The sequence below is a fragment of the Phyllobacterium sp. NPDC097923 genome (assembly GCF_044760925.1).
Classification (GTDB): Bacteria; Pseudomonadota; Alphaproteobacteria; order Rhizobiales; family Rhizobiaceae; genus Phyllobacterium; species Phyllobacterium calauticae.
In genome coordinates, this window is sequence record NZ_JBIWBL010000002.1 from 504,420 (window position 1) to 617,056 (window position 112,637).

Sequence of the window (112,637 nt, forward strand, 5' to 3'; positions counted from 1 at the left end):
TCCGGGAAACAACCCGATGCCGGACGCCGAGCATCAAAGACGCGTGAATGATTTCTATCGCCCCTATCACGCGGCTGTTTCGGATATGATCCAGGCGGTTGCCGGGGCGAGCGGCAAGGCACCGCTGGTCATTTCCATCCATTCCTTCACCGCCTTCTGGAAAACGACGCCGCGGCCGTGGCATGCGGGCATTCTCTGGGACAGCGATCCGCGCGCGGTCGTGCCGCTCATAAAAGCCCTGGAAGCCGATCCGCAACTGGTGGTCGGTGACAATGAGCCTTATGACGGTGCCCTGCGCAATGACACGATGTTCAAGCATTGCATCGTGCCGGGGCTCGCCCATGCGCTGATCGAGGTGCGGCAGGATCTGATCGCCGACGAGAAGGGTGTCGACGAATGGGCAGACCGGCTTGCCCCGATCCTTGACGCGATCAACGCCGATCCCGATATACATGTTATCAGGCAATACGGCTCGCGCACCGGCCCACTGGAAGAGGTTTGATCATGAGCAATGTCAGCGAAGAACAGCGTATCGCCCTTGAAGCCGCTGCGTTCCGGCGGCTGCTGGAGCATCTGCGCGCGCGCAGCGACGTGCAGAACATCGACCTGATGAATCTGGCCGGTTTCTGCCGCAACTGCCTGTCCAACTGGTATCGCGAAGCGGCAGATGCGGCGGGCGTGCCCCTGTCAAAGGATGAATCGCGTGAGATCATCTATGGCGAACCCTACGCGCAATGGCAGGCCAAGCACCAGCGCGAGGCCAGCGATGCGCAGAAGGCCGCCTTTGAGGTCAACAAGCCTTCGCATTGACGAACCACGCCGCAGCGGCGGCCGAAACCGCCCTGATCCCGACTCTATTGTCTTGACTCATTGCGCTGTGGTCGGGCATCGGAACCGCAGAGGCGGCGTTCGCGAGTCGCACAATCAATTTTTACGGAGCAAGATATGAGCATGGATGATGTAGCGCCACAGGGCGGTGTCGAAGGTGTTGCGGCTGCGGAATTGCGGCAGTTCATCGAGCGCATCGAGCGCCTTGAGGAAGAAAAGACCACGCTTCAGGACGACATCAAGGAAGTGATGGCGGAAGCCAAGGGCCGCGGCTACGACACCAAGATCATCCGCACGATCGTCCGCCTGCGCAAGAAGGACGCCAATGAGCGCAAGGAAGAGGAAGCGATCCTCGAGCTGTACATGAACGCCCTCGGCATGGTCTGAGCCTTCAGGACAAACGACGGCTGAAACGGGATTGGATGTGCAGATAGTGCTGCACCCTATCCAATCCCGTTTGGTCAGCTGCACGGCGCGCCCTGCGGGCAGCTTGCTCAAGACGACCCCTACAAAACCCCGGCGCCGGGATATTCCCCCAGAAGATTTGCAAGCAGTTCAAGCATGCTCGCCCGGACATCGGCGAGGCTCTGCGATGCCAGAATTTCCAGGCCGATCAGCGCCCCGTAGAGAATCCGGGCATTTGTTCCGCTCCGGTCTGCGGACTGGCCGCACGTCCGGAAAAGCTGCACGAGATAGGCCAGGCGCCGTTCATCCACCGATTTGAGGATTGCCGCGGTCTTGGCGTCATGCCGGGCCCATTCGCGGATGGCGCTTTCGGTCCGGTCGCCGCCATAGGCCGAACTTGGCACGCCGGTTGCCTCGATCACCAGTGCCTGTAGCTGCTCCCGGGGCGTTGTCCCGATGGCCTCGACATCGCTGATGATGGCATCGGTCGCCAGATACTGCCAGTGCGCCAGCATCTGCGCCTTCAGCGCCGGCACATCCCTGAAATGCCAGTAAAACGAGCCCTTGCTGACCTTGAGATCGCGGGCAATCGCCTCGGCCCGGATCGCCTGCGCGCCGCCCTGGCTCAGGGCGCGGAAGGCGGCGCTGATCCAGTCTTCGGCTGAGAGGGTCTTTCGGGTCGGCATTCCCATTCCATACGCTGGCGTATTGACGAGGGCAAGCGGCAATGTTTATATACGCCACCGTATGGTCGACTGGATTGAAGGACGTATCATGAGCAAATGCGCTGCCGCCGCTGCAATCGTGTCCCCGGTCACGCTCCACATCCTGGCGGGCAGGCCATGATGTACACTCTGGCATGGCTCGTGTTCATCGTGCTGACCATTGTCGCGGCGCTGCATCTCTACTGGGGGTTCGGCGGCCTGTGGCCGGCGCGCGATCAACTGTCCCTGGCTCGGACCGTGGTCGGGTCGAAGGGAATTGCCGCAATGCCGTCACGCGGGGTGACCGCTGTCGTTGCCGCCCTGATCTTCACCGCCGGTGTTCTCGCCCCGATGCAGATGTCCCTCATTCCGGCGCTGTTGCCGGCCTGGCTGCTCCGTCTCGGCATGCTGGTGCTGACGGTCATATTCCTTGCGCGCGGCGGCCTCAGCTTCACGGCATTTTTCCGCAACCGGCAGGCCGAGGAGCCCTTCCTGACGCTGGACCGCCGCTATTACGGTCCGCTGTGCCTCGCCATCGGGGCGGGTTTCGCTGTGCTGCTGTTCGCCTGAATGCGCCGCGCATTTTTGACTTTGAACGTTTGAAGGGCGCTGCGCGATATTAAACTTCACATGAAGCATCGCGAACGGCTTTAAATTTCTTGAACTGGCCCGGCGACGGGTATAATCGTCTCGCTGCCCACCTATCTTTTCATGATCCATTTCTCTTCCGACTGATGTGATCTGCCGGCATTCGCGTTGGGGCAGCCGCCTCAGCCGTCAGGGAGTAAAATCAATGTCCGTATCCACAGCGCAACTGTCCATCAAGGCGCCCGCCAATTCGCGGTCCCGCGTCATCCTGGCCAGCCTGATTGGCACCACCATCGAATTCTACGATTTCTACGTCTATGCGACCGCCGCCGTGCTGGTCTTCCCGCATCTGTTCTTTCCGCCCGGCAACGAAACGACGGCCCTTCTGTCCTCCTTCGCCATTTTCGGCGCCGCCATGGTGGCACGCCCGCTCGGTGCGATCTTCTTCGGCCATCTCGGCGACAAGCGCGGCCGCAAGATCACGCTGGTCGGTGCGCTTCTGACCATGGGTATCGCCACCTTCCTCATCGGCGCCCTGCCGACCTTTGCAACCGTGGGCTGGTTTGCCCCGGCCATGCTGGTCGTGCTGCGGCTGGCGCAGGGGTTTGCGCTGGGCGGTGAATGGAGCGGTGCGGCGCTGGTCGCCACCGAGAACGCCCCCGAGGGAAAGCGCGCGATCTTCGGTACGTTTCCGCAACTGGGCGCGCCCATCGGCTTCATCATCGCCAATGGCCTGTTCCTGATCATCGCGGCCATCCTGCCGTCGGATGATCCGTCGCGGCCCTCCCTCGCATTCCTCGACTGGGGCTGGCGCATTCCGTTCCTGTTTTCCGCCGTCATGGTGATCGTCGGCCTGTGGGTCCGGCTCAACCTGGTCGAAAGCACCGCCTTCGAGAAAACCGTCAGCAAAGGCGAGATCAAGAAGGTGCCGCTGGTGTCCGTGTTCCAGTCGCATTGGAAGCAGCTCGTGCTCGGCACATTCTACATGCTTGCCACCTATGTGCTGTTCTACCTGATGACCACGTTCTCGCTCAGCTATGGCCGCGCCGCCACGGCCGGACCGATTGCCGGTCTCGGCTATGACTACACGACCTTCGTCCTGATGATGATTGTCGGCGTGGTGTTCTTCGGCATCTTCACCCTGGTGTCCGGACCATGGGCGGACCGCTGGGGCCGCCGCAAGACACTGATCTGGGTGACGCTTGGCATTATCGTGTTCGGCCTCCTGTGGGTGCCGATGCTGTCTCTGGGCAATGTTGGCGTCATGGCCTGGCTGATCCTCGGCTTCACCCTGATGGGAATGACGTTCGGTCCGATGGGCGCCCTGCTGCCGGAACTGTTCCCGGTGAGCATGCGCTACACCGGATCGGGCATTTCCTACAATGTCTCGTCGATCCTCGGCGCCGCGGTTGCCCCTTTCATTGCGATTGCGTTGTGGAAGCTCGGTGGCGGCAGCCCGTTCTGGGTTGGCGTCTATCTCTCGGCCATGGCCGTGCTGACATTGATCGCGCTGATCATCGGCAAGGAAACCAAGGACGTCGATATCGAGGCTTGAGATTTCCGGTCGCTGAATAAAAAAGGCGCGGCCCGCTGAAAAAGCGAGCCGCGCCTTGTTTTTATGATGATTTATTTAGTAGTTTGGATCGTAGACTAGGCGGTCGCGGCTTGCCGGGCGGTCATAGACCGGCGCGCGGTTCTGATTCTGCTTGGCAAGCGATCCGATGATCACGGCACCGAGCGCCAGTCCGGCAACACCGGCGATAATGGCCGTGTCGCGGTTCTTGTGACGGTCGGAACGCTCGGACCGGTAGTCCCGGTTGCGGTAGTAATCCCGTTCGCGATAGTAGTCATCGCCGCGGTCGCGGTAGTAGCTGTCGCGATAGGAGCGCTCGCCGGACCAGCCGCCATCATCGTAGGAAGAATAGTAGTCGCCGGCCTGCGCCGGAGCCGATTGGAGGCTGATTGCGCTGATCGAAACGGCAGCAACCAGAAGAGCAGCGAGTATCTTTTTCATCATGCGGTCCTCAACGTTAATTCGTTGAGCACAGATATAGAGCCCGCCGGCTGAACCGGTGATGAATGCTGCCGTTAGCTCTCGTTCACAGGGTGATGGTCCGGGCCTGCACCTGCAGGGCGCGGCCGGCGCCCCAGCCGAAAATGGCAACGCCAACGCCGAGCAGCACAAACAGGATGGCCGTCGCCGCATAGCTTTCCGTGACGCTGTGGATCAGGCCGACAAGCAGCGGACCGATGGCGGCGAGCATGTAGCCGACGCATTGGGCCATGCCGGAGAGATGCGAGGCGACATGCGAATCGGGCGAGCGCAGCACGATCATGGTCATGGCGATGGCAATGAGCCCGCCCTGGCCGATGCCCTGGATGACAGCCCACAGCCAGACCGTGGAGATCGGCGCAAACAGCAGGCCGAGCAGGCCGGCAACGGCAATCGTGACCAGCGCCACATTGATCAGGCTCTGATTGCGGCAACGCACGGCAATCGACGGCACGAGCAGGCAGGTGAAGACCTGCGCCATGACCGACACGGAAACCACGACACCGGCGGTCGTCCCGTCAAGGCCGCGATCGCGCAGGATGGGCGCCAGCCAGCCGAAGACGCAGTAGGCGAGTGCCGACTGCAGGCCCATGAACAGGGTGACCTGCCATGCCAGACGGTCGTTCCAGAGGCCGATCACCTTGAAGCCCGCATGTTTGGTGCGGACCTTGCGGGCAAGGGCCTGCGGCAGCCAGATCGCGGTGACAACCAGCGCCGGCAAGGCCCAGGCGCTGAGCGCCAGCGACCATGATCCGCCCAGCATCTTCTGCACCGGCAGGGTCAGGCCGGCGGCACTGGCCGCGCCCGCGCACAGCGCCATGGTGTAGAGGCCGGTCATCATGCCGGTGCGGCTGGCGAAATCGCGCTTCACCAGACCGGGCAGCAGCACATTGCCGATGGCGATGCAGCCGCCCGCCAGCGCCGTGCCGATGAACAGCAGCGGCAGGGATTCGAGTCCGCGCAGGGCGGTGCCGAGCGCCAGCAGAAGGAGAACGCCGAGGAGCGTGCGCTCCGCGCCGATGCGCTGGGCGAGACGCGGCGCCAGCGGGGCAAACAGGCCAAGGCAGAGCACCGGCAGCGTGGTGAGCACGCCCGCGCCGAAGGATGACAGTCCGGTCTGGGCGATGATTTCCGGCAAAAGCACCGACGCGCTGGAGAAAACCGGGCGCAGATTGTAGGCGATGAGAACGAGGCTGAGGCCGAACAGAATCTGCGCGCCAGGGGTTTTGAAATCCGGCACGCGCGGCTGGGGAACGCTGTCCACCTCGGCATCGACAAGCTGTTCGGCGGCAATGTTCAGATCCGCTGCCAGGCGGCTGGGGTGTTCAGGCGGAAGATGCTGATTCATGATGCGAGCAACCGATCGAGTTCGATGAGGAGGGGAGCCATGAAGGCGCGGGCGGTGGATGCCGCCTTGTCCGGATCGCCGGATTCAATCGCGTCGATGATGGCCGCGTGGGCCGCCATATCCGGTTCGGGCAGCTCGCCCGTGACCGTGGCCCGGATGATTTCCTGGGTGGAAACCGAGAAGAATTCGTAGACTTCGATGAGGGCGAGATTGCACGAGGCGGCGACGACCGCCTTGTGGAAGGCGAGATCGTGCTCGACATAATAATCGTGCCGGGCCGTAGCGTATTCGCCGCGATCGGCCAGCAGCTGGCGCAGGTCGGCAACAACCTCCGGAGTGTGGCGCAAGGCCGCCAGCCGCGCCGCTTCGACTTCCAAGGCGCAGCGCGCCTCGACCTGGTCGCGCAGGCCGGTGCGCCTGATCCGCAACAGGCTTTCGTCCGGGTTGATGATCGAGCGGACATAGGTGCCGGAGCCCTGCTTGGTCTCGAGAAATCCCTGCGCGACGAGAACCCGCACCGCTTCGCGCACGGTTCCGCGGCTGACGCCGAGCATGTCGGCGAGGGCCGCCTCATTGGGGATGCGGTCGCCGACCGGCCAGCGATTGCTGACGATTTCGGCGCGTATATTGTCAATCGCCGTATCGGCCAGATTGGTGCGGGCGGCAGGCTGCATGGCGTAGAAGTCCCATAGTCATCAGATGACTTGATAATTATGGGACTGCGGGGCGCCTGTCAAGGCGCCCAGATGGACAGAGACTGGCGGAGACTGGCGTCTCAGCGGTAGATCACGATCGGCCGGCGATGAACAATGATGGGAGCCGGGCGCTCGATGATCACGGTTCTTGGCCCGAATGCTTCGAGCGGGAACCAATAGCCGCGATAGAAGCGGTAGCCCGGCCGGTAATAGCCGTAGCCGCGGTGGCCATTGTAGTAATAGCCGTCGTGCCAGCCGTAATAGCCGTGCCGCCAGTAGACGGGCTCGGCCTGGGATTGCAGGTGTTCGCCCTGTACCGGCAGGAGCGGCAGGGCGCTGGCGGTTTGTGCTCCGGCAAGCGTGGCAATGGCGACAAGACCGCCGGTAATCATGCTCAGGATGGTTCTCATGATAGCCTCTTCAAAGGGTTGGTTGGTGGTTCACGTTCTGATCAGCCCTTGCAGGGACCGGTCAAAGGGGCGGTTCGGAAAGAGCGTTTGCATCGTGCGCTCGGGTTCGAGACCAAAGGTTTCTGCGGCAAGCGCCGCGATCAGCGCGTCAAGATCCATGGTGGGTTTCAGGTCGCGGTTTTCATAAAGTGCATTCGGGGCAAGGCCCGGCCAGTCCGCCAGGATGCGGCCGCCGTTGACGGCGCCACCGAGGATGAGCGCGGTTGTCGCGGTGCCATGGTCGGTCCCGCCGGTGCCGTTGGCGGCGGCGGTGCGGCCGAATTCGGTAGCCACCAGCACGGTGGTCTGCTGCCAGACGTCGCCAAGCCCGTCGCGCATGGCATCGATCATGGCATCGAGCGCCTTGAGCTGGTTGGCAAGCCGGTTCTCCTGGCCGCTATGGGTATCCCAGCCGCTGGTTTCGATCATGGCGATGCGCGGGCCGTCAGGCCGGACAAGCGCCTCGGCGGCGGTTCTGCCGGCGGCGGCGGGATTCTGGCGGGTTTCCATGTCGTGGAACAAGCCGCGCGCCTCCATCGCCGCGCTCCAGACCGGATGAAACTGCTGGTCCCGGTCGTAGAGCTGCGCCACCCGCAGCAGGAGATCGTCGGATGCTTCCGGCAGGTTCGAGGGTGCGTAGGAGGTAACGTCAGCCGCGCCGCGCAGGGCAGCCGGTATGGTCGGCGCAAAGGCAATGGCCTTGTCAGCCGATTTTGGCAGCAGCGTCACCAGCCGGTTCAGCCAGCCATCCCGGATCTGGTAGGGGCTGGTGCCGCCGGTCTCGAGAACGTTCTGGCCGTCGAAGTGCGAGCGCTCGCGGTAGGGTGAGGCGACGGCGTGCACGAACAGCGCCTGCCGGTTGCCGTAGAGCGTTCCCATGCCGGTGAGCGCGGGATGCAGGGCGAACATGCCGTCGAGCTTGATGGCATCTGAAGTCTGGATCGCGAGGCTGCCGCGCAACTGCGCATAGGCGGGGTCGGCATAGGGCACGACGATGTTGAGGCCATCGGCGGCGCCGCGCTGGATGATGAAGACGAAGCGGCGGTCGCTCGCCACATTGGCAAAGACGATACGCGGCGCCACGAGCATCGATCCCGCCCCGATGGCGGCCAGACGCAGAAAATCCCGGCGGTTGGTCATGCTCATCTCCGTTGAAAATCAGGTGAAACAAGCAGAAGGGCGATGCCCGTCTGGACGGATTCGGCGCGGTTGATTTCCGTTGCCGTGCTGTCGGTCAGCGCGTTTCCGAGCAGGTTGTTCGCCAGCTCTTCCGGTTTCAGCGACCGGTCCGCCCTTGCCGCCAGCTTTTGCGAAACCTCCACCCGCCGCACCAGCGCATCGGGAGCCAGCCAGCTCGCCGCGATATCGTCGTAACCGGCGGGTGAACGCGGCAGCCAGATCGGCTGGCCCAACTGGTTCAACAGGTTGGCGGCGTTGGCCTTGCCAAGGTCGGGATAATCCAGCCCGCGCATGGCTGAAACCAGCCATTCCCAGGGAGTCTTGATCTTGGCAGACGGCACTGCCCATGCCTCCGGTGCTTCGACGAGCGCTCGATACACCGCCGGCAAATCGCCGCCGGAGGCAAGAAACGCCTTGCTGATCCGATCAATGGCTGCCTGCGGGGGTGTGTCGGCGATGAAATGGCGGCAGAGCTTTGTGGCGATGTGGTTTGCCGTTGCCGGATCGCTGGCCAGATCTTTCAGGACTGCGCCTGCCTGATCCTCACCGGTTGCGTCGTAGACGCGGCGGCGGATCAGCCGCTTGCCCGGCTGATGCAGGCCGGGGCGATACTGAAATACACCGGCCTGACTGGCATCGGCCTTGCCGCCCATGCGTCCGGCGGACCAGCCGGTGAGAGCCAGGGCGAACTCCGTGACATCCTTCTGCGTATAGCCGGACCCGACGCCGACCGTGTGCAATTCCATGATCTCGCGGGCCAGATTCTCGTTGATCCCCGGCAGTTTGTCGGCATTGCGCCGCTTGGCGCGCGTGGCGAGGGGGCTGTCGGGACCCGCCGAACGGATCTGGTCGAGATAGATCAGCATGGCCGGATGCTGCTCGACGGCAAACAGCAGGTCGGTGAAGCGCCCGGTGACATGGGGGCGGATCGCGTCCCGCTCAAAGGCGCCGGCAAGGCTCAGCATTGCGGGATTGTCGGCCGACACGGCAAAATGGTTCGACCAGAAATGCACGAGCGCTTCCAGGAACGGCGTGGGCGTTGCAAGGGCATTGCGGCTGCGCGCGTCGATCTCGCCGCGGTAAAGCAGGCGGGCCGCCTTGTTCAGCTCCTTGCGCAGGGCGATTTTCTCGTCGCCGTCGAGCGCCTGCAGCTTTTGCCGGTCACTGGCATACTGCGTCGCGATTTCGGGTGTGGTCTGGAGCTGGGCAAACGCTGCCGGGCGCGATTCGTAGCGGCCGACCTGATCGAGCAGCCAGTGCCTGGGGTCGGCTGGAAGCGGCTCGCTAGCCCGCTTTCCCAAACCGAAGCGATTGACCGCAATGGCCGCCGCCGCATCTGTTGCCGTTGTAACCATGATCTTCTCCGTTCGCAGCCTGTCTGGCATTGACAGTCATTGAACGGGGGCACCGGAAAATTCCGTCGCGGGCATTCATTGTTTTTTTGCCGGCGTCTGCCGCAAAATGACATTGCGCTTTTTCAAACCCTCGACGAGCGTCTTGCGGTCCTCCGGCGACAGGCTTTCGGCAAAGGCGACGATGGTCTGCTCGATGCGCGTCCGCAGGGCGAAATCGGCTTCGCGGGCTTTGGTCAGTTCCGCGTTGACCGCAGCCGGATCGATGACATCCTGTGCCAGCAGCCGGGCAATCTCGGCACGGCTTGCCCGTCCGGCATCGGCCAGCGGTCCATTGTCCTTGCGGGCCGCTGCCAGATTTTGCCGCAGTGCCTTCTGTTGCTCCGGCGTCAGATATTCGGCGGCAAAGCGAACGCCGCGCCGGTTCTCCGTCGTCCAGGAATGGCCGAATGTGTGCCAGATGTAGCCGCCGCCGATCACGCCGCCGGCAATGAAGACATTGAGGGCAAGCGAAGCGACGAGAAGGATGTTGCGTGACCGTTCACTCATTTACTCTTCCAGTTCATCAGAGATGTTGAAGGCGGTGACCGCATAGGCCTGGTCCTCATATCCGCGCGATTCGGCGGAATGAATGACGCCGATGAGAAGGGCGCCGGTGATCGCGCCCGCCAATCCAATGCCGGCGAGCCCGGTGCCCTGCCACCAGAGACGGGCGCGCTTCCAGCCGGACCAGGACCTGCCGGAGGAGGCGATGATGCGTTCGCGCAGCGCAGCCTCCGCCGGGGCGGTCCGGTACTGCGCCAGCATCCCGTCGAGTTCCGCCGCCAGCCTGAGGGCCGGCTGAGCGATATCAGGATGCTCCCGGATGAAGGCGACGGCGTCGGCCTGTTCGGGCGGCGGCCAGCGCCGCACCTCGGCACCATAGATCTCGGTCAGTTCCTGGAAACGTTGCGGGGTCATTTTGCCTTCTCCTGTTGGGCAGTCTCTTCCAGGGCTGTCCGCAAATTGCGCCGGGCACGGGCCAGAAGGCTCTCCAGGGCTTCAATGCTGATATCCATGATCTGCGCTGCCTCGATATTGCTGAACTCCTGATAATATTGAAGCACGATGGCCTCCCTCTGCCGGTCGGGCAGGGAGGCGAGGGCCCGTTTGATCCGGTCGCTTTCGTCCCGGGTTGAAAGCGACTGTTCCGGGTCGGGGGCTGGATCTGCCCTCTCGGGTGTCTCGGCCACCAGCTGTTCCCGGTGCCGGCGCAGGCGGTCGTAGCAGAGATTGAGCGTGACCCGGTGCAGCCATGTATCAAAGGTCGCCCGGCCGCTCTGCCAGCTGCCCGCCTGCCGCCACAGCCGGATAAAGGCTTCCTGGGCGACGTCCTCGGCTTCATTGCGGTCGCCAAGCATCCGCGCCGCCAGAGCGAGCAGGCGCGGCAGCTTGCGTGTCACCATGGTTCGGACGGCCGCATCGTCATGCTGGCCGATCTTCACCAGCAGTTCTTCATCCGTGTTGCGATTGTCCAAGGTTTTGCACGCTTGCCGTTACTCCTGTGAACTGTCGGTGGCGCCCTTCTTGTGTCCGTGGCGTTCCTCTTTGGTCAATTGGCCATCGGAATTCGTGTCGAGGCGCTCAAACCGCTTCTTCGCTACAGTATCCATTTCCGCCGTATCGATGAAGCCGTCATGATTTGTATCGATCCGGTTGAACACCGCCGTGGGATCGCGCTTGGCATTCTTTGCGGCGGGGCGCTTCAGCCACTCCTCGAGCGAGAGTTTGCCGTCGCCGTCGGTATCGAATTTGAGCAGCCGCGCCCGGGCGGCGGCCTGATATTCGGCCAGTGAAATTGTGCCGTCGCCATTGGTGTCGGCCTTGGGCGCCGCCATCGCCAAGGTTGCGGGCAGGGACAGTGGCACCATGGCAAGAAGAACCGCAGCTACTCTCGATTTCATCAAACTTTTCCTTTCAGCAGACTGTCATTTGTCGTGACTTAAACGGCGGGAGCGGGACAATCCGTCGCTTGCGCGGAATTTTTTTGAAACCGCAGCGGGGGGACGGTATTGTCCCCCTGCGGCGTATGGCAGGGATGCCTGCGCGAGTGTCGCAATTGGGCGTCATGAACCCACTGGAATCGTTGAGCTTATCTTCACTGTGCCAAGCTGTGCAAAATCCATAGACGGTTAACTTGATGGTTTTAGAAGGAATTTTGATTCCGCCGCGGGCGCGGCTCATGCACAGGCCGCGCTACAGAACTGTAACAATAGTGTCATATGACTGTTATATTGGTTCTATAGACGGCAGACGACGTCGGAGGCGTCACACAGTTAATCCAACAGGAGCTGCTCCTATGAACAAGCTTATTTCCACCACTGCTCTGATTGCGATCTCGGTGATTGCCACGACAGTTGGCGCATCCGCTCGCGACCAGATTCAGGTCAGCGGTTCATCCACAGTGCTGCCATATGCCAAGATCGTCGCCGAAGCTTTTGGCGAAACATTCCCCAAGTTCAAGACCCCGGTCGTTGAATCCGGCGGTTCGGGTGCCGGCATCAAGGAATTCTGCAAGGGCGTTGGTGAAAACACCATCGATATCGCCAATGCCTCGCGTCCGATCAAGGACACCGAGTTGAAGTCCTGCGTTGACGCTGGCGTCAAGGACGTTGAAGAAATCCGCATCGGTTATGACGGCATCGTGTTCGCGACCGACATCAAGGGCCCGGATTGGGCGCTGGAGCCAAAGGACGTCTATACCGCTCTTGCTGCGCAGGTCGTTGTCGACGGCAAGCTGGTTGCCAACCCGAACACCAAGTGGAACCAGGTTAACCCGAAGCTGCCCGATTGGGACATCGCCGCCTACATTCCTGGCGAAAAGCACGGCACACGTGAAGTTTTCGAAGAGAAGCTGATGACTGGCGGTTGCAAGGCCACCGGTGCAGCCGATGCGATCAAGGCTGCCGGTCTTGACGAAAAGGCCGCTGCTGCTGCCTGTATCGCTGTCCGCAAGGATGGCAAGGCTATCGACATCGATGGCGACTATCCGGAAACACTGGCTCGCATTGATGCCAACAAAACAGGTGTTGGCGTCTTCGGTCTGGCCTTCTACGAAAACAATGCGGACAAGCTGAAGGTTGCAACCGTCAACGGCATCAAGCCAAGCACGGAAACCATTGCTACCGGCAAGTATCCGGTTTCGCGCCCGCTGTTCTTCTACGTCAAGAAGGCGCATCTCGGCGTCATCCCCGGCCTGAAGGAATATGTGGACTTCTTCCTTGCTGACCAGATGGTCGGCCCGGATAGCCCGCTGGTCGAATACGGCCTGGTTGCTGCACCGGATGCAGAGCGTGAAGCTCAGCGCTCCGCATTCGCCGCCGGCAAGACCATGGCTGGCAAGTAAGCCGATAACCGGCGCGGACAGAACCCTGTCCGCGCCGGATATTTCTCGGGGCCTATGCTCTCGTTGCAGGACAGATCGGGGAAGCGTTGATGTCCACCTTGTTGGTTTTAGTGATTGTCGTTGCGATTGGTCTTGTCGGGTTCTTTCTCGGACGCCAGCGTGCCATCAGCAAAGATGACAGAAGTGTCAAAGCCCATTCCCTGCCGCATTATCACGGCTGGTGGGTTTTTTTGGTTTCCGTATTGCCAGCAATTATCTTCATCCTGGTCTGGGCCATCGGGTCGAGCTTCTATATCGAGCGCCAGGCCATCAACAGCCTGCCGGTGCACAACAGCGAAAGCGTCATTGCCAGCCAGAGCCTCGAGCTTGGCATGGTCGGCGGCATCGCGCGGGGTCTCGACAAGCTGACGGACCAGGAGCGGGCGAACCTTCCAACCACGTTCTCCGAATTGCGGCCGCTGCTGTCGAGCAAGGGCGTGGCCCTGGCGACGGAAGGCCAGGACTTCATGATCCCCGTTGCCGTGCAATGGAACAAGAGCACGGCGCGCGCGCATAATATCGGTGCGGTGGTCGCCATTGTCCTTGCCGTTGCCGGTGCGATCTTCGGTCTGTCCGGCGTCAATGTCCGCACGCGGGCCCGCAACAATGTCGAGCGGATCATCCTCTGGGGACTGCTCGCGGCCTCGACCATCGCCATCCTGACGACGGTGGGCATCGTTCTGTCGATGCTGTTCCAGACCATCACCTTCTTCCAGTCCGTAACCCCGTCGAGCTTCTTCTTCGGCACCGTATGGGATCCGCGCTTCTCCGCAGCCGGCGGCAATGGGGCGCAGGGTCAGTTCGGTCTCATTCCGCTGCTTGCCGGCACGCTATATATCGCGCTGGTCGCCATGCTGTTCGCCGTGCCGGTCGGCTTGTTCGCCGCCATCTACATGGCCGAATATGCCAGCCGCAGCGTGCGCTCGGTCGTCAAGCCGCTGCTTGAAGTGCTGGCGGGCATCCCGACGATCGTCTACGGCTTCTTTGCCCTTGTCACCGTCGGACCGTTCCTGCGCGATATCAGTGCTGCCATCTCGGGCGGCTATCCCTTCATCATGGCGCAGAGCGTGCTGACCGCCGGTATCGTGATGGGCGTGATGCTGATCCCTTTCGTTTCCTCCCTGTCGGACGACATCATTACCGCCGTTCCTGGGTCGCTGCGTGATGGCTCGCTCGGGCTTGGATCGACGCGTTCGGAGACGATCCGCCGCGTCGTGCTGCCTGCCGCGTTGCCCGGCATCGTTGGCGCACTGCTGCTCACCGCATCACGTGCCATCGGCGAAACGATGATCGTGGTTCTGGCGGCCGGTGTTGCAGCGAATCTCAACATCAATCCGTTCGATGCCATGACGACCATCACCGTCAAGATCGTCAACCAGCTGACAGGCGATCTCGAATTCAATTCACCGCAGACGCTGGTGGCATTCGCCCTTGGCCTCACCCTTTTCTTCATCACGCTGGCGATGAACATTTTCGCGCTATACATCGTGCGTAAGTACCGGGAGCAGTACGAATGACCGACACAACACTCAATCCTGCTGCAGTTGCTCCGGCAAAGGTCGTCCGGCGCGACATCGGTCTGAAGCGCCGCTATGCCGCCGAGCGCCGGTTCAAGATTTACGGCATCACCGCGATTGCCATCGGCCTGTTCTTCCTGGTTGCGCTGCTCTATTCGGTGATTTCCAACGGCTACACAGCGTTCTGGCAGACGGAGGTCAGCCTCTCGGTCAAGCTCGACGAGAAGGTGATCGACCCCACGAACAAGCGTGCGACCGACCCGACCGTTCTGCTCACCGCGAACTATCCGATCCTGGTGCGCAATGCCCTTGCCGAAAAGCTGGGCGTCAGCCTTGACGACAAGCCGGCGATCCGCGAACTGAGCAAGCTTGTCTCCGACGGCTCGCGCAGCCAGCTGCGGGAACTGGTTTCAGGAAATCCGGCATTGATCGGCACGACGCAGACCCTCTGGGTGCTGACCGGCGGCGACATCGACTCGGCCTTCAAGGGCCAGATCGACCTGAGTGTCGATCAGGCAAACCGCAAGGTATCGGACCGTCAGGTTGCCTGGATGAACACGCTGGCCAAGGAAGGCGCCATGGCGCAGCGCTTCAACAGCGGCCTGTTCACCTTCGGCGCATCGAGCCGTCCGGAAACGTCGGGTCTCGGTGTCGCGCTCATCGGCTCGCTCTACATGATGCTGATCGTTCTGTGCCTCTCCCTGCCCATCGGCGTGGCCGCATCGATCTATCTGGAAGAATATGCCAAGAAGAGCCGCCTGACAGACATCATCGAGGTCAACATTAACAACCTGGCCGCGGTTCCGTCCATCGTCTTCGGTCTGCTCGGGCTGGCCGTGTTCATCAATTTCTTCGGCCTGCCGCGCTCCGCATCGCTGGTCGGCGGCCTGGTGCTGACCTTGATGACGTTGCCGACGATCATCATCGCCACCCGTGCGGCCTTGCGCGCCGTGCCGCCGTCAATCCGGTCCGCAGCGCTGGGCATCGGTGCCTCGAAGACACAGATGGTGTTTCACCATGTGCTGCCGCTGGCCGCCCCCGGCATCCTGACTGGCACGATCATCGGCCTTGCCCACGCGCTGGGCGAGACCGCACCGCTGCTGCTGATCGGCATGGTGGCCTTCGTCGCCAACTATCCGGTCACGCCGCTTGATCCGTCAACCGCCCTGCCGGTGCAGATCTACATGTGGGCGAACGAAGCGGAGCGGGCCTTTGTCGAGCGCACATCCGGCGCTATCATCGTGCTGCTTCTGTTTCTTGCAGTCATGAATATCGGGGCCATCATTCTGCGTCGCCGCTTCGAGCGGCGCTGGTAGGTAAAACGGGAGCGAACAATGAATCTCATGACAGAACGATCTCTCGAAAAAGCGGTAAACGACAAAATGAGTGCACAGGTCAATACGATCAAAATGCAGGGCAAGGATGTCACCGTTCACTATGGTGAAAAGCAGGCCCTGTTCGGTGTCAGCCTCGATGTGCCTGAGAAGATGGTGACGGCGCTGATCGGCCCGTCCGGTTGCGGCAAGTCGACCTTCCTGCGCTCGCTCAACCGCATGAACGACACGATCGAAGGCTGCAAGATCGGCGGCAAGATCACGCTCGATGATGAGGATATCTACAATCCGAAAATCGACGTGGTCGAGCTGCGCGCCCGGGTCGGCATGGTTTTCCAGAAGCCCAATCCGTTCCCGAAGTCCATTTTCGAGAACGTGGCCTATGGCCCGCGCATCCATGGTCTTGCCAAGAACCGGCACGAGCTGGAGGAAATCGTCGAGAAGAGCCTGCGCCGCGCCAGCCTGTTCGACGAGGTAAAGGACCGCCTGCATGAAGCCGGCACCGGCCTTTCCGGCGGCCAGCAGCAGCGCCTGTGCATCGCCCGCGCCATTGCCGTCAGCCCGGAAGTCATCCTGATGGACGAACCCTGCTCGGCGCTCGATCCGATTGCCACGGCAAAGGTCGAGGAGCTGATCGACGAACTGCGCCAGAACTACACCATCGTCATCGTCACCCATTCGATGCAGCAGGCGGCCCGCGTTTCGCAGCGCACCGCCATGTTCCATCTCGGAAATCTCGTCGAGGTGGGCGATACGGAAATGATGTTCACCAATCCGACGGAAAAGCGCACGCAGGACTACATCACCGGACGCTTCGGCTAATCACGGGAAACAGGGATAAGAATATGACCGAGTCGCAGCATACCGTCCGTTCCTATGACGACGAACTGAAGTTCCTGACGCACAAGATCGCCGAAATGGGCGGCCATGCCGAACGCATGGTCGAACAGGCCGTCACCGCCATGGTGAACTCCGACAACGCGCTGGCCCAGCGCGTCATTTCGGATGATCTCATCCTCGATGCCGGACAGCGCGAGATCGACGAAAAGGCCATCACCATCATCGGCAAGCGCCAGCCCATGGCGATCGATCTGCGTGAGATCATCGGTGCCATCCGCATTTCCTCCGACCTCGAACGGGTCGGCGACCTCGGCAAGAACATCGCCAAGCGGGTTGTCGCCGTTACCGATACACGCCAGACGCTGTCGGTCTATCGCGGCCTGCAGACCATCGCGGAACTCGCCCTGACGCAGCTCAAGGACGTGCTCGACGCCTATGCGACACGCTCCGTGCAGCAGGTCAACATCGTGCGCGAGCGCGATGACGAAATCGATGCGCTGTACACATCACTGTTCCGCGAACTCCTAACCTACATGATGGAAGACCCGCGCAACATCTCTGCCTGCACGCACCTTCTCTTCTGCGCCAAGAACATCGAGCGCATCGGAGACCATGCGACGAACATTGCTGAAACGGTCTACTACATCGTGACGGGTGCCCAGCTACCGGCCGAACGGCCCAAGGAAGACCAGACCCACAGCATCATCGTCGATGAAGCCAGACAGCCTTAAACAGAATCAGGATTCCAGCAATGGCGATCGCTCCCAAAATCACTGTTGTCGAAGACGAGGAAGCGCTCAGCGTCCTTCTCCGGTACAATCTTGAAGCCGAAGGCTATGTCGTCGAGACAATCGCACGCGGTGACGAGGCGGAAATTGCGCTGCGTGAAAAAGTGCCGGATCTGCTCATTCTCGACTGGATGCTGCCGGGCCTTTCCGGCATCGAACTCTGCCGCCGTCTGCGGGCGCGGCGCGAGACCGAAATCCTGCCGATCATCATGCTGACGGCGCGCGGCGAGGAGAGCGAGCGGGTGCGCGGCCTTGCCACCGGCGCCGATGACTACATGGTCAAGCCGTTCTCTACCCCGGAACTGCTTGCCCGCATCAAGGCCATGCTGCGCCGGGTCAATCCGAGCCTGCTGTCGCATGTGCTCAGCTTCGGCGACCTGAAGCTCGACCGCGAGCAGCACCGCGTGTTCCGCAAGGAACGTGAGCTGAAGCTCGGGCCGACCGAGTTCCGCCTGCTGGAATTCCTGATGCAGTCCCCCGGCCGGGTGTTCTCGCGCGGCCAGCTCCTCGACAATGTCTGGGGCGCTGACATCTATGTGGACGACCGTACCGTCGACGTGCATGTCGGGCGGCTGCGCAAGGCCATCAATATCGGCCGCTCGATCGATCCGATCCGCACCGTGCGCGGTGCTGGGTACTCGTTCGGGTAATCAGTGCCTGCGCGAGAGTTCGCGCGTCGCCCCTTCGATGCCCGCCAGGGTCATGGGATACATGCGATGCGCGAAAATCTTGCGGATCATCGCCGTCGAGGCGGTGTAGTCCCAGTACTGTTCCTTTGACGGATTGAGCCAGGCGGCGTTCTTCCAGTGGTCGAGCACCCGGGCGAGCCAGACCGCCCCGGCCTCCTGGTTCCAGTGTTCGACCGATCCGCCCGCATGGGAAACCTCGTAGGGCGCCATGGCGGCATCCCCGACGAAGATGACCTTGTAGTCCGGTCCGTATTTATGGATGAGATCGAGCGTCGGGATTTTTTCCGCGTGGCGGCGGCGGTTGTCCTTCCACACGCCCTCGTAGAGGCAATTGTGGAAGTAGAAATATTCCATGTGCTTGAATTCGGAGCGGACGGCGGAGAACAGTTCTTCTGCGATCCGGATATGTTCGTCCATGGAGCCGCCCACATCGAAGAACATCAGCAGCTTGACATGATTGCGCCGTTCGGGCCGCGTCTGGACATCGAGATAGCCGTGTTCGGCGGTTGACCTGATGGTGCCCGACAGGTCGAGCTCGTCATCGGCGCCTTCGCGCACCCAGCGGCGCAGCCGTTTGAGGGCAACCTTGATGTTGCGGGTGCCCAGCTCGACGCTGTCGTCGAAATTCCTGAATTCGCGCTTGTCCCACACCTTGACCGCACGGCGGTTGCGGCTTTCGTCCTGGCCGATGCGCACGCCTTCCGGATTGTAGCCATAGGCACCGAAGGGCGACGTTCCGGCCGTGCCGATCCATTTCGAGCCGCCCTGATGCCGGCCCTTCTGCTCCTCAAGCCGCTGGCGCAGGGTTTCCATCAGCTTGTCGAAACCGCCCAGTGCCTCGATCAGCTTTTTCTCTTCTTCGGTGAGGTGTTTTTCGGCCAGCCGGCGCAACCATTCCTCGGGCAGATTGGCAATGTCGATGCCGCTCTCGCCGCCGAGCAGTTCCAGCCCCTTGAACACGTGGCCGAAGACCTGATCGAAGCGGTCGAGATGGCGCTCGTCCTTCACCAGGGCGGAACGGGCGAGATAGTAGAACCCTTCCACATCATAGGTCACCAGCCCCGCATCCAGCCCCTCAAGCAACGTCAGATATTCCCGCAGCGATACGGGAATCTTGGCCGCCTTGAGCTCGAGGAAGAAGGGGAGGAACATTGTGGGACCCTTTTATTGCAAGCGATGAACGATGCCGGTTCTCTCGATGGGGCGGATGGCGAGCGTCATCCCTGCCTCCTCGCCATGAAGGCCAGCCGCTCGAACAGATGCACGTCCTGCTCGTTCTTCAGCAGGGCGCCGTGCAGTTTCGGCAAGGCGTTCTTCGGGTCGGCCCGCAAATCTTCCGGGGCGATGTCGTCGGCGACCAGCAGGCGGATCCAGTCCAGCGCTTCGGATGTCGACGGCTTCTTCTTCAGGCCGGGCACATCGCGGATCTCGTAGAACTGGGTGAGGGCGGCGCGCACGAGGTTCCGCTTGATGCCGGGATAATGCACCTCGACGATCCGGGTCAGCGTCTCGACATCCGGGAAGCGGATATAATGGAAGAAGCAGCGGCGCAGAAAGGCGTCGGGCAGTTCCTTCTCGTTGTTGGAGGTGATGACGACGATGGGCCGGTGTATGGCGCGGATCGTTTCGCCGGTTTCGTAGACGTGAAATTCGTTGCGGTCGAGCTCCTGCAGGAGATCGTTGGGAAACTCGATATCCGCCTTGTCGATCTCGTCGATCAGCAGCACGACTTTCCTGTCGGTGGTGAAGGCATGCCACAGCTTGCCGGGCTTGATGTAATTGGCGATGTCGTTGAATTTGGCATCGCCAAGCTGTGAATCGCGCAGGCGGCTGACGGCATCATATTCGTAGAGGCCCTGCTGCGCCTTGGTGGTGGATTTGACGTTCCATTCGACCAGTTCCAGATCGAGCGCCGCCGCAATCTGCCGGGCAAGCTCGGTCTTGCCGGTGCCGGGTTCGCCCTTGACCAGCAGTGGCCGTTCAAGCGCAATCGCCGCATTGACCGCCACCATCAGATCCTTGTCGGCCACATAGGCCGCTGTACCTTCAAACCGCATCGCATTCCCTTTCGTGATCGGCAAAGATTAAGGGGCGTGCCGGAGGAGGGCAAGAGCCGTCCGGGAATGCGGCGATATGGTTTTCCCGTTGCCACGCCCGCTGTCGCGTCTGGCTGTTGAAAGGTGGGAAAGACGGGCGGTCCCTGGAACGCGGGTCTTGGGGTATGTGGTATGCAATGCTTGCGATCCTGGGGACCACCCGTCCCGGCGTTTTTGAGGGCTTTGCCCAATGCGCATCCATTGAGCCAAACCTCCCCGGCCGCACAGGTTCCTCCCTGTGAAGCCGAAGCGCCGATCCTTTCCCGACTTTCGAAAGTTTCCGGAAGCATTCCCGCCGGAAAGGACACGAGAAGGATAAGCGCGGATGGGAGAACGTGGATAAGTTGATGTGATTTTTTGTGATGGAGGTCTTTCCCCCCCCTCTGTCCGGCAGCCCAGAGGGGGGTGTCCCACACCTCCACAATGATTATGCGACAAAGATTGTGCGGGGAGGGAAAATCGTTTGCCGCGCACTGGTGCAATGCCTGCATCCGTCCTATATTCAGATCGGCGCTCTGCGCTTCTCGACAGGAGAGACATATTCCCCGGGGCCTTAATGATCCCTTAGGGAGCTGTCCCTGAGGAGGCCCGTGGGCTTCTTCACACGGCACCCACCTACTTTGTAGGTTCCCGGGATCGACTTCTCCATCGGTTGTGTGGACGCCACTTTTGTTTCATCCCGAGCCGGTTCGCGTGCCGGCGCCCCATGAAATCAAGCCCGTGCAGCACCACTCCCCCATCAAAGAGCTGAAGAAGAAACTGCGCCTGGAGGCCCTTGGCCGCCGCGATGCGCTGACGACGGAATTCCGCATCGAAGCCTCGATGCGCATTGCGGATTTCGGTCTGGCGGCGCTTGCCGTCGATGCGGGCACCATTGTTTCGGGCTTCTGGCCGATCCGCTCGGAGGTGGATCTGCGCCCGCTGCTGTTCGGCCTGCGCGAGCGCGGCGCCCGGCTTTGCCTGCCCGCTATCATCGACAAGCAGACCATCCTTTTCCGTGAACTGGTGCGCGGCGCGCCAATGATCGATACGGGCTTCGGCACGGCGGGGCCGCCGCACGATGCTGCGGTGCTTGATCCATCCTTCATGCTGGTGCCTCTGGCGGCCTTCGACGTCAGGGGGCACCGCATCGGCTATGGGGCGGGCTACTATGACCGGGCCATCGCGCATCTGCAGATCAAGGGCGTGAACCCGCGCCTGATCGGCGTGGCGTTTGACTGCCAGCAGGTTGAAACCGTACCCGATGAGCCGCATGATGTGCCGCTGGAGGCGATCCTGACGGAAAGCGGGTTGCGCCGCTTCGGCTAGACAGATAAATCGATCATTTCAGGCCCCGGCAAGGACCGGGCTCTCTTTCAGGATGTGCGCGTGAGATTACTGTTTCTTGGGGATATGGTGGGGCGTTCGGGCCGGACGGCGGTCTATGAGCAATTGCCGGGACTGATATCCGACCTGAAGCTCGATTTCGTCATCGTCAACGGCGAGAACGCGGCGGGCGGCTTCGGCATCACCGAGGAAATATTTCACGACACGATCAATGCCGGGGCCGACGTGGTCACGACAGGCAATCACGTCTGGGACCAGCGGGAAGCGCTGGTTTTCGCCTCGCGCGAACAGCGGTTCCTGCGCCCGGCGAATTTCCCGCTCGGCACTGCCGGCAAGGGCTCCGGCGTGTTTCTCGCCAAGAACGGCGCGCGCGTGCTTGTGTCCAACATCATGGGCCGCGTCTTCATGCATCCGGATCTGCATGACCCCTTCACCATCGGCGAGGAGATTCTCGCCGCCTGTCCGCTCGGCGAACAGGCCGATGCCGTTGTGTTCGACTTCCATGCGGAAGCCACCAGCGAAAAGCAGTGTTTTGGCCATTTCGTCGACGGCCGCGCCAGCCTTGTGGTGGGCACGCACACCCACGTGCCGACCGCCGATGCGCAGATCCTCAATGGCGGAACGGCCTATATGTCCGATGCCGGCATGTGCGGCGATTACGATTCATCGCTCGGCATGGACAAGGAAGAACCGCTGAACCGCTTTCTGTCGAAAGTGCCGAAAGGCCGGTTTGAAGCCGCCAGCGGCAAGGCGACGATCTGCGGTGTCGGCGTTGACATTTCAGACCGGACCGGACTTGCCGAAAGGATTTCTCCCCTGCGCATTGGCCCGCGGCTGGAAGAAACCATTCCCGCCTTCTGGAAATAGCTCGATACAACCCGGCGCAACCAATCACGCCCGATTCTGTAACACTCGTTTGAGGATAGACCTTCCATGACCCAGACTGCATTTCCCACCGCTTTCGTCCCGCTGAGGCTGGCGGACCGCTCCATTGCCTTCAAGGCTCTGGCCGTTCTGATCGGCACGGCCTTCCTTGCCGTCAGCTCGTGGATCGAAGTGCCGATGTTTCCGGTGCCCGTCACCATGCAGACATTTGCCGTGACGATGGTCGGCGCGCTTTATGGCTGGCGTCTGGGCGGCCTGACGGTGCTTGCCTGGCTGGGTGAAGCGATGATCGGCATGCCGGTTCTGGCCGGCGGCGCTGGCGGGTTCCTTTATTTCGCCGGACCGACTGTCGGTTACCTCGCGGCCTTCCCGGTCGTCGCCGCTGCCGTCGGCTTCCTGGCGGAACGCGGCCTGACGCGCAACCCGTTCGTATCGGCTGCGGTCATGCTGTTCGGCAACCTGCTTTGCCTCGCCCTCGGCGCCTCGTGGCTGGCGCATCTCTTCGGTTTCGAAGCGGCCTGGGCTTCCGGCGTTGCGCCGTTCCTGATCGGTGCCGTGCTGAAGTCGGCCCTGGCTGCAGCTGCGATCGAAATGCTCCGCCGTTCGGGCATTGCAGCGCGCTTGTTTTGACCATCCGCCAGCGTGCACGTCACCTTCTGTGCACGCTGATCTCTATCGGCAAAGGCCATACACCGGCCTTTGCCGGCAATGAAGATAAAATCATCGTGCGGCTGTTTCCAAAGCCGGCTATGGCGATATGCGGCTGCAACTTCCCCCATTGTGATCGCGCGGGTGCTGGACGAGACGCCGGTTTTTACCTATAAGGGCGCCATTCCAGACGCCTGTTTCCGCCTGAACAGCCTGCAGACTTGGTTCGCAGGCTTCCGAGGGAAACGGCAGAACCATATCTAAGCACGCAGGGGTGCCATGGCAGGCCATTCACAGTTTAAAAACATCATGCACCGCAAAGGGCGTCAGGACGCCGTTCGGTCGAAGATTTTCTCCAAGCTCGGACGCGAAATCACCGTGGCCGCCAAGCAGGGTCTGCCGGACCCGGCGATGAACCCGCGTCTGCGCCTCGCAGTGCAGAACGCGCGCGCCCAGTCGATGCCGAAAGACAACATCGAACGCGCCATCAAGAAGGCCGCGGGCGGCGACGCCGATAATTACGAAGAAGTGCGCTATGAAGGCTACGGCCCGGGCGGCGTTGCCGTCATCGTCGAAGCGCTGACGGACAACCGCAACCGCACCGCATCGAATGTGCGGGCCGCATTCACCAAATCAGGCGGTGCGCTGGGCGAAACCGGTTCGGTCGGCTTCATGTTCAGCCGCGTCGGCGAAATCACCTACAAGCCGGAAGCCGGCAGTGCCGACAAGATCATGGATGCGGCGATCGAGGCCGGTGCGGATGACGCGCAGACCGATGAGGACGGCCACACCATTCTTTGCGCATTCGAAGACATTGGCGATGTGTCCAAGGCGCTGGAAAGCGCGCTCGGCGAAGCCGAGTCCATCAAGGCCATCTGGAAGCCGCAGACCACGGCGCCGGTCGATGAGGAAAAGGCCCAGTCCGTGCTGCGCCTGATCGCAACACTCGACGACGATGATGACGTGCAGAACGTCTACGCCAATTTTGAAGTCAGCGACGAAGTTCTGGCCAAGCTCAGCGCCGCCTGATTATCTGACGAGGTTCCCAAAGAAGCCCGCCGGTCGCAGACCAGTGGGCTTTTTATTTGCGCTCAAGGTAAGTGACGCGGAAGAAAAACTCAGGCGTAGCGGGGGATGGGCTTGCTCATATGCACGGCGATGCCGCCCAGGAAGGGTTCCTCGCGGTCGACGGTGTAGCCAAGCTTCAGGTAGAGCGCGACGTTCTCGGCAAACATCTTGTTGGTGTAAAGCCGCAGTTTGCGCAAACCGAGCGAGCCGGCAAGCGCCTCCGCGTGGGTGAGGAGCAGCCTGCCATAACCGCGGCCCTGAAAGGCCGGTGCGACGGCGACGTTCTCGATCAGGAGACAACCGGATTCCCGGATCATTTCGATGAGGCCCGCCAGCTCGCCATCGGCGTAGAGAAGGTCGACAAGATGGTGCTGGACGGCATGTTCGTAGTTAGCACCCATCGGCTTGGGTTCACGGCCGATCACCGGTATCCACTTGGCATAGGACGCGCGAACGAGGTTGCGGACGGCGTCTGCATCGTCAATGGTTGCCCGTACGAGTTTTTCGTGTCCGCTCCGCATGATGTTCTCCGCGCCAGATGGTGGGGGCAGCAAACATGGTTTCGGGCGCGGGGACAAGGACATGGATGCAATCTTTGTGCAAAGACAGGACGGACGGCAACCGCATGCTGGATGATATCTACACGAATGGTGAACTTGCCGCGCTTTATGACAGCCTGAACCCGGCAGGGGAGGACAGTGCATTCTATCTGCGCAGCGCCGGAAGGCCGAAGCGCGTGCTTGATCTTGGCTGCGGCACGGGCCTCCTCGCCTGCATGCTGGCGGCGCGCGGCCATGCGGTCACGGGCGTCGAACCGGCGCGGACAATGCTGGACATCGCACGGAGCAGGGAAGGCGGCGGAGCCGTCACCTGGATCGAGGCGGATGCGCGGTCGCTGGATCTGGGCGAGCGCTTCGATCTGATCATCATGACCGGCCACGTCTTCCAGGTGTTCCTCACCGATGACGACGTGCATGCCGTCTTGAGGGCTGCCCATGCGCATCTGGCAAAGGAGGGGCGGCTGATATTCGAAAGCCGCAATCCGGCGGTGAAGGCATGGGAAAGCTGGACGCCGGAGCAGACGGCCCGGACGGTGTCAGTCGCCGGCGTGGGAGAGGTCGGTGTCCAACACCGGCTGATCGCGGTGAATGGCGATCGGGTTGCTTTCGAGACGGATCATGTTTTTCACAGGACGGGGAAAACGCTGGCCAATGCCAGCACCCTGCGCTTTCTGTCCCAGGCGGACATCGGCACGCATCTGCGGGACGCGGAATTTACCCGAACCGCGTGGTATGGCGATTGGGTCGAAGGCCCGGTTCTGCCGGAAAGCCGCGAACTCATCATTGTCGCGGAGCGGGACTGATCGCGCCAAAGCAAAACGGCCCCGCGTGAGCGGAGCCGTTTTGAAATCCGGTGTGCCGAAGGGATTAAATACCCAGATTGGCGAAACGGCTCTTGAACTTGGAAACGCGGCCGCCACGGTCGGTGAGCTGCTGCGAACCGCCGGTCCATGCGGGATGCGTGGTCGGATCGATATCGAGGTTCATCGTATCGCCTTCCTTGCCCCATGTGGAACGGGTCAAGTATTCGGTGCCGTCTGTCATCACAACCTTGATGGTGTGGTAGTCTGGATGAATATTGGCTCTCATCTGTCTTATCCTGAACTTAAGGGGCACAAAACCAGAGCCACACAGGGTGCGGAGGGCCGGTTCGGAGCCGATTGGTAGAGATGAAGCCAAACGTCACAGAAACGTGGGCTTCCAAAACTGTTGGCGAGCCTATACATCAGCCTTAAAACAATAACAAGGCCATCCGGCAGCAAAGTCACGATGCGATACAGGAAGACTTGAAAAATATGGCCGACACGGCTTACGCAGAAGCAGAAAAGAAACGGCGCTCGCTCAAGCCGCTGCAGCGCATCTTCCCCTATATGTCCCGATACAAGGGTATGGTGATCGGCGCTCTGATCTCGCTGAGCATTGCAGCGGTGACGACGCTCATCCTTCCGCTGGCGGTGCGCCGGATGATCGATCACGGCTTTTCCGGCTCGAACGGCGCCTTTATCGACAATTATTTCGGCATGCTGATCGTTCTGGCGGCCGCGCTCGCCGTTGCATCCGCCGGGCGCTATTACTTCGTCATCACGCTCGGCGAGCGGATTGTTTCGGATCTGCGCCGCGATGTTTTCGCGCACCTCACCAAATTGTCACCGGCCTTTTTCGACAGCACGCAGTCGGGTGAAATCGTCTCGCGGCTGACGGCGGACACCACGCAGATCAAATCGGCCGTAGGCGCCACCGCCTCCATTGCCCTGCGCAACCTCATTCTGGCTTTCGGCGCGATCGTCATGATGGTCATCACCAGTGCCAAACTGTCCGGGCTGGTGATTGCCGCCATTCCCGTGATCATCATCCCGCTGGTCGCCTTCGGCCGGTCGGTGCGCCGCCGTTCGCGCAATGCCCAGGACACGCTGGCCAATGCCACGGCCTATGCCAGCGAATCCATCATCTCCGTGCGCACCCTGCAGGCCTTCACCAACGAGGCGCTGGCGACGGGGCGGTTCGGCTCCGCCGTCGAGGATGCCTTTGCCGCGGCCCGTTCTTCGGTCAAGGCGCGCGCCGTGCTGACGGCCTTTGCGATCTTCATGATCTTTTCCAGTGTCGTGGCCGTGCTCTGGTTCGGTTCGCGTGACGTTTTGGCCGGAACCATCACGCCGGGTACGCTCGGTCAGTTCCTGCTCTATGCGGTGTTTGCCGCCGGGGCGCTCGGGGCGCTGTCCGAGGTCTGGGGCGAGCTGTCGCAGGCATCCGGCGCGGCGGAACGGCTGATGGAAATCATGGCGGAAAAGCCCGCCATTGCCACGCCGCTCAACCCCGTGGCGCTGCCGGAACCGCCGGTCGGTTCCGTTGTTTTCAGGGATGTCCGCTTCAACTATCCGACGCGGCCCGATGCTCCGGCATTGCGCGGTCTCGATTTCGAGGTCAAGCCGGGCGAGACTGTCGCCATTGTCGGGCCCTCCGGCGCCGGCAAGAGCACGGTGTTTTCGCTGCTGCTGCGCTATTACGACCCGGTGTCGGGCAGCATCCGGGTGGATGGCGTCGATCTGCGCGAAGCCGATCCTGCGGTGGTGCGGTCGCGCATTGCCATCGTGCCGCAGGATACGACCATCTTTGCCGCGACGGCGCGGGAGAATATCGGCTTCGGCCGGCCCGGCGCCAGCACCGCCGACATCGAGGCGGCGGCCAGGGCGGCGCTCGCCCATGACTTCATCGAAGCGCTCGACCACGGCTATGCGACGCAGGTCGGCGAACGTGGCGTGACACTGTCCGGCGGTCAGCGCCAGCGGATCGCCATTGCGCGGGCGATCCTGCGCGATGCGCCGATCCTGCTGCTGGACGAGGCCACGTCGGCTCTCGATGCGGAAAGTGAAATTCTGGTGCAGAAGGGTCTCGAACACCTGATGCAGGGGCGCACGACGCTGGTCATCGCGCACCGGCTGGCGACGGTGCTCAAGGCGGACCGCATCCTTGTCATGGATGACGGCCGCATCGTCGAAGAAGGCACGCACCAGAGCCTCGTCAAGAAGAACGGGATCTACGCAAACCTTGCCAAGCTGCAGTTCGAAGCAGGTGCGGACGCATTCAAAGGCGCGGCAGAGTAAATTTCAGCCTCTGCCCGCCGCCGCCCGACCGGCGGACCGGCCGGAAAAGATGCAGCCGCCGAGAAACGTGCCTTCCAGCGCGTTGTAGCCCTGATAGCCGCCGCCGCCGAAGCCGGCGGCTTCGCCTGCGGCATAAAGGCCGGGAACAGGCACACCAGCCGCATCCAGCACCTGTGACTTCAGATTGGTGTGCAGGCCGCCCAACGTCTTGCGGGTCAGGATATTGAGCCGCACGGCAATCAGCGGACCAGCCTTCGGATCGAGTATCCGGTGCGGCTTGGCGATGCGGGTCAGCCGGTCGCCGATATAGTTCTGCGCGCCGCGCATGGCGGTGACCTGCGCATCCTTGGAATATTTGTTGCCGATCTCGCGGTCGCGCGCCTCGATCTGGTATCGGAGATGGTCGTGGTCGATCAGATTGTCGCCGGTCAGCGCGTTCATGCCCTTGACCAGTTCCTGCAGGTTGTCGCGCACGACAAAGTCCTCACCGTGCTGCTTGAAAGCTTCTACGGGCGGCGGTGCGCCCTTGCCGAGGCGGTTCTTCAGGAGCAGCTTCCAGTCCTTGCCCGTCATGTCGGGGTTCTGTTCGGAACCGGACAGGGCAAATTCCTTCTCGATGATTTTTTGTGTCAGCACGAACCAGGAATAGTCGTATCCGGTCGACAGGATGTGCTTGAGCGTTCCCAGCGTATCGAAACCCGGAAAGTAAGGCGCCGGGAAGCGATTGCCCCTGGCGTCGAACCACAGCGACGAGGGGCCGGGCAGAATGCGGATGCCGTGGTTCGGCCAGATCGGGTTCCAGTTCCTGAGGCCCTCGGTGTAGTGCCACATGCGGTCCGCGTTGATGACGCTGCCGCCCGCCTTGACCGTGATGTCGATCATCCGGCCATCCACATGGTGCGGCACGCCGACAACCATATTTTCGGGCGGATTGCCAAGCCGGTCGCGCGGCCAGTTGCGCTTGACCAGCTCGGGATTGCCGCCGATGCCGCCCGACGTGACGATCACGGCCGGCGCCGACAGTTCAAAACTGCCTGCCACCTCACGCCCCGACTGCTGGCCGCGCTCTGCCGTCGACGGCTCCAGCACATCGCCGCTGACACCGGTCACGGCACCGTTGGTCGTCACCAGCGCATTGACGCGGTGGCGGCATTTGAGCGTGATCAGGCCCTTGGCAATGGCCTCGCGCAGCAGGCGTTCGAACGGCGCAACGACGCCGGGGCCCGTGCCCCAGGTCAGGTGAAAGCGCGGGACCGAATTGCCATGACCGTTCGCCAGCGCGCCGCCGCGCTCCGCCCAGCCGACAACCGGGAACCAGCGCATGCCGAGCGAATGCAGCCAGCTGCGCTTTTCGCCGGCGGCGAATTGCAGATAGGCATCGGCCCATTGTTTCGGCCAGTGATCCTCGGCACGGTCGAACTGTGCCGAACCCAGCCAGTCCTGCCGCGCGAGTTCGAAGGAATCGCGGATGCCGAGCCTGCGCTGTTCCGGGCTGTCGATGAAGAACAGGCCGCCAAGCGACCAGAAGGCCTGCCCGCCGACGGAGTTCTCGCCTTCCTGCTCGAGGAGGATGACTTTCTTGCCCGCCTGTGCCAACTCGTTTGCGGCGACGAGCCCCGACAATCCGGCCCCAACGATGATCGCATCGGCATCCATTGCCATTCGCCCCTCCCAGTGGTCCGATTCTGACATTTGCAATCCTTTGATACAGCCATTCAGGCAAATGTCAGAATCAAAGGACCACTGATAAATATGAGATTCTAGTGGAACTTTGAATTTGACATTCGCATGTTGCGCGTGATGTCAAATGGGAGGCGAATGTCAAATTCGTTCCACTAGTGCTTTGCTCGTTGCATGATTGCGCGGCTCAGGTTGGCGCGCAAGGGTGGAAAGCGGGATACCAGTGAGTGAAAAGGGGACAGGGATGATTGCGAACATTCTCATCGGGCTGGTTGCCCTGCTGCACGTCTATTTCATGTATCTGGAAATGGTGGTGTGGGATAAGCCGCTGGGGCTGAAAACCTTCCGGCTGACGCCGGAATTCGCCGCCGCATCCAGGGCGCTGGCGCTCAATCAGGGCCTCTACAACGGGTTTCTCGTTGCCGGACTGATCTGGGGGATGTGGCTGGGCCAGGCGGGCTTTGCCATCAAGGTCTTCTTCTTTGGTTGCGTCATTGTCGCCGGGATCGTCGGTGCGCTCACCGTCAACCGCCGCATCTTCTTCGTGCAGGGCGTGCCGGCGATTGTCGCGCTGGCAGCCTTGCTCCTGCTCTAGCGCTCCGTCAGCTTGAGCTCGATACGGCGGTTGCGCGAACGCACTTCCGGCGTATCGCCCGGCTCCAGCGGCTGGAACTCGCCGAAGCCCGCCGCCACAAGGCGATTGGCGGAAACGCCGTTGGCGATGAGGAACTTCACCACGGAAATGGCGCGCGCGGCGGAAAGATCCCAATTGTCCTTGAACTGGCCGGTGCCCGAGAGCGCCACATTGTCCGTATGGCCGTCGACGCGCAGAACCCAGTTGATGTCATCGGGGATTTCCTTCTGCAGGTCGATCAAGGCCAATGCCAGCTTCTTCATTTCCTCGCTGCCTGCCTCGTTCAGCACTGCCTGACCCGATGGGAACAGCACTTCGGACTGGAAGACAAAGCGGTCGCCGACGATGCGGATATTCTCGCGGTCGGAGAGGATTTCACGCAGGCGGCCGAAGAAATCGGAGCGGTAGCGGTTGAGTTCCTGCACGCGCTGGGCGAGCGCGACGTTCAGCCGTTTGCCGAGATCGGCAATCTTGGCATTGGATTCCTTGTCGCGGGATTCCGAGGCGTTGAGGGCTTCCTCCAGCGCGCCGATCTGCTTGCGCAGTGCCAGTATCTGCTGGTTGAGAATTTCCACCTGCGACAGGGCACGCGCGCTCAGCTGCTTTTCGTTTTCGAGGCCTGCGGTGAGGTCGCTGATCTTGCCTTCCGCAGCCGCACCGGCGCCTGCACCCTGCGAGAGCATCGACTGCAGCCGCGACTGCTCGCTCTGCGCCTTGGTCAGCGATGCCTGCAGGTTGGCGATGGTGTCTTCCAGATCCTGCTTGTTGCCCTGTTCGAGCGACAGCATCTGGGTCAATTCATTGATCTGCGAATTCAGGCGGTTGAGCACGGCATCCTTGCCGGTGATTTCCTGGCTGAGCAGGAACTGCGCCAGCACGAAGACCGACAGCAGAAACATGATCGCCAGCAGCAATGTCGACAGGGCATCGACGAAGCCGGGCCAATAATCCACATGACGGATAGCGCGGCGGGTGCGACCGAGCGCCATTCTCAGTTGTCCCTGCGGCGGGCGACGGAGTCGCTGAGCTTGGCGAGGGTTTCGCGCATGGATTTCTGTTCTTCAGCCTGTTTTTCCACCCAGTCGCGCATCATCTGTTGTTCGGAGCGCATGTTCTTGACCAGGCCCTGGATGCCTTCGGCGAGGCTGGCCAGCGCGGCGGTCGTGCGCTGGCTGGAGCCGCCGGTCTCCTGGATGTTCTGCAGGCGCTCGGAGAGTGAGCGCAGTTCGTCCGACGTGCCGCTGTTGACGCCATCGAGCGCATGCAGGTCCGATCCGAGGTCGGTGACGCTGGACAGCCAGTTTTCCAGTTCGGTGTAGAAGCGGTTCTGGGCGCGGCCCGCCTGCAGGTCGAGAAAGCCGAGGACAAGCGAGCCGGAAAGGCCGAACAGCGAGGACGAGAACGCGGTGCCCATGCCCTTGAGCGGCGATTGCAGGCCGGCCTTGAGCGCATCGAGGACGCCGTTCGCATCGCCGGCGCGCGGATCGAGCGACTGGATGGTCTGGCCGATGGAGCCGATGGTTTCCAGAAGGCCCCAGAACGTGCCGAGCAGACCGAGAAACACCAGAAGGCCAATGAGGTAACGCGAGACATCGCGCGTTTCATCGAGGCGGGTGGCGATGGAATCGAGCATGGAGCGCATGGCATTGGTCGACAGCGCCATGGACTGGCGCCGTCCGATCAGGGCGCGCATGGGAGCCAGCATCACCGGCTTGGAATTGGGATCCGAATTGCCCTGCCGGAAGGAATTGACCCAGCGCACCTCCGGAAACAGCCGGATCACCTGACCGAATCCCAAGAGAATACCGACGATCAGCACGCCGATGATCAGGCCGTTGAGGCCGGGGTTGGTGGTGAAGAACACGGAAATCTGGCGAAAGAGAATGGCGGCGAGAAAGGCGACAATGGCCAGGAAGATCGCCATCGACAGAAGCACAAGCCGCGGGCTGGACAGCCGGTACGGGTCATAATCGTCACCGTCCATGACCCGGCGGGTTGAACTGAAATCAGCCATTGCATCGTCTCCGCATTCGCCACGCACCAAGCAACCTCGTTCGCGTCACTGGACGAACGGAAATCGCACAAACCCAAATCGGTTTGTGCGACCCTAACCGAAATCAAGGTAAAAATGGAAGGTGCAATGCGGCCGGCGCGCCGGATATTGTTCAGATCGGCTTCTTGAGTGTCTTCAGCAGCGCCCGCTGAATGGCTTCATTGCCGGCGACGATCGATTTGCTTTCGACCACATCCTGGCTGCCGTCGAAATCGGTGACAAAGCCGCCAGCCTCGCGCACCATGATGATGCCTGCGCCCGTATCCCAGGGGGAGAGGCCGTCTTCCCAGAAACCGTCGAAGCGGCCTGCCGCGACGGCGGCCAGATCGAGCGCTGCCGCGCCCATGCGGCGGATGCCGGAAACCTCGCCCATGACATTGCGCAACTGCACGAGATAATCGCCGTGATGACCGCGGCCGAGATGCGGCACGCCCGTGCCGATGACGGAATCGACCAGCTTGATGCGGCCGGAGACGCGCAGGCGGCGATCATTGAGGAAGGCGCCGCCGCCGCGCTCGGCGGTGTAAAGCTCATCCATGGCAGGGTTGAAGATCACGCCGGCGACGATCTGGCCCTGACGTTCCAGGGCGATGGAAACCGCGAACAGCGGAATGCCGTGCAGGAAGTTGGTGGTGCCGTCGAGCGGATCGACCAGCCAGCGATGCTGGCTGTCGGTGCCTTCGACCGTACCGGTTTCTTCCATCAGGAAACTGTAGTCGGGACGGGCCCGGCGCAGTTCGGCATAGATGATTTCTTCGGCCTTGCGGTCGGCCTGGCTGACATAATCGCCGGGACCTTTCAGCGAAACCTGCAGATTCTGCACTTCGCCGAAATCGCGCGCCAGGGAGCGGCCAGCCTTCATAGCTGCCTGCACCATTACATTGAGGATCGCTGAACGCGCCATTTCAGGTCATTCTCCGTCTGAATTCGTTGATGCGGGCGCCATTCTTAAGCGGCGCCCGATAATGCCTGCTTAGTCAGCGCGGCGGACGTAGGTCAGTTCGTTGGTGTCAACGATGATGCGCTCGCCCGACGAAATGAATGGCGGAACCAGAACGCGAATGCCGTTTTCGAGCACGGCAGGCTTGTAGGATGAAGCCGCCGTCTGGCCCTTGACGACCGGGTCTGCCTCGGTGATGGCAAGCGTGACATAATCCGGCAGCGAAATGCCGATCGGACGTTCGTCGTAAAGTTCGACAGTGACCATCATGCCGTCCTGCAGGAACGCCGCGCGGTCGCCGACAAAATCCTTCTGCAGCTCGAGCTGCTCGTAGCTGGCGGTGTCCATGAATATAAGCGCGTCGCCCTGCTCGTAGAGGAAGGAGAAATCCTTCTGTTCGAGGCGGACCTTTTCGACGGTTTCAGCGGCGCGGAAGCGCTCGTTGAGCTTGGTGCCGTTGAGGAGGTTCTTCAGTTCGACCTGGTTGTAGGCGCCGCCCTTGCCGGGCTTGACTGCGTTCGTCCTGACGGCGACCCAGAGGCTGCCATCATGCTCGATCACATTGCCAGGACGGATTTCATTGCCGTTGATTTTCATTTGTTTATCCGGATTGGTGTTGGAAACCGGGCGCCGACGTCTCGGCGGCAGCCGATATTGGCGCCTCCAAGACCACAAAATCGCGCGATAGGCAAGAGAAAGCGCAAAAAGAGCCGGGTATGGCCCTTTTCGCAGCTAAGCCTCCGGAACTAGGCGGCGAGCGCCGTTTCCGCCACGGAAACCCAATAGCTGATGCCGTAAGGAATGGCATCGTCGTTGAAATCATAGGCTGAATTGTGCAGGGCCGCCGTGTCGCCATTGCCAAGGAAAATGAAGGCGCCGGGCCGCTTTTCCAGCATGTAGGAAAAATCTTCGGCACCCATGACCGGCGGCATGTTGGTATTCACCGCGCTGTCGCCGGCAATCAGCTGCGCGACACCCGTGGCAAAATCCGTCTCGCGGTCATGGTTGAACGTGACCGGATAGCCCTGATCATACTTGACTTCCGCCCGTGCACCGAAAATGGCAGCCGTGGCTTCGGCCACTTCGGTCACGCGCTTGCGGGCGAAGTCGCGCACATCTGGCATCAGCGTGCGCACCGTACCCGAAAGGGTCACGGCGTTCGGAATGACATTGGTCGCATCGCCGCCGTGAATCATCGCCACCGAGATGACCAGCGACTTGAGCGGGTCGGTTTCACGCGACACCAGTGACTGCAGGGCGAGAACCGTATGGGCGGAGACGACCACGGGATCGACTGTCGTATGCGGCTTGGCGGCATGGCCGCCGCGGCCGATGACCTTGATCTCGAATTCGTCGGTGGCCGCCATGATGGAGCCCTTGCGCAGGGCGAACTGGCCGACGGGCAGACCTGGCGCATTGTGCATGCCATAGACTTCCTTGATCGAGAACCGGTCCATCAGGCCGTCATTGATCATGGCCAGCGCGCCCGCGCCGCCTTCTTCGGCGGGCTGGAAGATGACCGCGACCGAGCCCTTGAAGTTGCGGGTTTCGGTAAGATACTGCGCCGCGCCGAGCAGCATGGCGGTGTGGCCGTCATGGCCGCAGGCGTGCATCTTGCCCTTGGTCTTCGAGGCCCACGGCTTGCCGCTGGCTTCAAGAATCGGCAGGGCATCCATATCGGCGCGCAGGCCGATCACCGGTCCATCGCCATGGCGGCCGCGGATGATCCCGACCACGCCGGTCTGGCCGATGCCGGTATCGACACTGTCGCAGCCGAAGGAGCGCAGCTTGTCCGCGACAAAACGGGAGGTTTCATGCACGTCGTAAAGGATTTCCGGATTCTCATGCAGATGCCGGCGCCATTCGGCGACATTCGGTTGCATTTCATGAACTCGGTTGATCAACGGCATGGTGAAGTTCCCTTTCTGATCGTGTCGCGCACTGCAAGTCCGGCTGCCGGTCAGCGCATCCTGTTGGCTTCCGTCAGGGCGGCCTTTATCTGGTCGTCGTCGAGGCCGTCCATGAAAGAGTCAAGTTCGGGGTCGGTCAATCCGGCCCGTCTGGCGACCATGTACCAGGCGGCTGCCTTGACCGAGTCACCTTCCACGCCAAGGCCCTGATAGTAAAGCTTTGCCAGCTGTGCCTGTGCTGCGACATTACCGCCTACGGCGGCGCGCAGGGTCCAGCCGAAACCCGACACATAATCGCGCGGCCCGCCGCGCCCCTCGACCAGCCAGCGGCCAAGATCGAGCTGCGCCGTGTCGTAGCCGCGATTTGCCGCCTTGGCGAGATATTCCCGGGCCTTGGCGTCGTCGCGCGGAACGGCGAGCGTGCCGTTGGAAAGGATCTGGCTGACCGCATAGCTGCCATCGGGCAGGCCCTGTGCCGCTGCCTTAAGGAACCAGGGATAGGCATTGTCGATGCCGATGTCGCCGGGGTGCTCCTGCAGCAGGATCTGGCCGTAATTGAACTGGGCCATGGCGTTGCCGCCGTCGGCGGCAGCCTTCATCAGCGTTTTGGCCTTGGCCGGATCCTTGGGGGCATATTTGCCCTGGAGCAGGATCGCGCCATAGCGGAACTGGGCTTCGGGAACACCCTGGTCGGCGGCCTTGCCGTACCATTTGGCCGATTCGGGCAGGTTGACCGGTATGCCGAGGCCGCGGGCAAGCATGTCGGCCACCAGCACCTGGGCGGCGCCATCGCCATTTTCCGCGCGCGGCAGGGCGAGATTGTAGGCCGTCTTGTACAGGCCGCGCTGGTAGGCGCCGAATGCCTCGTCCACTGCTCCCTTGCCGAAGCGCGTCGGGTTGACGATGTCGACCGCCGGATCGCTGGCGAGTTTCGGCCTGTCATGCTTGGGGGTTGTCTGCGGCGTTTCCAGGTGCTGGGGCGCGTCGGTCGGCGCGGATGTCACCGAAGGCGCCTGGCTTGTTGCGGGTGCCGGAGCCGTCTGGGCCGTGGCGCCATGCGTCAGGGCCGGGAAGGCTGCAAGCACGGCCGCGACGGCGCAAACGAGGTTTGCGGATTTTGCTCCCATGGGCCTATTCCTCAAATCGCGGCGCGTGCTCGTCGAGCAGCCGGTTCGCTTCCTTGATGGCGTCCGCCGGTTTGTCGCTGCCGAAAACCGCCGCACCAAGGGCAATGAACTCCGCCCCGGTTGCGGCCGCGTCGGTGATGCTTTCCAGCGTGTTGCCCGCCTGGACGATGCAGGGGATCTCGATCATCGATGCCCACCAGTCCGCCAGTTCGACATTGCGCGGATGGGCTTCGGGTGTCGTATCCGCGCCAATCTTGCCGAACAGGACATAATCCGGCTGGGCTTCGCCGATTTCCAGCGCCGTGTGCCGGTTCTTGATATTGCCGGTCCCGACGATCAGTTTGGGGGAAAAGCGCTCGACATTGGCAGCAAGATCGCTGGCCGGGCCTTCGAGATGCAGTCCGTCGGCCTTGACCCGTCCGGCAACCTGCGTGTTGCCGACGATGATGGCGGCAGCGCCCGCATTCTGAATGATCGGAACGGCGGCTTCGGCCATGGTCTGGAACAGGGTTTCGTCCGTCTCGTAGGCGGGCAAAAGCACGGAGGCGACATCGCCGCCGGACAAGGCTTCGCTGAGTTTCCTGGCCAGTTCGTCGGCAGTCGCGGCCGGAGGCGCGATCAGAACGATACGGCAGCGTTGGGGTGTTTGTTCGTTGTTCATGGGCTGCAACCTTACAATCGTTCTCTATAGAATGGGCAATCGTGATGGAATTCGGGCATAGAGGATGGCCGTTCATTTGAACAGCCTTTTCGATGATCCAAGCCATCACACCCTGTTGCATATTAGTCTTACGACGTAATTACTTAGTAGCAAACAGGCACATGTTGCCAAAAAGCATTTTTCAAATGCCGCGGTGATCGGCTAGAGATGGAAGGCCCTCCTTGTGGATTTCCATCATGCACGATCTCCTGTTGAACCCATGGTTCTATGCTGCCGCCGTTCCGGCCACGATCCTGATCGGGCTGTCGAAGGGCGGCCTTGGCGGGGCCATGGGGCAGGTGGGCGTGCCGTTGATGGCGCTGGTGATGCCCCCGGTACAGGCGGCTGCGATCATGCTGCCGATCCTCATCATCATGGATGTCGCCAGCCTGTGGAGCTGGCGCGGTTACCGCGATGCGAAAACCCTCAAGCTGATGCTGCCGGGTGCCTTCCTCGGCATTGGCATAGGCTGGCTGACCGCATCCGTGGTGACCGATGACATGGTCAAGCTCATTGTCGGTGCTGTCGCGATCATCTTTTTTGCCCGTTATGTCTTTGCCAGTGCCGCCAAACGCGCCACCGCACAACCGCACAATGCCGGCGCTGCAACCTTCTGGTCGACCATCGCCGGGTTCACAAGTTTCGTGGCCCATGCGGGCGGCCCGCCCTATCAGGTCTACGCCCTGCCGCTGCGCCAGGATCCGAAGGTTTACAATGGCACGAGCGTGATTTTCTTCGCGATCGTCAATGCCGTGAAGGTCATCCCGTATTTTGCCCTGGGGCAGTTCGATGCCGAGAACCTCAAGGCGGCGGCGGTTCTGGTGCCCATCGCGCCGCTGGCGACCTTTGCCGGCGCGTGGATCGTCAAACGCATGCGGCCGGAGGTGTTCTATCCCTTCATGTACGTCATGATCCTATTGATGGGATTGAAGCTTTCCTACGATGGATTAGCCGCCTTGTTATAATGATGAACGAAAGTTGATCAGCCGAATCGCAACTTTCCCACTATGTAAACATTATCAACTGCAACCGTCGGACTAACGCTCCCTCACGAGGCCGGGAGTGCTGTGATTGAATATTGCATGACAGGAATTGGTGAACGCTATGACACAGACGCAGCTCAAACAGCGGGATACCCGCATTGATGTCTTCCGGGCTTTGGCACTGCTGACCATCTTCATCAATCACGTGCCGGGAACCGTTTTCGAACATCTCACCCACAGGAATTTCGGATTTTCCGATTCGGCCGAGGCCTTTGTGCTGATCTCCGGCATTTCCGTTGGTCTTGCCTATGGGGCCAAATTTGAACCGGGCAGCCGCTTCCTGATCACGCTGAAGGCATGGCGCCGGGCGGCGACGCTGTACAGCGCCCATATCCTGACGACGGTCGCTACGCTTGCGATCTTCTGCGCCGCCGGGCTTTATCTCAACCGCCCGGAATTCATGTCCTTCATCAATATCGGGCCGTTGATGGACAGCCCGGCCGAGGCGCTCATCGGCCTTGCGACGATGGGGCATCAGCTTGGCTACAACAATATCCTGTCGATGTACGGCGTGCTGCTGCTCATGCTGCCGCTGTTCCTGTTCCTCGCCAATATCAACCTGTCGCTGATGGTCGGGGCGTCCGGGCTCCTATGGCTGGTGTCGGGTGTCTATCGGATTGCACCGCCGAATTACCCGACCGAAGGCGTCTGGTTCCTCAACCCGTTGTCATGGCAGTTCCTGTTCGTCATCGGCATCGCCGGTGTGATGCATGTGCGCCGGGGCGGGCGAATCCCCTTCAACAAATACCTGTTCGGTGTCGCGGTCGGCTATATCCTGCTGGCGTTGATCTGGGTGCGGGTACCGCTGTGGGGTGTCAATACATCGATGGGATTGCCCATGGTGATCACCGGTTTCGACAAGACGTTCCTGTCGCTGACCCGCCTGGCGCATATCCTGGCGATCGCCTATGTCATCGTCTCGGTACCGGCCATTTCCAACCTGGCGCGGACGCCGGAAGATCACCCGCTCGCCATCCTCGGCAAGCATTCGCTGCCGGTGTTTGTTGCCGGAACGATCCTTGCCATGGTCGCGCAGATCGTCAAGGTGATGAACCCCGGCGACGAGCTGGATGACACGCTGCTGATCGCCAGCGGAATCATGGCGCAGTTTGCCCTGGCGCATTACCTGGAATGGCTGCCGAGCATCGGATGGGGCAACGCGCGTCCTGCCCTGCAGCAGGCGCAGCCGGCGAAATCGAAGCTGGTGATTGCCGGCCGGCCGGTCAATGCCGCCGCGATGAGTTCAGGCATGAAATCCGGAACCGCCAAGTCCGCGGTCTCCTGACCGCCCGCACCGGCTTTTGCCGGGTGGCCCGGAAAAACCGATAGCCATCTTTTGCTGGCTTGGTCTAAGCTTTGCCCATGGAAGCGTTGGGAGGCGTGCATGGGTGGAATCTTTGATCGTGATCTTGAGCGCAATGCGGCCAATTACCAGCCGCTGACGCCGCTGACCTATCTGGAACGGGCAGCGCGGGTCTATCCGTCGAGAACGGCGATCATCCACGGTGCGCAGCGCTTCGATTACGGCACGTTCTACCGCCGCACGCGGCAGCTGGCATCGGCACTGTCGCGCCGCGGCATCGGCAAGGGCGATACGGTCACAGTGATGCTGTCCAACACGCCGCCCATGCTGGAGGCGCATTTCGGCGTTCCGATGACGAAGGCCGTGCTGCATTCAATCAACACACGCCTCGACGCGGCGGTCATCGCGTTCCAGCTCGATCACGCGGAAACCAGGATCGCCATTGTCGATACGGAATTTTCCGGCGTTTTCCGCGAGGCGCTGGCACTCGCCAGGGTCAAGCCGCTGGTCATTGACTTCGTCGATACGCAGTATCCCGCCGACGCACCCTATCCGCAGGGTGAGCCGTTCGGCGCGGTGGACTATGAGGCCTTCGTTGCAGGCGGGGACCCGGATTACGCCTGGGCGATGCCCGATGACGAATGGGATTCGATCACCCTCAACTATACATCCGGCACGACAGGCGATCCGAAGGGTGTTGTCTATCACCATCGCGGCGCGGCGCTGATGGGCTATGGCAATGTGGTGGCCTCCGGCATGGGGCGCTATCCCGTCTATCTGTGGACCCTGCCGATGTTCCACTGCAATGGCTGGTGTTTTCCATGGACGCTGGCCCTGCAGTTCGGCACCCATGTCTGCCTGCGCTGGGTGCGGGCAAAGCAGATCTACGACGCCATTGCCGATCTGGGTGTTACGCATCTGTGTGGGGCGCCGATTGTCATGTCGGTGCTGATCAATGCGGCTGACAAGGACAAGCGCGATTTCCCGCAAACGGTGACGTTCAACACGGCTGCCGCACCGCCGCCGGAATCCATTCTGGCCGGCATGGCCGAGGCGGGATTTGCGGTCACGCATCTCTATGGCCTGACAGAGACCTACGGCCCTGCCGTCGTCAATGAATGGCAGGATGAATGGGATGCGCTGGAGGCGTCCTCGCGCACCGCCAAGAAGGCACGGCAGGGCGTGCGCTATACGGCGCTCGAAGATCTGACGGTGCTCGACCCTGAAACCATGCAGCCCGTGCCGGCCGATGGCGAGACCATCGGCGAGGTGATGTTCCGCGGCAATATCGTCATGAAGGGGTACCTGAAAAACCGGACGGCCAGCGATGCGGCCTTTTCAGGCGGCTGGTTCCACTCCGGCGATCTCGGCGTGATGTATCCGGACGGCTATATCCAGCTGAAGGACCGGTCGAAGGACATCATCATTTCCGGCGGCGAGAACATTTCATCCATCGAGGTGGAGGACGCGCTCTACAGGTTCCCGGCCGTGGCCGCCTGTGCTGTTGTGGCGCGGCCGGATGACAAGTGGGGCGAGACGCCGCTTGCCTTCGTCGAGCTGAAGCCGGGCCAGACGGCAACGGAAGAGGAGCTGATCGCCCATTGCCGCACCCTGCTGGCGCGCTTCAAGGTGCCGCGGCACGTGCTGTTCGAAGACATACCGAAGACATCGACCGGGAAAATCCAGAAGTTCGAGCTGCGCAAACGGGCCAGGCTGATGCTGGATTGAGGCGTTGCGGGGGCGGACTGATTGCAACTGCGCTGTCGGCATTAACCACTTGTTAAGCATTACAAGCTATAAATTGATCATCCAGTTTTCTGGATTCTTACCAAGTGGTTTGGCCACTTTGTTTGACGCCTCCCTGTTAGACTCCTGAGAGCCGCCTCGTTTTGCGGCTCTTTTTTTGTGTTCATATCTCTGCTGCGGCCCTGACGTTAACCCTTTATTAAGGATAAACTTGCGCTCATGTGTGCATACGGGCAGGTTGATGGGGAATACTACCCGTTGGCCGTTGTGGTGATCCGCTTGCTGTCCCAGTAAGAGAGCGCTGCTTTGAGAATCAGCGGATTTTTAATGACAGGGCATGACATGGTTGAACAGGAATACCAGGCTGACAATACAATCCGGCTGGCTGACCGCATGGTCCGCTCGGAAACGTTCAATCATATCTACGACGAAGGCATGGGTCTGGTCGAGGAGGCGGCTGCCTATCTCGACGGCGAAGGCCGGGCGGAAGCCAAGCGGCTGAGCCGCGTTGCCGCCACGCTCTATGCGGCCGAATCCATGCGGCTGACGACGCGTCTCATGCAGGTTGCCTCGTGGCTGCTGTTGCAGCGCGCATCGCGCAGCGGAGAAATGACCCAGGAACAGGTGCTGTCCGAAAAGGCGAAAGTGCGGCTCGATACGGATTCCGCCCCGGAAACCGTCGAAGGCTGGGACGAGATTCCCTTCGATTACTGCGATCTCGTGCACCGTTCGCTGCGCCTGCAGGCCCGCGTCCGCCAGATGGATGACGAGATCTATAATGAAGGCGCCAGCACGGCCCACAGGCGGATGCTGACGACCAACCCGGTCTCGGATCAGATCAGCCTGCTGGCCACCGCCTTCGCCCATCGCTGATGACAGCACGATAATCGTGCATAACAGGGCGGTTTGTTTCTCTTTTGTTCACCTTTCTGCTGTCAAGTTCCCTGACAGCTCGATAAGGTCCCGACATGAAAGAAGCGATTCGCATCATTGGCATTGATCCCGGCCTGCGCCGCACCGGCTGGGGCATCATCGAGACGCTCGGCAATTCGCTGCGCTTTGTCGCCTCGGGTACGATCCTTTCCGACGCCAAGCTTGATCTCGCCTCGCGCCTTTGCCAGCTGCATGACGGCCTTGCTGGAATCATCCACGGCCAGATGCCGCACGAGGCGGCGGTCGAACACACCTTCGTCAACAAGGATGCCACGGCGACGCTGAAACTCGGCCAGGCGCGCGGTATCGCCCTGCTTGTTCCCGCGCTGGCGGGACTGCCCGTTGCCGAATATGCGCCCAATGCGGTCAAGAAAGCGGTGATCGGCGTCGGGCATGGGGAAAAGAAACAGATTCACATGATGGTCAAGGTGCTGATGCCCAAGGCAACATTCGATACGGACGATGCCGCGGATGCATTGGCGGTTGCCATCTGTCACGCGCATCACCGGCAAAGCGCCATCGGCCGCATTGCCATCGAACGCAAACTGGCGGCACAGCTATGATCGGAAAACTCAAGGGTACTGTCGATGAAATCGCCGAGGATCACGTGATTCTCGATGTGCACGGTGTCGGCTACGTCGCCTATTGCTCGGCGCGGACGCTGTCGAACATGCCGGGGCCGGGTGAAGCGGCGGTGCTGCTCATCGAAACCTATGTGCGGGAAGACCTGATCCGCCTGTTCGGCTTCGGCACAGCGCTGGAACGCGAATGGTTCCGCCTGCTGCAGAGCGTACAGGGCATCGGTGCCAAGGTTGCGCTGAGCGTTCTTGGCACCTTGACGCCGTCCGATCTCGCCAATGCCATTGCCCTGCGCGATATCGCCATGGTCAGCCGGGCGCCGGGTGTCGGCAAGAAGGTGGCGGAGCGCATCGTCATCGAACTGAAGAACAAGGCGCCTGCCTTTGCGGGCGAGGCCATGGGCACGATCGGGCTCAAGCAGGAACTGGGCGAGGGCGTTGCCCCGGCGCCGGTTGCCGATGCCGTGTCGGCCCTGACCAATCTCGGCTATTCGCGCGATCAGGCCGCCAATGCCATCAGCGCCGCCCTGCGCGATGCGGGCGAGGAGGCCGATTCCGCCAAGCTGATCCGGCTTGGCCTGAAGGAACTTTCCCGGTGACATGGTTGCCTGATACAGCACACTGTGCGAGGACATCCGCATGAGTGATGTCAGCCGATTGATAACCCCCGACAAGCGCGGCGAAGATGCCGACACGTCACTGCGCCCGCAGACGCTGAACGATTTTGTCGGGCAGGCAGCGGCGCGCGCCAATCTGAAGGTCTTCATCGAAGCGGCCAAATCACGCGGCGAGGCGCTGGATCATGTGCTCTTCGTCGGGCCGCCCGGCCTCGGCAAGACGACGCTGGCGCAGATCATGGCCAAGGAACTCGGCGTCAATTTCCGCTCCACCTCAGGGCCTGTCATCGCCAAGGCGGGCGATCTTGCCGCGCTGTTGACCAATCTGGAAGAAAACGACGTTCTCTTCATCGATGAAATCCATCGTCTCAATCCGGCGGTGGAGGAAATCCTCTATCCGGCCATGGAAGATTATCAGCTTGACCTGATCATCGGCGAGGGGCCGGCGGCACGTTCGGTCAAGATCGATCTGGCCAAGTTCACGCTCGTGGCGGCGACGACGCGCCTCGGGCTTCTGACGACGCCGCTGCGGGATCGTTTCGGCATTCCGGTCCGGCTGAATTTCTATACGGTCGAGGAGCTTGAGCATATCGTCCGGCGCGGCGCGCGCATCATGGGCATCGGCATGACCGATGACGGGGCGCTTGAGGTGGCGCGGCGCGCCCGCGGCACACCGCGCATTGCCGGGCGGCTTCTGCGCCGGGTGCGCGACTTTGCCATTGTCGACGGCAAGGATTCCATTGACCGCCAGACGGCCGATTCCGCGCTCCTGCGTCTCGAGGTGGATGCGCTGGGGCTCGATCAGCTCGACCGGCGCTACCTCTCGATGATTGCGCACAATTTCGGCGGCGGACCCGTCGGCATCGAAACCATCGCCGCGGGGCTTTCCGAACCGCGCGATGCGATCGAGGACATTATCGAACCCTACCTGATCCAGCAGGGCTTCATCCAGCGCACGCCGCGCGGACGCATGCTGACCGCCAATGCCTGGAAACATCTGGGCCTGAACGCACCGTCCGACACCGTCCAGCAGATCAGCCTGTTTCAGGAAGACGAGGATTAGTACTCGCGTGTCGCACCAAGCATAATGGCACTGGACAAACCACTGGCTGTACCGACAAAAGGAGGGATCATGAGCGAAAACAATCCTTCCCTGCCGCCCCTCGGCGGCCTTGCCGGTGAACTCACTTCCTTCGGCCACCGTCTCCTGGCGCGGGTTTATTATGCCGACACGGATTTCTCCGGCATTGTCTATCACGGACGCTATCTGGAATTTCTCGAGCGCGGCCGTACCGATTATCTGCGCCTGCTTGGCGTTCACCACTCGGAACTCGCTGACGGCAAGCATGGCGAAAGCATTGTCTGGGTGGTGCGGCGCATGGAAATCGACTTCCGGGGCGCCGCCCGCATCGATGACGTGCTGACGATCGAAACGCGCACGGCGGAAATCTCCGGCGCGCGGGTCAAAATGGCCCAGACCATCAAACGGGGCGATGATCTGCTGATTTCAGCGGCTGTCGAAGCGGCACTGATCAACAATGCCGGACGGCCGCGCCGGTTTCCCGCGGAATGGATCAAACTTTTTCAGCCGGAATCCTGATGTCATGGCGTTTAAATGACGCACAGGCGCTGAATCATAACTGATCCTTAACCATAACAAACCATGAATAAGGCCATGAAACGGGGCGTTTTGCGTTAACGCCTTCGTTTTACCAAAATTAACCGTGAGAAGCCGCGGTATGAATACTGGAAAAAGTCCGGTCTCAGAACGTGGCTTTCGAAATTTAGTGAGCGACGATGGACGCCGGTCGGGCGTTCGGCCGGGTTCCAAAGAAATAAAGTGGCGCGTGGTCGTATTGCCGGACCATTTATACTTCGGTGGACCAAGCACGGGTATGAGAGACGATTGCAGCCCGGTTGAAATACCGGGTTTTCGGATTCGAGGGTAGTGGATATGGAAAATTTAGCGGTTGCTGTTCAGACATCGGACGTCTCCCTCTGGGGATTGTTCTGGCAGGCCGGATTCATCGTCAAGCTGGTCATGATTGGCCTTCTGGGTGCTTCCATCTGGACCTGGGCGATCATCATCGACAAGGTACTCGGCTATGGTCGCGCCAAGCGCGCCTTTGACCGTTTCGAGCAGGTTTTCTGGTCCGGCCAGTCGCTTGAAGAGCTTTACCGCAACCTGGGCGAAAAGCGCACGACCGGCATGGGCTCCATTTTCATCGCCGCGATGCGCGAGTGGAAAAAGTCCTTCGAAAAGGGCGCCCGTTCCCCCATTGCCCTGCAGATGCGTATCGACAAGGCGATGGATGTCGCCCTTTCACGCGAAAGTGATATTCTCGCCGCCCGCCTCGGCTTTCTGGCGACCATCGGTTCCGCCGGCCCCTTCATCGGCCTGTTCGGCACGGTCATCGGTATCATGACATCGTTCATGGGCATTGCCGGTTCGAAGTCCACCAGCCTCGCGGTCGTCGCGCCCGGTATCGCCGAAGCGCTGCTGGCGACGGCCATTGGCCTCGTTGCCGCCATCCCGGCGGTTATCGCCTACAACAAACTGTCAAGCGATGCGGGCAAACTGACCGCACGCATGGAAGGCTTTGCGGACGAGTTCTCCGCCATACTCTCGCGGCAAATCGATGAGAAGCTGGCGCCGCGTTCTTAAGCAACTGATTTTACAAGTGCGGGATTGAATGCCATGGGCATGTCTGTTGGTAACAAGGGTTCAGGGGGACGCGGCCGTCGCGGCCGTGCCAGCAAGGCGTTGATGAGTGAAATCAACGTGACGCCGCTGGTCGACGTCATGCTCGTGCTCCTGATCATTTTCATGGTGACGGCACCGATGATGACGGTGGGCGTGCCCATCGACATGCCGGAGACCCAGGCCAAGGCGCTGAACAGCGAAACCAACCCGATCTATGTGACGATCAACCAGAAGGGCCAGGTCTTCCTGCAGGAAACCGAAATCCCGATCGAGGAAATCGTCCCGAAACTCCAGGCGATTGCCAAGACCGGCTATGAAGAGCGCATCTTTGTCAAAGGTGACAAGGCTGCCGACTATGGCACGATCATGAAGGTCATGGCGCGCATTTCCGGTTCCGGATTCAAGAATATCGGTCTCGTCAGCCTTCCGGAAGGCAGCTGATAAGTCATGAAGACGAGTGTTGCATCCTCCGCCATTATCCACGCCGTTATCCTCGGCTGGGGGCTGTTGACCTTTTCTGCGCCAAAACCGATGGATTTGGCCAATTCCGAATCGCTGCCGATCGAAATCATCTCCGATACAAGCCAGTTGCAGAAGGGTGACGTAAAGGCGCCGAAGGCCGAAAAGGCAACGCCGAAGCCGACGGAAAAGCCGCAGACCAAACCGGATGCGCAGATCATCGGCGACGCTGAAACAGATGTCGAGACCAAGCCGATCCCTTCGACCAAGCCAAAGGTCGTGGAGTCTGCCGAAGCCCCGAAGCAATCGGACGTGCCTGTTGCCAAGCCGGATCCGAAGCCTGAAGTGAAGCCGGAAACCAAACCGGTTCCGGTCCCGGCGACGGAAATAGCGCCGGAGGCAAAGCCGAAGCAGGACGTCACGCCGGACCCGATCACGGCGGCGATCAATGATTCCAAGCCGGCACCGACACCGGATGCGCCGAAGGTCGAGCCAACGCCGCAGGCGGAAAAGCCGGCCGAGGAAGCCTTCAAGCTGCCGCAGAATGTTGCGAAGCCTGAGGACAAGCCCAAGCCTGCCCAGGCGCAGACCGCAACGACGCCGGAGCGCAAGGAAACCAAGGAAACGCCGAAGCCCACCAAGACCGCGCCGACACCGTCCAAAGACAAGAGCGGGATTGCCGATCAGGTTGCCGAATTGCTCAATCACGAGAAGCCTTCCGGCGGCGGTGCCAAGCGTTCGACTGAGCAGGCATCGCTCGGCGCCACCAAATCGACAGGCGGCGCCAAGCTCAGCCAGAACGAGATGGACGCGCTGCGCGGACTTATCTCGAAGAACTGGATCAAGCCGGTCGGCGCGCCTGACTTCCCGGACATGGTCGTGGTGGTCAAGTTCCGCCTCACCAAGACCGGCGAAATTGACGGCACGCCGACCGTCACCGGCAGCGGCGGTGACGCTGCGGTGCTGAGTGCGGCAAAGAGCAGTGCGCTGCGGGCGGTGATGCGCACCGCTCCGTACAATCTGCCGCAGGACAAATATGCAGGTGGCTGGGACGTTGTCGAACTGACGTTCCATCCCGCTGTAGATGACTAATAGGCCAGCCAAAAGAGGGCCCTGAACTTATGCTGAAAATTACCCGGACTATTTTCCCAATCTTCGTGACGCTTGTTGCGACATTGGCAATCGCGATACTGCCAGCACGGGCTGAGCTCAAACTCGATATCACCAAGGGTGTTGTCGAGCCGATGCCCATCGCCATCACGGATTTCCTTTCCGGCGATCAGCTTGGTGCCAATATTACGGGCGTCATTGCAGCCGATCTGGAACGGTCCGGCCTTTTTGCCCCGATCGACAAGGGCGCGTTCATCGAGAAGATCTCCAATCCCGATGCCGCACCGCGTTTCGAGGACTGGAAAGTGATCAACGCGCAGGCGCTTGTCACCGGCCGCGTCACCAAGCAGCCGGATGGCAGGCTCAAGGCGGAGTTCCGCCTCTGGGATACCTTCGCCGGCCAGCAGCTTGACGGGCAGCAGTTCTTCACCTCGCCCGACAGCTGGCGCCGCGTCGCCCACATCATTGCCGATGCCATCTACCAGAAGCTGACGGGTGAAAAGGGCTACTTCGACACGCGCGTCGTGTTTGTCGATGAATCCGGCACCCGGGAAAAGCGCGTCAAGCGTCTGGCCATCATGGATCAGGACGGTGCCAATGTGCGCTATCTGACCAATGGCAAGGACCTGGTGCTGACACCGCGCTTTTCGCCGAGCCGCCAGGAAATCACCTATATGTCGTTCGAAGGCGCCAAGCCGCAGGTTTATCTCCTGCAGCTGGAAACCGGACAGCGTGAACTCGTCGGCAACTTCCCCGGCATGACGATTGCGCCGCGCTTCTCCTCCGACGGGCAGAAAGTGGCCATGAGCCTTCTGCAGGATGATGGCAGCGCCAATATCTATGCGATGGATGTGCGCAGCCGCACGACGACCCGCCTGACCAGCACGAGCGCCATCGATACCGGTGCATCCTATTCGCCCGATAGTTCGCAGGTTGTGTTCGGATCCGACCGTGGCGGCCGGCCACAAATCTACAAGATGGGCGCGGATGGTTCGAACCCGCAGCGCATCTCGTTCGGCGACGGTTCCTACTCCACGCCGGTCTGGTCGCCGCGCGGCGATCTGATCGCCTTCACCAAGCAGTCGGGCGGGCAGTTCTCCATCGGCGTGATGAAGACGGACGGCTCGGGGGAGCGCATCCTGACCAGCGGCTATCACGATGAAGGCCCGACCTGGGCTCCGAACGGCCGCGTCCTGATGTTCTACCGCTTCCCTCCCGGATCGAACAGCCCGCATCTGTTCACGATCGATCTCACGGGCCGCAACCTGCGCCAGATCCAGACACCGAATCTGGCATCCGATCCGGCATGGTCACCGCTTCTCGAGTGATCGCATCCTGATCCATCGATGATTTAAGACCATTCGCGGCGATGTTATCTCAACATTGCCGCGAATGTCGTTTTTCCGCCGCATTGTTTGCATTAAGGATGCAGGACATTCACTGATTTCGCTGTTAATCCTGGTGTTAAGAGTGGATTAACCCTGTTTCTTGAACTGGCCTTAACCTCGATATGGTTACTGCTTGTTCACCGAAACAATTCAATTCTTAAGGAGTCCAGGCTATGCGCCGCTTCGAAATGATCGCCCGCAGTCCAGTTGTCGTCGCCCTTTTCATGGCCCTCGCTATTGCGGGCTGTGCGAAGAAACCTATCAACAGCGCCGGTGATCTTGGCCTGAACGGTGCCGGTAGTGCCCGCCCGGGTTCGACCCAGGACTTCACGGTCAATGTTGGCGATCGCATTTTCTTTGATGTCGACTCCTCCGTCATCCGTGCGGATGCCCAACAGACCCTCTCCAAGCAGGCTCAGTGGCTGCAGCGCTACCCCAACTACACCATCACCGTTGAAGGTCATGCGGACGAACGCGGCACACGCGAATACAATCTGGCTCTCGGCCAGCGCCGTGCGGCTGCGGCCCGCAACTTCCTCGCGTCGCGCGGCCTGCCGGCTGCCCGCATCAAGACCATCTCCTATGGTAATGAACGTCCGGTTGCCGTGTGCGATGCCGACTCCTGCTGGTCGCAGAATCGCCGTGCCGTTACCGTTCTCGGCGGTGCTGGCAGCTAAGCCATACATCTCTGATGTAACTGCAGAAAAGCGGCCTTCGGGCCGCTTTTTTTGTCTCACCCGCGATCACAACAAAATTTGGCCGAAGTCGCGTTGCTCGTGTTAGATAGGTTCGCCGTAAATCGTTGCGGTGGTTAAATTCCCATATCAGGGGCGGTAAAGGAATGAACAAACGACTGAAAAGATTGGTTATGGCTGTGGCGGTTCTGCCTTTTCTGGCAACCGGCGCCAGCCATGCCTCGAACCTTGATGGCAGCTTTTTTCCCGCTGCGCCGAAGGCAAATGTCGGGAAAAGCGATGCGCCGATCCTTATGGCTCAGGCAGGCGATCCGCGTGTCAGCCAGCTGGAAGAGCAGATCAGGCAGCTGACAGGCAAGATCGAAGACCTTAATTTCCAGTTGCTGCAAATGCAGGAGCAGATGCGCAAGGTTCAGGAAGACAATGAGTTCCGTTTCCAGGAACTGGAAAAGAAGGGCGGCGGTAAGAAAACCGATGCCGGCGGCAAGGGCGACCGTACGGTTGCCGGTGCCGCGCCTTCTCGGACAACAGGGGAGGCATCGCCAGATGCCTCCGCTTACCCCGCGGCTCCGTCGCGGACATCCCCATCCGACAGCACCGATTCCGCTGCTATTGACCCTCAGCCCAATGCTCCGCAGTCTCCGCAGGTCGGCGAACCGCCGCGCGCGCTTGGACAGATTGAGTTCGATGCCAATGGCAACGTAATCGGTGAAACAAGGAACGACACCGCTCCGGCAGCCAATCCCAGTCTTGCGTCGCTGCCGCAGACGGATGATCCCAATGCGCTGTACCGGCAGGCCTATCAATTGTTCCTGTCCGGCGATTATCGCAATGCCGAAGCTGCCTTCCGCAGCCATATCGAGCGGTTCCCGAAAGATCCCTCCGATCCCGATGCGCGCTACTGGCTCGGCGAATCGCTGTATGGCCAGGAGCGCTACCAGGAAGCGGCATCGGTCTTCATCGACAACCACAAGCAGTTTCCCGACTCCAAGAAAAGCCCGGAAAACCTGCTCAAGCTTGGCATGACGCTGGCGAAGATGAAGGACCACGATGTCGCCTGCGCCACCTTTGCAACGGTGAGCTCACGCTATCCCAGCCTCTCGGTCGCGCTCAAAGAGCGCGTGAAGAATGAACGTGCCGCCAACAAATGCTGACCATCGCCTCGATCCGGAAGAGATTTTCGCTGGACTCGATTTCAACCGTCTGACGGCGGTCGTCGTTGCCGTTTCCGGCGGCAGCGATTCTCTCGCTCTGCTTTTCCTGCTTGATGATCTGCGCAGAAGCCGGGTCGCCTTTCCCCGTATCGTTGCCATCACCGTCGATCATGGGCTGCGGGCGGAATCAGCGGAGGAAGCCCTGTATGTCGCCGACCTGTGCAAGGCGGCGGGTCTCGACCACCATATTGTCAACTGGGCCGAAGCCAAGCCCGCCACCGGGCTGTCCGCCAAGGCGCGCGAGGCCCGCTACCGGCTGCTTCGCGACGCCGCCGGCGAAGCGGAAACCGATGTGATCCTGACCGGCCATACGCTGGACGATCAGAACGAGACGTTCATGATGCGCGCGGCGCGCGGCGGCGAACGCGGCCTTGCCGGCATGGCGCGGTTCACCCTGCTCGAGCGGGAGACATGGCTGGTCAGGCCGCTGCTCGGGATCAGGCGCGAAGACTTGCGCGGCTATCTGCGCGCGCGCGGGATAGTCTGGCGCGACGATCCGTCCAATGCGAACCCGCAGTCCGAACGGGTGCAGGTCAGGACGGCGCTGCAGGAACAGGGCAGCGGCGACATTCCAGCGCGCGTTGCGCGCAAAGGCGCGCAGCGGCTTGCCGTCAACGGCGAGGCGGCGACGCTCCTGCTGGGTCATGTCACGGTGACGGACGGCGTCAGGGCCGAGGTGAACACAGCAGGTTTCGATCAGTATGGCGATGCTGCCCAGCGCCTCGCCATGGGGGTTCTATTGGCCGCTATGGGCGGCCTGTCGTTTCTGCCGTCCGTGCAGGAATGCGGCAAGGCCGTCCGCCATCTCACCGGCGCGGATGGCCCCCGCCGCATGAGTCTTGGCCGCTGCATAATCCAGCGGGTTAAGACGGGCGTAACCATATACCGCGAAATGCGTTCGATTCCCGATGCCGTCATCGCACCAGGTTGCGCCATGGTCTGGGATGGGCGCTACCGCGTGTCGAATGGCGCGCCGATCGCGCTGCGGATCAGGGCGGCGGGCGATGACGGGGTGGTGTTTTTGCAGGAGGGCGGCTGCGGGAATGTGCACCGCGCTTCGATCTCATCCAGCCCGGCCCTTGTGGTCGAGGGCCGGATTGTTGCCGTCCCGGCCGGACCGCATCACGGGAATGTGCCTGCGGGGGTCGAGGTGACACGACACGTCGCCCTGTTCGATCATATCCTTTCAGGCTATGATGAAAACCTTGCCGCCAGCGTGGCAAAATTGTTTGGTTTGCAGGATTACAAGCGATTTTCTGTAAACCAGATTGATAAGAATTGATCTCAGTTTGATTGCCAGCCTTGGCAAGGCCACGCTTCGAACCTATGTTACGTGTAAATTCCGCGTCCTTGCGGTTGTGATTGATGGGACCCGATAATGAATCCTAACTACCGGAACTTCGCACTGTGGGCGATTATCGCTTTGCTTCTGATCGCGTTGTTCAACCTTTTTCAAAGCCCTTCCCAGCGTTCGGCATCCAGTGATGTGCCCTATTCGACGTTCATAACGGACGTGAATAATGGCCGCGTGAAAACGGTGACGATCGCCGGCAACCGCATCACGGGCACCTATGCCGACAACAACGCAACGTTCCAGACCTATTCGCCTGGAGATGCCGGCCTCGTCGGCCGCCTCGAGAGCAAGAATGTCCAGATCGCCGCCCGGCCCGAGACCGATGGCTCGACATCGTTTGTCGGCATGCTGATCAACTGGCTGCCGATGATCCTGATCGTCGGCGTGTGGATTTTCTTCATGCGCCAGATGCAGGGCGGCTCGCGTGGCGCCATGGGTTTTGGCAAGTCCAAAGCCAAGCTTCTCACCGAGGCGCATGGGCGCGTGACGTTCCAGGACGTGGCCGGCGTTGACGAAGCCAAGGAAGACCTGGAAGAAATCGTCGAATTCCTGCGCGACGCGCAGAAATTCCAGCGGCTTGGCGGGCGCATTCCGCGCGGCGTGCTGCTCGTGGGCCCTCCCGGTACCGGCAAGACGCTTCTGGCGCGCGCCATCGCCGGTGAAGCCAATGTGCCGTTCTTCACCATCTCCGGTTCCGACTTCGTTGAAATGTTCGTCGGCGTCGGTGCATCGCGTGTGCGTGACATGTTCGAACAGGCGAAGAAGAATGCGCCCTGCATCATCTTCATCGACGAAATCGATGCGGTCGGCCGTCATCGCGGCGCCGGTCTGGGCGGTGGCAATGACGAACGCGAGCAGACGCTGAACCAGCTGCTGGTCGAGATGGATGGTTTCGAGGCCAATGAAGGCGTCATCCTGATTGCCGCGACCAACCGTCCCGATGTTCTCGATCCAGCCTTGCTGCGTCCGGGCCGTTTCGACCGTCAGGTCGTCGTGCCCAATCCGGACGTTACCGGCCGCGAAAAGATCCTGAAGGTTCATGCCCGCAATGTTCCGCTGGCACCCAATGTCGATCTGAAGATTCTGGCCCGCGGCACACCCGGCTTCTCCGGTGCCGATCTGATGAACCTTGTCAACGAAGCCGCCCTGATGGCAGCGCGCCGCAACAAGCGCCTCGTCACCATGCTCGAATTCGAAGATGCCAAGGACAAGATCATGATGGGTGCCGAGCGCCGCTCGACAGCCATGACCCAGGCGGAAAAGGAACTGACGGCCTATCATGAAGCCGGTCACGCCATCGTGGCGCTGAACGTGGCGATGGCCGATCCCCTGCACAAGGCGACGATCATTCCGCGCGGCCGTGCACTTGGCATGGTCATGCAGCTGCCGGAAGCCGACCGCTATTCCATGAGCTACAAGTGGATGATCTCGCGTCTGGCGATCATGATGGGCGGCCGTATTGCCGAAGAACTGAAATTCGGCAAGGAGAACATCACCTCCGGCGCATCGTCGGATATCGAGCAGGCCACCAAGCTTGCCCGGGCGATGGTGACCCGCTGGGGCTTCTCCGATAAGCTCGGTCAGGTTGCCTATGGCGAAAACCAAGAAGAAGTGTTCCTCGGCCACTCCGTTGCCCGGACGCAGAATGTATCCGAGGAGACGGCGCAGTTGATCGATGCGGAAGTGCGCAAGCTGATCGATGATGCCTATACGCAGGCGCGCGTCATTCTGACGAAGAAGAAGAAGGAATGGATCGCCATTGCCGAAGGTCTGCTCGAATACGAGACGCTGACCGGCGAAGAGATCAAGGCCCTCATGGCAGGCAACAAGCCAGCCCGCGATCTTGGCGATGATACGCCGCCGTCGCGCGGTTCGGCCGTTCCGAAAGCCGGTTCGGCCAAGAAGCCGCGCAAGGGCGATGAGCCTGACAAGGGGCTCGAACCTCAGCCGCAATCCTGATTGCGGCACACGCCAACAAGCAACGGCCGGTGTTCACCGGCCGTTTTTGCACGGATTGTTCACGGATTGAATGATAGTATAATCGCCACATAATTTGTGAAATGCGCAAGGAAAGGTCTTCTGCAATAAGCGTGAAGATCAGGCACAAGCACAACAGGCTGAACACCGGCGCCGCCGGATAAGAGTTGGCCGCACAGTTTGGATAGACATTATGGCTCGAAAATATTTCGGCACCGACGGTATTCGCGGACAGGCAAATGCCTACCCCATGACACCGGATATCGCGATGAAGGTCGGCATGGCTGTCGGCCTCGCCTTCAAGCGCGGCAATCACCGCAACAGGGTGGTGATCGGCAAGGACACCCGTCTTTCCGGCTACATGATCGAGAACGCGCTGGTCGCCGGCTTTACCTCAACAGGCATGGATGTCTTTCTGCTCGGACCGATACCGACGCCCGCCGTGGCCATGCTGTGCCGCTCGCTGCGTGCCGATATCGGCGTGATGATATCCGCCTCGCATAATCCCTACCATGACAACGGTATCAAGCTTTTCGGCCCGGATGGCTTCAAGCTCTCCGACGAGATCGAGCTTGAGATCGAACGGCTGATGGACGAGGACCTGTCGGGGCGGTTGTCGAGTTTTGAAGCCCTCGGACGGGCCAAGCGCGTCGATGGCGATATCTATCGTTATATCGAGTTCGCCAAGCGGACGATGCCGAAGAACATCTCGCTCGCCGGTTTGAGGGTCGTCGTGGATTGCGCCAACGGTGCGGCCTACAAGGTTGCGCCCGCTGCCCTGTGGGAGCTTGGCGCCGATGTCGTGACGATCAATGACAAGCCGAACGGCACCAACATCAACGAGGATTGCGGCTCGACGCATCCGTTGAGCCTGATCAAGAAGGTGCACGAGGTGCGGGCGGATATCGGCATTGCGCTGGATGGCGATGCGGACCGTGTGCTCATCGTCGACGAGAAGGGCTCGATCATCGATGGTGATCAGCTGATGGCGGTGATCGCGCAGTCCTGGCAGGAATCGGACCGGCTTGTCGGCGGCGGTGTTGTCGCAACGGTCATGTCCAACCTTGGCTTTGAACGCTTTCTCGGCGATCGCGGCCTGACCCTGGCCCGCACCAATGTCGGCGACCGCTACGTGGTCGAGCATATGCGCAATCATGGCTTCAACATCGGTGGCGAACAGTCCGGCCATATCGTCATTTCTGATTTCTCGACGACCGGCGACGGACTTGTTTCTGCCCTGCAGATTCTGGCCGTGGTTCAGGAGGAGGGGAAACCCGTCAGCGAGGTCTGCCGCAAGTTCGAACCGGTGCCCCAGGTGCTCAAGAACATCCGCACGGCGGGCGGCAAGCCGCTCGAGGACAAGAAGGTCAAGACGGCGATCGATGATGCCCGCGACCGTCTTGGGACATCCGGCCGTCTGGTCATCCGTCCGTCGGGAACGGAGCCCTTGATCCGTGTCATGGCGGAAGGGGACGACAGCCAGCTGGTCGATACCGTCGTCAATGATATCATTTCGGTGATCTCGTCGGTCAAATCGGCAGCCTGATTGTCGCCAGCCGCAACGCGCTGGATGGGCCCCTTTGCGGGCCCATTTTCACATCTGCCCGGCGGTATTGGGTTTGTTAACGTTAATGATCATGGTGAACAAACACGGTTAAGCGGGATTTAACTTTTTCCCCCCATATTCCCTTCTAGAACCTTAGTAGCATTCGCTGCGTTTCGATTTTTGGGCCTGACGAGGGATATGAAATGGGCATTTTCAATAAATATGCTGCAGCAAGTGCAGCTCTGCTATGCCTGGGGGCAATCCCGGCTTACGCTGCGGATCCGGTGGAAGTGCCGGTGGTCGAAGTGCAGCAGTTCGGCGGATGGTATCTGCGCGGCGATATCGGCATGAGTAACCAGCGCCTCGGCAATCTGGACTATGTCGGCTTCGGCGACGCAGCGCAGCACGGCTTTCTGGAGGACGGTTCGTTCGATGCCGGGATCACCGGCCAGATTGGTGTCGGTTATCAGTTCAACGATTGGCTTCGTGCTGACGTAACCGGCCAGTATCGCGGCAAAACCGAATTCAGCGCCCTTGATTTCTATTCCAACCCCGCGCTGGGACAGTATGGAACCAACCAATATCATGCGAAGAAATCCGAATGGCTGTTCCTGGCCAACGCCTATGCGGATCTCGGCACATTCAGCGGCATAACCCCCTATGTCGGTGGTGGTATTGGTGCGTCGCGCAACACGATCTCCAACTTCACCGATGACAACATTCTCAATGGCGGCGGCGGTTATGCCGACAGTGCCTCCCAGTGGAACTTCGCATGGGCGCTGCATGCCGGTGTCGGCATCAAGGCAACGGACCGCATGACCATCGATGTCGGGTACAGCTATGTCAATCTTGGCGATGGCCAGACCGCCAATGCGCATAATTATGTTGATCGTTTCACACGCGCCAATCCTGAGCCGTTCAAATTCAAGGACATCACGTCGCATGATTTCAAGGTCGGCGTACGCTACGCTTTCTGATTGAAACGACTTGGTTTTTCGAGCGGCAGGAGCATTGCTCCTGCCGTTTTCGTTTGTGTTGCAGTCTGCCGGTCCTCGCAGATTTAATGTCGCACGCAAACATATTTCTTGACTGTGAACGACATTTCTCCTAGTTCCCGGAGTGGGCCACCTCTCCCCAACGAGAGGCGTGCTATCTGTGAGGATAGGAGAAAACATGACGACGCTTGTAAAGCCGGCGCAGCGCCCGGCTAACCCGAATTTTTCATCAGGTCCCTGTGCAAAACGTCCCGGATGGTCGCTTCAAGCGCTTTCCGACGCACCGCTTGGCCGCTCGCATCGCGCCAAGGTCGGCAAGACGAAGCTGAAACAGGCGATCGATCTTACCCGCGATATCCTGCAAGTCCCCGCCGATTACCGCATCGGCATTGTTCCGGCGTCCGATACCGGCGCTGTCGAGATGGCCCTGTGGTCGCTGCTCGGCGCGCGCGGCGTCGACATGGTTGCCTGGGAAAGCTTTGGCGCGGGCTGGATCACCGACGTGGTCAAGCAGCTGAAGCTTGGCGATGCCCGGACCATCGAGGCCGGTTATGGTGAACTGCCAGACCTTTCAACAGTCGATTTTGACCGCGATGTCGTCTTCACCTGGAACGGCACGACCTCGGGCGTGCGGGTGCCCAATGGCGATTTCATTCCGGCGGACCGCAAGGGCCTGACCATCTGCGACGCCACCTCGGCGGCGTTTGCGCAGCGTCTTGATTTCGACAAGCTCGATGTCGTCACCTTCTCCTGGCAGAAAGTGCTCGGCGGCGAGGGTGCGCACGGCATGCTGATCCTCAGCCCGCGCGCTGTCGAACGGCTGGAAAGCTACAAGCCCGCCTGGCCGCTGCCGAAGATTTTCCGCCTGACCTCCGGCGGCAAGCTGATCGAAGGTATTTTCTCCGGCGAGACGATCAACACGCCGTCGATGCTGTGCGTCGAAGATTACATCGATGCGTTGAACTGGGCAAAATCGCTCGGCGGTCTGGATGGACTTGTCGGCCGCGCCGACCGCAACTTTGCCGCACTCGATGCCTTTGTCGAACGCACGCCATGGATTGCCAATCTGGCAAAGGTCCCGGCGACCCGGTCCAACACCTCCGTGTGCCTGACCATCGTCGATCCCGAGATCACGGCGCTCGACAAGGATGCCCAGGCCAATTTCGCCAAGAACCTGGTTGCGGTTCTGGAGAAGGAAGGCGTTGCCTATGATATCGGCGCCTACCGCGACGCTCCATCGGGGCTGCGCATCTGGGCAGGTGCGACGGTCGAAACGGCCGATCTCGAAGCGCTGACGCTGTGGCTTGACTGGGCATTCCAGTCGCAAAAGGCCGCGCTGAAACAGGCTGCCTGATTTCACCGGCTTGACGTGACCGCAGCAGATGCGGTCACCCCCATTCAAAATTTCACCGATTCAACGATGGAGGCCATGATGGCACCGCGCGTACTCGTATCCGATAAACTCTCCCCGACCGCCGTTCAGATCTTCAAGGATCGTGGCGTAGAGGTCGATTACCTGCCGGATCTCGGCAAGGACAAGGAAAAGCTGGCCGAAGTGATCGGCCAGTATGACGGTCTTGCCATCCGTTCGGCCACCAAGGTCACGGAAAAGCTGATTGCCGCCGCCCCCAACCTGAAGGTCATCGGCCGCGCCGGTATCGGCGTCGATAATGTCGATATTCCCGCCGCGTCCCGCCGGGGTATCATCGTGATGAACACGCCTTTCGGCAATTCCATCACCACGGCCGAACATGCCATCGCGCTGATGTTCGCGGTTGCCCGCGAACTGCCGGAAGCCGACGCTTCCACCCGTGCCGGCAAGTGGGAAAAGAACCGCTTCATGGGCGTCGAGATCACCGGCAAGACGCTGGGTATCATCGGTTGCGGCAATATCGGTTCGATTGTCGCCACGCGCGGCGTCGGCCTCAAGATGCACGTCATCGCTTTCGATCCGTTCCTGTCGGAAGGCCGGGCCGAAGAGCTGGGCGTCGAAAAGGTCGAGCTTGACGAACTGCTGACGCGGGCCGATTTCATCAGCCTGCACACACCGATGACCGACAAGACCCGCGGCATCATCAACGCGGATACCATCGCCAAGATGAAGGATGGCGTGCGCATCGTCAATTGCGCCCGCGGCGGCCTGATCGTCGAGAAGGATCTGGTCGCGGCCCTGAAGGCGGGCAAGGTTGCCGGTGCCGGCATCGATGTGTTCGAGGTGGAACCTGCGACGGAGAACGAGCTGTTCAACCTGCCGAACGTCGTCTGCACGCCGCATCTTGGCGCGTCGACAAGCGAAGCGCAGGAGAATGTCGCGCTGCAGGTTGCCGAGCAGATGGCGGACTACCTGATCAAGGGTGCGGTTTCCAACGCGATCAACATGCCATCGATCACGGCGGAGGAAGCGCCGCGCCTGAAGCCGTTCGTCAAGCTGGCGGAAGTGCTGGGCGCCTTTGTCGGGCAGGTTACCGATGAGCCGATCCAGGAAGTGGAAGTGCTGTTCGACGGTTCCACCGCCGCGATGAACACCCGGGCGCTGGTCAGTGCGGCCCTGGCCGGCCTGATCCGCCCGCAGGTGGCGGATGTGAACATGGTGTCGGCACCGGTCATGGTGAAGGAACGGGGCATTATTCTCTCCGAAGTGCGTCGTGACAAGTCGGGTGTGTTCGACGGCTATATCAAACTGACGGTCAAATCCGCTTCATTGACCCGCTCGATTGCCGGCACCTGTTTTTCCGACGGCAAGCCGCGCTTCATCCAGATCAAGGGCATCAATCTCGATGCCGAAGTTGGCCAGCACATGCTCTACACGACCAACAACGACACACCAGGCATGATCGGCATGCTTGGCACGATCTGCGGCAAGAACGGCGTCAACATCGCCAACTTCTCGCTGGGCCGCGACAATCCCGGCGGCAACGCCATCGCCATGCTCTATCTCGACGAGCGGATTCCGGATCATGTTCTGGAAGAACTGCGCGTGAACAAGGCAATTGTTTCGGCCAAACCGCTGGAATTTGACATCGGCTGATTGTAGGGATGGCGTATGTCGACATCCCAAACGCACACACTGAACTGGCGCCGGATGGAAGCGGGGGACCTCGCTTCCGTCATCGCCATGGCCGCCGTCATCCATACGGATTTTTTCGAGGATGATGCGATCTATCTGGAACGCATGCGTCTTTACGGCAAAGGCTGCTTTGTCCTTGAGGGGCAGGGCGGTGAACTTTTTGGCTATGCGATCACGCATCCGTGGCAGCTCTTTGCCACGCCGGCCCTGAACAGCCTGCTCGAGCGCCTGCCGGATCATCCGACGACCTATTATCTGCACGATATCGCGCTCCTGCCCGCCTCGCGCGGCAGCGGTGCGGCGCCGCGCATCGTGTCGATCCTTGCCGATCAGGCGCGTGCCGAGGGGCTCGAAACCATGTCGCTGGTCTCGGTCAACAATTCCGCCGGCTTCTGGCAGAAGCAGGGCTTCGCGGTGGTGCAGCGGCCGGAACTCGATACCAAGCTCAAATCCTATTCGGATGATGCCTGTTTCATGTTGCGCAGGCTTGCCTGATCAGGCGGCGGCGTGCTTGCGGCCGCTGATTTCAGCAATGCCGATGCCGCCGAGAACCAGCACCAGGGCGACGGCGTGATAGAGGTGAAATGCCTCGCCCAGCAGGATCACGGCCAGCAGCGTGCCGAAGATCGGTACCGCATTGATGAACAGGCCGGCGCGATTGGCACCGATATATTCGACCCCCTTGATGAACAGCACCTGCGCGGCAAGCGATGGCAAAAGCGCGGTGTAAAGCACGACCATCGTGCCGGTGAAATCCGGTGCGACCAGCGCGCCATCCAGCCATTCCCAGATCGTGAACGGGATGGCGGTGACAAAGGCAAAGAACGTCATGACCGTCATCAGGCTTTGCCAGTGAATGGCCGGGCGAAGCCGCAATGCCACGGTATAGCCGCTGTAGAACAGCACAGCGAGCAGCATCAGCGCATCGCCCTGGTTGACCTCGAGTTCCGCCAGCTTGAGGAAGCTGCCATGCCCGGCGGTCAAAGCCACGCCGACGAGCGACAGGCTGAAGCCGAAGATCTGGCCGGGGCGCACGGCCATGCCGAACAGCAGCAGGTTGGCAACGAAGATCACCATCGGCATGCCGGCCTGTTCGATGGTGACGTTGATGGCCGAGGTGTAGTTCAAGGCGGTGTAGAGGGCCATATTGAAGAAGGTGAAGCCGAACCCGCCCAGGGCGGCGAGCAGCGGCAGATGGGCGCGCAGCACTTTCCAGTCCCGCCTGACCTGGCTGCCGCTGATTGCGGCGACGACCGCGAAGGCGATAAGCCAGCGCAGCATGGTCAAAAGCATCGGCGAGATATGGCCGACCGCGAGCTTGCCCGCCACGGCATTGCCGCCCCACAGGAGGGCGGTGACGAGCAGAAAGATGTATGCGGTGCGATTCATGGCGGGCTGCTTATACTTTGGCGGGAGAAGTGTTGCGGTGTGGCCAGAACAATAGGTTTATTCGTTTAATAATGGCAAATTGGCCACGCTTCAGCCGAAAGAATTGTCGCGCTTTTATGAACCAGCCTGTATAGAAGCACCGCATTTAGCAAAAAATGCATGACGAGGTTATGACTCGAGGAGTTTTGAATGGCAAATGTTGTGGTGATCGGCTCCCAGTGGGGTGACGAGGGCAAGGGCAAGATTGTCGATTGGCTTTCCGAACGGGCCGATATCATTGTCCGCTTTCAGGGCGGGCACAATGCCGGCCATACGCTGGTTGTCGATGGTGTCACCTACAAGCTGTCGCTGTTGCCATCGGGCGTGGTGCGCAAGGGCAAGCTCTCGATCATCGGCAATGGTGTTGTCTTCGATCCGCATGCATTCATCGCCGAAAAGAAAAAGCTCGAGGCGCAGGGTGTCGTCATTACCCCCGAAACGCTGAAGATCGCCGAGAACACGACGCTGATCCTGTCGATCCATGGCGAGCTTGACCGCCGCCGCGAAGCCTCCAATTCCGGCACCAAGATCGGCACGACCGGCCGCGGCATCGGCCCGGCCTATGAAGACAAGGTCGGCCGCCGCGCCATTCACGTGCTTGATCTCGCCGATCCCGACACGCTTCCGGCGAAGATCGAACGGCTGCTTGCCCATCACAATCCGCTGCGCCGCGGTCTCGGCATCGAGGAAGTTGATGCCGGAAAGCTGCTGAACGAGCTGCTTGAAGCGGCGCCACACATCATCCCGTTCATGGACCGCGTCTGGTATGTTCTCGACCAGAAGAAGCGGGCCGGCGAGCGCATCCTGTTCGAAGGCGCGCAGGGTACCCTGCTCGATATCGACCATGGCACCTATCCGTTCGTGACCTCGTCGAACACCGTGGCCGGTCAGGCATCCGCCGGTTCCGGCATCGGACCCGGCTCGCTGCATTATGTTCTTGGCATCACCAAGGCCTATACGACGCGCGTCGGCGAAGGCCCGTTCCCGACCGAACAGCAGAATGAAGTTGGCGAATTCCTCGGACAACGCGGCCATGAATTCGGCGTCGTCACCGGGCGCAAGCGCCGTTGCGGCTGGTTCGATGCGGTGCTGGTGCGCCAGGCCGTTGCCAACAACGGCATCAGCGGTATCGCGCTGACCAAGCTCGACGTGCTTGACGGTCTCGATGAGATCAAGGTCTGCACCAGCTATGAACTCGATGGCGAGGTTATCGATTACCTCCCGGCCAGCCAGGGCGCGCAGGCGCGGGTCAAGCCGATCTATGTGACGCTGGAAGGTTGGAAAGAGACAACAGCCGGAGCGCGCAGCTGGAGCGAACTGCCGGCGCAGGCGGTGAAATATGCCCGCTATCTGGAAGAGCTGATCGGTGCGCCGATCGCGCTGCTTTCGACCAGCCCGGAACGGGACGACACAATACTTGTTACCGACCCGTTTCATGATTAGACTCACAAACGAGTTTCGATGTTAATCTCACAACAAAACCATAGGTTTGGGTGAATGGCTGATTTCGTTGCAGTATTGAGAAAGACAATTGACGGGCTCGCGGACCCAAAGCCCGAGCTTCGTCAACGTGTGTATGCAAAGGCTCGCGCAACGATTGAGCAAAAGCTTGCGACGCTGAATGCGCCGGAAGCTGTCGCCGTTCGCCAGAAACAGGCGCTGGAAGATGCGATCACCGAAGTCGAGTCGGATTTCGCGCCTGCTCTCGACGATCTGACGCATGTCCCCGACCCGGTTCCCGTTGCGGCTCCTGTTCCGCCACCACCGCCGCCACCGCTGCCGGTTGCCCCGGCACCGGTTGTGGCAAAGCCGGAGCCTGCTGTGGCGATGCCGCCAAAGCCGGCACCCGTCGCAACGCCTCCGGTCGTGCCCGCGCCATCCTTTACCAAGCCCATCGCCCAGTCCGATGCGCTTGAGGATTTCCTGACGACCCACACGCCGAGCGGCGCCAAGCCGATCGAGCACCGGGAGGACGGGTTCCACTACGAACGATCGGACGAGCGTCCCCTTGCCGGATCTTTTTCCGGTATGGCCGGCAAGCTGAAATCCGGTCGCGGACCGGAAGAGGAGCTTGACGACGAGCCGGACCTGAAACCGGAGGATCGCGGGCCCACGGACTATGGCGTTTACTCGCGCGGACCGCTGAAGCAGCCGAAACAGAAGCGCTCGCTGGTTCCCCTGGTCAGCCTTCTCGGCCTGCTCATCCTCATTGGCGGCGGTGCCTATGCCGGCTGGACCTACAAGGACCAGATCGCTGCGCGGGCCGCATCGGTCAAGACCTACCTTGCCAGCCTGACAGGCGGCGGCGACAAAGCCCCGGCGAAACCGGCCGAGACCGCCAGCAACCAGCCGGCAACACCGCCCGCGAAGACAGAACAGCCCGCGCAACCTGCGGCACAGCCTGCAACGCCAACGGCACCGGCGGGCGAAGCAAAGCCCGAACCGAAATTGACGCAGCGGCTGTTGCCGGACGGACAGGAAATCAATCCGGGCCCGGCCAACGACACGCCTTCGCTGGGCGAAGGCACATCGGTTGCCGCCTCGACGCCGGATCAGCAGCCTGCAACACAGCCGCCAGCGCAGGGACAGCAGACAGCTCCAGCCGGACAGACAACGCCCCCGCCAGCGGCGCTGCCGATCGGCCAGAAGGCATTTTTCTATGAGGAGCGTTCCGGACAGGATGCCGGCACGGCGGATGCGGGCGGTGTCGTCTGGTCCGTGGTGCAGGAATCGCCGGGCAACGACCTGCCGCCCGAACCGGCAATCCGCGCCGAGGTGACTATCCCGGACCGTGGCATCAAGCTGCGCATGGTCATCCGCCGCAACGGTGACAAGACGTTGCCGGCCAGCCATCTCGTCGAAATGATCTTCACGGTTCCCGAAGGGTTCCCCGGCGGGTCCATCGATGCGGTGTCGCGCATGACGCTGAAGGATACCGAACAGGCTCCCGGCAGCCCGCTCGTCGGCATCCCGGCCAAGATTGCCGACAACTTCTTCATCATCGCGATGAATGACGCGAAAACCGCGGTTGATACCAACATGGCTTTGCTGCGCCGTCAGTCGTGGATCGATATCCCGATTGCCTACAAGACTGGACGCCGTGCGCTGCTGACGCTGGAAAAAGGCTTGCCGGGCGAGAAGGCCTTTGACGACGTGCTGAAGGCATGGGCTGCCAAGGCGGGCGGCTAGTCCGTCGCATCCCAACGACCGATGAAAAAGGCTCCGTGGAAACGGAGCCTTTTTTCATCGCAATTGCTTTTCCATGGGTTGCCCGCCAATCTCGCGGGCTGGTTCCCCGCTTGTTTGCGGCGGGCGCCGGTAATAGACATCCCATTCGTCCTCGCCCGTCTGCGTAAAACCGTGGCGGGCATAAAAGCGTCCGGCATCGCTTTGCTGGAGCACGCTCAGGCGGATCGGCAGGCCGGCGGCGTCGGCTTCGCTAAGCAGCCGCTGCAGAACCGCGCTGCCCAGACCCTTTCCCTGATGTTCGGGCGCGATGTAGAAATGCTCAAGCAGCAGATCTCCGTCTGCCGGTCCCATCGCCACGCATCCGGCCAGTTCCCCCTGAGGCCGCATGATGAGCCTTGTATAATGCGGGCGGTATGAATTGCGAAAGCGGTCATAGGCGCGCCACTCGTCGAACCGCCCGATCCGTTCCAGGCTTTCACGCATGCAACGAAGGCGTAATTGCAGAAGCCGGTCGAAATCTTCTACGGTGGCGGGTTCTAAGGTGAACATGGAAAGCTGCCTGTGGTGACTCGTTTGCCTACAGGCTGGTTTTAGCGCAAGTCTTTGTCAATATTGTCATCGGTCCGCAGGGGGATTTGGAGGAGACGGGGATGATCGGCTACACGATGATCGGAACGAATGACCTGGAAAAATCCCTGCGTTTCTATGATCCGCTCATGGCGGCAATGGATCTTGATCAATGCTGGCGCGATGAGCAGTCGGTTTCATGGGGCAAGCGCGCGGATGAGTCTGTTCCGCGATTCTTCGTCGGCTATCCTTTTGACGGCGGGGCTGCGACGGTGGGCAATGGCAGTATGACCGCCTTCCTGTTCGACAATGCCGGCATCGTCGACCGGCTCCATGCGCTGGCGATGCAGAACGGCGGAAGCGACGAGGGCGCGCCGGGGCCAAGGCCGCACTACGGCGCGGGCTTTTACGGCGCTTATGCGCGCGATCCCGACGGCAACAAGCTGGCTTTCGTCTGCTACAACGCCGGATGAGACGGGCGGCGCAGCGGCCGAAAATGCAAAAGGCCCCGGATATCCGGGGCCCTTTGTCTCATTCGCGGTGCGCTTGTCAGCGCGCGTCGGAACCGGTCGAAACCAGCGCCTTCAATTGTTTGCTGGCTGCTGCTTTCACCGCATCCTGCACCTTCTCAAAAGCACGCACTTCGATCTGGCGTACGCGCTCGCGGCTGATGCCGAACTCGGTCGACAGATCCTCGAGCGTTACCGGATCGTCGGCCAGGCGGCGGGCCTGGAAAATGCGCCGTTCGCGGTCATTGAGCGATGACATCGCGCCGGAGAGCATTTCGCGCCGGTTTTCCAGTTCGTCCTGTTCGATCAGCATGTCTTCGGCGCTGTCGTGGTCGTCGACCAGCCAGTCCTGCCAGTCACCGCCGGCTTCGCCGTCGGAAGAGCGGATCGGGGCGTTCAGCGATGCATCGCCGGACAGCCGGCGGTTCATCGATACGACCTCGTCCTCGGACACGCTGAGGCGGGTGGCGATTTCCTTGACCTGTTCAGGGTTGAGGTCGCCATCGTCCAGCGCCTGAATCTTGCTCTTCACCTTGCGCAGGTTGAAGAACAGGCGCTTCTGGTTGGCTGTCGTGCCCATCTTGACCAGGCTCCACGAGCGCAGGACATATTCCTGGATCGAGGCCTTGATCCACCACATGGCATAGGTCGCCAAACGGAAGCCGCGTTCCGGCTCAAACCGCTTGACCGCCTGCATCAGACCGACATTGCCTTCGGAAATGACCTCGCCGATCGGCAGGCCATAGCCGCGATAACCCATGGCAATCTTGGCGACGAGCCGCAGATGGCTGGTCACGAGTCTATGGGCCGCTTTCGGATCGGCATGCTCCAGATACCGCTTGGCGAGCATGTACTCTTCCTGCGGTTCGAGCATGGGAAAACGGCGAATCTCTTCGAGATAACGGGTCAGTCCCCCGTCACCGGCAACAATACTTGGAAGATTTTGGGCCACTGAGCACCCCTCCTCATTGTGAGATGAACCCCCATTATCGGCGGGTTCGCAGCAACCGGCCGCCCGCATTGCGCGGCACGACCGGACCAGTGCTATCCATATATAGGTAGCATTTTGTCAAAAACACGATGCATTAAGAACCGAAACAATTTGTCACATAAATGTGAACAACAGAGTCAAGATTTCCGTCTGCGTTCTATAACGTACGGTATGAAATAAAGTTCCGCAAGTGTTTTCGATTTTTTCTGCCAGGATCCCTAAAGCGGAGTTGTCCGGAATGCGGTCAGCAGTTCGGCCATATCCTCCGGCACATCCGCTTCGAAGCGCATGATCTCGCCGGTGGACGGGTGTTCGAATGCCAGCACCTGCGCATGCAGCGCCTGCCGTGAAAAGCCCTTGACCACGCTCTGCAGCGGTTCGGCCAGCTTGTTGGCCTTGGTCTTGTAGGCGCTGCCATATTCCACGTCGCCCACCAGGGGGTGGCCGATATGGGCCATGTGCACGCGGATCTGATGGGTCCGTCCGGTTTCGAGGCGGCATTCGATCAGCGAGGCGACCGCCGTCGAATCCTCTTTGGCGCCGAAGCGCTCCTGCACGTCGAAATGCGTGACCGCATGACGCGCATCGTCGCGTTCCTCATGCACGACCGCCTGCTTGGTGCGGTCGCGGTGCGAGCGGCCGAGCGGCGCGTCGATGGTGCCGGTCTTGCGGTCGGGCGTGCCCCAGACAAGCGCGAGATAGGCGCGTTCCAGATCGCCGGTGCGGCCGTGATCGGCAAACTGAGCGCTGAGGTGGCGGTGGGCGAGGTCGTTCTTGGCCACGACCATGACGCCGCTGGTTTCCTTGTCGAGACGGTGCACGATGCCAGGGCGTTTGACGCCGCCGACACCGGACAGCGTATCGCCGCAATGGTGGATCAGCGCATTGACCAGCGTGCCGGTCCAGTTGCCGTTGCCGGGATGGACCACGAGACCGGCGGGCTTGTTGATGACGATCAGGTCGATATCCTCGTAGAGAATGTCGAGCGCGATGTCTTCGCCGGCGGGCGTCGCATCTTCCGGTTCGGGAATTTCCACCGTGATGCTGATGCCTTCGCGCAGCTTGTGTTTCGTCTCGCGCACGACCTTGCCGTCGACGCTGACCTGCCCGTCGCCGATGAGCGCCTGGATGCGGTTGCGGGACAAATCCGGTGCCAGCTGCGCCGAGAGCCATGCGTCAAGTCGCTTGCCCGTTGCCTCGTTATCGGTAATTAGCTCTTTCAAAGACCGCGTCCCTTCGTTACAGAGGCTTGGTTTCGAAACCTCGGAGAATGCCATACATGGCCAATATCAATGCTGATACGGAAACGGAAGAGCAGCCGCTCGATCCAGCAATGGAACGGGTGCGCCGCAAGATGATCCGGCTTCTGGCTGTTTCCATCGGCATCATGGTGATTGGTCTTATGGCGGTGCTTGCGGCCATTGTCTACAAGATTAACCAGCCGGTGGGCGGCGCGGCCAAGCCGGCAGCGGTCCGTTCCGAGGCGCCGGGGCAGCCGATTGGCGATGCGCTGGTGGGTGAAGCCATCACGCTTGATCCCGGCACGCGCGTACTGTCGCACAATCTTTCCGGATCGATGCTGTCACTGGAAACGCGGCTGGCAAACGGCACGCGGCAGATTCTCGTCTATGACCTGGCGACGAAGCGCGTCGTGGCGCGCATTTCGGAAGCGGCCAATTAGATATTGCAGACCGCTGCAATGACCATTCTCTTGCAAATGGTCATTGCACTTTTCGATTTGCTTGATTATACCCGCGCAATCGACTGCGCGCCCATCGTCTAGCGGTCAGGACGGCGCCCTCTCACGGCGCAAACAGGGGTTCGATTCCCCTTGGGCGTACCACTCACCTGAAATGCGAAGAAGAATGTCTGGCCGGTTTGCACCGGCCATTGATCGTATCAGGCACGCTTTTTCCTGGGCGCGGCCGCGCGCGGCCTGGTTTCAAGGCCGCTCTTGTAGAGATTGTTGCGGTCGAGGTTCTTGACGTCGCGTTCGCCGCACAGCGCCATGGTGACGTCGAGCTCGTTGCGGATGATCTCCAGAGCTTGCGTGACGCCCTGCTTGCCGCCGGCACCCAGCCCGTAGAGGAAGGCGCGGCCGATGAAGGTGCCCTTGGCGCCGATGGCGAGCGCCTTCAGCACATCCTGACCGGAGCGGATGCCGCCATCGAACAGAACTTCGATCTTGTCGCCGACCGCGTCAACGATATCGGCGAGCGCTGAAATCGAGGACGGAGCGCCATCCAGCTGGCGGCCGCCATGATTCGACACGATAATGGCATCGGCGCCGGTCGAAACGGCCATGCGCGCGTCCTCGACATCGAGAATGCCTTTGAGGATCAGCTTGCCGCCCCAGCGTTCCTTGATCCAGGCGACATCGTTCCAGGACAGGCGCGGGTCGAATTGTTCATCCGTCCATGTGCCGAGCGAAGAGAGATCGCCGACACCCTTGGCATGGCCGACGATATTGCGGAACGTGCGGCGCTCGGTCTTCAGCATGCCGAGGCACCATTGTGGGCGGGTGGCCATCTGCCAGATGTGCTTGGCGGTGAATTTCGGCGGGGCGGACAGTCCGTTGCGCACATCCTTGTGGCGCTGGCCGAGAATCTGCAGATCGAGTGTCAGAACCAGTGCGGAGCATCTGGCCGCCTTGGCGCGGTCGATCAGGTTTTTGACGAAGTCGCGGTCGCGCATGACATAGAGCTGGAACCAGAATGGCTTCTTCGTCACCGAGGCGACGTCCTCGATGGAGCAGATGCTCATGGTCGACAGGGTGAACGGCACGCCGAATTCCTCGGCCGCCTGCGCGGCCAGCATTTCGCCGTCCGCATGCTGCATGCCGGTCAGGCCGGTCGGGGCGAGGGCAACCGGCATAGAGACGGCCTGGCCCGCCATGGTGCTTTCCAATGTCCGGTCGCTCATATCGACGGCCACGCGCTGGCGCAGCTGGATCTTGCGGAAATCCTCCTCGTTGGCGCGGTAGGTGCTTTCCGTCCAAGCACCGGAATCCGCATAGTCGAAAAACATTTTCGGCACGCGGCGCTGGGCAATTCTCTTCAAATCGGCAATTTCAACGGTCTTGGGCATGGGTTCCGTCCGGAGGTTTCTGTTTTTGATTTTCGACAATAGCAAGGTTGGGAAGACAAGCACGAGAATTGTCAGAACGTGTCAAAAAGTCATATACGATTAATTGCTTTACAGGTAAATTGTTATTGAAGGTTTGGCATAAGCCCGGCGATTTGGCTATGATCGCGCTCCTGCCTCGTTATTTTCCGAAGGATATCCATTCATGACAAAACAACCGGTTCTCGTGCTCGGCCCCCTCATGCCCTATCTGCTGGCGGAGCTGGAGAAAAGATATGCGGTGGAGAAACTCTACGCGGAAAAGGATGCGCTGAAATACCTGCAGGAGAATGCCGGGCGTTTTCGCGCTGCGGTGACCAGCACGTTCACCGGCATCACCGCCGATATGATCGACCTGTTGCCTCAGGTGGAGATCATTTCGTCCTTCGGTGTCGGAACGGATTCGCTGGATGTCGCCTATGCCAATACCAGGGGAATCCGGGTCGCCAATACGCCCGATGTGCTGAATGAAGACACGGCCAACATGGCGCTGCTATTGCTGCTCGCCGCGACGCGCGATCTGGTCAAGAACGATCGTTTCGTGCGCGAGGGGCGCTGGGCTGGGGGCGAAAGCGCACCGCTGGCGCTGGGTATCGAAGGCAAGCGCGTCGGCCTTGTCGGGCTCGGGCGTATCGGCAGCGTCATCGCCAAGAAGCTTCTGGCATTCGGATGTGACGTTGCCTACCACACCCGCAGCAGGAAGGCTGACGCGCCCTATGCCTATTACGACAATCTCGTCGAGCTCGCCCGCGACAGCGCCGCGCTCATCGCCATCCTGCCGGGCGGCGAGGCAACACGGGGCGTGATTTCCCGCGAGGTCCTGCAGGCGCTCGGTCCAGACGGAACATTCGTCAACGTGGCGCGCGGCACGGTGGTCGACGAGGCGGCGCTGGTGGAACTGCTGCAATCGGGCGAACTTGGCCGCGCCGGACTTGATGTGTTCGCCGATGAGCCGTCCGTGCCGGAAGCCCTGTTCAAACTCGACAATGTCGTGCTGCAGCCGCATATGGGCAGCGCCACGCTGGAGACGCGCCGCGCCATGGCGGATCGCGTCGTCACCAATCTGGAACACTATTTTGCGGAAAAGCCCTAGCCGAACACCACGGTCTTGTGGCCATTGAGCATGACGCGGGATTCGAGGTGCTTCTTGACGGCACGGGCGAGCACCCGGCTCTCGATATCGCGGCCGGTGGCAACAAAGTCCTCGGCGCTCATGGCATGGCTGACCCGCTCGGTCTCCTGTTCGATGATCGGGCCCTCGTCGAGGTCGGGCGTGACATAATGCGCCGTCGCGCCGATCAGCTTCACCCCGCGCTCGAACGCCTGGTGATAGGGCTTTGCCCCCTTGAAGCTCGGCAGGAACGAATGGTGGATGTTGATCACCTTGCCGAACAGCCGTTTTGACAGATTGTCCGACAGAACCTGCATGTAGCGGGCGAGGATGACGAGATCGGCGCCGGTGTCCTTGACGATCTTCAGCAGCGCCTCCTCCTGCGCCGTCTTGTTGTCCTTCGACACGGGCAGCACATGGTAGGGGATGCCCTCATGCTCGGCAAAGCGGCGGCTGTCCTCGTGGTTGGAGACGATGGCGGCCACTTCCGCATCGAGCCAGCCGACCTTGATCTGGTAGAACAGGTGCAGGAGCGCATGATCGAACTTCGACACCATGATGACGATCTTCGGCTTCTTGGCCTGGTCGATCAGCGTGGTCTTCATGCCGAAGCGCTCGATGGCGGGTTTCAGCGCCCGCTCGACATCGTCCTTGGAGGTTTCCTCCGAGGCGGCAAAGGCGATGCGCATGAAGAAGCGGTTGGTCTGGCGGTCCCAGAACTGGTTGCTCTCGGCGATATTGGCATCCAGCGCCGCCAGCTCCGTCGTCACCGATGCCACGATCCCCGGCTTGTCTTCGCATGACAGGGTGAGGACATAGTTCTTGTTTGGCATGGGAAACTCCAGGGATACGGGCGACAATGGACGGCGATCATAGTGAGGGCGGAAGAAACGCGTCGACACAAATGCGAAGCGCTCAGTCCTTTTTCCGGCATTCGGGTGCCCCGTCAAATGATCTTTCGTCACCGGGCGATGAGATTCCCTTCAACCGGCGGGCTTGGTTCCGTACCAGCGCGGGGTATAGACCCACTGGCCGCCGCCCACCCGGTCAAAGCTGCGGGTGAGGGATGATCCCACGAGAATGACCGTGCGCATGTCGACCTGCTCGGGTGTGAGGTCCGCCAGGGTGATGACGCGCAGGGTTTCCGCCGGACGGCCGATGTCGCGGCCAAGCACGATGGGCGTTTGCGGCGCCCGGTGCTGGCGCAGGATTTCGATGGCGCGCGGCAATTGCCATGGCCGCGGCTTGGAGATCGGATTGTAGAACGCCATGGCGAAATCCGCTTCGGCCGCCAACGCGATACGTTTTTCGATGATGTCCCACGGTTTCAGATTGTCGGACAGCGACAGGATGCAGAAATCATGGCCGAGCGGTGCGCCGCTGCGGCTGGCGGCGGCCATTGCGGCGGAAACGCCGGGAAGAATCTGCAGGTCGACCCCGTGCCAGGCCGGATTGTCGGATTCATGCAAGGCTTCGACCACCGCGGCTGCCATGGCGAACACGCCGGGATCGCCGGATGAAATCATCACCACGGAGCGGCCGGAGGCGGCAAGTTCGAACGCGTGGCGGGCACGCTGCATTTCCTCACGGTTATCCGTCATGTGAATGACCTGATCGGGGCGGAAAGACCCGGCCATGCGCACATAGGTTTCGTAACCGAGCACGTCCTCAGCACGCTGCAATTCGTGTTTCACTGCCGGGATCATGAAGTCCGGATCGCCCGGTCCAAGCCCTATGACCGCAAGGCGGCCGCGCCGATGCCCGGCGCGTGTCACGTCATCGGGCGTGGCCGCAACTGCGATGGCAAGCTTTTCGCTGCCACTTTGGCGCACCGGCTCCTTGATGAAGGCCGATAGGATATCTCCGGCACTGCTTCCGTTCACCGGAAGCAGCCGCAGCGGCAGATCAAGCTCCGCTGCGAGACGGTGCAGCGATGCACTTGCACTGTGTTCTTCGCTGGCGGCAAGCCAGACGACGGAAGCAAGCGCGATATTCTCCGCCGCAAGCGCGGCCCGCACCTCTTCAGCACTGAAATCACCGGCAATGCCGACAACCGCCACTTTGGGATGAAAGACCAGCTCGTTCTTCTGCGGGGCAATATCAGACGGCGTGACGCGGATGTGCATCGTGCCGTTATCGTCGACCGGCAGGCGCGCCTCTTCCAGCCATGGCGCCGGACCATCGATCCGCACGGTCTGGCCGGCGAGAAGATCCGCGATGAAGCGCTTGCCGTCCTCGGGGTTCTGCAGATGGAATTCCGCCGGCGGATTGAGCAGACAGGTGCCGAAGCGCAATTCCCCTGATGTCGTGATCGCCGGAGACACGTCGAGAATTTTTGCCAACTGCCGCGCCAGCACATTGACGCCGGTGGTTCCGCCGAGCAGTGGCACAACGGCGCTGCCGTCATCGGCAATGGCGAGTACCGGCGGTTCGCCGCCCTTGTTTTCCAGCAATGATGCCAGCGCGCGGATGGTGATGCCGGCGGAACACAGGGCGGCAATGGCATGGCCGCTGCGGTAATGGGTGCGCAGCGTTTCGCCGAAATTGGCGTAGCTGTGGTCGGCACCCTGCACGCGGCCTTCCAGCCCGTGAATGACCGCTTCGGGATAGTCAGCCTTGATCCGCAGCGCTGTTTCCATGCCCTGCGCGCTCAAAACCATCAGGACCAGCGGGGCTGTCATTCGCCGCCACCCTGCCATTTCTCGCCGGGCACCAGGATGAGCGAGAAATAGGGTGAGGACTCCGGATCGACATCACGCAACGGCACGATACGCTGCGCATCCATGGTGGCGCGCTCGACGTAAAGCGCACGATCCATCAGCCCAAGGTCGGCGATGACATCGCGCACCTTCGCCAGATTCTTGCCGAGCTTCATGATGGCGGCCGCTTCCGTCGCGGCGAGGCGGGTTTTCAGCTCGTGGGCCGGAAGTACGCCAGAGAGCACCGTCAATGTCTGGTTGCGGTAGACCAGCGGCGCACCGAGCACGGCCGCGCCACCCAGAATGGAGCAGACGCCAGGCACAACTTCCGTCTCATACTGTTCGGCCAGCCTGTCATGGATATACATGAAGGAGCCGTAGAAGAACGGATCGCCCTCGGCAATGACGGCGACGTCCTTGCCCGCATCCAGATGCGTTTTGAGAACTTCGGTGATCTCGCCATAGAAATCGCTGACAATGGCTTCATAATTCATGTGCGCTGGCAGTTTTTCCGTGGTGACCGGATAGATCAGCGGCACAAGCAATTGGTTGTCATTGAGATAGGTCTCGACGATGGTCAGCGCATTGCCCTTCTTGCCCTTGGCCGCGTGATAGGCGACGACCGGCGCCGCCTGCAGCAGGCGCAGGGCCTTGAGGGTAATGAGTTCGGGATCGCCGGGACCAACGCCCAGCCCGAAAAGCCGTCCAGGCTGCGGCATTATTCTTTCTCCGAAGCGAGTGCATTGAGTGCGGCCGCGGCCATGGCGCTGCCGCCGCGCCGTCCGTGCACGACGACGAAAGGAACGCCGCGGCTGTTTTCGGCCAGCGCCGCCTTCGATTCCATCGCGCCGACGAAGCCGACGGGAAAGCCGAGGATGAGCGCGGGTTTCGGCGCGCCTTCATCGAGCATTTCGAGGAGACGGAACAGGGCGGTCGGTGCATTGCCGAAGGCCACCACGGCACCGGCGAGATGCGGGCGCCACAGTTCGAGCGCCGCCGCCGAACGGGTATTGCCCATGTCGCGGGCGAGAGCGGCGACGGACGGGTCCGAGAGTGTGCAGATGACGTCATTGTTGGCGGGCAGGCGCGCGCGCGTCACCCCTTCGAGCACCATACGGGCATCGCACAGAATGGGTGCGCCCCCGGCCAGGGCGGCAACACCCGCTGCACCCGCGCCTTCGGAAAAGGCGAGGTCCCCGATCACATCGACCATGCCGCAGGCATGGGCGACGCGCACGGCCAGCTTTTCCAGATCGGCGGGAATGCGGCTGAGATCGGCCTCGGAGCGGATGATGGCGAAGGAGCGATCATAGATCGCCTGACCGTCGCGGATATAGTCAAGCATGCGGTGGCCCCCCAGAGCCGGAAGTGAGCGGCCTTTGGGTCGATGGCCGGGAATTCAACGGAAGGTTGCCGATCCAGTCGGCAGCTTCTTCGATAGTAACATGTGCAGCCAATAGCTTGCCAAAACGCGACGGTCCATTGGTCGCACGCAGAAATATGTTGTAGTACCCCGGTTCGGTTGCAACCAGCGTGACCGGTTTTGCCGAAGGCGAGGCGCAGGATTTGGCGCAGCCGGTCAGGTGAACCGCCATATCAGGGGCTCGGCCGCGCAGCAATGCGCCGAGCTTGAGGCCATCGGCCTGCGCTGCGCCAAGCGCCGATCCGCAACCGGCGGAGCCGGAACAACTGATCATGGTTGCAAGCGGATTATCCGACCGGGCGGCGAACCCAAGGGATTCAAGCTCCCGCACTGTTTGCGATGCCATGGCTTCGGGCACTTCAGGCAACATTATGCTCTGCCACGGCGTTATCAGCAGCTTTCCATTGCTGTTTTTTTCCGCCAGCTCCGCCACGGCGTCCAGCCTGTCGGGATCAAGGCGTCCGAGCGGTGGCATGGCACCGGCAAGGCGGTGGTCGCTGCCGCGTTCCGGCAACAGGCCGAGATGTCCATGCGGGCGGGGCAAGGATCGGCGCCATTCATCGGTCTGTTCATTGCGTATTGAAAAACTCAGACGCTTTTCCAGCTGGGCGGCGAATGCGTCGCGCCCGATGGCTGCGATCATGTGGCGGAGGCGCGACGCGGCCGGATTGGCGGCATTCCAGTCGATGAACACATCGAGAATCGCCGTGACCAGCGGCATGGCTCGGGATGCATCGATACTGCCGAGGGCGGACGTATCATCCGCTCCCGTCGGCGGCATGCCGGCAACGCCCAGGGCAAACCGGGGGGGCTCTGCGTCGATGGCGCTCAGCCAGATGTCATGGGGATGCTCCACCATGGCAACGCTTTCGCCGCCGTCGACGAGAATGGAAAATTTCGGCGACAGGCGCTGGTAGGAGGCATCGGTCTGCAGGATTTCCAGCAGCTGCAAGGCGAGCGGCCGCACGTCGAATCGGCCCGGCACGACACCGGCGATCGGGCTGACCATGACATTGCGCACATCGTCGCCCCGGTCGGTCAGTGGCCCGAGCCCGGCAGCCAGCAGCGCTGCGATCAGCGGATTTTCCGTATCGGGCCGCACGCCGCGAATCTGCAGGTTGGCGCGGTTGGTGATCTCGATGACGCCATTGCCGAACTGCCGGGCAGCATCGGCAATGCGGTGCGCCTGTTCGGCGCTCAGCGTGCCGAATGTCAGTTTCACCCGGCATATCGCGCCATCAAGCGCCTTGGCCATGCGGAACAATCCGGGGCAGGCGGACCGCCGGTCTTCAATTCTGTTCGGGACTGCGTCCATGGTGCTTAACTGGCTCATCGGATCAGGGTTTTACAGGATGGCCGGTGCGGAGGAAAGAAATATGATCCGCAATTGCAACGGGCATGCTGTTTGAGCTTCGTTGACCCTTCCGGCGCTTTCGGGCATGCATAGCCTCTGCAATCAACGGGACATGACATGACGCCTTGGCTGACAATTATCGGGATTGGTGAAGACGGCTATGGTGGACTGGGTGCCAATGCCCGCGCCGCGCTGGACCATGCCACCACGGTTTTCGGCGGCAGGCGGCACCTCGAATTCCTGCCGGAAACACTTGGCGCAAAGCGGATCGCGTGGCCGACGCCCTTTTCCGATGTCTATCCCACCCTGACGGCGTTGCGCGGCACCCCAGTGGTGGTGCTTGCCAGCGGCGATCCCATGCATTTCGGCATGGGGGCAACGCTGACGCGCTTCGTTGACCGGAGTGAAATGCGCATTCTGCCCGCGCCGTCCTCCTTTTCCCTTGCGGCGGCGGCCATGGGCTGGCCGGTGCAGCACGTCCAATTGCTCAGCGTGCACGGGCGGCCCGTGGAAACCCTGTTCAGATCGTTCACGCCGGGAGCAAAGCTGCTGATCCTCAGCAATGATGGCGGCACGCCGGCGCAGGTGGCGCAGATGCTGACGGCCAATGGCTTTGGTTCGGCCCGGCTTGCGGTGCTCGAACATATGGGCGGGGCGGCGGAACGCCGCGTCGAAGGATTGGCCAAGGGCTGGCTCCATCCGCGTGGCGCCGATCTCAACGTTCTCGCGGTGGATTGCGGACCGGCCGAACCGCAGGCGCGGTCCTATTCCATCCTTTCGGGCCTGCCTGACGAGGCCTATGAGAATGACGGCCAGCTGACCAAGCGGGATATCCGCGCTGTAACCCTGGCGCGGCTTGGGCCGCGTCCGGGAGAGCTTTTATGGGACGTCGGGGCTGGATGCGGCTCCATCGGCATCGAATGGATGCGGAGCGATCCCTCCTGCCGGACAATCGCCGTGGAAGCCAATGACGGGCGGCAAGGCGTCATCGAGCGCAATGCCCGGGCGCTGGGTGTTCCGGATCTGCAGCTTGTCCGGGGTGAGGCCCCCGCAGCGTTTTACGGTCTGGCCAGCCCGGACGCCATTTTCATCGGCGGCGGCGTTACCGACAGCGGCGTGATGGAGGCCTGCTGGAACGCGCTGAAACCGGGCGGGCGGCTTGTGGCCAATGCCGTGACCCTGCAGAGCGAGGCGGCACTGATCGGCTGGCGCGGCAGGTTCGGCGGTGAGCTGACGAAACTTGCCGTTGCGCAGGCGCAGCCGCTCGGTTCCTTTGATGCGTGGCGCTCCGCCTTGCCCGTTGTGATCTATTCGGTCTGCAAACCCGCGGATTGACAGCCGGACCGGCGCCGCGACAGGATTGCGACAGGATTATGCAGTCTAAGGGGGGCGGGTGATTGCTATTGCGCGCGAATTCATATTCAACCGGTACACAAGTTCCGATCTCTCGGTCGTGACCGCCGTTTTGATTTCCGGCCCCGATAGCAATCTGGGAGACTCTAGCAGGAATTAAATATGGCAACTTACAAGTACTTCACCTGGCCGTTTCTGTTCACGGCGGTTGGACTGGCGCTCGGTGCGTGGATAGGGTTCGTCTATTCGGGAACGGTCGAAGGCACATTATCAGTCCTCTTCATCTGTGCGGTGCTGGGCATTCTTGAAATTTCGCTGTCCTTCGACAATGCGATTGTGAACGCCAGGATTCTCCGGGACATGACACCGGTCTGGCAGCGGCGGTTTCTGACTTGGGGCATCATCATCGCCGTGTTCGGCATGCGGATCATCTTTCCGCTGGCGATTGTCGCGATCGCCGCGTGGATCGATCCGATTTCGGCGCTGAAGCTGGCCATTTCAAATCCGGAGCAATATGCGCGGATCATGCAGGACGCCCATGTCGGCATTTCCGCCTTTGGCGGTACGTTTCTCCTGATGGTCGGCCTCAAGTTCTTCTTCGACCATGAGAAAGACGTGCACTGGATTCGCGTCGTTGAAAGCCGCGCGTCCCGCTTTGCCTCGGTGCAGGGCATCGAGGTCGGCGTGGTCCTGGCATTGATCATCTTCTTTTCCAGGCAGCTCGACGGTGCGGAGTCGGTGACGTTCCTGACATCGGCCATTTACGGCCTGCTGACCTTCCTCGTTGTGGAGGGGCTTGGCGCGATTCTCGATGCCTCGCAGGAACAGATGGACACGGTTCACAAGGGCGGGCTTGGCGCGTTCCTGTATCTGGAAGTGCTCGATGCGAGTTTTTCGTTCGACGGTGTCATCGGTGCGTTCGCCCTGTCGACCAATCTGTTTGTCATTGCGATCGGTCTGGGCATCGGTGCGTTCTACGTGCGCGCGCTGACCATCATGATGGTGGAGAAGGAGACGCTCGGCCAGTACCGCTATCTCGAGCACGGGGCATTCTACGCGATCCTCGTTCTTGCGGTGATCATGTATTGCCAGACCTTGTTTCATATTCCCGAAGTGATCACCGGTGTCATCGGCGCGGCACTCATCATCTTCTCGCTCTGGTCGTCGATCCGCTACCGGCGCCGGCATCCGGATGAGGCGGAACACGCCTGATCCGCTTCAATGTCCCGATAAAAAGCCATCCGGGTTCCGGATGGCTTTTTTGCAGGTGAAATGAAGGGTTTTAGAGCCTGGCAGCAAGGGCGGCGAGCTGGTCGGTGCACAGACCCCAACCTGCATGAAAGCCCATTTTTTCGTGGGCTTCCCGGTCGGCGACCGTCCAGTGCCGGACCAGCGCGGTGTATTTCGTCTTGCCGCCACCGGCATCTTCCAGCGTGATGATGCCGGTCATGAACGGTTTCTCCGACGGCTTCCAGTCACTGGTATAGGCATCGGTGAAGACGAGCCGTTCGTTTTCGACGACTTCGAGATAGACGCCTTGATTGGGAAACTCGGTGCCATCGGGTCCGCGCATGACGATGACGCTGGTGCCGCCGGCGCGCACGTCAAGCTCGGCGTGCGGTGTGGTGTAGGGCAGCGGCGCGAACCACTGCTTGAGAAGATCGACCTCGGTCCAGGCCCGGAATATGTTTGCACGGGGCGCATCGATGATGCGGGTAATGACGAGGTCGCGGTCGGTGATTTCGCTGGTGGATGTCATGATGGTCTCCTGCGTGAATGGTTTCGTTGCAAGGACGAATGGCAATCGGCCAAGCCGACACGGTATCGGAATTTTCCGTATTTTTCCGCGATCAGTTCTGGCTGAGGCGGTCGAGATGCATGCGGATGTGGGCGGCTTCCGCCGGTGTATTGGCAAGGGCTATCGCACGGTCGAAGGCAATGCGCGCCTCCCGGCTGCGGCCAAGCTGCATCAGCAGCCCGCCCTTGACGCCGAAGAAGTGAAAATAGCCGGAAAGCCTGTCTTCCAGCGGCTTGATCAGCAGCAGCGCCGCTTCGGCACCGTGCACCTTGGCCACCGCTATGGAGCGATTCAGCGTGACAACGGGTGAGGGGCTTATCCGTTCGAGCGCGGCATAGAGCTGATCGATTTCCAGCCAGTCCGTATCCTGCGGCTGCCGGGCCCGCGCATGCAGGGCGGCAATGGCCGCCTGCACCTGATAGGTGCCCGGCTGCCGGTGGCGCATGGCCTTGTCGATCAGGGCAAGACCTTCGGCGATCATCGTCTTGTTCCACAGGCTGCGGTCCTGATCGTCGAGGAGAACGACCGCGCCTTCCGCGTCGAAACGGGCCTTGGCACGGGCGTGCTGCAGCAGCAGAAGGGCAGTCAGCCCCATGATTTCCGGTTCCGCCGGGAAAATGCGCAGGAGCAGGCGCGCCAGCCGGATCGCCTCGTCGCACAGTGGAAACCGCGCCGCCACTTCCGTGCTGCCTGCTGAATAGCCCTCGTTGAAGATCAAGTAGATCATTGCACTCACCGCCGAAAGCCGTTCTGCCCGCTCGAAGGCATCGGGTGTGTCGAACGGGATTTCGCCGGAGGAAATCCGCCCCTTGGCGCGGGTGATGCGCTGCTCCATGGCGCTTTCGCCGACAAGAAACGCCCGGGCGATCTGGCGGACCGAAAGTCCCGACACGATGCGCAGTGCCAGCGCAATCTGCTGCGTGGCCGGAAGATCCGGATGACAGCAGATGAACAGCAGCCGGAGGATATCGTCGCGGTAGTCGGCGCTGTCGATCTTCTCGGCGATGGCCGATTCGGCGTCCCCGAGGTCGGACAGCAGGTCTTCGGGCGGCAGCGGCTGCTGCTTGGCCTGACGCCGGACGGTATCGATGGCGCTGTTGCGGCCGACGAAGATCAGCCACGCCGTGGGATCGCGCGGCGGGCCGTTCTTCGGCCAGTTTTTCAGCGCGCGCAGACAGGCCTCCTGGAAGGCTTCTTCCGCCGTGTCGAGATTGCGGAAATAGCGCAACAGGGCACCCACCGCCTGCGGGCGCGCGGCTGTCAGCGCGGCATCGATCCAGGCCGGGTCGGTCATTGGGAACCCGATCCGGGTCTGAACAAGGCGATCGGGCGTATTTCGTAGGACCCCTGTCCGGGATTGGCCTGCGCCAGATCGCGGGCGATATTGAGCGCCTCGTCCAGCGATTCGCAGTCAACCACATAGAATCCGAGAAACTGTTCCTTGGTCTCGGCGAAGGGGCCGTCGATGACGAGGGGCTCGCCGCGGGATTTGCGCAGCGTTGTCGCGGCAGTCGTTGGCAGCAGCCGGGCGACCGGCCCCAGCTTGCCTGATTTGGCGAGCTTGTCCTGCACGACACCAAGCCGTTCCATGACAAGGTCGTCTTCCTCCTTGGACCACGAACCGACCACGTCCTCCATGTTGTAGCAAAGTATGGCGTAAAGCATCCCGTTACTCCTTCTTCCTCAAGACGAACCACTATCGCTGATCCCGACATGAGGTCGAGAAAAATTGCAAGCCTGCCTCGGCTCGCCTTGCGGAGTGACATTCGTTGGCAACCAGCGGTTGACGCTGGAAACGAAACTGCTCTCTAATGCCTGGCAGGCGAACACGCACAGCCAGCCGGCGGTTAAAGAATCAAGTGACGGGGTAATGAATGGGACACAGTATGCGCAATGCGGCCATGTACGGGATCGGCATTGTTTTCCTCGCGCTGGCCTGGGCAAAAAACAAGCTGCAGGGCTATACGACGCCCAATAAGGTCGACCGTTCCGACACCGATGGCCGCATCGACTATGTCTATGACACCGTCGCCTCGTGGAAGCGCTATCTGCCCGCTGGCTTCGATCTGGAGGGCAAGGACGTCCTTGAGCTGTGTCCGGGATCGTCGCTCGGCACGGGTGCCATCCTGCTCGGCTACGGCGCCAAATCCTATCGCGCGGTCGATGTATTCGAACTGGCCGGCACGGAGCCAGCCGCCTATTTTGCCAAACTTCTCGACCGGTTTCCGGAGCGCGAAGTCTATGCTCCCAGTATCGACCGGGCGAAACAACTGACCGAAGGCCCCGATTCCGACCTGTTCAGCTATCGCGTCGGCCGGGATTTCGACATTCCACGGCTGGCGGACAACAGAAAGTTCGATCTGATCCTGAGCTGTGCCGCATTCGAGCACTATGACGACATCGAAGCGACGATTGCCAATATCTCCAAGGTTGCCCGCAGCGGCTGCATCGCCGAGCACATTGTCGATTATCAGACACACTCCCGCTGGATCCGCGAGCAGGATCCGAACAATATCTATCGATACTCGGAAGGGCTGTACCGGTTGTTCTCCTTTCCCGGACAGCCCAATAGGCGCCGCCCGCTGGACTATGTCAGGGCATTCGAAGCCAATGGCTGGAAAAATGTCCGCGTCATCAATGCCCGTGCAATCCCGCAGGAGCATCTGGCCCGTTCCGTTTCGGGAATGGCGCCGCCCTTCGATCGGCCTGATATGCAGATGGACATGCTGTCCGGCGTGGTCATTGCGGAATGGCCGTGAACGGAAATCCCGATACGCCGGGATTTATTTGGGTGCCGGTGACCGCAGCTGCTTGACGGTGGCGCGCACCACATAGCGCGCACGGCCCAGCGTGTTGCTGCGCAACCGCCGCAATTTCCAGCGCATGCCAAGGTCGGTTTTGATCTTCTTCGCGTCGAAACTCATCTTCATTGCCGAAGCGTCCCGGGCTGTCTTGACGGGGTCGGCGTAAAACTCATGGATTTTTGCCTTGGACATACCCGCACTTTTGAACCAGCGCGGAATATATGTGTTGCACAACCGGTCCACATCGGTGAGGGCTTTTTCAATCCCCGTGCCGGTAATCGGGCAGACGACGCAGAAGGCGTCCCCGATGAGAACAACTCCATCCTGTTCGTGATTGTGCACCTTTACCAGGTCAATGGGGCGGGCAATGACCGGACCGGCAATGCCGATTTCGCCAAACACCCTTTCCAGACCCGGCATCACTGCGCGCAGACCCTGCGCGGGCTGATCCCGGAATATGCGGGTCCATTCCTCCGACGATGTCCGATAAACGAAGAAGTTGGCGCGAATTTTATCGCCTATGGGAAAGAGCGTCAGGTAGGACACGCGGTCATTGAATTTTGCCCCGTTCCACACAAGGGACGGAAAGGGAAAATGCGATCGCGGCTGTACCAGATCGAAACCGCAGCACAGCGAATGCTGCGGGCTTATGATGTCCCTTTCGATCCCGAGCTTCTTGCGGATCGTATCGCCGAGCCCCGTGGCAACGATCAGGAGCCGTGCGGTGAATTTCCGGCCATCGGACAATGTCACGTGCTGCAGGTTTTCGCTGGTCGTAATGTCATCGACCCGCCCGACAATGGAATGCACGCCAGCAGGGATGGCACGGCGCACTGTATTGACCAGATCGGAATAATCGCCGCCATATTCGGGCGTCGTGGTTCGCTCGAACCGGCCGAATCGGTGGAGCCATACGCCGTCAAACGCGGTCACCTCGGCACGCACGACATCGCCAAGACCGATGCGCTCGAACAGCTCCATCTGGGTTTGCGCGACTTTCTCGGCGCGAAAGTCCGGTGGATGACGCTCGTGGCTGCTGATCAGGGTCACGCCGTAGCCCTGACGGAACAGCGCGATGGCGGCACTGGCTCCTGCCAGCCCGCCTCCGATGATCACCACATCGGTCTGGATGGGCTGTGCCTCCGTCCCTTGAATTGCCAATTCCGGTTCAACCATGCATGCTCCGCAGACCTGTAGACAGCTCGATCAGTCAATGTGAAGCCGGATAATACAGCGTAAATAAGATGTATGTTAAACAATCGATTATGCTGGTTGTGGATAGAGTGTTCACGTATGCGTGTGTCGTGAAGGGGTGAGTGTTTGTGATTCCAGAATATGATATCCGGGTTTACAGCCATCCCGATCAGCTCTCGCCTCAATGGCCTGCGGCCGGTACGGCCACGGATGCAAGGCAGTATATTTTCCAGACGACCACATTCCTGCAGACGTGGCTGGCATCCTATGGCACCCGGCCGGGCAACCAGCTTTGTCTGGTCGAGGTCTGGGATCTCTCCGGTAATCCGCTGTGCTTTCTGCCGTTCAGCCTCTCGTCCCGCCATGGCGGGCGCGTCCTCACCTTCGTCGATGACGGCGTGGCGGATTACAACGCGCCGATCCTGTTTCCCAACGGCGATGAATGGACGCGGACATCCGCCGAACAGCTGTGGAACAGGATTGCGAAAGCCTTGCCGCCGTTCGACATGGCGATCTTCGACAAAATGCCGGAGCAAATCCGCGACCGCACAAATCCGCTGTTCCTGCTGGCTGAAGATTTGAACGGCGAGTCGTGCCACCTGACAAACCTCAAGCGCAGCTGGCCGGAGGTCGATCAGTCGCAGCCGGGGTCGAAGAACCTGCGGAACCGGCATCGGGCGCTGGAGCGGCTGGGCGAATGCCGGCTGCTGATTGCCGGGACGCCGGAAGAACGCGCCATTGTTCTGGAGACGCTGCTTGCCCAGAAACAGCGCCGGTTTGAAGAAACGCAGGTGCCGGGTTTCGACAAGGAGCCGGAGAAGCAGAGCTTTTTCGAACTGGGAACCGACAATTTTGCCGCGGCGAATGCGCTGCACCTGTCCGCTCTCGTCGTGAACGGCCAGGTTATCGCGGCGATGTGGGGGCTGGTCGAAGGCAGGCACTATTACGGGCTGGTGTTCACGTTTGAATCCGGCGAATGGTCCAAATATTCTCCGGGGCGGGTGCTGCACTATCTGCTGCTGCGCCATTTGCTCGATAGCGGCTATGATTGCCTGGACCTCGGCATCGGCGACGAGCCATGGAAGCTGAACTGCTGCGACGTCACCATCGACCTGAAGAGGATGACGCTTGTCCGCACGGCGCGGGGACGGGTCATCGCGACGCGGTTGCGGGTGATGGAGAGGCTGCGTGCGACGCCCTTGTGGCAGAAACTCAGGCCGCTCAAGTGGAAAGTCTTACGCGCGTTGCGCTAATACCTTAAGAGATACGATAGTGAATACGCCATTGCGGGATGGCGGTGCATGTGTAGCGGTTTCCAGACTGGGGCAGGACTTGATTGATGACCGTTTCGATTATCATGAAAACGCTGAACGAAGAAAAGCGCATCGCAGCGGCGATTGAAAGCGCGCTGCAGGCCTTGCCGGGCGGCACGGTCGAAGTCATCGTGGCCGATAGCGGGTCCACGGACCGGACGGTCGAAATCGCCATGCGCTATCCGGTGACCGTGGCGCAGATCGTCAATCCGGCCAAGCCCAGCTGTGGCATCGGCCCGCAATTGGGCTTCCAGTACAGTCATCACGATCTCGTCTGCCTCATGGATGGCGACATGCTGCTCGACAAGGATTTCCTCGCTGCGGCCATTGCGTTTCTCGAAGCCAATCCCCGGGTTGCGGGGGTGACGGGACATGTGGTGGAAATGAACGTCGACAATCTCGAATTCACCCGCCGGGTGCGCCGCGTGTCGCCGGAAAACCGGACTGGATCGATTGACCGCATGAATGGCGGCGGGCTTTACCGCCGTGCTGCCATCGCCGAGGCCGGCTATTTCTCCGACCGCAATCTGCACGGCTATGAGGAATTCGACCTGGGCGTGCGCCTGCGGTCGCTCGGATGGGAACTGCACCGGCTTGACCGCCGTTTCGTCGCGCATTTCGGCCACTCCATCAATGCCTACACGCTGCTGGTGCGGCGCTGGCGGTCGAAATATCTGCGGGGCGTCGGCGAATTGCTGCGCGCCGCACTTGGCCGCCCGCATTGGAACAAGCTGGTGCACGAGCTGCCGGAACTTCGCCTGTGGGCCGGTGTCTATCTGTGGTGGCTGGCGATGATCGGGCTCCTGATTTTCCTGCCCGACAAGAAGATGGCCCTATTGATCGATGCCGCTTTGATCGTTCTCGTCGTTGCCGCGATGAGCCTGAAACAGCGCAGCCTGTCGCTGGGCGCCTATGCCGTTGTCGCCTGGTGTTTCCATGCCGCCGCCCTGCCGCTCGGCTTTTTCCATCCCCGCCGCCAGCCGGATGACTGGATCGAGAGTAAGGTCGTCTCCAAGGATCACTAGGCTGCCCTCAAAGACACAGGAATGCACCGCATCATGCTGAGACTGGTTGCCCTTGCTCTCGCTTTCCTGCTGGTTACCGGGGCGTCCCGGGCTGATGATGTCTGGTCGCCGGTCCGGGAGGTGTCGCTCGAGCTGCAAAGCGGCAGTCCTCTCGATTTTTCCACGCTGCTGCCCAATCCGCCGATCAGCGAGCAGAGCCGGATCGTCATCAATGGAGACGGCCGGCTGGCCCGTGCGGATGCGCAGACGAGCCCCGTGCGCTTCCTGTGTGCGTCGCTGGGCTGGAGCCCGGCCTCCGGCGGCTTTCCCGACCATGACGGGGCTGACCGCTATGCCCGCCAACTGAAAATGCATGGCTACAACATCGCGCGCTTTCATTTTGTCGATGCGGCGCTGATGTTCGGCCGCGCCGCCGATTTCGATTTCGATCCGGAAACCATGGACCGCTTCCGCTATCTGATGGCGGCGTTGAAGCGCAACGGCATTTACTGGATGATGGACGGTCTGAGTTCCACCCGCGGCGCCTATGGCGGATATGACGATCGCTGGAATCTCACCGGTGAGATGAAGCTCGAGGTGCAGATCGATGAAAAGACTTTTCAGCACTGGCTGAAATTCCAGCAGCTGGTGCTGGCAACGGTCAATCCCTATACGGGGATCGCGCCGATCCGCGATCCGGCTCTGGTGGCGATCATCCCGTTCAACGAAAACAGCATCGAGTTTGACAGCATCCTGCATCAACGCGATGGCCAGCCGCAATATTCACGGCTTCTGCAACCTCCATTCAATGCTTGGTTGCAAAAACGCTATGCCTCCACTGCTGCGCTTTCCCGTGCATGGGGCGCGGTCGAGGCTGGCGAGCGGCTGGAGGACGCAACAGTCGACCTGCCGGCCAATCGTTATGAAAAGACGCCGCGCATGCGCGACCTGCAGGCCTTCTTCGTCGATGTGGAAACGCGTTCCGCCGAACGGATGACGGCAGCGCTGCGCGATCTCGGCTACCGGGGCGTGGTGGCGCCCTACAACAACTGGCCAAGTGTCCAGACAAGCCTGACGCGGGCTGGGCAGCAGGCGGTGTCGATGAACACCTATCAGGATTGGGTCGGGGGCTACGAGCCGGGCAGTTCGCTTGGTCAGAAGAGCTCGATCGCCGACGGGGCGGCTTACATGCGGATGATGGCGGCGGCGCGCTGGCTGAACCGCCCCTTTATCGTCACGGAATATGATCACCTCTTCTGGAGCCATTATCGTTACGAGGCCGGCATTGTCATGCCCGCCTACGCGGCATTGCAGAATTGGGATGTGCTGTGCCGCCATGGGCATGGGCCCATCGTGCTGGCCTATGGCGAGGATTTTGCCCATAAACGCCAGATGTTGCCCTATGCCATTGCGCTCGATCCGGTTGCGCGTGCGGGCGAAACGCTGGCGGCCCTGCTGTTCAGGCGCGGCGATGTGCAGGGCTCGCCGGTCTCCATTCCCTTCCGCATCCGGGGAATGGAGGATTTGACGCAGAACATGTATGAGCGGGAACCCGATGCATTGACGACGCTCGCCCTGCTTGCGGCAATCGGGTTGCAGAAGGATACGCCATCGGCACCAGCCCAGGGTCTGGTAGCGGCATCGCCCCGCGATCCCGCGTCGGGTAGCAAACTCATCGCCGCCATGCGCGACAGCAGGCTGCTTGCGCCCGAAAACAGCACGGACGCCGGCAAGGGCATCTTTGAGAGCGACACGAATGAGATCAGCCTGGACCAGAACAAGCTGCGCATGACGGTGAAAACCGGGCGAACCGAAGCCATTGCCTTCGCCGACCTTGCCGATACGGTCACGCTCGCCAACCTGACCGTCGGCAATGCCACGGGCAAGGGCCTGTTTGCCGTTTCAGCGCTGGATGACCGGCCGGTCGGCAGCAGCCGCCGCCTGCTGCTTATCTACGCGACCGATGCCCAGAACACCGCCATGCGCTTTTCGGATGGGGAGGAACGGGTTATCGCCGATTTCGGCCGCCTGCCCGCCCGCATCAAGGTGGGAAGTGTCGATTTCTCCCTGTCCGGGAAAGGACGCTGGACCGTCTCGCCGGTGGGGCTGGATGGCAGGGTGCGGCCGGCGATTGCCGGGGGAAGCGGCGCGGTTGCAACGCGGCTTTCCAACGATGGACCCGAGGGACCCACCACCTATTTCCTCATTGAACGGCAATAATTCTAGAAGAAGTCCGATACGAGCCGGCTCCACGATTCACCGGCCAGTCCACCGATATACATGTCGTTGCGGTCGATGGCGTTGAGGACGCCGGCATGACGCGTGCTGACGCACGTATGGGCGCGATGCTTGTAATACATTGCCCTTTGCCGGGATAATGCGTCGAGTTGCCGGGGTTGCACGTGACCGCGGGCCGCCACAAGCCCGGCCTGTTCCAGATGATACATCATCCGGTTGATCACGAGCGCATCCTTGCCCTTCTGGGAAAATATGTTCATCACCTGGGCAATCATTCCGGGGCGTCCGAAATAGACAAAACAGCCGATCAGCTCGGCGTTCTGATCCCAGACCGAGCGGATGTTCAGATCTCCCAGGCTTGCATTCAGTCTGGCTACATCCAGAATCCAGTTCAGCTCCGGCCCCGACCAGACAGGACGGACCGGATAGTCGGAGAGAAAGTCCTGGACGGTTGCCACGAACAGTTCCGGCGCCATGTCCTCGTCATGCATTCCCGCGCCCGGCTCGACATGCAGCCCCGGTATCATCCGTCTGATGATATGGTCGACCGGCCGTGCCAGTGGCAGCCGGGCGGCATGGCGGCCAAGGGTTGACCGGCTGGCCGCCGACCGGGCAAAAAAACCGGCCGGCCGGAAAACCCGGCACCAGTCCAGCCCATGGACCGGCAGCAGGGCGGCGCGTGCCGCCTTGAACGCCCCGGCACTGGCGGGGGAGGCGCTGTCGGTGAAACAGAGATCCTGATTGCGCGGCCGCATGGTCAGCGCGAGTTCAGCCGCGCCGTGGCAGGGCATGTCGGGGTCCGTCATGAAAGCGCAGAGAAGACGCGCCGTTATGATCGCGCCGTCGACCATGTATTGCATCGGCACGGCCGAAACGACGCTGCTTATGTGCCCTGCCGATGTCTCGTGAACGATGCTGCCATATTGCTGCTGGTAGATCGGGCTGCCGAAAAACAGCTGTTCGAAATAATCGTTGAAGGCGTTGCTTGAATTGCTGGCCCGGTTGCGGAACGTTTTATAGAATAGGCGTCCGACCTGAGGAATATCGTCCACAGTCATCGGACGTATCTGTCTTCCCCGCTTCATCTCCATCCCCATGCAGACGTATATCCCGACTAACAGTCTGCACTATCTCGATGTTCGAAGCATATAGTCAATGCAACCAATGCGCGATTCTTCAATTCTGATGGCAAGATGTTCTACGTGGTAAACGATCTTTCCTGTGCAGCGACACGGCTGTTGCGCGCCAGACGAAGCAGAACCAGCCATGCTGCGATCATGATGGCGATCTCGATGACATATATCGAGACGAATGTTCCGAGCGGCGGTGCGACCCAGGTGGCCCAGGCAATCAGTCCCGCGCCAACCGCATTGGCGGTGTTGAGAATTGCCGCCCGGGGACCGTGATATCCTGCCGCCCCAAGCGCATCGATTGCCACCGACCATATGGCAAGAAAGACCACCGTGCCGCTCAAAATCCGGCAGAACGAGACCAATGACACATATTCGCGGCCGAAGAGAATGGGCAGGAACGGGGCAATGATGAAGATGGCAAGGGCCGAGCCGATGCCGATTCCCAGGGCGGCCAGCAATATCTTCTTGGTTCGCCCGATCGCGTTGTGAATGCCATCGATGCTCAGGCGGGCTAGGCCCGGATAAACCAGCCGGTTCATGGCATCGATGGAGAGATAGCTGCTGTCAACGATACGGCGCACGACACCGTAGCTGCCGACGACTTCGGGATTGGCCATGATGCCGAGCATGAGAAGATCGACGTTCTGGCGGATGGCGCGGAAGATGAAGGGGGTTGCGAAGAGAATGCCGAGGCGGATTTCCTCGCGCACGATCCGGTATTGCGGCCGGCCCAGTTTGCGCAATGACCACATATAGACGATCAGGACCAGCACATGGGCGGCGAACTGCCATATGGCCCAGTCAACCAGGCTGGTCACGCCGAAAACCAGACAGGCAAGCGCGGCGGCGGCCGTCCGGGCAAAGGCAAAGCCGACCACGGAGCGGTTGGCCGCTGGAAACTGCGAATGACCGATAAAAATCTGTTCGGTCAGCAGAATGATGCGGACCAGGATGATGTTGGTGATGAGGATCAGCAGGATTGCGATGACATTCTCGACGGGATCGGGCGAAAGCTTCATCCAGAAGGGCAGAATGGCGATGCCGAGCAACACCAGCACGACGCCGCTCGTCAGGGTCAGGATAAGGTTGTGCCCCATCATGACGGGGTACATGGCATGGTCGCGGGCGACGCGCCGCACCAGGCATTCCGAGGCGCCGAGGCCGCACAGATGCACGGCGATGCTGGTCACCGCCGTCACGGAAACGAAGACGCCGAATTCGACGGCGCCAAAGGAGCGGGCAAGAATGGCGAAGGTCACTAGCTGCGCCGCATTGGCGATCAGCAGGCTGCCGCTCGACGCCGCATAGGACATGATCATCGGCAAGAGTCGCGGCAGTCCAGCGATGATTTCCGCAGCACTCAACTTCTTCATGTTCTACGACCTGGGCGGAGGGCTGGCATTTTCATCTTTATTGTTCAGCAGGCCAAAGGGAGATAGCCATTTATTAACCAAAATTTGCAATCTATCGTTTAGATATACATTACCGTTAAACCGTTACGGTTTGATTGATGCTTACAGAGTATTGTTGAATGTACAAACTGCGTGACGCGACGGGCAAACTGCAGCCGGCAGCTCCTATCAAGGGACCTGTCGTCGAGCCTCCTGTGCGTGACGATCGGAAACCGGCTCCGGCCGCTGCCTTTTCCCTGCCGCACATCGATGTGAGTTCGCTGATTTCCTGGCTGCTTGCCCGCTGGTATTGGGTTTTGATCGGGGCCGTCGTTGGCGCCTTGATCGGCATCGGTTACGGGATGGGCGCGAAGCCGCGTTATACCGTCTATACGGACCTGCTCGTGCCGCCGGCCAATCTTCAGGTTTTGCCGAACGACATCTACGTGCAGAACCAGCAGGGCGACACGCAGCTGCTCGACGTCGAGAGCAAAATGCTGGTGCTGACCTCCGGCAATGTGTTGCGGCGCGTCGTCAGTGAGCTTGGCCTTGCCAGCGATCCGGAGTTTGTCGGCACGGATGGTCCGGGCTTCAGTCTCGGTGCATTGTTCGGCGGCAAGCCGGCGGTCGCCGACAAAACGCTGGCAGCCATGCGCAGCCTGTCCGAGAGAATAACCGCACGCCGCCAGGAACGCTCCTACATGGTGACCATCGCGGCCTGGGCCAACAATCCCGATACGGCGGTGCGCATTGCCAATGCGCTGGCCAAGGCCTTCCAGGAGGAAGTCGCCCAGGCGGAGGCCGACGGCGCCGGACGCGCGGCCTCGGCCCTGACCGACCGGCTGGCCGAGCTGAAGCAGGGCGCATCCGATGCGGAGGCCAAGGTGGCTGAATTCAAGCGCGATCATGGTCTCCAGACCAGCGCCGGTGAGCTGATCAGTTCGCAGTCCATGGCGCAGATCAACGTGAAGCTGGTGGATGCCAATGCCCGGCTGGTCGAAGCACAGTCGCGCTACAACGAGCTGACAGCCTCGACACCCAATCAGACGAGCCCGTCGGCGACATTGCAGTCGCCCACGCTCGCCAGCCTGCGCGCCCAATATGCGACGGTCAAGCAGACGGTCGATTCCATGTCGATCACCTACGGGCCGCGTTATCCCGGACTGATCCGCGCCAGATCGCAGCTCGGTGGCCTGGAACAGCAGATATCGCAGGAAACCGGGCGCATCCTGCGGGCAGCGCAGGTCGATCTGGACCAGGCGAAATCCGTGGTCGATGCGCTCAAGCAGCAGGCGGCAAGTGCGCGCTCCTCCGTTTCCATGGACAATGATGCACAGGTGCGGCTGAACGATCTGGAACGCGACATGGCAACGAAAATCGCCATCTACCAGACCTTCCTGACGCGCGCCGGCGAAACGACAGAGCGCCAGCAGCTCAACAGCACCAATATCCGGGTGATCTCGTCCGCCATACCGCCCCTGCGCCGCAGCTGGCCGCCGCGCACGGCGTTGCTTGCCGCTGGCGGAACATTTGCCGGATTGGGCCTGGGTGCCTGCCTTGCCATCGCCACCGGCCTGCTTGGGGTCATGCGCGCCGAGCGCAAGGCGAAGAACAGTTAAGCAGGATACGTTCTTTTATGGGAACAATCGAAACCAGAACTGCGCCCACGACCTTTGCAGCGGGTGGTGTCGGCGCATTGCTGTTCGTGGCGATTTTCCTGTTTTTCTGGATCACCACCACACCCTATGTCGATCTGACAGGCGCGGCTTCGGTCGATCCGAGCGCTGGAAACTCCAACCTGGTCAATCAGCTTGTCACGCTGGTTCTCTCGGCAGGATTGATCGCCTTCGGGTTGAGCAGCCCCATGCGTCGGACGATCATGCAGCCGCGCGGGCTGCTCGTCCTGCTGTTCGCCTGGTTCATTCTGGTCTCCGCACTGTCCGCGCATCCGGATATCGCCCTCAAACGCATCGTCCTTGCCATTCTGGTTTGCGTGAACGCCAGTGTCTTCCTGCTGCTGCCGCAGTCCGACCGGCATTTTGGCAAGCTGCTTGGCCTGGCGACGCTCATCATGCTGGGCTTTGCCTATTTTGGCGTGATCGCCCTTCCCACACGCGCCATTCACCAGGCATCGGAAATCCGCGAGCCGATGAATGCGGGTTTCTGGCGTGGTCAATTTCCCCACAAGAACGTCGCGGCCGCCGTCATGGTGATGGCGGTGTTCTTCGGACTGTTCGTCCATAGCGCAGGCCAGAGACTGGCAGGTATCGCCATCATTGTCCTCTCTGTGGTGTTTCTGCTGCACACCGGCGGCAAGACATCCACCGCCGCATTGCCGGGTGTTCTCATCCTTGCCTGGATATTCGAGCGCTGGAAGTGGACGCGGCCGCTGATCGGCATTGCCGGGATTGCAATGTTCAACATTCTTGCCGTGGGATCGGCGGTGTTCGAACCGATACGATCCCTCATCACCTCCGCCGGCATCGATGCCACCTTTACCAACCGGACGGACATCTGGCGTTTCGCCTTTTCCGCCATCGCCCAAAAGCCCTTTACCGGTTATGGATTCCAGTCATTCTGGCAAACCGAGGAACTGGTCTACAGCGGCGGCAATGTCGAGACCTGGGCCGTTGCCGCCTATAACGGCCATAACGGCTATCTCGACACGCTTTTGACAACCGGGATACCGGGCCTGGTTCTCACGCTTATATGGTTGCTTTTTCTGCCGCTGCGCGACGTAGGCAGGGCGGATAAAGCCGCCAACAATCCCGCCCTCACACGGCTTTTTGTTCGCGTCTGGCTGTACGGGATCTACACGGCCTGCGTGGAAAGCATGTTCTTCCAGAGCGGCAGCCCGTTATGGTTCGCATTCCTGTTCGCCGTGTTCGGCCTGCGCTTGCAAGCAAATGCCAGCATTGTCAGCCCAACACCTTCACAAGATAGATTGACGGTCGCCCATGCCTGACATTCTGAAAAAGCTGGACTATTGGTCGGACCGCATCACCGACAGGCTGATGCGCCGGATGCCCGGACCGCGCCTGAACATACCCGTATCGCGACCGGTCGTGTCCTTCACTTTCGATGACGTGCCCGATACGGCGCTGACCAACGGTGCCCGCATACTCGAGGACTATGGTGTCCGCGGCACGTTCTATATCGCCGGGTCGCTGGAAGGACAGATTGAACCCGGGCGCACGCTGATTTCCCGCGAGGGATGCCGGGCCCTGGCGCAGCAGGGGCATGAGATCGGCTGCCATACCTTTTCCCACACGAAGGTGTCTCACATGGGCAACCGGCGGCTTGCCGCGGATCTGCAGCGCAACAAGGCCTATCTCGACAGTGTTGCACCGCAGGAGCGCCGCCGCAATTTCGCCTATCCCTACAATGCCGGTTCGTTCCGGGGGCGCGGCATTTTCGGCAGCCGTTTCGAAACCTGCCGTGCCGGCGGCGAACGCATCAATCGCGGCGCCGTCAATCCGGCCTTTCTCTGGGGCGTGGAAATCCGCCAGCCGGAAAGCCATGCGCGCGGCCTGACCCATTGGATCGATCATTTGATCGCGGAGCCCGGCTGGCTTATCTTTTTCACCCACGATATCGCGCCGCAGCCGACGGATTTCGGGTGTACGGCGGAGACGTTCGAACGCCTCGTCGCCCACACGTTGGCGCGGGGATGCACGGTCCTGCCGGTGCGGGATGCGCTGGAACAATTCAGCGCGGGGAGGCATCCGTCGTGAACGCCTCCACCCCGTCGAAGCGCCTGCTCGCGATCAACAATTATTTCTATCGGCGCGGCGGCGCCGAAGCCATATTCCTCGAGCACATGCAGCTCTTTTCCGAGATTGGCTGGGAGGTCATTCCCTTTGCCATGCAGCATCCGGACAATGATGCCTCTGCTTGGTCGGAGCATTTTGTCTCTGAAATCGAGTATGGGCGGGAAAGCAGCCTTTTGACCAAAGTCGCCCAGGCCGGCAAGATCATCTACTCCTTCGAGGCGCAGCGCAGCATCGAAGCGCTGATCGAGCAGGCCCGGCCCGACATCGCCCACGCGCACAATGTCTATCATCACCTCTCGCCCTCGATCTTTGCCACGCTGAAAAAGGCGGGCATTCCGACCGTGATGACCGTGCATGACCTGAAGCTGGCCTGTCCCGCCTACAAGATGCTGGTTGACGGGCATGTCTGCGAGGAGTGCCGCGGCGGCCGGATCTACAATGTCGTGCGGCACCGCTGCATCAAGGGCTCGCTTGTCCTTAGCGGCCTGGTGTTCCTGGAGACCATCGTGCATCGCGGGCTGGGGCTTTACCGGAACAAGGTCGACAGGTTCGTGGTGCCGAGCAGGTTCTACCGCGAGAAGCTGATCGAATGGGGCTGGCCGGCGGAACAGCTCGTCTATATCCCGAATTTTGTCGATACGCAGGAATTCGCGACCGGCTGGAGCGAAGGCGACTATTTCGTCTTTGCCGGACGTCTTGCGCCGGAGAAGGGGCTGGCTACCCTGATCCGCGCCGCGGCGCTGGCAAAGCAGCGGCTGGTGATTGCCGGAACCGGCCCGGACGAGGCCATGCTCAAGGCCCTCGTTGCGGAGCTGGGTGCGGATGTGACGTTCGCCGGATATGTCTCGGGCGGGAATCTGCGCCGCCTGATCGGCGAAGCCAGGGCATTGGTGTTGCCCTCCGAATGGTATGAAAACGCGCCCGTCAGCATATTGGAAGCCTATGCGCTCGGCCGGCCGGTCATCGGCGCGGCCATCGGCGGCATTCCGGAAATGATCCGCGAGGGCGAAACGGGCATGACCGCCATTGCCGGCGATGCGGATGACCTGGCGCGTGCCATCGGCGCCATGGCGGACCTGACCGCCGCCGCCCGTTCGCGCATGGGCATGAATGGCCGCGAGTGGATCGCCCGCGACTTCTCGGCGGCTGCCTATCGCGACCGCATGGTCGATCTCTACGCCACGCTTGGAGTATCCTGATGGCTGACGGACGCGGTGCAGCAAAGCAACCCACGGTGATGATGCTCGGCCTGCGCGGCATCCCCGAGGTGCAGGGCGGCGTGGAAAAGCATGTCGAGGAACTCAGCCGGCATTTTGTCGACAAGGGCTGGGATGTCACGGTTCTCGGCCGCAGGCGTTACCTATTGACGCCCGATCCCTATACGTGGAAGCGGGTGAAGGTGCATCCGCTGTGGTCGCCCGGTTCGGTGAAATTCGAGGCGATCGCCCATACGGCGCTCGGCGTGCTGTTTGCCGCCTATCATCGTCCGGATATCCTGCACATTCATGCCATCGGCCCGGCGTTGATGACGCCGCTGGCCCGCCTCTTCGGCCTGAAGGTCGTCGTCACCCATCACGGCTATGATTACGACCGGCAGAAATGGGGTGGCCTTGCCAAGCTCATGCTGAAACTGGGCGAGAAGGCCGGCATGCGCTTTGCCCGCGCGCGCATTGCCGTGTCCAACGACATCGCGCTGACCATGGAAAACCGCTACGGCGTGCCGGTGCAATATGTGCCGAACGGCGTGACGGTCCGCCGGAGCCAGACGGATACGGGCATTCTCGGCAAACTCGGGCTGACGTCGCGGCGCTACATCATGCTGGTTGCACGCATCGTGCCGGAAAAACGCCAGCACGATCTCATCGCGGCCTTTGCCAAACTGGCCGATCCTACGGTCAAGCTGGTTCTGGTGGGATCGGCCGAATACATGGCGCATTATTCGCAGGACGTCGAAAAGCTTGCCGCTGATGTTCCCGGTGTGGTTCTCGCGGGCATGCAGACGGGTGACGATCTCTCCATCCTCTATGAGAATGCCGGCTTGTTCGTCCTGCCTTCCAGCCACGAAGGCATGCCGATTGCCTTGCTCGAGGCGATGGGCGCGGGACTGCCGGTGCTTGCCAGCGACATCACGGCCAACCTTGCAATCGGCCTGCCCGCGCAGGACTATTTCCCGCTTGGCGACATTGAGCAACTGGCCGCGGCGATGCGGTCAAAACTCGCCGTGCCGTTCGATTCCTGCAAAGCGGCGGAGCAGGGCGCTCTTGTGGCAGAACAATATGGCTGGCTGAACATCGCGGACCAGACACTTGATGTTTACAACACCGTTTTGAAGCGCAAACCACGCTGATCTCTTGGGGAAGAGTGGTGATCCCGACTGGATTCGAACCAGTGGCCTACAGATTAGGAATCTGTCGCTCTATCCTACTGAGCTACGGGACCATGCGGCCAGACATACTGTTTTTCCGCCGCGACGCCAAGTCTGAAGATGCGTGAAATGCACGCATCTTCAGAGGCCACCTCTCAAAACGTCAGGATGCGGCGGGAAGGGCGCTTTCGGCCAGCTGCACCCAGTAGCTGATGCCGTGCGGAATGACATCGTCGTTGAAGTCGTAAGCCGGATTGTGCAGCGAGGCGCTCTCGCCATTGCCGATGAACATGAAGGCACCGGGACGCGCTTCCAGCATATAGGAGAAATCTTCCCCCGCCATCATCGGCGCGACCTCCAGATTGACCGCTTTGCTGCCGGCCACGCTCTGCGCCGTGCGCGCGGCAAATTCCGTCTCCTGGTCGTGATTGAAGGTGACGGGGTAGTTGCGGTCGTAGTCCACCCTGGCAACGGCGCCGAGAGCCGTCGCCACGCCCTCGGCCACTTCGCGCAGGCGCTTCTCGGCAAAGTCGCGCATTTCTGAGCGCAGGGTGCGCACAGTGCCGGCGAGCTCGGCCTTCTGCGGAATGATATTGTGTGCATCGCCCGCATGGAATTTTGTCACGGACAGAACGACCGAATCCAGCGGATCGGTGCCGCGCGAAACGATGGTCTGCAGCGCGTTGACGAGCTGGGCGCCGATCACCACCGGATCGATCGTGCGGTGCGGCTGGGCCGCATGGCCGCCGCGGCCCTCAATGGTGATGTTGAATTCGTCCGTTGCCGCCATGATCGGCCCCTTGCGGATGGCGAACTGGCCGACGGGCAGGCCGGGCGTATTGTGCATGCCGTAGACTTCGGAGATGGCGAAGCGCTCCATCATGCCCTCCTTGACCATCTCGCGGCCGCCGCCGCCGCCTTCCTCCGCCGGCTGGAAGATCACCGCGACCGAACCCTTGAAGTTGCGCGTTTCGGCGAGATACTGTGCCGCCCCGAGCAGCATGGCCGTATGGCCGTCATGGCCGCAGGCATGCATCTTGCCGGCGTTTTTCGATGCATAGGGCTTGCCGGTGATTTCATTGAGGGGGAGCGCATCCATGTCGGAACGCAAGCCAACCGTCTGTCCTTCGCCGTGGCGTCCGCGAATGATGCCGACGACGCCGGTCCGGCCGATGCCGGTGGCAACCTCGTCGACGCCGAAGCTCCGCAGCTTGTCCGCGACAAATGTCGCGGTCTCGTGGACATCGAACATCAGTTCCGGATTCTCGTGCAGATGGCGCCGCCACCGGGAGACTTCTTCCTGCATTTCGATGGCGCGATTAAGCAAGGGCATAGTGTTGAAACTCCAAACGTGCGGACTACATCTGACAATTCAGTGAACAGTTCAAAGGTGTTTTGCCTTTTGCCTGCCACATAGGATAGATAAGGCCATTGCGACCCGGCGGGAAGCCCGGCAATGAAATCACAAGGCCATTTCCCTGGTTCTTTATACAGACAGGCTGGATATCTGGAATGCGGAAAACTGTAGCACTCTTTCTTTCAGGCTGCGTGGTGTCAACCACCGCGGGCCTGGCAACAGCGGCACTTGCGGGCCCGAACATCACCGTCGATGTCGGTACAGGCGAGGTTTTGTCGCAGGAAGATGCGTTCCAGCGCTGGTATCCGGCGTCCCTCACCAAGCTGGTGACCGCCTATGTGGCCTTCCGCATGATCGAATCGGGGCAGATCACCCTGGACACGCCGATCAAGGTGACGGCACGTGCGGCGAAGGAGCCGCCGAGCAAAATGGGCTACAAGCCCGGCTCGCAGCTCACGCTGGACAACGCGTTGAAGATTCTCATGGTCAAATCGGCCAATGATGTGGCGATGGCTGTCGGCGAGACGCTGGGCGGCTCATCGGAAAAATTCGCCGTGCTGATGAATGCCGAAGCCAAGCGTCTGGGCATGTACGGCTCGCATTTCGTCAATCCCAACGGCCTGCATTCGGACGATCATTATACGACGGCGCGCGACCTGGCGATCCTGACGGTGCAGATGCGGCGCGAATTCCCGCAATACATGCACTATTTCGATATTGAGGCGATTGATTCCGGCAACAAGATCCAGGCCAATTTCAATGCACTAATCGGCCGGTTCCAGGGTGCGAACGGCATGAAGACCGGCTTTGTCTGCCCGTCCGGTTTCAATCTGGTCGGCTCGGCCACCCGCGATGGCCGCAATATCATCACCGTGGTTCTGGGTGAGTTGAAACAGCAGGGGCGCGCGACGAAGGCAGCCGAGCTGCTGGCAAAGGGGTTTGAGACCCGCGGAACCGGCAAGACGCTGGAGGCCCTGCAGCCCTACGGCCCGGCCACGCGCGATGTCGCCGTCAATATGCGCCCGACCGTCTGCTCCAAGGAGGCTGCCGCCTCCGACAGCTGGGACGGCAAGGACGTCGAAGGGCATATCATCGAGGGTTCGCCCTATATGTACCGGATGGATCACGAACCGCAGGCGGAACTCGTTGCCTTGCTTCCTTCCAAGACCAATGCGAAGGGCAAGGACATGAGCCGCATCCCGATCCCGGTTCCGAGGCCCGACCGAGCATCGATCACCGATGCGGCCAACACGGCAAAAACAGTGAATTAACACAGCAAGATAGGATGTCATCATGAGTGGCCTCAATGCCCCCATTCCGGTTTCTGTACTCACGGGATTTCTGGGGTCGGGCAAGACCACCTTGCTGAACCGCCTGCTGAAAGATCCGGCATTGGCCGATACGGCCGTCATCATCAACGAATTCGGTGATGTCGGCATCGACCATCTCCTGGTGGAGACGGCGAGCGAAGGCGTCATCGAGCTTTCCGACGGCTGCCTGTGCTGCACCGTGCGGGGCGAACTCGTCGATACGCTGGCCGACCTGATCGACCGTCTGCAGACGGGCCAGTTGAAGCGGCTCAAGCGGGTCATTATCGAAACGACCGGGCTGGCCGATCCTGCGCCCGTCCTGCATGCGATCATGGGGCATCCGGTGCTCCTGCAGGCGTTCCGGGTGGACGGGGTGATCACAACCGTTGATGCCGTCAACGGCATGGCGACGCTCGATGCGCATGAGGAAGCGGTGAAACAGGCGGCGGTTGCCGACCGCATTGTCGTGACCAAGACCGATATGCCGCAAGCCGCGCAGGGGCTGCCGGCGCTGCGTGCCCGGCTCGCCGCACTCAATCCCGGTGCGGATATCATCGATGTCGGCGATGCGCGCACCGGCTATGCCGCCCTGTTCGAATGTGGTGTCTACAATCCCGAGACGAAAACCATCGATGTGCAGCGCTGGCTGAAGGCGGAAGCCTATCGCGATCGTGAGCATGAGCGTGAAGCGGTTGAGCATCACGCGGATCATCACCATCACGATCATGGGGAGCATCATGACCACGACCATCATCATCACGATGTGAACCGCCACGACGCGGCGATACGCTCCTTCTCGCTGACACACGATGCGCCGGTACCGCGCGCCGGTTTCGAGATGTTCCTCGATCTGCTGCGCTCGGCCCATGGCGAGAAACTCCTGCGCATGAAAGGCATCGTGCAACTGGCCGATGATCCGGAGCGTCCGCTGGTCATCCACGGCGTGCAGCAGATTTTCCATCCGCCGGCGCGGCTTGCCGCATGGCCGGAAGGGCGGCGCGAGACGCGGCTGGTTCTGATCGTCAAGGATCTGCCGGAAAGCTACGTGACCCAGCTGTTCAGCGCCTTCCTCAACGAACCGAAGGTTGATACGCCGGACCGTGCAGCGCTGTTCGACAATCCGCTGGCGATCCCGGGACTGAAAGTCTAGGCTTCAGCAAGCTGCAGTGGACGTTGTGCGTGGTTCGACGAGCTCACCATGAGGGAAGTGGTTTGGCTGCAATACTAATCGCAAAAGTTGCAGAATATAGCTCCCTGCGATCCTCCACCTCCCTCATGGTGAGCCTGTCGAACCACGCATTGGTCTTGCTGCAAATCTGCGAATGGTGCGTTACCCGCGCTCGATGTGAAAGCGGTGGCCGCCCTCGATGGTCACCGTCTCGATCAGCCGGTGGCCGTCGCTTAGGCAGAAATTCGGCATGTCGATGACGGCGAGAGGATCGCTGGTCTCAACCCAGAGACGGCTGCCTCCGGGCATGGTTTCCAGACGTTTGCGGGTTTTCAGCACCGGCAGCGGGCAGTTCAGACCACGCAGATCATAGATGTCAGCCGACATGGTGGGCTCTCCAGGCAGGCAAATAGACGTGGCTCAATTGCCGATGATTTTCCACCAGGCCTTTTTTGCCGGCTGTTCCGCCACCGTGGCTGTCACGTCCTGTGGGGCCTGGACGGGCGCTGCCGCCGGTGCCGGTACGCGTGCGATTGTCTGGCGTACCGGGGCAACGACATTGGCGGCGACCTGATTGGCGGTGGAAGCCGGTGCCGTGGTTGCGGCCGGGATGGCGGCAACCGTCATGCGGTGCCGTTTGCCGGCCTCGCGCTCGTCGCGGGCCTTGTCGGCGGCGACAGCGGAAGCGAGGCGGACCATGACCTGCGGCTTCAGCGCGGCGTCCTTGTCCTGCGGCGACAGGGATGGCGGCTCCTGGGTGACGCGTTCGCCGCGGGCGCGGCGGGCGCTCCATTCGGCGATGATCTTGGCTTCGTTCAGGCCCTGGATGGAACGGCTCGGCGCCTGGATGCTGCTCTTGCCGGCCATGGAGGAGAATGCGGCCTCGTAATTGGTCTGATAGCTCTGATAGGCCATCTTCAGCGTTTCAGGCTGCTGCATGGGCGGGCATGTGGCGGTTGCGGCAATCGGCGCGTTCGGGTCGGTGGTGTTGTTGAAGACATATTTCTTCTCGCACACATCCACTTTCGGCGGCACCTTGGTGATCTCGAAATGATCGTAGCCTTCCTTCAGGTTTTTCCAGAAGGGATAGTTCGGATCATCCTTGTAGCGCGCCATGTTGGCTGCGGTCATGCGGAACGGAAAGGCCTGGAGCTGGATCGAATCCTGCCCGCCCTTGAACGCGTCGCGGGCAAAGGCGTAGATTTCCTGGACCTGCGCATCGGTCATCGAATAGCAGCCGGACGACGAACAGGCGCCGTGCACCATCAGATTGGCGCCGGTGCGGCCGAGCGCCTGGTCAAGCGCATTGGGAAAGCCCGTGTTGAAGGACAGGTAATAGCTGGATTTCGGATTCATCTGCCCAGGGCGCACGGCATAGAAGCCTTCCGGTGCCTGGCGGTCGCCCTCAATGAATTTCGGGCCGAGCTTGCCCGACCATTTGCATATCTGGTAGCTCGTGACGATATCGTAGCGGCCGTTGTCCTTGCGTTTCCAGACTTCGAGAACGCTCTCTTCCTTGAAGATGCGGACCATGATCGGCGCGGTCATGGTCATGCCCTTGGTCTTCATCAGCTTGACCAGCTTTTCGGACAATTGCTTTTCGGATTTTGGTGCAAGGTCGGACACCGACGCGCCCTGGCAACCCGCCAGAAACAGGGTCAGCAATAACGGAGCAAGGATATGTGTCGGTATTTTCATCTTCGCAGCTGTTACCAGTTCGCTTCGCCGAAATTGTGTGGATTGAAATCCACAACCCCCTATTTGCATCCGGTATAGTTGATAAAGCCTTACTGCAATGAGTCAAATTGCTCAATCATGCAATTGTCACCTGCAATGAAGACAGGGCGGATTTATGGCGAAATACACTGTTTTTCCAAGATGATCCATCCGTTGCAACACGTACTTGCCCTGTAATACGCCATTGACAGGAAGCATTCGCCCTCATCAATTGTTGGTGTCCGGCCCGTGAGCGGCCGCGTTGCGTGCCCGTTTCATCAGCCGTGCAGGGAGGAACAGAATGGCAATTGCACCCTTTTTGACGCTCAAACGCCATCTGAAAGCGCCGCCGCGGCTGGTGTGGGCCGCCTGGACCGATCCCTCGATGATCGTGCGCTGGTGGGGCCCCACGGGAGCCAGAACCTTGAAGGCGGAAGCCGATCCGCGCCTTGGCGGCCGCTACCACATCGTCTTTGTCACCCCCGACGGCGAGCAGCACGATGTCAGCGGCGTCTATTGCGAGGTGCTGGTCGAGCAGCGCCTGGCCTTTACCTGGATGTGGATTACCTTGCCGGACCGGGAGTCGCTGGTAACGCTGGTGCTGGAACGGGTGGATGACGGCACATTGCTGACACTCATCCATGAGAAGTTCTACGACGAGGCGGCGCGGGATCGTCACAGGCAGGGCTGGAGCGGCGCGCTCGACAGTCTTGAGAATTTTATCAATCAACAGGCGGTGGATCATCGTGACTGAACATTCTGCAATCACATTTCGCCCGGCCTCACTGTCCTATCTGCCATTGATGGCGAAATGGCTGATGATGCCGCATATGCGTGACTCCTATCAGCCGGACCCGATAACCCCGCGCGAGGTTGCGGAGGAATATGGGCCATTGTTCACCGGAGAGACGCCCGATATCTGTCACATCGCCTATTATGGCGAGCAGCCTTTCGGTTATCTGCAATGCTACCGCAACGCGGACTATGAGGACGAGCTGCCCGCGCTCGACTATGGCATCAGTGTCGATCTGTTCATTGGCGAGCCGGACTATATCGGGCGCGGCATCGGTTCGCTGATGCTGAGGGAATATCTTGCGCAAATCGCCTTCCCGCATTTCACCGATGAGCGGTTTGCCTATATCACGCACGAGGCGGGCGATCTCGATGCGATCAGGGCATCGGAGGCGGCAGGCTTTCGGCCGGTTGACGAATTTGAAGAGGATGGCGACAGCGTTATTCTTTTCAGGTTCGAACGCAGCAGCAACGACAATAAAAAAGGCGGCGCCTGAGCACCGCCTTTCATGAAATCAGCACAAACGGTGATTAGCCGTTGAGGGCATCCTTCAGAGCCTTTGCAGGCTGGAAGGCAACCTTCTTGGAGGCTGCGATCTTGATCGTTGCGCCAGTTGCAGGGTTACGGCCTTCGCGAGCAGCGCGCGACTGTACCTTGAACTTGCCGAAGCCTGGCAGCGAAACTTCGTCGCCTGCGACGACGGCATCGGTGATGCCCTTAAGAACGCTATCAACAATCGCCTTGGACTGAACCTTTGTAAGACCCTGATCAGCGACGAGCTTCTCGATAAGATCGGACGTATTCATGTTGGCGGTTTCCTCAGTATATTCGTTGATCGAAGGCGTCTGTATGGCATGCGTTGCCGCCCCTGTCATCAGGAATAGGACGCATTTTCGGGGTTTATACCCAGTGTTTACAGGGTTTTTTGCAAAACCGGCTATGATTTTTCAGATCGGAGCCGGATGACGCCTGCAAATTCAGTCCGGTGATTCGGCCTGTGATTCCGCAGGTTCAGGGCTGCCGGTCTGCAGAGCATCGGGCATCTGCCAGATCGGAGGGTTGCCGATATGGCGCGCCACGTGGTCGATAAAGGCGCGCACCTTGGCCGAGACATGGCGGGTCGGCGGGTAGACCGCATAGATCCTGTAGGGCAGCGGCCGCGCCTCCGGCAAGACCGGGATGAGCGTGCCGCGCCGCAGCGCTTCGGCGGCGATGAACATGGGCAGGAGCACCAGGCCCAGTCCGGCGATGGCCATGTCGCGCATGGCTTCGCCATTGTTGGCCACGATGCGCCCGTGCATGGCAACCGAAATGGGTTCGCCAGGGGCTGCCGGATTTTCGAACTGCCAGAGCTGGCTGGTGTTGACGTTGGAGTAATCGATGCACGCGTAGGAGCCGAGTTCGCCGAGGTTTTGCGGCAGGCCGTTGGCTGCGGCAAAAGCCGGGCTGCAACATATGACACGCGGGTCGGTGCACAGCTTGCGCGCAATCAGGCTGGAATCCCGCAGGATGCCGATGCGGATACCCGCATCGAAGCCGCCTTTGACGAGATCGACCATGCGGTCGTCAAACTCCACGGCGATTTCGAGGTCGGGATATTGCCGGGCGAAATCGGCAATCAGGCGGCTCAGGTAAAACGTGCCGAAGGTCATCGGCGCCGTGATGCGCAAGGTGCCGCGAATGGCGCTGTAGCGCTCTCCGACAGTGTCGGCCGCTTCGGTGAGCTCGCGCACCAGCGGCCGGACACGTTCGACAAAGGCGCGGGCATTGTCCGAGGCGAGCAGTTTGCGCGGCGAGCGTTGGAACAGTTCCGTACCGAGCGCCGCTTCCAGATCGGTGATGCGCTTGCTGACCACGGATTTCGACAGGTTGAGCCGGGCGGCGGTCATGGTGATGCTGCCCGTCTCCATCACGTCGAGAAAAGTTAAGAGATCGTCGAAGCGCCATTTCATGGTTCTCTTATAGAGGACAAGAGCGCAACAACAAAGACGGTTCTGGGGAAATCGTTCTGCTATGTCGAACATGAGTTGCATCGAAGCGGGCTTTATATCGGCACCTATCGCGCAGATATTCACCCCAACGGCGCATGAGCGCCAGGCAACATCATTCAGGAGGCTTTCATGTCCCTACAATTGACAGGTATCCATCATCTGACCGCCATCACGGCGAATGCCCCGGAAAACCTGCGTTTCTATACGCAGACCCTCGGTTTGCGGCTCGTCAAGAAGACAGTCAACCAGGACGATACAAGCGCCTATCACCTGTTCTATGCCGATGGCGAGGCAACGCCCGGCACCGATCTTACCTTCTTCGACTGGCCCGTCGGCCCGGAGCGGCGCGGCACGCACAGCATTGCGCGCACGGGTTTGCGCGTCGGCAGCAAGGACAGCCTTGTCTGGTGGAAGGCACGCTTCAACGAACTCGGCGTCAAGTCGGACGAAATCGTCACAATCGGCGGCCGTGACTCGCTCGATTTCGAGGACGGCGAAGGCCAGCGTTTCCGGTTGATCGATGATGGCGGCGCAACCCCGTCGCACCCCTGGGACAAGAGCCCGATTCCGGCCGAACACCAGATCAGAGGCCTTGGCCCGATCACCATCAGCGTGCCTGATATCACCAACACGGAAGCCATTCTTCTGCATGTGATGAACATGCGCCAGACCAGCACCTATCCATCTCCCGACGGGGCCGGTGATGTCCATGTCTTTTCCATGGGCGAGGGCGGCCCTGCTGCGGAACTGCATGTTGCCGTCCAGCCGGATCTTCCCGTGGCCCGTCAGGGTGCGGGCGCGGTGCATCACGTGGCGTTCCGGGCGCCGGATGTGCAGCAGCTGCACGAATGGACGGAAAGGCTGAAGAGTTTCCGCATGCCGTCCAGCGGCGAGGTCGAGCGCTATTACTTCCGCTCGCTGTATTTCCGCGAGCCCAATGGCATTCTGTTCGAGATCGCCACGGATGGTCCCGGCTTTACCGTTGACGAGCCGCTGGAAACGCTGGGCGAAGGATTGTCCCTGCCGCCGTTCCTCGAGGGCAAGCGGGCGTCCATCGAAGCAAATCTGAAGCCTCTGGTCTAACCGGAATGAAGAAGGCCCGGCGCACAAGCGCCGGGCCTTCTTGCATCTCAAGCCGTGCGGGGAAGGTTGGCCTCAATCCACTGCCGCACGGCATCGATGTCATGCTGCCCGGTTTCATGCCCGGCATGGACACGCTGGACGGTAAGGTCCGCTCCGGCCCGCCGCAGCAGCGCCTCGAGATCGGGTGTCTTGGCGCCGAACAGGTCGTGGTCGCCATTGACCATCAGAATTTTCGCATCGCTCAAATCCGCCTGCGGTGTCTCCTCAAGAACATTCATCGCGCGCAGGAGAATTGCATTCCTGACAAGACCGGGATGCAGCAGTATGGTTGCCACCAGCATGTTGGCGCCGTTGGAATAACCCAGAAACACCGTGCGTTCGAGATCGAGACGATAGGCCTCGGCGGCCCCTTCGATGAAGGCGGCCAGTGCTTCGGCCTCCGATCGGACATCCTGCTGGTCGAAACTCAGGGGGCCGAAGCGGCGGAACCAGCGGCCGATGCCCTCTTCATTGCTGCGCCCGCGTAAACCAATGAGGGTGGCGTGCGGCGCGGCATTGGCGGCAAGCGGCAGCAACGTGGTTTCATTGCCGTCGGAGCCATGCAAAAGCACAAGCGTCAGGCCATCGGTGTGCTCGGGCGTATAGACACGGTGCACGAAAGGCAGCTCGCGGTAGAGGAACCGCTCCTCGCCGGGCAGGCCGAACTGCGGCAGCATCACTTTGAGATTGCCGGCCTCTTCGGCAAAATGCGGCGGAATGAACAGTTGCGTGCCGAGCGTTTCCAGCGGTTCGTCCACAAGCATGCCGGGACCGTCGGTCGCCATCTCGAACAGCGTGCCGCCGGGCTCGCGCACATAGATCGAGTGAAAATACTTGCGGTCATGCATGGCGGTCGCGTCCGACCCATCCCTGATCAGGCGGTCATACGTCTCCTGGACATGGGTGATATCGGGCGAGCGGAAGGCGATATGATCGACCGTTCCGGTGCCGGGCGCCGAACTCCAGAAGCCGCTGGCATCGCGCACATCGACGCAATCGCCGGTATCCGAAACCATCCGCACGATCGTGTTGGTGCGCTCGCCGGCGTGAAAGCCGAAATAGGTTTCGAGAAAGGCGCAGGTGGCCTGCGGCTGTTCGGTAAGAACCGTGGCGCCGCGGATGCGCCGAATGGCGTCGGCCGCGGCAATACCCCGGACGGTCCACGGCGCGGTGCCCGTTACCCCTGATGTTCCGACGAGTTTCACGATCACGCCGTCGGGGTCTTTCAGCCGGAGGACCGTTTCGCCGAACTCCTGTGCGGGGCCGGTGACGGCAATGTTGTGCTGGAGCGCGCGGGTCAGCCAGAAGCCGATGGCATCCGGGGCGATGGCAAGCGCGATTTCGCTCGGCTGGCCGTAACCCACCCGGCCGAGCGACCCGTCTTCCCAGACGAGAAAGGTGATCAATGAACCGGGGGTTGCCGACGTGTCGCCGTAGAGGAGGTGAAGCTGGGTCGCGTCTTCATAGCCGCCGGTGCGCTTGACGAGGCGAAGGCCGAGAAAACCGGCATAGAAGTCCACATTCGCCTGAACGCTGCGGGTAATCAGGGTGATGTGGTGGATGCCGCTTGTCATGAAGTTCCTCCGCCTGTGGATCATGCGACCAATATGCGGCGATCAATACGGGGAAAGCCAGCGGGCGGCAATCAGGCAGGGCCTGAAAAAACAACACCCACCGCGGGAGGAGGTGCGGTGGGTGCTATTTGTAAAGGCCGGCTGGGAGGAGGAGTGCCGGCCTTTGAACGTTCGGAACCTGGGAGGAGGTCATCCCGAACGTTAGCTTTGAATTCGATTAGCGCGCAGCTGCGGCCTTCTTGGCAACGAAGGCGATATCGCCACGGGAGATGCCGAGGTCGTTCAGTTCACGTGCGGACAGGCGGTTCAGTTCCGTGACCGTGTCACGATAACGGCGCCAGTTGTTGTAAGAGCGGATCAGGTTCATTTCACTCACCTTGGTAACTTATTGTTTGTTGGATCATTTCTTGATCGTGACCTGCATATAGTCGATGCCCGGCGAAACTTGCAGTGACAAGAATGCATAGCTGCTTTGCAGGAAGTGCGGAGTGGATGGCCAAATTGGGGCGGGTCGAATCACGTCAATCATGATGGCCCGGAAGGGGTGCAAAAACCCGCTTCCATCTTGCCGCGGCAGCCAGCCGGCCCGGCATGGCAGTGCTACCCGCCCGGTTATCGCTGCCCGTGACTGCGGACCTTTTGAACGACCCTTCGCAGCGGCTGCGTCATCCGCCACGAAGTGCTCGATCGGATGGCGGTCAGTTCCTCCTGCAGCCGCAGAATAATCTGCGCCTGTTCCCGTGACATTTGCTCAAGTGCGCTGTGGTCCGGATTGTGCCTGTCCATGGCTGCGGCATGAAGAAGCCGCATCTTCTTGATCTCGCGCCGCAGGGCAATGTTGTCGAGCTGCTCCAACGACGGAAAGTCATCCGATGCCGCCGCCGGGAGTTTTGGCAGGGTTTGCACGGCGATTTCCGATTCCACCCGCACTTTTTCAGGATCTATCAGGCTCTTGTGCAGCGGCAGAATGGATTCGAGGCTCGCCGACGGGGGCAGGCATCCCCGGAGGGTGGAAAAGAGATATTCGGGATCCTGGGTGAAACGCGGAAAGGCGATGAGATAAATCGGTATTCCCGCCCGCGTCAGGCGCTCGACAAGGTGATGGAATCCCACGGCCAGCAGCCGGGCCTGATCGACGGGATCGAGTGCGTACACCGCGCCTCCGGGTGTTTCTCCCCAGTGGTCCCAGGTCCGTGCCTCGTCGGCCATCCATTCCTGGTTGTGATGGAGTCTCTGCAGTTCGAGAATGATCCGGCTGCTTGCCGCTTCCGCCAGATTGCGTATGGGAATGATGACGCCGTCAATCGTAATGTCGGTGCGCTTGAGCACCTCGTCGATGAACTGGTACAGCCAGGGGGATTTGACGACGTAGGGAAGGTTCGCGCCGCCATGGAGAACCAGATCCTCCAAACCGGCATTGGCGTCCTCTATCAGATGGGTCTGTCCGTTGGATCTGGTGATGTGTGTGGTCAGTCCCAGGGCATCGAGATATCGGACGAGAAGGCTCGTTCCGGCCCGGCCTGTACCCGCGATGAGGAGATGATTTGCCATGCGTGTCTCGTATTATCTGGCAAACAGATACACCCGGCCTTGGGCGGAAAACAGTTACAAGTTGTTAAGTTTGTTGATCGCGAAAAAGCCCGTTTTCTGGGCACGGGGACGCTGCCTGCGGGCAGACTTTTCGGCGCCGCGGCGGGGATGGCAAATCGAAATCCCCGATTGAACCGGTATTGAGCATGGCCTTGCTGTCGGTTCGCCGGGGCCTGGGCCAAGATCGGGCTCCTGATCCCCACGCGAGAACGAAGCCGTGTACGACGAGTATGACGACAAACAACACCTGCATTATACGACACCCGTCTGGGTGCATCTGCTGGCCTTTGGTGTCGTGGTGGGGATTGCTGTGCTGATCTGCGAACTCTGCCAATCCCTTGGTTAGAATGCACCTTTTGGCCAATTTTACCGATATATGACGGCAACCTTTTTGTGTGTCTTTTGATCGTTAACACAAGTCCTCAGAGTGAATGTGCGTACTTTTGCGCTTGATAGAGGATATGTTTTCATGTTTCAGAAACTCAATCCAACTCAATTACCTGCACCCAAAACTCAGTATTCGCCAGGTCCGGCACCTATATTAAACTGGATATCGACGGACCAGTTTGTTGTTGACGATACATATCAGCGAGAGATTGGTAGGCGGGGGCGTCAGAATGTTCAGCATATAGCCGAGCATTTTGACTGGTCAAAATTTGCGCCCGTTATCGTTGCTCCTGTGGAGGGCGGCCTTTACGCAATAGTAGACGGTCAACATCGTACAACAGCTGCTATATTGCGCGGTATTGAACAAGTTCCTTGCCAAGTTGTTCAAGCCGATCGAGCGCAGCAGGCAGCGGCATATGCGGCCGTCAATGGAAATGTTACCAAAACGACAGCCCAACAATTATTTTATGCTCAACTCGCTGCGGGCGACGCAAATGCCAAGGCTCTCGCTGACGTTTGCGCCGCTGGTGGTGTCCAGATATCTCGGCGAAATCTTGTTCTAACAAAAATGCAAGTTGGCCAAACACAAGCAGTCGGAGCACTAAGTCGTTGCCTTGGCGAATACGGGGGTGAAACTCTCATAACGGCACTTCAATGCATTACTGAAACAGCTGACGGCAATGCTGGGTTTGTTCGAGCGACTATTATTGAAGCGCTTTGTGAAGTGCTGAATAATAGCCCTTGGCGTGATGCCGGTGAGGCTCTATTGCGCACAATGGATGATTTTTCGTTCCCCGACGTTTGGGGCGAGATAACGGATGGGCGTGATCAGATTTTCCCAGCAACGGTGCGTCGCTTGTTTGCAGAAAAGGTTTTTGACCATTTAACCGCGCGTATGCAAAAGCAAGCCGCTTGATTCACAAATTTGATGAGGTTCGTCAAACAGGTGGGCCTCCTCATTTAAAGAAGGAATGGCGCGCCCGAAAGGATTCGAACCTCTGACCCCCAGATTCGTAGTCTGGTGCTCTATCCAGCTGAGCTACGGGCGCGTGCCACACTTGCGCGTTCGTCTGCGCAGGCCGGTTCGTAATCGGTTGGGCTGTGAATTGCAAGCAGCTTTGGCAAAAAAACCGCAACAATTTTTTGCCGGAACGTCGCACCCCGGTTTATTCGGCGGCTTAGCGCCTTTCCGGCCGTGTGCACCCGCGTCTTTCCGGCGGAAATGAAAAGGCCCGGAGAATGTCCGGGTCTTTGTACAGGTCTTAAAGGTTGCGCCCGATGGCGAGGAACTTGTCGCGCCGGTCTTTCCTGAGCGCTTCGCCGTCCATCGATGCCATGGATTTCAGGGCAACGTTGATGATGTTGCCCGTCGCCTCGATCACCGCATCCTTGCCGCGATGGGCGCCGCCCGTGGGTTCAGGAATGATGCCGTCGATGATTTTCAGCTCGTACAGGTCCTGTGCCGTGATGCGCATGTTGGTTGCCGCATCCTTGGCGCGGGTGGAATCGTGCCAGAGGATCGATGCCGCGCCTTCCGGCGAGATCACCGAATAAATTGCATGTTCGAGCATGTAGACGCGATTCGCCGTGGCAATGGCGATGGCGCCGCCGGAGCCGCCTTCGCCGATGATGACGGAAACCATCGGCACTTTCAGGTTCAGCGATGCTGCCGTGGACCGGGCAATGGCTTCCGCCTGTCCGCGCTCTTCCGCGGCGATGCCCGGAAAGGCGCCGGCCGTATCGACGAGCGTGATTACCGGAAGGTTGAAGCGGTCGGCCAGGTCCATGACGCGCACGGCCTTGCGGTAACCTTCAGGCATGGCCATGCCGAAATTGTGTTTGAGGCGGGACTTCGTGTCGTTGCCCTTTTCCTGGCCGATCACGGCGACGGCCTGGCCGTTGAAACGGGCAAGACCGGCCTGGATGGCCTCGTCCTCGGCAAAGTTGCGGTCACCGGCGAGCGGCGTGAAGTCCGTGAACAGCTTGCCGATGTAGTCGACGCAATGCGGACGGTCGGGATGGCGGGCGATCTGCGCCTTCTGCCAGGGGGTCAGCTTGCGGTAGAGATCGCGCAAAGCCTCGGCCGACCGCTTTTCCAGACGGGCGATCTCGTCATTGGTGTCGAGTGCGCCGCCTTCTTCCGCAAGCTTCTTCAGTTCGAGAATCTTGCCATCGAGATCAGCAACCGGCTTTTCGAAATCGAGATAGTTGTACATGGACGACGTGTCTGCCTGCATAACGGTGGATTTTTCACGACCTAACTGGCTGTTGCGGACGCTCATGTCAAGGAAGCATGGCCGACAAGGCGCGTTCGCGGCGCCAGTTATAGGGATAATTCCGGCGAAGGTGTGGTGGAAACCCGTGGATAAGGACGAAGTTCAAGGCCTTGCCTGCGTGGCGTTCCTGGCGGAAGAGCCGCTGCGGGCTCCGCTCATGCATCCGGCTTCCTGGTCGACGCCCGGGGTTTGGCCGGTGCCGTCTTGCGTTTCGGTGCCGGCTTCTGTGCCGGTTTCGCCCGCTTGGCGGGTTTTGGGCGCTGCCAGCCGATCCATTCGCCTTCGCCGTCGTAATAGTGAAAGCCCTGCGATGCATTGTACAGGCCCTTGCGCAGCTCGCCGATGTCGAGACCGGGCATGTTCTGCAGAAGGGCGGGCGGAAGTTGGTCGATGTTCAGCCAGTCCGCGTGGAAATAGATGTGTTCGGGAGCCTTGTCGTTGTCAACGATGATGAACCATTCGCTCTCCATATAGTCGCCGAACCAGGGGTCGGGAAACATGGCCTGTTTGAAGGAGAAGCCGAAACCGTCGATCTCGTCCCAATCCCAGTGTTCCCGCCAGCCCATGGAGCGGATCAGCTGGCTGGACCGCGTGAACCCGGTTTCGTCGAAGCGCATCACTTCGCTATCGGCTTCGACAGGCGCCGGTTCCGGTCTCGAAAACAGCTTTTTCAACAGCCGCCACATGGAGAGTCCCGCCAAGTCTATGGTCCCGCCTGTTTCGCGGGGGGAATGGGTTCAGTCTGCCAGAGGGTGGTGCTCCGTGACAAGGCGGTGCAACCGCTCCTCCATGACATGGGTATAAATCTGGGTCGTTGAAATATCCGAATGACCCAGCAATTGTTGGACCGCCCGCAGGTCCGCGCCATTCTGCAGGAGATGGCTGGCGAAGGCATGCCGTAACACGTGCGGCGAGATTGCTGAAGTCACAAGTCCGGCACGGG

The 112,637-nt window shown here is 60.8% G+C and carries 111 protein-coding genes, 3 tRNA genes and 1 other RNA gene (2 of these 115 cut by a window edge); 63 read left to right on the forward strand and 52 right to left on the reverse strand.

Annotation, left to right across the window (positions count from 1 at the left end; translation table 11 throughout):
* From ACIQWS_RS14840 to ACIQWS_RS14850, 3 genes are all read left to right on the forward strand, one after another.
* Positions 1–502, forward strand: partial view of an N-formylglutamate amidohydrolase gene (locus ACIQWS_RS14840; RefSeq protein WP_403180519.1) — the 3' portion only. It extends 293 nt beyond the left edge of the window; the window shows 502 of its 795 coding nt (coding positions 294–795); the start codon falls outside the window, past its left edge; it ends in the stop codon at positions 500–502.
* 2 nt (positions 503–504) lie between these two features.
* Positions 505–810: a DUF1244 domain-containing protein gene (locus ACIQWS_RS14845; protein WP_346307259.1), complete on the forward strand. Its 306-nt coding sequence runs from the start codon at positions 505–507 to the stop codon at positions 808–810.
* A gap of 135 nt (positions 811–945) precedes the next feature.
* Entirely contained in the window at positions 946–1,215 is a 270-nt protein-coding gene (locus tag ACIQWS_RS14850; RefSeq protein WP_175540565.1) for a DUF2312 domain-containing protein, read from the forward strand.
* 119 nt (positions 1,216–1,334) lie between these two features.
* Here ACIQWS_RS14850 and ACIQWS_RS14855 read toward each other — a convergent pair whose 3' ends face one another.
* Positions 1,335–1,919: a TetR/AcrR family transcriptional regulator gene (locus ACIQWS_RS14855; protein WP_403180523.1), complete on the reverse strand. Its 585-nt coding sequence runs from the start codon at positions 1,917–1,919 to the stop codon at positions 1,335–1,337.
* A gap of 156 nt (positions 1,920–2,075) precedes the next feature.
* Between ACIQWS_RS14855 and ACIQWS_RS14860 the strand changes: the two genes are divergently transcribed.
* Both ACIQWS_RS14860 and ACIQWS_RS14865 read left to right on the forward strand, forming a co-directional pair.
* Positions 2,076–2,507: a DUF3995 domain-containing protein gene (locus ACIQWS_RS14860; protein ID WP_403180527.1), complete on the forward strand. Its 432-nt coding sequence runs from the start codon at positions 2,076–2,078 to the stop codon at positions 2,505–2,507.
* A gap of 223 nt (positions 2,508–2,730) precedes the next feature.
* Positions 2,731–4,080: an MFS transporter gene (locus ACIQWS_RS14865; RefSeq protein ID WP_403180530.1), complete on the forward strand. Its 1,350-nt coding sequence runs from the start codon at positions 2,731–2,733 to the stop codon at positions 4,078–4,080.
* Between the two features lie 75 nt (positions 4,081–4,155).
* Here the strand turns inward: ACIQWS_RS14865 and ACIQWS_RS14870 are convergent, their stop codons facing one another.
* The 10 genes from ACIQWS_RS14870 to ACIQWS_RS14915 all read right to left on the reverse strand — a co-directional run bounded on the left by ACIQWS_RS14870 (position 4,156) and on the right by ACIQWS_RS14915 (position 11,544).
* Complete coding sequence (locus ACIQWS_RS14870; protein ID WP_403180534.1) at positions 4,156–4,539, reverse strand: hypothetical protein; 384 nt, start codon at positions 4,537–4,539, stop codon at positions 4,156–4,158.
* Positions 4,540–4,624: 85 nt separating this feature from the next.
* Positions 4,625–5,926: a CynX/NimT family MFS transporter gene (locus tag ACIQWS_RS14875; protein WP_403180537.1), complete on the reverse strand. Its 1,302-nt coding sequence runs from the start codon at positions 5,924–5,926 to the stop codon at positions 4,625–4,627.
* Positions 5,923–6,600 carry a FadR/GntR family transcriptional regulator gene (locus ACIQWS_RS14880; protein ID WP_223613688.1) on the reverse strand — a complete coding sequence of 226 codons (678 nt, stop codon included), beginning with the start codon at positions 6,598–6,600 and terminating at the stop codon, positions 5,923–5,925. Before ACIQWS_RS14880 ends, ACIQWS_RS14875 begins: the two co-directional genes overlap by 4 nt.
* 101 nt (positions 6,601–6,701) lie before the next feature.
* Complete coding sequence (locus ACIQWS_RS14885; protein ID WP_346307265.1) at positions 6,702–7,031, reverse strand: hypothetical protein; 330 nt, start codon at positions 7,029–7,031, stop codon at positions 6,702–6,704.
* A gap of 30 nt (positions 7,032–7,061) precedes the next feature.
* Positions 7,062–8,210: a DUF1501 domain-containing protein gene (locus tag ACIQWS_RS14890; RefSeq protein WP_403180543.1), complete on the reverse strand. Its 1,149-nt coding sequence runs from the start codon at positions 8,208–8,210 to the stop codon at positions 7,062–7,064.
* Positions 8,211–8,212: 2 nt separating this feature from the next.
* Positions 8,213–9,604 carry a DUF1800 family protein gene (locus ACIQWS_RS14895; protein ID WP_403180546.1) on the reverse strand — a complete coding sequence of 464 codons (1,392 nt, stop codon included), beginning with the start codon at positions 9,602–9,604 and terminating at the stop codon, positions 8,213–8,215.
* 75 nt (positions 9,605–9,679) lie between these two features.
* A complete protein-coding gene (locus ACIQWS_RS14900; protein ID WP_346307268.1) occupies positions 9,680–10,150 on the reverse strand; it encodes a periplasmic heavy metal sensor in 471 nt (156 codons plus the stop codon).
* On the reverse strand, positions 10,151–10,561 hold the full coding sequence (locus ACIQWS_RS14905; protein ID WP_403180549.1) for a hypothetical protein: 411 nt from the start codon (positions 10,559–10,561) through the stop codon (positions 10,151–10,153).
* Complete coding sequence (locus tag ACIQWS_RS14910; RefSeq protein WP_403180552.1) at positions 10,558–11,118, reverse strand: RNA polymerase sigma factor; 561 nt, start codon at positions 11,116–11,118, stop codon at positions 10,558–10,560. Before ACIQWS_RS14910 ends, ACIQWS_RS14905 begins: the two co-directional genes overlap by 4 nt.
* Before the next feature lie 18 nt (positions 11,119–11,136).
* Positions 11,137–11,544 carry an EF-hand domain-containing protein gene (locus ACIQWS_RS14915; protein WP_288195080.1) on the reverse strand — a complete coding sequence of 136 codons (408 nt, stop codon included), beginning with the start codon at positions 11,542–11,544 and terminating at the stop codon, positions 11,137–11,139.
* Positions 11,545–11,939: 395 nt separating this feature from the next.
* Here ACIQWS_RS14915 and ACIQWS_RS14920 point away from each other — a divergent pair, with 395 nt between their 5' ends.
* The 6 genes from ACIQWS_RS14920 (at position 11,940) to phoB (ending at position 18,154) form a co-directional block, all read left to right on the forward strand.
* A complete protein-coding gene (locus ACIQWS_RS14920; protein ID WP_223613681.1) occupies positions 11,940–12,986 on the forward strand; it encodes a substrate-binding domain-containing protein in 1,047 nt (348 codons plus the stop codon).
* Positions 12,987–13,075: 89 nt separating this feature from the next.
* A complete protein-coding gene (pstC, locus tag ACIQWS_RS14925; RefSeq protein ID WP_223613680.1) occupies positions 13,076–14,542 on the forward strand; it encodes a phosphate ABC transporter permease subunit PstC in 1,467 nt (488 codons plus the stop codon).
* A complete protein-coding gene (gene pstA / locus ACIQWS_RS14930) occupies positions 14,539–15,858 on the forward strand; it encodes a phosphate ABC transporter permease PstA (protein WP_403180560.1) in 1,320 nt (439 codons plus the stop codon). The genes pstC and pstA overlap by 4 nt, the downstream gene beginning before the upstream one ends.
* 66 nt (positions 15,859–15,924) lie before the next feature.
* A complete protein-coding gene (gene pstB, locus ACIQWS_RS14935) occupies positions 15,925–16,698 on the forward strand; it encodes a phosphate ABC transporter ATP-binding protein PstB (RefSeq protein WP_223614121.1) in 774 nt (257 codons plus the stop codon).
* 23 nt (positions 16,699–16,721) lie between these two features.
* The gene (phoU, locus tag ACIQWS_RS14940; RefSeq protein ID WP_105734424.1) at positions 16,722–17,447 is read left to right on the forward strand and encodes a phosphate signaling complex protein PhoU; all 726 of its coding nucleotides are present in this window, start codon (positions 16,722–16,724) and stop codon (positions 17,445–17,447) included.
* A gap of 20 nt (positions 17,448–17,467) precedes the next feature.
* Positions 17,468–18,154: a phosphate regulon transcriptional regulator PhoB gene (gene phoB, locus ACIQWS_RS14945; protein WP_162700294.1), complete on the forward strand. Its 687-nt coding sequence runs from the start codon at positions 17,468–17,470 to the stop codon at positions 18,152–18,154.
* Here the strand turns inward: phoB and ACIQWS_RS14950 are convergent, their stop codons facing one another.
* Entirely contained in the window at positions 18,155–19,345 is a 1,191-nt protein-coding gene (locus ACIQWS_RS14950) for a VWA domain-containing protein (RefSeq protein WP_403180568.1), read from the reverse strand.
* Positions 19,346–19,410: 65 nt separating this feature from the next.
* Positions 19,411–20,250: an AAA family ATPase gene (locus ACIQWS_RS14955; protein ID WP_403180571.1), complete on the reverse strand. Its 840-nt coding sequence runs from the start codon at positions 20,248–20,250 to the stop codon at positions 19,411–19,413.
* Between the two features lie 548 nt (positions 20,251–20,798).
* Between ACIQWS_RS14955 and ssrS the strand changes: the two genes are divergently transcribed.
* The 5 genes from ssrS to ACIQWS_RS14980 all read left to right on the forward strand — a co-directional run bounded on the left by ssrS (position 20,799) and on the right by ACIQWS_RS14980 (position 24,177).
* Positions 20,799–20,955: non-coding RNA, 6S RNA (gene ssrS, locus ACIQWS_RS14960), on the forward strand.
* Between the two features lie 27 nt (positions 20,956–20,982).
* Positions 20,983–21,597 (forward strand): 5-formyltetrahydrofolate cyclo-ligase, encoded by a 615-nt coding sequence (locus tag ACIQWS_RS14965; RefSeq protein WP_346305060.1) that lies wholly within the window; start codon positions 20,983–20,985, stop codon positions 21,595–21,597.
* 60 nt (positions 21,598–21,657) lie between these two features.
* On the forward strand, positions 21,658–22,482 hold the full coding sequence (locus ACIQWS_RS14970; RefSeq protein WP_223613676.1) for a TIGR00282 family metallophosphoesterase: 825 nt from the start codon (positions 21,658–21,660) through the stop codon (positions 22,480–22,482).
* Positions 22,483–22,548: 66 nt separating this feature from the next.
* Complete coding sequence (locus ACIQWS_RS14975) at positions 22,549–23,130, forward strand: biotin transporter BioY (protein ID WP_403180576.1); 582 nt, start codon at positions 22,549–22,551, stop codon at positions 23,128–23,130.
* 297 nt (positions 23,131–23,427) lie between these two features.
* Positions 23,428–24,177, forward strand: coding sequence for a YebC/PmpR family DNA-binding transcriptional regulator (locus tag ACIQWS_RS14980; protein ID WP_223613674.1), 750 nt, complete (start codon positions 23,428–23,430; stop codon positions 24,175–24,177).
* Positions 24,178–24,266: 89 nt separating this feature from the next.
* Here ACIQWS_RS14980 and ACIQWS_RS14985 read toward each other — a convergent pair whose 3' ends face one another.
* Positions 24,267–24,737, reverse strand: coding sequence for a GNAT family N-acetyltransferase (locus ACIQWS_RS14985; RefSeq protein ID WP_403180581.1), 471 nt, complete (start codon positions 24,735–24,737; stop codon positions 24,267–24,269).
* A 104-nt stretch (positions 24,738–24,841) separates the two neighbouring features.
* Between ACIQWS_RS14985 and ACIQWS_RS14990 the strand changes: the two genes are divergently transcribed.
* A complete protein-coding gene (locus ACIQWS_RS14990) occupies positions 24,842–25,579 on the forward strand; it encodes a methyltransferase domain-containing protein (protein ID WP_346305055.1) in 738 nt (245 codons plus the stop codon).
* A 64-nt stretch (positions 25,580–25,643) separates the two neighbouring features.
* Here the strand turns inward: ACIQWS_RS14990 and rpmE are convergent, their stop codons facing one another.
* The gene (gene rpmE, locus ACIQWS_RS14995; protein WP_130271002.1) at positions 25,644–25,865 is read right to left on the reverse strand and encodes a 50S ribosomal protein L31; all 222 of its coding nucleotides are present in this window, start codon (positions 25,863–25,865) and stop codon (positions 25,644–25,646) included.
* A 206-nt stretch (positions 25,866–26,071) separates the two neighbouring features.
* On the opposite strand from rpmE, the gene ACIQWS_RS15000 reads away from it, so the two are divergent.
* On the forward strand, positions 26,072–27,877 hold the full coding sequence (locus ACIQWS_RS15000; RefSeq protein ID WP_223613670.1) for an ABC transporter transmembrane domain-containing protein: 1,806 nt from the start codon (positions 26,072–26,074) through the stop codon (positions 27,875–27,877).
* Positions 27,878–27,880: 3 nt separating this feature from the next.
* On the opposite strand, the gene ACIQWS_RS15005 is transcribed toward ACIQWS_RS15000, so the two are convergent.
* Positions 27,881–29,539 carry an FAD-binding dehydrogenase gene (locus ACIQWS_RS15005; RefSeq protein WP_403180588.1) on the reverse strand — a complete coding sequence of 553 codons (1,659 nt, stop codon included), beginning with the start codon at positions 29,537–29,539 and terminating at the stop codon, positions 27,881–27,883.
* A 262-nt stretch (positions 29,540–29,801) separates the two neighbouring features.
* Between ACIQWS_RS15005 and ACIQWS_RS15010 the strand changes: the two genes are divergently transcribed.
* Positions 29,802–30,152 carry a DUF1304 domain-containing protein gene (locus ACIQWS_RS15010; protein WP_403180591.1) on the forward strand — a complete coding sequence of 117 codons (351 nt, stop codon included), beginning with the start codon at positions 29,802–29,804 and terminating at the stop codon, positions 30,150–30,152.
* Here the strand turns inward: ACIQWS_RS15010 and ACIQWS_RS15015 are convergent.
* The 7 genes from ACIQWS_RS15015 to ACIQWS_RS15045 form a co-directional block, all read right to left on the reverse strand.
* Positions 30,149–31,180 carry a peptidoglycan -binding protein gene (locus tag ACIQWS_RS15015; protein WP_223613667.1) on the reverse strand — a complete coding sequence of 344 codons (1,032 nt, stop codon included), beginning with the start codon at positions 31,178–31,180 and terminating at the stop codon, positions 30,149–30,151. The two genes, ACIQWS_RS15010 and ACIQWS_RS15015, sit on opposite strands and share 4 nt — an antisense overlap.
* Before the next feature lie 2 nt (positions 31,181–31,182).
* Entirely contained in the window at positions 31,183–32,205 is a 1,023-nt protein-coding gene (locus tag ACIQWS_RS15020; protein WP_346305051.1) for a MotA/TolQ/ExbB proton channel family protein, read from the reverse strand.
* 151 nt (positions 32,206–32,356) lie between these two features.
* A complete protein-coding gene (locus ACIQWS_RS15025) occupies positions 32,357–33,148 on the reverse strand; it encodes an inositol monophosphatase family protein (protein WP_346305050.1) in 792 nt (263 codons plus the stop codon).
* 69 nt (positions 33,149–33,217) lie between these two features.
* Positions 33,218–33,781, reverse strand: a complete 564-nt coding sequence (efp, locus tag ACIQWS_RS15030) for an elongation factor P (protein WP_223613664.1) — start codon at positions 33,779–33,781, stop codon at positions 33,218–33,220.
* A gap of 149 nt (positions 33,782–33,930) precedes the next feature.
* On the reverse strand, positions 33,931–35,094 hold the full coding sequence (locus ACIQWS_RS15035; protein ID WP_403180599.1) for a M20 aminoacylase family protein: 1,164 nt from the start codon (positions 35,092–35,094) through the stop codon (positions 33,931–33,933).
* A gap of 50 nt (positions 35,095–35,144) precedes the next feature.
* Positions 35,145–36,221, reverse strand: a complete 1,077-nt coding sequence (locus ACIQWS_RS15040; RefSeq protein WP_346308311.1) for a tetratricopeptide repeat protein — start codon at positions 36,219–36,221, stop codon at positions 35,145–35,147.
* Between the two features lie 4 nt (positions 36,222–36,225).
* Positions 36,226–36,882, reverse strand: a complete 657-nt coding sequence (locus ACIQWS_RS15045; protein WP_346308310.1) for a thiamine phosphate synthase — start codon at positions 36,880–36,882, stop codon at positions 36,226–36,228.
* Positions 36,883–37,118: 236 nt separating this feature from the next.
* Between ACIQWS_RS15045 and ACIQWS_RS15050 the strand changes: the two genes are divergently transcribed.
* The 21 genes from ACIQWS_RS15050 (at position 37,119) to ACIQWS_RS15150 (ending at position 60,145) form a co-directional block, all read left to right on the forward strand.
* Positions 37,119–37,886, forward strand: coding sequence for a sulfite exporter TauE/SafE family protein (locus ACIQWS_RS15050; RefSeq protein WP_403180604.1), 768 nt, complete (start codon positions 37,119–37,121; stop codon positions 37,884–37,886).
* 139 nt (positions 37,887–38,025) lie between these two features.
* On the forward strand, positions 38,026–39,249 hold the full coding sequence (locus ACIQWS_RS15055) for an OpgC family protein (RefSeq protein WP_403180606.1): 1,224 nt from the start codon (positions 38,026–38,028) through the stop codon (positions 39,247–39,249).
* 99 nt (positions 39,250–39,348) lie between these two features.
* The gene (locus ACIQWS_RS15060) at positions 39,349–40,995 is read left to right on the forward strand and encodes an acyl-CoA synthetase (RefSeq protein ID WP_403180609.1); all 1,647 of its coding nucleotides are present in this window, start codon (positions 39,349–39,351) and stop codon (positions 40,993–40,995) included.
* Positions 40,996–41,355: 360 nt separating this feature from the next.
* Positions 41,356–41,886, forward strand: a complete 531-nt coding sequence (locus ACIQWS_RS15065; protein ID WP_403181032.1) for a DUF1465 family protein — start codon at positions 41,356–41,358, stop codon at positions 41,884–41,886.
* A 95-nt stretch (positions 41,887–41,981) separates the two neighbouring features.
* On the forward strand, positions 41,982–42,509 hold the full coding sequence (gene ruvC, locus ACIQWS_RS15070; protein ID WP_105734445.1) for a crossover junction endodeoxyribonuclease RuvC: 528 nt from the start codon (positions 41,982–41,984) through the stop codon (positions 42,507–42,509).
* Positions 42,506–43,123, forward strand: a complete 618-nt coding sequence (gene ruvA / locus ACIQWS_RS15075; protein WP_346307152.1) for a Holliday junction branch migration protein RuvA — start codon at positions 42,506–42,508, stop codon at positions 43,121–43,123. Before ruvC ends, ruvA begins: the two co-directional genes overlap by 4 nt.
* A 40-nt stretch (positions 43,124–43,163) precedes the next feature.
* Positions 43,164–44,204, forward strand: coding sequence for a Holliday junction branch migration DNA helicase RuvB (gene ruvB, locus ACIQWS_RS15080; RefSeq protein ID WP_403180615.1), 1,041 nt, complete (start codon positions 43,164–43,166; stop codon positions 44,202–44,204).
* Between the two features lie 69 nt (positions 44,205–44,273).
* Positions 44,274–44,741, forward strand: coding sequence for a tol-pal system-associated acyl-CoA thioesterase (ybgC, locus tag ACIQWS_RS15085; RefSeq protein WP_223613654.1), 468 nt, complete (start codon positions 44,274–44,276; stop codon positions 44,739–44,741).
* Positions 44,742–45,095: 354 nt separating this feature from the next.
* On the forward strand, positions 45,096–45,806 hold the full coding sequence (gene tolQ / locus ACIQWS_RS15090; protein WP_105734448.1) for a protein TolQ: 711 nt from the start codon (positions 45,096–45,098) through the stop codon (positions 45,804–45,806).
* Between the two features lie 33 nt (positions 45,807–45,839).
* A complete protein-coding gene (gene tolR / locus ACIQWS_RS15095; RefSeq protein ID WP_105734449.1) occupies positions 45,840–46,286 on the forward strand; it encodes a protein TolR in 447 nt (148 codons plus the stop codon).
* A 6-nt stretch (positions 46,287–46,292) separates the two neighbouring features.
* On the forward strand, positions 46,293–47,396 hold the full coding sequence (locus ACIQWS_RS15100) for a cell envelope integrity protein TolA (RefSeq protein ID WP_223613653.1): 1,104 nt from the start codon (positions 46,293–46,295) through the stop codon (positions 47,394–47,396).
* A gap of 29 nt (positions 47,397–47,425) precedes the next feature.
* On the forward strand, positions 47,426–48,742 hold the full coding sequence (gene tolB, locus ACIQWS_RS15105) for a Tol-Pal system beta propeller repeat protein TolB (protein WP_223613652.1): 1,317 nt from the start codon (positions 47,426–47,428) through the stop codon (positions 48,740–48,742).
* 233 nt (positions 48,743–48,975) lie between these two features.
* Positions 48,976–49,479, forward strand: a complete 504-nt coding sequence (gene pal, locus ACIQWS_RS15110) for a peptidoglycan-associated lipoprotein Pal (RefSeq protein ID WP_223613651.1) — start codon at positions 48,976–48,978, stop codon at positions 49,477–49,479.
* Between the two features lie 191 nt (positions 49,480–49,670).
* On the forward strand, positions 49,671–50,651 hold the full coding sequence (ybgF, locus tag ACIQWS_RS15115) for a tol-pal system protein YbgF (protein ID WP_346307149.1): 981 nt from the start codon (positions 49,671–49,673) through the stop codon (positions 50,649–50,651).
* The gene (tilS, locus tag ACIQWS_RS15120; RefSeq protein WP_403180626.1) at positions 50,632–51,993 is read left to right on the forward strand and encodes a tRNA lysidine(34) synthetase TilS; all 1,362 of its coding nucleotides are present in this window, start codon (positions 50,632–50,634) and stop codon (positions 51,991–51,993) included. The genes ybgF and tilS overlap by 20 nt, the downstream gene beginning before the upstream one ends.
* 96 nt (positions 51,994–52,089) lie before the next feature.
* Positions 52,090–54,024: an ATP-dependent zinc metalloprotease FtsH gene (gene ftsH, locus ACIQWS_RS15125; RefSeq protein ID WP_346307147.1), complete on the forward strand. Its 1,935-nt coding sequence runs from the start codon at positions 52,090–52,092 to the stop codon at positions 54,022–54,024.
* Positions 54,025–54,235: 211 nt separating this feature from the next.
* On the forward strand, positions 54,236–55,588 hold the full coding sequence (glmM, locus tag ACIQWS_RS15130) for a phosphoglucosamine mutase (protein ID WP_403180631.1): 1,353 nt from the start codon (positions 54,236–54,238) through the stop codon (positions 55,586–55,588).
* A gap of 203 nt (positions 55,589–55,791) precedes the next feature.
* A complete protein-coding gene (locus ACIQWS_RS15135; RefSeq protein WP_346307146.1) occupies positions 55,792–56,565 on the forward strand; it encodes an outer membrane beta-barrel protein in 774 nt (257 codons plus the stop codon).
* Positions 56,566–56,761: 196 nt separating this feature from the next.
* Positions 56,762–57,937: a phosphoserine transaminase gene (locus ACIQWS_RS15140; RefSeq protein WP_403180635.1), complete on the forward strand. Its 1,176-nt coding sequence runs from the start codon at positions 56,762–56,764 to the stop codon at positions 57,935–57,937.
* A 78-nt stretch (positions 57,938–58,015) separates the two neighbouring features.
* Positions 58,016–59,611: a phosphoglycerate dehydrogenase gene (gene serA / locus ACIQWS_RS15145; RefSeq protein ID WP_403180638.1), complete on the forward strand. Its 1,596-nt coding sequence runs from the start codon at positions 58,016–58,018 to the stop codon at positions 59,609–59,611.
* 15 nt (positions 59,612–59,626) lie between these two features.
* Complete coding sequence (locus tag ACIQWS_RS15150) at positions 59,627–60,145, forward strand: GNAT family N-acetyltransferase (RefSeq protein ID WP_403180640.1); 519 nt, start codon at positions 59,627–59,629, stop codon at positions 60,143–60,145.
* Here ACIQWS_RS15150 and ACIQWS_RS15155 read toward each other — a convergent pair whose 3' ends face one another.
* Positions 60,146–61,039 carry a DMT family transporter gene (locus ACIQWS_RS15155; RefSeq protein WP_346307142.1) on the reverse strand — a complete coding sequence of 298 codons (894 nt, stop codon included), beginning with the start codon at positions 61,037–61,039 and terminating at the stop codon, positions 60,146–60,148.
* 189 nt (positions 61,040–61,228) lie between these two features.
* Between ACIQWS_RS15155 and ACIQWS_RS15160 the strand changes: the two genes are divergently transcribed.
* Together ACIQWS_RS15160 and ACIQWS_RS15165 are read left to right on the forward strand one after the other, a co-directional pair.
* Positions 61,229–62,521 carry an adenylosuccinate synthase gene (locus tag ACIQWS_RS15160; RefSeq protein WP_403180645.1) on the forward strand — a complete coding sequence of 431 codons (1,293 nt, stop codon included), beginning with the start codon at positions 61,229–61,231 and terminating at the stop codon, positions 62,519–62,521.
* A 54-nt stretch (positions 62,522–62,575) separates the two neighbouring features.
* Positions 62,576–64,267 carry a hypothetical protein gene (locus tag ACIQWS_RS15165; protein WP_403180648.1) on the forward strand — a complete coding sequence of 564 codons (1,692 nt, stop codon included), beginning with the start codon at positions 62,576–62,578 and terminating at the stop codon, positions 64,265–64,267.
* A gap of 54 nt (positions 64,268–64,321) precedes the next feature.
* On the opposite strand, the gene ACIQWS_RS15170 is transcribed toward ACIQWS_RS15165, so the two are convergent.
* A complete protein-coding gene (locus ACIQWS_RS15170) occupies positions 64,322–64,816 on the reverse strand; it encodes a GNAT family N-acetyltransferase (RefSeq protein ID WP_403180653.1) in 495 nt (164 codons plus the stop codon).
* Positions 64,817–64,917: 101 nt separating this feature from the next.
* On the opposite strand from ACIQWS_RS15170, the gene ACIQWS_RS15175 reads away from it, so the two are divergent.
* Positions 64,918–65,307 (forward strand): VOC family protein, encoded by a 390-nt coding sequence (locus ACIQWS_RS15175; RefSeq protein ID WP_403180656.1) that lies wholly within the window; start codon positions 64,918–64,920, stop codon positions 65,305–65,307.
* A 76-nt stretch (positions 65,308–65,383) separates the two neighbouring features.
* Here ACIQWS_RS15175 and rpoH read toward each other — a convergent pair whose 3' ends face one another.
* A complete protein-coding gene (gene rpoH, locus ACIQWS_RS15180; RefSeq protein WP_223613638.1) occupies positions 65,384–66,295 on the reverse strand; it encodes an RNA polymerase sigma factor RpoH in 912 nt (303 codons plus the stop codon).
* Between the two features lie 257 nt (positions 66,296–66,552).
* A complete protein-coding gene (locus ACIQWS_RS15185; RefSeq protein WP_403180663.1) occupies positions 66,553–67,611 on the reverse strand; it encodes an RluA family pseudouridine synthase in 1,059 nt (352 codons plus the stop codon).
* 2 nt (positions 67,612–67,613) lie between these two features.
* On the opposite strand from ACIQWS_RS15185, the gene ACIQWS_RS15190 reads away from it, so the two are divergent.
* Together ACIQWS_RS15190 and ACIQWS_RS15195 are read left to right on the forward strand one after the other, a co-directional pair.
* Positions 67,614–68,015: a fimbrial protein gene (locus ACIQWS_RS15190; RefSeq protein WP_403180665.1), complete on the forward strand. Its 402-nt coding sequence runs from the start codon at positions 67,614–67,616 to the stop codon at positions 68,013–68,015.
* Positions 68,016–68,102: 87 nt separating this feature from the next.
* Positions 68,103–68,177 (forward strand) — tRNA-Glu (locus tag ACIQWS_RS15195).
* A 56-nt stretch (positions 68,178–68,233) separates the two neighbouring features.
* Here the strand turns inward: ACIQWS_RS15195 and ACIQWS_RS15200 are convergent.
* Entirely contained in the window at positions 68,234–69,421 is a 1,188-nt protein-coding gene (locus ACIQWS_RS15200; RefSeq protein ID WP_403180668.1) for an L-lactate dehydrogenase, read from the reverse strand.
* 202 nt (positions 69,422–69,623) lie between these two features.
* Here ACIQWS_RS15200 and ACIQWS_RS15205 point away from each other — a divergent pair, with 202 nt between their 5' ends.
* Positions 69,624–70,550, forward strand: a complete 927-nt coding sequence (locus tag ACIQWS_RS15205; protein ID WP_403180671.1) for a 2-hydroxyacid dehydrogenase — start codon at positions 69,624–69,626, stop codon at positions 70,548–70,550.
* Here the strand turns inward: ACIQWS_RS15205 and purU are convergent.
* The 5 genes from purU to cobG form a co-directional block, all read right to left on the reverse strand.
* A complete protein-coding gene (gene purU / locus ACIQWS_RS15210) occupies positions 70,547–71,401 on the reverse strand; it encodes a formyltetrahydrofolate deformylase (protein ID WP_403180675.1) in 855 nt (284 codons plus the stop codon). The two genes, ACIQWS_RS15205 and purU, sit on opposite strands and share 4 nt — an antisense overlap.
* A gap of 150 nt (positions 71,402–71,551) precedes the next feature.
* Positions 71,552–73,249: a precorrin-3B C(17)-methyltransferase gene (gene cobJ / locus ACIQWS_RS15215; RefSeq protein ID WP_403180678.1), complete on the reverse strand. Its 1,698-nt coding sequence runs from the start codon at positions 73,247–73,249 to the stop codon at positions 71,552–71,554.
* Positions 73,246–73,986, reverse strand: coding sequence for a precorrin-2 C(20)-methyltransferase (locus ACIQWS_RS15220; RefSeq protein ID WP_403180681.1), 741 nt, complete (start codon positions 73,984–73,986; stop codon positions 73,246–73,248). The genes cobJ and ACIQWS_RS15220 overlap by 4 nt, the downstream gene beginning before the upstream one ends.
* Positions 73,986–74,612, reverse strand: coding sequence for a precorrin-8X methylmutase (locus tag ACIQWS_RS15225; RefSeq protein ID WP_403180685.1), 627 nt, complete (start codon positions 74,610–74,612; stop codon positions 73,986–73,988). The genes ACIQWS_RS15220 and ACIQWS_RS15225 overlap by 1 nt, the downstream gene beginning before the upstream one ends.
* A complete protein-coding gene (gene cobG, locus ACIQWS_RS15230; RefSeq protein ID WP_403180688.1) occupies positions 74,605–76,023 on the reverse strand; it encodes a precorrin-3B synthase in 1,419 nt (472 codons plus the stop codon). Before cobG ends, ACIQWS_RS15225 begins: the two co-directional genes overlap by 8 nt.
* 138 nt (positions 76,024–76,161) lie before the next feature.
* On the opposite strand from cobG, the gene cbiE reads away from it, so the two are divergent.
* Together cbiE and ACIQWS_RS15240 are read left to right on the forward strand one after the other, a co-directional pair.
* A complete protein-coding gene (cbiE, locus tag ACIQWS_RS15235) occupies positions 76,162–77,379 on the forward strand; it encodes a precorrin-6y C5,15-methyltransferase (decarboxylating) subunit CbiE (protein WP_403180691.1) in 1,218 nt (405 codons plus the stop codon).
* 180 nt (positions 77,380–77,559) lie between these two features.
* A complete protein-coding gene (locus tag ACIQWS_RS15240; protein WP_403180694.1) occupies positions 77,560–78,609 on the forward strand; it encodes a DUF475 domain-containing protein in 1,050 nt (349 codons plus the stop codon).
* Between the two features lie 70 nt (positions 78,610–78,679).
* Here ACIQWS_RS15240 and ACIQWS_RS15245 read toward each other — a convergent pair whose 3' ends face one another.
* The 3 genes from ACIQWS_RS15245 to ACIQWS_RS15255 form a co-directional block, all read right to left on the reverse strand.
* Positions 78,680–79,156: an SRPBCC family protein gene (locus tag ACIQWS_RS15245; protein ID WP_346305826.1), complete on the reverse strand. Its 477-nt coding sequence runs from the start codon at positions 79,154–79,156 to the stop codon at positions 78,680–78,682.
* A gap of 91 nt (positions 79,157–79,247) precedes the next feature.
* A complete protein-coding gene (locus ACIQWS_RS15250; protein WP_403180703.1) occupies positions 79,248–80,489 on the reverse strand; it encodes an RNA polymerase sigma factor in 1,242 nt (413 codons plus the stop codon).
* Positions 80,486–80,860: a YciI family protein gene (locus ACIQWS_RS15255; RefSeq protein ID WP_403180706.1), complete on the reverse strand. Its 375-nt coding sequence runs from the start codon at positions 80,858–80,860 to the stop codon at positions 80,486–80,488. The genes ACIQWS_RS15250 and ACIQWS_RS15255 overlap by 4 nt, the downstream gene beginning before the upstream one ends.
* A gap of 209 nt (positions 80,861–81,069) precedes the next feature.
* Between ACIQWS_RS15255 and ACIQWS_RS15260 the strand changes: the two genes are divergently transcribed.
* Positions 81,070–81,954: a methyltransferase domain-containing protein gene (locus ACIQWS_RS15260; RefSeq protein WP_403180709.1), complete on the forward strand. Its 885-nt coding sequence runs from the start codon at positions 81,070–81,072 to the stop codon at positions 81,952–81,954.
* Between the two features lie 24 nt (positions 81,955–81,978).
* Here ACIQWS_RS15260 and ACIQWS_RS15265 read toward each other — a convergent pair whose 3' ends face one another.
* On the reverse strand, positions 81,979–83,175 hold the full coding sequence (locus tag ACIQWS_RS15265; protein WP_403180712.1) for an FAD-dependent oxidoreductase: 1,197 nt from the start codon (positions 83,173–83,175) through the stop codon (positions 81,979–81,981).
* A gap of 140 nt (positions 83,176–83,315) precedes the next feature.
* Between ACIQWS_RS15265 and ACIQWS_RS15270 the strand changes: the two genes are divergently transcribed.
* The 3 genes from ACIQWS_RS15270 (at position 83,316) to ACIQWS_RS15280 (ending at position 87,730) form a co-directional block, all read left to right on the forward strand.
* Positions 83,316–84,446, forward strand: a complete 1,131-nt coding sequence (locus ACIQWS_RS15270) for a GNAT family N-acetyltransferase (protein WP_403180715.1) — start codon at positions 83,316–83,318, stop codon at positions 84,444–84,446.
* A gap of 86 nt (positions 84,447–84,532) precedes the next feature.
* Positions 84,533–85,531 (forward strand): glycosyltransferase, encoded by a 999-nt coding sequence (locus ACIQWS_RS15275; protein WP_403180716.1) that lies wholly within the window; start codon positions 84,533–84,535, stop codon positions 85,529–85,531.
* Between the two features lie 33 nt (positions 85,532–85,564).
* A complete protein-coding gene (locus ACIQWS_RS15280; RefSeq protein WP_403180718.1) occupies positions 85,565–87,730 on the forward strand; it encodes a glycoside hydrolase in 2,166 nt (721 codons plus the stop codon).
* A 2-nt stretch (positions 87,731–87,732) separates the two neighbouring features.
* On the opposite strand, the gene ACIQWS_RS15285 is transcribed toward ACIQWS_RS15280, so the two are convergent.
* Together ACIQWS_RS15285 and ACIQWS_RS15290 are read right to left on the reverse strand one after the other, a co-directional pair.
* Positions 87,733–88,806, reverse strand: coding sequence for a GNAT family N-acetyltransferase (locus ACIQWS_RS15285; RefSeq protein WP_403180723.1), 1,074 nt, complete (start codon positions 88,804–88,806; stop codon positions 87,733–87,735).
* Between the two features lie 140 nt (positions 88,807–88,946).
* On the reverse strand, positions 88,947–90,254 hold the full coding sequence (locus tag ACIQWS_RS15290; RefSeq protein WP_346305819.1) for a lipopolysaccharide biosynthesis protein: 1,308 nt from the start codon (positions 90,252–90,254) through the stop codon (positions 88,947–88,949).
* A 158-nt stretch (positions 90,255–90,412) separates the two neighbouring features.
* On the opposite strand from ACIQWS_RS15290, the gene ACIQWS_RS15295 reads away from it, so the two are divergent.
* Genes ACIQWS_RS15295 through ACIQWS_RS15315 form a run of 5 tightly spaced genes read left to right on the forward strand, consistent with a single transcriptional unit; the run spans position 90,413 to position 96,392 of the window.
* Positions 90,413–91,891 (forward strand): GumC family protein, encoded by a 1,479-nt coding sequence (locus ACIQWS_RS15295; RefSeq protein WP_403180726.1) that lies wholly within the window; start codon positions 90,413–90,415, stop codon positions 91,889–91,891.
* A gap of 17 nt (positions 91,892–91,908) precedes the next feature.
* The gene (locus ACIQWS_RS15300; RefSeq protein WP_403180729.1) at positions 91,909–93,237 is read left to right on the forward strand and encodes an O-antigen ligase family protein; all 1,329 of its coding nucleotides are present in this window, start codon (positions 91,909–91,911) and stop codon (positions 93,235–93,237) included.
* Positions 93,230–94,006, forward strand: a complete 777-nt coding sequence (locus ACIQWS_RS15305; RefSeq protein ID WP_403180731.1) for a polysaccharide deacetylase family protein — start codon at positions 93,230–93,232, stop codon at positions 94,004–94,006. Before ACIQWS_RS15300 ends, ACIQWS_RS15305 begins: the two co-directional genes overlap by 8 nt.
* Positions 94,003–95,244: a glycosyltransferase family 4 protein gene (locus ACIQWS_RS15310; protein WP_403180735.1), complete on the forward strand. Its 1,242-nt coding sequence runs from the start codon at positions 94,003–94,005 to the stop codon at positions 95,242–95,244. The genes ACIQWS_RS15305 and ACIQWS_RS15310 overlap by 4 nt, the downstream gene beginning before the upstream one ends.
* On the forward strand, positions 95,244–96,392 hold the full coding sequence (locus ACIQWS_RS15315) for a glycosyltransferase family 4 protein (protein WP_403180737.1): 1,149 nt from the start codon (positions 95,244–95,246) through the stop codon (positions 96,390–96,392). Before ACIQWS_RS15310 ends, ACIQWS_RS15315 begins: the two co-directional genes overlap by 1 nt.
* A 15-nt stretch (positions 96,393–96,407) precedes the next feature.
* Here ACIQWS_RS15315 and ACIQWS_RS15320 read toward each other — a convergent pair.
* Both ACIQWS_RS15320 and ACIQWS_RS15325 read right to left on the reverse strand, forming a co-directional pair.
* Positions 96,408–96,484, reverse strand: a tRNA-Arg gene (locus ACIQWS_RS15320).
* A gap of 89 nt (positions 96,485–96,573) precedes the next feature.
* Complete coding sequence (locus ACIQWS_RS15325) at positions 96,574–97,743, reverse strand: M20 aminoacylase family protein (RefSeq protein ID WP_403180740.1); 1,170 nt, start codon at positions 97,741–97,743, stop codon at positions 96,574–96,576.
* Positions 97,744–97,922: 179 nt separating this feature from the next.
* Between ACIQWS_RS15325 and ACIQWS_RS15330 the strand changes: the two genes are divergently transcribed.
* Entirely contained in the window at positions 97,923–99,038 is a 1,116-nt protein-coding gene (locus ACIQWS_RS15330) for a D-alanyl-D-alanine carboxypeptidase family protein (protein ID WP_403180743.1), read from the forward strand.
* A 22-nt stretch (positions 99,039–99,060) separates the two neighbouring features.
* A complete protein-coding gene (locus ACIQWS_RS15335) occupies positions 99,061–100,227 on the forward strand; it encodes a CobW family GTP-binding protein (protein ID WP_403180751.1) in 1,167 nt (388 codons plus the stop codon).
* Positions 100,228–100,407: 180 nt separating this feature from the next.
* Here ACIQWS_RS15335 and ACIQWS_RS15340 read toward each other — a convergent pair whose 3' ends face one another.
* Positions 100,408–100,632, reverse strand: a complete 225-nt coding sequence (locus ACIQWS_RS15340; protein WP_403180757.1) for a sulfurtransferase TusA family protein — start codon at positions 100,630–100,632, stop codon at positions 100,408–100,410.
* 33 nt (positions 100,633–100,665) lie between these two features.
* The gene (locus ACIQWS_RS15345; RefSeq protein WP_403180759.1) at positions 100,666–101,943 is read right to left on the reverse strand and encodes a hypothetical protein; all 1,278 of its coding nucleotides are present in this window, start codon (positions 101,941–101,943) and stop codon (positions 100,666–100,668) included.
* A 319-nt stretch (positions 101,944–102,262) separates the two neighbouring features.
* Between ACIQWS_RS15345 and ACIQWS_RS15350 the strand changes: the two genes are divergently transcribed.
* Positions 102,263–102,715: an SRPBCC domain-containing protein gene (locus ACIQWS_RS15350; protein WP_223613581.1), complete on the forward strand. Its 453-nt coding sequence runs from the start codon at positions 102,263–102,265 to the stop codon at positions 102,713–102,715.
* Positions 102,708–103,250, forward strand: a complete 543-nt coding sequence (locus ACIQWS_RS15355; protein WP_346305807.1) for a GNAT family N-acetyltransferase — start codon at positions 102,708–102,710, stop codon at positions 103,248–103,250. The genes ACIQWS_RS15350 and ACIQWS_RS15355 overlap by 8 nt, the downstream gene beginning before the upstream one ends.
* Positions 103,251–103,284: 34 nt before the next feature.
* Here ACIQWS_RS15355 and ACIQWS_RS15360 read toward each other — a convergent pair whose 3' ends face one another.
* Together ACIQWS_RS15360 and ACIQWS_RS15365 are read right to left on the reverse strand one after the other, a co-directional pair.
* Complete coding sequence (locus tag ACIQWS_RS15360; protein ID WP_091880272.1) at positions 103,285–103,560, reverse strand: HU family DNA-binding protein; 276 nt, start codon at positions 103,558–103,560, stop codon at positions 103,285–103,287.
* Positions 103,561–103,731: 171 nt separating this feature from the next.
* The gene (locus ACIQWS_RS15365; protein ID WP_346305806.1) at positions 103,732–104,706 is read right to left on the reverse strand and encodes a LysR family transcriptional regulator; all 975 of its coding nucleotides are present in this window, start codon (positions 104,704–104,706) and stop codon (positions 103,732–103,734) included.
* A 168-nt stretch (positions 104,707–104,874) separates the two neighbouring features.
* Between ACIQWS_RS15365 and ACIQWS_RS15370 the strand changes: the two genes are divergently transcribed.
* The gene (locus tag ACIQWS_RS15370; protein WP_403180763.1) at positions 104,875–105,828 is read left to right on the forward strand and encodes a ring-cleaving dioxygenase; all 954 of its coding nucleotides are present in this window, start codon (positions 104,875–104,877) and stop codon (positions 105,826–105,828) included.
* Between the two features lie 47 nt (positions 105,829–105,875).
* On the opposite strand, the gene ACIQWS_RS15375 is transcribed toward ACIQWS_RS15370, so the two are convergent.
* The 3 genes from ACIQWS_RS15375 to ACIQWS_RS15385 all read right to left on the reverse strand — a co-directional run bounded on the left by ACIQWS_RS15375 (position 105,876) and on the right by ACIQWS_RS15385 (position 108,992).
* Entirely contained in the window at positions 105,876–107,441 is a 1,566-nt protein-coding gene (locus ACIQWS_RS15375) for a VOC family protein (RefSeq protein ID WP_403180766.1), read from the reverse strand.
* 217 nt (positions 107,442–107,658) lie between these two features.
* Positions 107,659–107,808: a DUF1127 domain-containing protein gene (locus tag ACIQWS_RS15380; protein WP_091879951.1), complete on the reverse strand. Its 150-nt coding sequence runs from the start codon at positions 107,806–107,808 to the stop codon at positions 107,659–107,661.
* A 245-nt stretch (positions 107,809–108,053) separates the two neighbouring features.
* On the reverse strand, positions 108,054–108,992 hold the full coding sequence (locus tag ACIQWS_RS15385; RefSeq protein ID WP_403180771.1) for a hypothetical protein: 939 nt from the start codon (positions 108,990–108,992) through the stop codon (positions 108,054–108,056).
* A 508-nt stretch (positions 108,993–109,500) separates the two neighbouring features.
* Here ACIQWS_RS15385 and ACIQWS_RS15390 point away from each other — a divergent pair.
* Positions 109,501–110,334: a DUF6551 family protein gene (locus ACIQWS_RS15390; RefSeq protein WP_403180774.1), complete on the forward strand. Its 834-nt coding sequence runs from the start codon at positions 109,501–109,503 to the stop codon at positions 110,332–110,334.
* A 56-nt stretch (positions 110,335–110,390) separates the two neighbouring features.
* Here the strand turns inward: ACIQWS_RS15390 and ACIQWS_RS15395 are convergent.
* The 4 genes from ACIQWS_RS15395 to xerD all read right to left on the reverse strand — a co-directional run.
* Positions 110,391–110,467 (reverse strand) — tRNA-Arg (locus tag ACIQWS_RS15395).
* Between the two features lie 213 nt (positions 110,468–110,680).
* The gene (locus ACIQWS_RS15400; protein ID WP_223614118.1) at positions 110,681–111,634 is read right to left on the reverse strand and encodes an acetyl-CoA carboxylase carboxyltransferase subunit alpha; all 954 of its coding nucleotides are present in this window, start codon (positions 111,632–111,634) and stop codon (positions 110,681–110,683) included.
* Positions 111,635–111,849: 215 nt separating this feature from the next.
* Positions 111,850–112,395, reverse strand: coding sequence for a hypothetical protein (locus ACIQWS_RS15405; RefSeq protein WP_403180778.1), 546 nt, complete (start codon positions 112,393–112,395; stop codon positions 111,850–111,852).
* 36 nt (positions 112,396–112,431) lie between these two features.
* Positions 112,432–112,637, reverse strand: the final stretch of a protein-coding gene (xerD, locus tag ACIQWS_RS15410) for a site-specific tyrosine recombinase XerD (RefSeq protein WP_403181036.1). The gene runs 721 nt beyond the window's last position; only the last 206 of its 927 coding nucleotides appear in the window; the start codon falls outside the window, past its right edge — the gene reads right to left on this strand; its stop codon occupies positions 112,432–112,434.

Coding starts and splice junctions, on each gene's coding strand:
- ACIQWS_RS14845 (WP_346307259.1), top strand. CDS start 505: ATGAGCAATGTCAGCGAAGAACAGCGTATCGCCCTTGAAGCCGCTGCG.
- ACIQWS_RS14850 (WP_175540565.1), top strand. CDS start 946: ATGAGCATGGATGATGTAGCGCCACAGGGCGGTGTCGAAGGTGTTGCG.
- ACIQWS_RS14855 (WP_403180523.1), bottom strand. CDS start 1,919: ATGCCGACCCGAAAGACCCTCTCAGCCGAAGACTGGATCAGCGCCGCC.
- ACIQWS_RS14860 (WP_403180527.1), top strand. CDS start 2,076: ATGATGTACACTCTGGCATGGCTCGTGTTCATCGTGCTGACCATTGTC.
- ACIQWS_RS14865 (WP_403180530.1), top strand. CDS start 2,731: ATGTCCGTATCCACAGCGCAACTGTCCATCAAGGCGCCCGCCAATTCG.
- ACIQWS_RS14870 (WP_403180534.1), bottom strand. CDS start 4,539: ATGAAAAAGATACTCGCTGCTCTTCTGGTTGCTGCCGTTTCGATCAGC.
- ACIQWS_RS14875 (WP_403180537.1), bottom strand. CDS start 5,926: ATGAATCAGCATCTTCCGCCTGAACACCCCAGCCGCCTGGCAGCGGAT.
- ACIQWS_RS14880 (WP_223613688.1), bottom strand. CDS start 6,600: ATGCAGCCTGCCGCCCGCACCAATCTGGCCGATACGGCGATTGACAAT.
- ACIQWS_RS14885 (WP_346307265.1), bottom strand. CDS start 7,031: ATGAGAACCATCCTGAGCATGATTACCGGCGGTCTTGTCGCCATTGCC.
- ACIQWS_RS14890 (WP_403180543.1), bottom strand. CDS start 8,210: ATGACCAACCGCCGGGATTTTCTGCGTCTGGCCGCCATCGGGGCGGGA.
- ACIQWS_RS14895 (WP_403180546.1), bottom strand. CDS start 9,604: ATGGTTACAACGGCAACAGATGCGGCGGCGGCCATTGCGGTCAATCGC.
- ACIQWS_RS14900 (WP_346307268.1), bottom strand. CDS start 10,150: ATGAGTGAACGGTCACGCAACATCCTTCTCGTCGCTTCGCTTGCCCTC.
- ACIQWS_RS14905 (WP_403180549.1), bottom strand. CDS start 10,561: ATGACCCCGCAACGTTTCCAGGAACTGACCGAGATCTATGGTGCCGAG.
- ACIQWS_RS14915 (WP_288195080.1), bottom strand. CDS start 11,544: ATGAAATCGAGAGTAGCTGCGGTTCTTCTTGCCATGGTGCCACTGTCC.
- ACIQWS_RS14920 (WP_223613681.1), top strand. CDS start 11,940: ATGAACAAGCTTATTTCCACCACTGCTCTGATTGCGATCTCGGTGATT.
- pstC (WP_223613680.1), top strand. CDS start 13,076: ATGTCCACCTTGTTGGTTTTAGTGATTGTCGTTGCGATTGGTCTTGTC.
- pstA (WP_403180560.1), top strand. CDS start 14,539: ATGACCGACACAACACTCAATCCTGCTGCAGTTGCTCCGGCAAAGGTC.
- pstB (WP_223614121.1), top strand. CDS start 15,925: ATGAGTGCACAGGTCAATACGATCAAAATGCAGGGCAAGGATGTCACC.
- phoU (WP_105734424.1), top strand. CDS start 16,722: ATGACCGAGTCGCAGCATACCGTCCGTTCCTATGACGACGAACTGAAG.
- phoB (WP_162700294.1), top strand. CDS start 17,468: ATGGCGATCGCTCCCAAAATCACTGTTGTCGAAGACGAGGAAGCGCTC.
- ACIQWS_RS14950 (WP_403180568.1), bottom strand. CDS start 19,345: ATGTTCCTCCCCTTCTTCCTCGAGCTCAAGGCGGCCAAGATTCCCGTA.
- ACIQWS_RS14955 (WP_403180571.1), bottom strand. CDS start 20,250: ATGCGGTTTGAAGGTACAGCGGCCTATGTGGCCGACAAGGATCTGATG.
- ACIQWS_RS14975 (WP_403180576.1), top strand. CDS start 22,549: ATGACCCAGACTGCATTTCCCACCGCTTTCGTCCCGCTGAGGCTGGCG.
- ACIQWS_RS14980 (WP_223613674.1), top strand. CDS start 23,428: ATGGCAGGCCATTCACAGTTTAAAAACATCATGCACCGCAAAGGGCGT.
- ACIQWS_RS14985 (WP_403180581.1), bottom strand. CDS start 24,737: ATGCGGAGCGGACACGAAAAACTCGTACGGGCAACCATTGACGATGCA.
- ACIQWS_RS14990 (WP_346305055.1), top strand. CDS start 24,842: ATGCTGGATGATATCTACACGAATGGTGAACTTGCCGCGCTTTATGAC.
- rpmE (WP_130271002.1), bottom strand. CDS start 25,865: ATGAGAGCCAATATTCATCCAGACTACCACACCATCAAGGTTGTGATG.
- ACIQWS_RS15000 (WP_223613670.1), top strand. CDS start 26,072: ATGGCCGACACGGCTTACGCAGAAGCAGAAAAGAAACGGCGCTCGCTC.
- ACIQWS_RS15005 (WP_403180588.1), bottom strand. CDS start 29,539: ATGGCAATGGATGCCGATGCGATCATCGTTGGGGCCGGATTGTCGGGG.
- ACIQWS_RS15010 (WP_403180591.1), top strand. CDS start 29,802: ATGATTGCGAACATTCTCATCGGGCTGGTTGCCCTGCTGCACGTCTAT.
- ACIQWS_RS15015 (WP_223613667.1), bottom strand. CDS start 31,180: ATGGCGCTCGGTCGCACCCGCCGCGCTATCCGTCATGTGGATTATTGG.
- ACIQWS_RS15020 (WP_346305051.1), bottom strand. CDS start 32,205: ATGGCTGATTTCAGTTCAACCCGCCGGGTCATGGACGGTGACGATTAT.
- ACIQWS_RS15025 (WP_346305050.1), bottom strand. CDS start 33,148: ATGGCGCGTTCAGCGATCCTCAATGTAATGGTGCAGGCAGCTATGAAG.
- efp (WP_223613664.1), bottom strand. CDS start 33,781: ATGAAAATCAACGGCAATGAAATCCGTCCTGGCAATGTGATCGAGCAT.
- ACIQWS_RS15035 (WP_403180599.1), bottom strand. CDS start 35,094: ATGCCGTTGATCAACCGAGTTCATGAAATGCAACCGAATGTCGCCGAA.
- ACIQWS_RS15040 (WP_346308311.1), bottom strand. CDS start 36,221: ATGGGAGCAAAATCCGCAAACCTCGTTTGCGCCGTCGCGGCCGTGCTT.
- ACIQWS_RS15045 (WP_346308310.1), bottom strand. CDS start 36,882: ATGAACAACGAACAAACACCCCAACGCTGCCGTATCGTTCTGATCGCG.
- ACIQWS_RS15050 (WP_403180604.1), top strand. CDS start 37,119: ATGCACGATCTCCTGTTGAACCCATGGTTCTATGCTGCCGCCGTTCCG.
- ACIQWS_RS15055 (WP_403180606.1), top strand. CDS start 38,026: ATGACACAGACGCAGCTCAAACAGCGGGATACCCGCATTGATGTCTTC.
- ACIQWS_RS15060 (WP_403180609.1), top strand. CDS start 39,349: ATGGGTGGAATCTTTGATCGTGATCTTGAGCGCAATGCGGCCAATTAC.
- ACIQWS_RS15065 (WP_403181032.1), top strand. CDS start 41,356: ATGGTTGAACAGGAATACCAGGCTGACAATACAATCCGGCTGGCTGAC.
- ruvC (WP_105734445.1), top strand. CDS start 41,982: ATGAAAGAAGCGATTCGCATCATTGGCATTGATCCCGGCCTGCGCCGC.
- ruvA (WP_346307152.1), top strand. CDS start 42,506: ATGATCGGAAAACTCAAGGGTACTGTCGATGAAATCGCCGAGGATCAC.
- ruvB (WP_403180615.1), top strand. CDS start 43,164: ATGAGTGATGTCAGCCGATTGATAACCCCCGACAAGCGCGGCGAAGAT.
- ybgC (WP_223613654.1), top strand. CDS start 44,274: ATGAGCGAAAACAATCCTTCCCTGCCGCCCCTCGGCGGCCTTGCCGGT.
- tolQ (WP_105734448.1), top strand. CDS start 45,096: ATGGAAAATTTAGCGGTTGCTGTTCAGACATCGGACGTCTCCCTCTGG.
- tolR (WP_105734449.1), top strand. CDS start 45,840: ATGGGCATGTCTGTTGGTAACAAGGGTTCAGGGGGACGCGGCCGTCGC.
- ACIQWS_RS15100 (WP_223613653.1), top strand. CDS start 46,293: ATGAAGACGAGTGTTGCATCCTCCGCCATTATCCACGCCGTTATCCTC.
- tolB (WP_223613652.1), top strand. CDS start 47,426: ATGCTGAAAATTACCCGGACTATTTTCCCAATCTTCGTGACGCTTGTT.
- pal (WP_223613651.1), top strand. CDS start 48,976: ATGCGCCGCTTCGAAATGATCGCCCGCAGTCCAGTTGTCGTCGCCCTT.
- ybgF (WP_346307149.1), top strand. CDS start 49,671: ATGGCTGTGGCGGTTCTGCCTTTTCTGGCAACCGGCGCCAGCCATGCC.
- ftsH (WP_346307147.1), top strand. CDS start 52,090: ATGAATCCTAACTACCGGAACTTCGCACTGTGGGCGATTATCGCTTTG.
- glmM (WP_403180631.1), top strand. CDS start 54,236: ATGGCTCGAAAATATTTCGGCACCGACGGTATTCGCGGACAGGCAAAT.
- ACIQWS_RS15135 (WP_346307146.1), top strand. CDS start 55,792: ATGGGCATTTTCAATAAATATGCTGCAGCAAGTGCAGCTCTGCTATGC.
- ACIQWS_RS15140 (WP_403180635.1), top strand. CDS start 56,762: ATGACGACGCTTGTAAAGCCGGCGCAGCGCCCGGCTAACCCGAATTTT.
- serA (WP_403180638.1), top strand. CDS start 58,016: ATGGCACCGCGCGTACTCGTATCCGATAAACTCTCCCCGACCGCCGTT.
- ACIQWS_RS15150 (WP_403180640.1), top strand. CDS start 59,627: ATGTCGACATCCCAAACGCACACACTGAACTGGCGCCGGATGGAAGCG.
- ACIQWS_RS15155 (WP_346307142.1), bottom strand. CDS start 61,039: ATGAATCGCACCGCATACATCTTTCTGCTCGTCACCGCCCTCCTGTGG.
- ACIQWS_RS15160 (WP_403180645.1), top strand. CDS start 61,229: ATGGCAAATGTTGTGGTGATCGGCTCCCAGTGGGGTGACGAGGGCAAG.
- ACIQWS_RS15165 (WP_403180648.1), top strand. CDS start 62,576: ATGGCTGATTTCGTTGCAGTATTGAGAAAGACAATTGACGGGCTCGCG.
- ACIQWS_RS15170 (WP_403180653.1), bottom strand. CDS start 64,816: ATGTTCACCTTAGAACCCGCCACCGTAGAAGATTTCGACCGGCTTCTG.
- ACIQWS_RS15175 (WP_403180656.1), top strand. CDS start 64,918: ATGATCGGCTACACGATGATCGGAACGAATGACCTGGAAAAATCCCTG.
- ACIQWS_RS15185 (WP_403180663.1), bottom strand. CDS start 67,611: ATGGCATTCTCCGAGGTTTCGAAACCAAGCCTCTGTAACGAAGGGACG.
- ACIQWS_RS15190 (WP_403180665.1), top strand. CDS start 67,614: ATGGCCAATATCAATGCTGATACGGAAACGGAAGAGCAGCCGCTCGAT.
- ACIQWS_RS15200 (WP_403180668.1), bottom strand. CDS start 69,421: ATGCCCAAGACCGTTGAAATTGCCGATTTGAAGAGAATTGCCCAGCGC.
- ACIQWS_RS15205 (WP_403180671.1), top strand. CDS start 69,624: ATGACAAAACAACCGGTTCTCGTGCTCGGCCCCCTCATGCCCTATCTG.
- purU (WP_403180675.1), bottom strand. CDS start 71,401: ATGCCAAACAAGAACTATGTCCTCACCCTGTCATGCGAAGACAAGCCG.
- cobJ (WP_403180678.1), bottom strand. CDS start 73,249: ATGACAGCCCCGCTGGTCCTGATGGTTTTGAGCGCGCAGGGCATGGAA.
- ACIQWS_RS15220 (WP_403180681.1), bottom strand. CDS start 73,986: ATGCCGCAGCCTGGACGGCTTTTCGGGCTGGGCGTTGGTCCCGGCGAT.
- ACIQWS_RS15225 (WP_403180685.1), bottom strand. CDS start 74,612: ATGCTTGACTATATCCGCGACGGTCAGGCGATCTATGATCGCTCCTTC.
- cobG (WP_403180688.1), bottom strand. CDS start 76,023: ATGAGCCAGTTAAGCACCATGGACGCAGTCCCGAACAGAATTGAAGAC.
- cbiE (WP_403180691.1), top strand. CDS start 76,162: ATGACGCCTTGGCTGACAATTATCGGGATTGGTGAAGACGGCTATGGT.
- ACIQWS_RS15240 (WP_403180694.1), top strand. CDS start 77,560: ATGGCAACTTACAAGTACTTCACCTGGCCGTTTCTGTTCACGGCGGTT.
- ACIQWS_RS15245 (WP_346305826.1), bottom strand. CDS start 79,156: ATGACATCCACCAGCGAAATCACCGACCGCGACCTCGTCATTACCCGC.
- ACIQWS_RS15250 (WP_403180703.1), bottom strand. CDS start 80,489: ATGACCGACCCGGCCTGGATCGATGCCGCGCTGACAGCCGCGCGCCCG.
- ACIQWS_RS15255 (WP_403180706.1), bottom strand. CDS start 80,860: ATGCTTTACGCCATACTTTGCTACAACATGGAGGACGTGGTCGGTTCG.
- ACIQWS_RS15260 (WP_403180709.1), top strand. CDS start 81,070: ATGGGACACAGTATGCGCAATGCGGCCATGTACGGGATCGGCATTGTT.
- ACIQWS_RS15265 (WP_403180712.1), bottom strand. CDS start 83,175: ATGGTTGAACCGGAATTGGCAATTCAAGGGACGGAGGCACAGCCCATC.
- ACIQWS_RS15275 (WP_403180716.1), top strand. CDS start 84,533: ATGACCGTTTCGATTATCATGAAAACGCTGAACGAAGAAAAGCGCATC.
- ACIQWS_RS15280 (WP_403180718.1), top strand. CDS start 85,565: ATGCTGAGACTGGTTGCCCTTGCTCTCGCTTTCCTGCTGGTTACCGGG.
- ACIQWS_RS15285 (WP_403180723.1), bottom strand. CDS start 88,806: ATGACTGTGGACGATATTCCTCAGGTCGGACGCCTATTCTATAAAACG.
- ACIQWS_RS15290 (WP_346305819.1), bottom strand. CDS start 90,254: ATGAAGAAGTTGAGTGCTGCGGAAATCATCGCTGGACTGCCGCGACTC.
- ACIQWS_RS15295 (WP_403180726.1), top strand. CDS start 90,413: ATGTACAAACTGCGTGACGCGACGGGCAAACTGCAGCCGGCAGCTCCT.
- ACIQWS_RS15300 (WP_403180729.1), top strand. CDS start 91,909: ATGGGAACAATCGAAACCAGAACTGCGCCCACGACCTTTGCAGCGGGT.
- ACIQWS_RS15305 (WP_403180731.1), top strand. CDS start 93,230: ATGCCTGACATTCTGAAAAAGCTGGACTATTGGTCGGACCGCATCACC.
- ACIQWS_RS15315 (WP_403180737.1), top strand. CDS start 95,244: ATGGCTGACGGACGCGGTGCAGCAAAGCAACCCACGGTGATGATGCTC.
- ACIQWS_RS15325 (WP_403180740.1), bottom strand. CDS start 97,743: ATGCCCTTGCTTAATCGCGCCATCGAAATGCAGGAAGAAGTCTCCCGG.
- ACIQWS_RS15330 (WP_403180743.1), top strand. CDS start 97,923: ATGCGGAAAACTGTAGCACTCTTTCTTTCAGGCTGCGTGGTGTCAACC.
- ACIQWS_RS15335 (WP_403180751.1), top strand. CDS start 99,061: ATGAGTGGCCTCAATGCCCCCATTCCGGTTTCTGTACTCACGGGATTT.
- ACIQWS_RS15340 (WP_403180757.1), bottom strand. CDS start 100,632: ATGTCGGCTGACATCTATGATCTGCGTGGTCTGAACTGCCCGCTGCCG.
- ACIQWS_RS15345 (WP_403180759.1), bottom strand. CDS start 101,943: ATGAAAATACCGACACATATCCTTGCTCCGTTATTGCTGACCCTGTTT.
- ACIQWS_RS15350 (WP_223613581.1), top strand. CDS start 102,263: ATGGCAATTGCACCCTTTTTGACGCTCAAACGCCATCTGAAAGCGCCG.
- ACIQWS_RS15360 (WP_091880272.1), bottom strand. CDS start 103,560: ATGAATACGTCCGATCTTATCGAGAAGCTCGTCGCTGATCAGGGTCTT.
- ACIQWS_RS15365 (WP_346305806.1), bottom strand. CDS start 104,706: ATGAAATGGCGCTTCGACGATCTCTTAACTTTTCTCGACGTGATGGAG.
- ACIQWS_RS15370 (WP_403180763.1), top strand. CDS start 104,875: ATGTCCCTACAATTGACAGGTATCCATCATCTGACCGCCATCACGGCG.
- ACIQWS_RS15375 (WP_403180766.1), bottom strand. CDS start 107,441: ATGACAAGCGGCATCCACCACATCACCCTGATTACCCGCAGCGTTCAG.
- ACIQWS_RS15380 (WP_091879951.1), bottom strand. CDS start 107,808: ATGAACCTGATCCGCTCTTACAACAACTGGCGCCGTTATCGTGACACG.
- ACIQWS_RS15385 (WP_403180771.1), bottom strand. CDS start 108,992: ATGGCAAATCATCTCCTCATCGCGGGTACAGGCCGGGCCGGAACGAGC.
- ACIQWS_RS15390 (WP_403180774.1), top strand. CDS start 109,501: ATGTTTCAGAAACTCAATCCAACTCAATTACCTGCACCCAAAACTCAG.
- ACIQWS_RS15400 (WP_223614118.1), bottom strand. CDS start 111,634: ATGTACAACTATCTCGATTTCGAAAAGCCGGTTGCTGATCTCGATGGC.